The organism is Shewanella dokdonensis (genome assembly GCF_018394335.1).
Lineage (GTDB): Bacteria > Pseudomonadota > Gammaproteobacteria > Enterobacterales > Shewanellaceae > Shewanella > Shewanella dokdonensis.
This window is the reverse complement of sequence record NZ_CP074572.1, coordinates 3,977,901-4,093,243: the sequence shown is the minus strand read 5'-3', so window position 1 is coordinate 4,093,243 and position 115,343 is coordinate 3,977,901. Positions and strand designations below refer to the sequence as shown.

General features: G+C 49.5%; 71 protein-coding genes, 12 tRNA genes and 25 pseudogenes (2 of these 108 cut by a window edge). 64 read left to right on the top strand and 44 right to left on the bottom strand.

All coding sequences use genetic code 11. The annotated features are described in order from the left end of the window. Positions 1 to 305 carry the 3' end of a diacylglycerol kinase family protein gene (locus KHX94_RS19765; protein ID WP_213681880.1) on the top strand. It extends 1,321 nt beyond the left edge of the window, so the window shows 305 of its 1,626 coding nt (coding positions 1,322–1,626); its start codon lies beyond the left edge, outside the window; it ends in the stop codon at positions 303 to 305. Positions 306 to 374: 69 nt separating this feature from the next. Here the strand turns inward: KHX94_RS19765 and KHX94_RS19760 are convergent, their stop codons facing one another. Both KHX94_RS19760 and KHX94_RS19755 read right to left on the bottom strand, forming a co-directional pair. Beyond that, positions 375 to 1,613, bottom strand: coding sequence for an NAD(P)/FAD-dependent oxidoreductase (locus tag KHX94_RS19760; protein ID WP_244859247.1), 1,239 nt, complete (start codon positions 1,611 to 1,613; stop codon positions 375 to 377). A gap of 209 nt (positions 1,614 to 1,822) precedes the next feature. Continuing rightward, entirely contained in the window at positions 1,823 to 3,172 is a 1,350-nt protein-coding gene (locus KHX94_RS19755) for a sigma-54 interaction domain-containing protein (RefSeq protein ID WP_213681879.1), read from the bottom strand. Between the two features lie 167 nt (positions 3,173 to 3,339). On the opposite strand from KHX94_RS19755, the gene KHX94_RS19750 reads away from it, so the two are divergent. Beyond that, entirely contained in the window at positions 3,340 to 3,891 is a 552-nt protein-coding gene (locus KHX94_RS19750; RefSeq protein WP_213681878.1) for a hypothetical protein, read from the top strand. A gap of 242 nt (positions 3,892 to 4,133) precedes the next feature. Continuing rightward, the gene (locus KHX94_RS19745) at positions 4,134 to 4,688 is read left to right on the top strand and encodes a BON domain-containing protein (protein ID WP_213681877.1); all 555 of its coding nucleotides are present in this window, start codon (positions 4,134 to 4,136) and stop codon (positions 4,686 to 4,688) included. A 46-nt stretch (positions 4,689 to 4,734) separates the two neighbouring features. Here the strand turns inward: KHX94_RS19745 and KHX94_RS19740 are convergent, their stop codons facing one another. Next, on the bottom strand, positions 4,735 to 5,310 hold the full coding sequence (locus KHX94_RS19740; protein WP_213681876.1) for a VOC family protein: 576 nt from the start codon (positions 5,308 to 5,310) through the stop codon (positions 4,735 to 4,737). Further along, positions 5,307 to 5,800, bottom strand: a pseudogene (locus KHX94_RS19735) (L,D-transpeptidase family protein). Before KHX94_RS19735 ends, KHX94_RS19740 begins: the two are co-directional and overlap by 4 nt. A gap of 136 nt (positions 5,801 to 5,936) precedes the next feature. On the opposite strand from KHX94_RS19735, the gene KHX94_RS19730 reads away from it, so the two are divergent. After that, positions 5,937 to 6,797: an ion transporter gene (locus KHX94_RS19730; RefSeq protein WP_213681875.1), complete on the top strand. Its 861-nt coding sequence runs from the start codon at positions 5,937 to 5,939 to the stop codon at positions 6,795 to 6,797. 64 nt (positions 6,798 to 6,861) lie between these two features. Then, complete coding sequence (locus tag KHX94_RS19725; protein ID WP_213683529.1) at positions 6,862 to 8,277, top strand: MATE family efflux transporter; 1,416 nt, start codon at positions 6,862 to 6,864, stop codon at positions 8,275 to 8,277. 4 nt (positions 8,278 to 8,281) lie between these two features. Here the strand turns inward: KHX94_RS19725 and KHX94_RS19720 are convergent, their stop codons facing one another. The 4 genes from KHX94_RS19720 to KHX94_RS19705 are packed head-to-tail and all read right to left on the bottom strand — an operon-like array spanning position 8,282 to position 11,540. Beyond that, positions 8,282 to 9,181, bottom strand: a complete 900-nt coding sequence (locus KHX94_RS19720; RefSeq protein ID WP_213681874.1) for an ABC transporter ATP-binding protein — start codon at positions 9,179 to 9,181, stop codon at positions 8,282 to 8,284. Beyond that, entirely contained in the window at positions 9,135 to 10,016 is an 882-nt protein-coding gene (locus KHX94_RS19715) for an ABC transporter permease subunit (protein WP_213681873.1), read from the bottom strand. The genes KHX94_RS19720 and KHX94_RS19715 overlap by 47 nt, the downstream gene beginning before the upstream one ends. 43 nt (positions 10,017 to 10,059) lie before the next feature. Continuing rightward, entirely contained in the window at positions 10,060 to 10,689 is a 630-nt protein-coding gene (locus KHX94_RS19710) for a YceH family protein (protein WP_213681872.1), read from the bottom strand. A gap of 20 nt (positions 10,690 to 10,709) precedes the next feature. Continuing rightward, entirely contained in the window at positions 10,710 to 11,540 is an 831-nt protein-coding gene (locus tag KHX94_RS19705; protein ID WP_213683528.1) for a CvfB family protein, read from the bottom strand. A 670-nt stretch (positions 11,541 to 12,210) separates the two neighbouring features. On the opposite strand from KHX94_RS19705, the gene speE reads away from it, so the two are divergent. The 5 genes and pseudogenes from speE (at position 12,211) to KHX94_RS19680 (ending at position 17,159) form a co-directional block, all read left to right on the top strand. Next, a complete protein-coding gene (gene speE, locus KHX94_RS19700) occupies positions 12,211 to 13,086 on the top strand; it encodes a polyamine aminopropyltransferase (protein ID WP_213681871.1) in 876 nt (291 codons plus the stop codon). Between the two features lie 26 nt (positions 13,087 to 13,112). Further along, entirely contained in the window at positions 13,113 to 15,023 is a 1,911-nt protein-coding gene (speA, locus tag KHX94_RS19695) for a biosynthetic arginine decarboxylase (protein ID WP_213681870.1), read from the top strand. Positions 15,024 to 15,070: 47 nt separating this feature from the next. After that, positions 15,071 to 15,997: pseudogene (locus KHX94_RS19690) on the top strand (adenosylmethionine decarboxylase). An 11-nt stretch (positions 15,998 to 16,008) separates the two neighbouring features. Beyond that, positions 16,009 to 16,646: pseudogene (pdxH, locus tag KHX94_RS19685) on the top strand (pyridoxamine 5'-phosphate oxidase). A 162-nt stretch (positions 16,647 to 16,808) separates the two neighbouring features. Next, positions 16,809 to 17,159: a DUF3802 family protein gene (locus tag KHX94_RS19680; RefSeq protein ID WP_213681869.1), complete on the top strand. Its 351-nt coding sequence runs from the start codon at positions 16,809 to 16,811 to the stop codon at positions 17,157 to 17,159. A gap of 4 nt (positions 17,160 to 17,163) precedes the next feature. Here the strand turns inward: KHX94_RS19680 and KHX94_RS19675 are convergent, their stop codons facing one another. From KHX94_RS19675 to acs, 3 genes are all read right to left on the bottom strand, one after another. Further along, positions 17,164 to 17,589: an ATP-binding protein gene (locus KHX94_RS19675; RefSeq protein ID WP_213681868.1), complete on the bottom strand. Its 426-nt coding sequence runs from the start codon at positions 17,587 to 17,589 to the stop codon at positions 17,164 to 17,166. Then, positions 17,559 to 19,778 (bottom strand): PAS domain-containing protein, encoded by a 2,220-nt coding sequence (locus tag KHX94_RS19670; RefSeq protein WP_213681867.1) that lies wholly within the window; start codon positions 19,776 to 19,778, stop codon positions 17,559 to 17,561. The genes KHX94_RS19675 and KHX94_RS19670 overlap by 31 nt, the downstream gene beginning before the upstream one ends. A 146-nt stretch (positions 19,779 to 19,924) precedes the next feature. After that, positions 19,925 to 21,880: an acetate--CoA ligase gene (gene acs / locus KHX94_RS19665; RefSeq protein ID WP_213681866.1), complete on the bottom strand. Its 1,956-nt coding sequence runs from the start codon at positions 21,878 to 21,880 to the stop codon at positions 19,925 to 19,927. 300 nt (positions 21,881 to 22,180) lie between these two features. Between acs and KHX94_RS21985 the strand changes: the two are divergent. Next, positions 22,181 to 23,518, top strand: a pseudogene (locus KHX94_RS21985) (SLC5/6 family protein); the annotation flags it as partial. A gap of 77 nt (positions 23,519 to 23,595) precedes the next feature. Then, a pseudogene (locus KHX94_RS21980) lies at positions 23,596 to 25,607 on the top strand (hybrid sensor histidine kinase/response regulator); the annotation flags it as partial. Here the strand turns inward: KHX94_RS21980 and KHX94_RS19655 are convergent. Together KHX94_RS19655 and KHX94_RS19650 are read right to left on the bottom strand one after the other, a co-directional pair. Further along, positions 25,594 to 26,133, bottom strand: coding sequence for a phosphatase PAP2 family protein (locus KHX94_RS19655; protein WP_213681865.1), 540 nt, complete (start codon positions 26,131 to 26,133; stop codon positions 25,594 to 25,596). The pseudogene KHX94_RS21980 and the gene KHX94_RS19655 sit on opposite strands and share 14 nt — an antisense overlap. A 29-nt stretch (positions 26,134 to 26,162) precedes the next feature. After that, entirely contained in the window at positions 26,163 to 26,345 is a 183-nt protein-coding gene (locus KHX94_RS19650; protein WP_213681864.1) for a hypothetical protein, read from the bottom strand. Between the two features lie 270 nt (positions 26,346 to 26,615). Here KHX94_RS19650 and KHX94_RS19645 point away from each other — a divergent pair, with 270 nt between their 5' ends. The 4 genes from KHX94_RS19645 (at position 26,616) to KHX94_RS19630 (ending at position 30,801) form a co-directional block, all read left to right on the top strand. Further along, entirely contained in the window at positions 26,616 to 27,512 is an 897-nt protein-coding gene (locus tag KHX94_RS19645) for a DUF3369 domain-containing protein (RefSeq protein WP_213681863.1), read from the top strand. Then, positions 27,401 to 28,885, top strand: a complete 1,485-nt coding sequence (locus tag KHX94_RS19640; protein ID WP_244859474.1) for an EAL domain-containing protein — start codon at positions 27,401 to 27,403, stop codon at positions 28,883 to 28,885. Before KHX94_RS19645 ends, KHX94_RS19640 begins: the two co-directional genes overlap by 112 nt. Next, positions 28,882 to 29,373 (top strand): hypothetical protein, encoded by a 492-nt coding sequence (locus KHX94_RS19635; protein ID WP_213681861.1) that lies wholly within the window; start codon positions 28,882 to 28,884, stop codon positions 29,371 to 29,373. The genes KHX94_RS19640 and KHX94_RS19635 overlap by 4 nt, the downstream gene beginning before the upstream one ends. A gap of 78 nt (positions 29,374 to 29,451) precedes the next feature. Then, entirely contained in the window at positions 29,452 to 30,801 is a 1,350-nt protein-coding gene (locus KHX94_RS19630; protein WP_213681860.1) for a sensor histidine kinase, read from the top strand. Between the two features lie 79 nt (positions 30,802 to 30,880). On the opposite strand, the gene KHX94_RS19625 is transcribed toward KHX94_RS19630, so the two are convergent. Further along, positions 30,881 to 31,786: a LysR substrate-binding domain-containing protein gene (locus tag KHX94_RS19625; protein ID WP_213681859.1), complete on the bottom strand. Its 906-nt coding sequence runs from the start codon at positions 31,784 to 31,786 to the stop codon at positions 30,881 to 30,883. Positions 31,787 to 32,140: 354 nt separating this feature from the next. Here KHX94_RS19625 and fghA point away from each other — a divergent pair. Continuing rightward, positions 32,141 to 32,979 (top strand): annotated as a pseudogene (gene fghA, locus KHX94_RS19620) (S-formylglutathione hydrolase). A gap of 60 nt (positions 32,980 to 33,039) precedes the next feature. Here the strand turns inward: fghA and KHX94_RS19615 are convergent. The 5 genes and pseudogenes from KHX94_RS19615 to KHX94_RS21975 form a co-directional block, all read right to left on the bottom strand. Further along, positions 33,040 to 33,705 (bottom strand): response regulator transcription factor, encoded by a 666-nt coding sequence (locus tag KHX94_RS19615; RefSeq protein WP_213681858.1) that lies wholly within the window; start codon positions 33,703 to 33,705, stop codon positions 33,040 to 33,042. Between the two features lie 163 nt (positions 33,706 to 33,868). After that, positions 33,869 to 34,273: an acyl-CoA thioesterase gene (locus KHX94_RS19610; RefSeq protein ID WP_425314082.1), complete on the bottom strand. Its 405-nt coding sequence runs from the start codon at positions 34,271 to 34,273 to the stop codon at positions 33,869 to 33,871. Positions 34,274 to 34,534: 261 nt separating this feature from the next. Beyond that, a pseudogene (locus tag KHX94_RS19605) lies at positions 34,535 to 35,600 on the bottom strand (3-deoxy-7-phosphoheptulonate synthase). Positions 35,601 to 35,790: 190 nt separating this feature from the next. Continuing rightward, positions 35,791 to 36,419, bottom strand: a pseudogene (locus tag KHX94_RS19600) (kinase/pyrophosphorylase). Further along, positions 36,310 to 36,576 carry a kinase/pyrophosphorylase gene (locus KHX94_RS21975; RefSeq protein ID WP_280529598.1) on the bottom strand — a complete coding sequence of 89 codons (267 nt, stop codon included), beginning with the start codon at positions 36,574 to 36,576 and terminating at the stop codon, positions 36,310 to 36,312. Before KHX94_RS21975 ends, KHX94_RS19600 begins: the two are co-directional and overlap by 110 nt. Before the next feature lie 123 nt (positions 36,577 to 36,699). On the opposite strand from KHX94_RS21975, the gene ppsA reads away from it, so the two are divergent. From ppsA to KHX94_RS19585, 3 genes and pseudogenes are all read left to right on the top strand, one after another. Next, positions 36,700 to 39,069 (top strand): phosphoenolpyruvate synthase, encoded by a 2,370-nt coding sequence (gene ppsA, locus KHX94_RS19595; protein WP_213681856.1) that lies wholly within the window; start codon positions 36,700 to 36,702, stop codon positions 39,067 to 39,069. Positions 39,070 to 39,167: 98 nt separating this feature from the next. After that, positions 39,168 to 42,210 (top strand): annotated as a pseudogene (ydiJ, locus tag KHX94_RS19590) (D-2-hydroxyglutarate dehydrogenase YdiJ). A gap of 205 nt (positions 42,211 to 42,415) precedes the next feature. Beyond that, positions 42,416 to 42,832 (top strand): MarR family winged helix-turn-helix transcriptional regulator, encoded by a 417-nt coding sequence (locus tag KHX94_RS19585; protein ID WP_213681855.1) that lies wholly within the window; start codon positions 42,416 to 42,418, stop codon positions 42,830 to 42,832. Between the two features lie 42 nt (positions 42,833 to 42,874). Here KHX94_RS19585 and KHX94_RS19580 read toward each other — a convergent pair whose 3' ends face one another. Next, on the bottom strand, positions 42,875 to 43,207 hold the full coding sequence (locus KHX94_RS19580; protein ID WP_213681854.1) for a hypothetical protein: 333 nt from the start codon (positions 43,205 to 43,207) through the stop codon (positions 42,875 to 42,877). 192 nt (positions 43,208 to 43,399) lie between these two features. Continuing rightward, the gene (locus tag KHX94_RS19575; protein ID WP_213681853.1) at positions 43,400 to 44,431 is read right to left on the bottom strand and encodes a Leu/Phe/Val dehydrogenase; all 1,032 of its coding nucleotides are present in this window, start codon (positions 44,429 to 44,431) and stop codon (positions 43,400 to 43,402) included. 236 nt (positions 44,432 to 44,667) lie between these two features. On the opposite strand from KHX94_RS19575, the gene KHX94_RS19570 reads away from it, so the two are divergent. Then, entirely contained in the window at positions 44,668 to 45,102 is a 435-nt protein-coding gene (locus tag KHX94_RS19570) for a DUF4826 family protein (protein ID WP_213681852.1), read from the top strand. Positions 45,103 to 45,165: 63 nt separating this feature from the next. On the opposite strand, the gene rnt is transcribed toward KHX94_RS19570, so the two are convergent. Then, on the bottom strand, positions 45,166 to 45,843 hold the full coding sequence (rnt, locus tag KHX94_RS19565) for a ribonuclease T (protein WP_213681851.1): 678 nt from the start codon (positions 45,841 to 45,843) through the stop codon (positions 45,166 to 45,168). Positions 45,844 to 45,986: 143 nt separating this feature from the next. Between rnt and KHX94_RS19560 the strand changes: the two genes are divergently transcribed. The 15 genes and pseudogenes from KHX94_RS19560 (at position 45,987) to KHX94_RS19490 (ending at position 55,674) form a co-directional block, all read left to right on the top strand. After that, on the top strand, positions 45,987 to 46,862 hold the full coding sequence (locus KHX94_RS19560) for an OmpA family protein (protein WP_213681850.1): 876 nt from the start codon (positions 45,987 to 45,989) through the stop codon (positions 46,860 to 46,862). A gap of 602 nt (positions 46,863 to 47,464) precedes the next feature. After that, positions 47,465 to 49,645: a prolyl oligopeptidase family serine peptidase gene (locus KHX94_RS19555; protein ID WP_213681849.1), complete on the top strand. Its 2,181-nt coding sequence runs from the start codon at positions 47,465 to 47,467 to the stop codon at positions 49,643 to 49,645. A 127-nt stretch (positions 49,646 to 49,772) separates the two neighbouring features. Then, entirely contained in the window at positions 49,773 to 50,174 is a 402-nt protein-coding gene (gene ybgC, locus KHX94_RS19550; RefSeq protein WP_213681848.1) for a tol-pal system-associated acyl-CoA thioesterase, read from the top strand. Beyond that, positions 50,164 to 50,853 (top strand): protein TolQ, encoded by a 690-nt coding sequence (tolQ, locus tag KHX94_RS19545; RefSeq protein ID WP_213681847.1) that lies wholly within the window; start codon positions 50,164 to 50,166, stop codon positions 50,851 to 50,853. The genes ybgC and tolQ overlap by 11 nt, the downstream gene beginning before the upstream one ends. Beyond that, a complete protein-coding gene (gene tolR / locus KHX94_RS19540; RefSeq protein ID WP_213681846.1) occupies positions 50,850 to 51,293 on the top strand; it encodes a protein TolR in 444 nt (147 codons plus the stop codon). Before tolQ ends, tolR begins: the two co-directional genes overlap by 4 nt. Beyond that, positions 51,294 to 52,255: pseudogene (gene tolA / locus KHX94_RS19535) on the top strand (cell envelope integrity protein TolA). Between the two features lie 9 nt (positions 52,256 to 52,264). Continuing rightward, positions 52,265 to 53,589, top strand: a pseudogene (gene tolB / locus KHX94_RS19530) (Tol-Pal system beta propeller repeat protein TolB). Positions 53,590 to 53,611: 22 nt separating this feature from the next. Then, positions 53,612 to 54,154, top strand: a complete 543-nt coding sequence (gene pal, locus KHX94_RS19525; RefSeq protein ID WP_213681845.1) for a peptidoglycan-associated lipoprotein Pal — start codon at positions 53,612 to 53,614, stop codon at positions 54,152 to 54,154. Continuing rightward, positions 54,075 to 54,917 (top strand): tol-pal system protein YbgF, encoded by an 843-nt coding sequence (gene ybgF / locus KHX94_RS19520; RefSeq protein WP_244859246.1) that lies wholly within the window; start codon positions 54,075 to 54,077, stop codon positions 54,915 to 54,917. The genes pal and ybgF overlap by 80 nt, the downstream gene beginning before the upstream one ends. Before the next feature lie 155 nt (positions 54,918 to 55,072). Continuing rightward, positions 55,073 to 55,148: transfer RNA gene (locus tag KHX94_RS19515), tRNA-Lys, on the top strand. Positions 55,149 to 55,175: 27 nt separating this feature from the next. After that, positions 55,176 to 55,251 (top strand) — tRNA-Lys (locus tag KHX94_RS19510). 31 nt (positions 55,252 to 55,282) lie between these two features. Further along, a tRNA-Lys gene (locus tag KHX94_RS19505) sits at positions 55,283 to 55,358 on the top strand. A 35-nt stretch (positions 55,359 to 55,393) separates the two neighbouring features. Then, positions 55,394 to 55,469: transfer RNA gene (locus KHX94_RS19500), tRNA-Lys, on the top strand. Positions 55,470 to 55,496: 27 nt separating this feature from the next. Continuing rightward, positions 55,497 to 55,572, top strand: a tRNA-Lys gene (locus KHX94_RS19495). A gap of 26 nt (positions 55,573 to 55,598) precedes the next feature. Beyond that, positions 55,599 to 55,674 (top strand) — tRNA-Lys (locus KHX94_RS19490). Positions 55,675 to 55,777: 103 nt separating this feature from the next. Here KHX94_RS19490 and KHX94_RS19485 read toward each other — a convergent pair. Next, a pseudogene (locus tag KHX94_RS19485) lies at positions 55,778 to 56,034 on the bottom strand (GrxA family glutaredoxin). Positions 56,035 to 56,111: 77 nt separating this feature from the next. Further along, positions 56,112 to 57,869: a DNA repair helicase RadD gene (gene radD / locus KHX94_RS19480; RefSeq protein WP_213681844.1), complete on the bottom strand. Its 1,758-nt coding sequence runs from the start codon at positions 57,867 to 57,869 to the stop codon at positions 56,112 to 56,114. Between the two features lie 252 nt (positions 57,870 to 58,121). Between radD and pheS the strand changes: the two genes are divergently transcribed. From pheS to ihfA, 3 genes and pseudogenes are all read left to right on the top strand, one after another. Next, complete coding sequence (pheS, locus tag KHX94_RS19475) at positions 58,122 to 59,102, top strand: phenylalanine--tRNA ligase subunit alpha (RefSeq protein WP_213681843.1); 981 nt, start codon at positions 58,122 to 58,124, stop codon at positions 59,100 to 59,102. A gap of 15 nt (positions 59,103 to 59,117) precedes the next feature. Then, positions 59,118 to 61,503, top strand: a pseudogene (gene pheT, locus KHX94_RS19470) (phenylalanine--tRNA ligase subunit beta). A 3-nt stretch (positions 61,504 to 61,506) separates the two neighbouring features. After that, a complete protein-coding gene (gene ihfA, locus KHX94_RS19465) occupies positions 61,507 to 61,797 on the top strand; it encodes an integration host factor subunit alpha (RefSeq protein WP_213681842.1) in 291 nt (96 codons plus the stop codon). Positions 61,798 to 62,132: 335 nt separating this feature from the next. Here the strand turns inward: ihfA and KHX94_RS19460 are convergent. From KHX94_RS19460 to KHX94_RS19450, 3 genes are all read right to left on the bottom strand, one after another. Beyond that, a tRNA-Met gene (locus KHX94_RS19460) sits at positions 62,133 to 62,209 on the bottom strand. A 28-nt stretch (positions 62,210 to 62,237) separates the two neighbouring features. Continuing rightward, a tRNA-Met gene (locus KHX94_RS19455) sits at positions 62,238 to 62,314 on the bottom strand. Positions 62,315 to 62,344: 30 nt separating this feature from the next. After that, positions 62,345 to 62,421: transfer RNA gene (locus KHX94_RS19450), tRNA-Met, on the bottom strand. A gap of 238 nt (positions 62,422 to 62,659) precedes the next feature. Between KHX94_RS19450 and rlmKL the strand changes: the two are divergent. The 4 genes and pseudogenes from rlmKL to rmf all read left to right on the top strand — a co-directional run bounded on the left by rlmKL (position 62,660) and on the right by rmf (position 69,012). Further along, positions 62,660 to 64,837 (top strand): annotated as a pseudogene (gene rlmKL, locus KHX94_RS19445) (bifunctional 23S rRNA (guanine(2069)-N(7))-methyltransferase RlmK/23S rRNA (guanine(2445)-N(2))-methyltransferase RlmL). A gap of 14 nt (positions 64,838 to 64,851) precedes the next feature. Further along, positions 64,852 to 66,770 (top strand): annotated as a pseudogene (locus KHX94_RS19440) (ABC transporter ATP-binding protein). A gap of 29 nt (positions 66,771 to 66,799) precedes the next feature. Then, positions 66,800 to 68,652 (top strand): annotated as a pseudogene (locus tag KHX94_RS19435) (DUF3466 family protein). A 183-nt stretch (positions 68,653 to 68,835) separates the two neighbouring features. Beyond that, entirely contained in the window at positions 68,836 to 69,012 is a 177-nt protein-coding gene (rmf, locus tag KHX94_RS19430; RefSeq protein WP_133038781.1) for a ribosome modulation factor, read from the top strand. A 54-nt stretch (positions 69,013 to 69,066) separates the two neighbouring features. Here rmf and fabA read toward each other — a convergent pair. Further along, positions 69,067 to 69,581, bottom strand: a pseudogene (fabA, locus tag KHX94_RS19425) (bifunctional 3-hydroxydecanoyl-ACP dehydratase/trans-2-decenoyl-ACP isomerase). A 73-nt stretch (positions 69,582 to 69,654) separates the two neighbouring features. After that, positions 69,655 to 71,243 (bottom strand): annotated as a pseudogene (locus KHX94_RS19420) (Lon-insertion domain-containing protein). Between the two features lie 214 nt (positions 71,244 to 71,457). Here KHX94_RS19420 and KHX94_RS19415 point away from each other — a divergent pair. The 10 genes and pseudogenes from KHX94_RS19415 to rplY all read left to right on the top strand — a co-directional run bounded on the left by KHX94_RS19415 (position 71,458) and on the right by rplY (position 77,893). Beyond that, positions 71,458 to 71,547, top strand: a tRNA-Ser gene (locus KHX94_RS19415). A gap of 262 nt (positions 71,548 to 71,809) precedes the next feature. After that, positions 71,810 to 72,453, top strand: a pseudogene (gene uvrY, locus KHX94_RS19410) (UvrY/SirA/GacA family response regulator transcription factor). A gap of 102 nt (positions 72,454 to 72,555) precedes the next feature. After that, a pseudogene (uvrC, locus tag KHX94_RS19405) lies at positions 72,556 to 74,383 on the top strand (excinuclease ABC subunit UvrC). A gap of 45 nt (positions 74,384 to 74,428) precedes the next feature. After that, on the top strand, positions 74,429 to 74,977 hold the full coding sequence (pgsA, locus tag KHX94_RS19400; RefSeq protein WP_213681841.1) for a CDP-diacylglycerol--glycerol-3-phosphate 3-phosphatidyltransferase: 549 nt from the start codon (positions 74,429 to 74,431) through the stop codon (positions 74,975 to 74,977). Positions 74,978 to 75,118: 141 nt separating this feature from the next. Next, positions 75,119 to 75,194 (top strand) — tRNA-Gly (locus KHX94_RS19395). Positions 75,195 to 75,199: 5 nt separating this feature from the next. Next, positions 75,200 to 75,273: transfer RNA gene (locus KHX94_RS19390), tRNA-Cys, on the top strand. A gap of 137 nt (positions 75,274 to 75,410) precedes the next feature. Then, the gene (locus tag KHX94_RS19385; RefSeq protein ID WP_213681840.1) at positions 75,411 to 75,845 is read left to right on the top strand and encodes a hypothetical protein; all 435 of its coding nucleotides are present in this window, start codon (positions 75,411 to 75,413) and stop codon (positions 75,843 to 75,845) included. Beyond that, positions 75,791 to 76,780 (top strand): L,D-transpeptidase family protein, encoded by a 990-nt coding sequence (locus KHX94_RS19380; RefSeq protein WP_342345787.1) that lies wholly within the window; start codon positions 75,791 to 75,793, stop codon positions 76,778 to 76,780. The genes KHX94_RS19385 and KHX94_RS19380 overlap by 55 nt, the downstream gene beginning before the upstream one ends. 149 nt (positions 76,781 to 76,929) lie before the next feature. After that, positions 76,930 to 77,478 carry a peptidoglycan L,D-endopeptidase MepK gene (gene mepK / locus KHX94_RS19375; protein ID WP_213681838.1) on the top strand — a complete coding sequence of 183 codons (549 nt, stop codon included), beginning with the start codon at positions 76,930 to 76,932 and terminating at the stop codon, positions 77,476 to 77,478. Between the two features lie 127 nt (positions 77,479 to 77,605). Next, positions 77,606 to 77,893 carry a 50S ribosomal protein L25 gene (gene rplY / locus KHX94_RS19370; RefSeq protein ID WP_213681837.1) on the top strand — a complete coding sequence of 96 codons (288 nt, stop codon included), beginning with the start codon at positions 77,606 to 77,608 and terminating at the stop codon, positions 77,891 to 77,893. Between the two features lie 58 nt (positions 77,894 to 77,951). Here rplY and KHX94_RS22045 read toward each other — a convergent pair. The 3 genes and pseudogenes from KHX94_RS22045 to KHX94_RS19355 form a co-directional block, all read right to left on the bottom strand. Further along, positions 77,952 to 79,025 (bottom strand): annotated as a pseudogene (locus KHX94_RS22045) (translocation/assembly module TamB domain-containing protein); the annotation flags it as partial. Positions 79,026 to 80,760: 1,735 nt separating this feature from the next. After that, the gene (locus KHX94_RS19360; RefSeq protein WP_213681835.1) at positions 80,761 to 81,747 is read right to left on the bottom strand and encodes a translocation/assembly module TamB domain-containing protein; all 987 of its coding nucleotides are present in this window, start codon (positions 81,745 to 81,747) and stop codon (positions 80,761 to 80,763) included. Further along, complete coding sequence (locus KHX94_RS19355) at positions 81,744 to 83,537, bottom strand: autotransporter assembly complex protein TamA (RefSeq protein ID WP_213683526.1); 1,794 nt, start codon at positions 83,535 to 83,537, stop codon at positions 81,744 to 81,746. The genes KHX94_RS19360 and KHX94_RS19355 overlap by 4 nt, the downstream gene beginning before the upstream one ends. Before the next feature lie 192 nt (positions 83,538 to 83,729). Here KHX94_RS19355 and KHX94_RS19350 point away from each other — a divergent pair, with 192 nt between their 5' ends. From KHX94_RS19350 to hrpA, 3 genes are all read left to right on the top strand, one after another. After that, positions 83,730 to 84,761 carry an isoaspartyl peptidase/L-asparaginase family protein gene (locus KHX94_RS19350; RefSeq protein ID WP_213681834.1) on the top strand — a complete coding sequence of 344 codons (1,032 nt, stop codon included), beginning with the start codon at positions 83,730 to 83,732 and terminating at the stop codon, positions 84,759 to 84,761. A gap of 93 nt (positions 84,762 to 84,854) precedes the next feature. Continuing rightward, positions 84,855 to 85,268 carry a CBS domain-containing protein gene (locus KHX94_RS19345; RefSeq protein ID WP_213681833.1) on the top strand — a complete coding sequence of 138 codons (414 nt, stop codon included), beginning with the start codon at positions 84,855 to 84,857 and terminating at the stop codon, positions 85,266 to 85,268. 97 nt (positions 85,269 to 85,365) lie between these two features. Then, entirely contained in the window at positions 85,366 to 89,247 is a 3,882-nt protein-coding gene (gene hrpA / locus KHX94_RS19340; RefSeq protein ID WP_213683525.1) for an ATP-dependent RNA helicase HrpA, read from the top strand. 22 nt (positions 89,248 to 89,269) lie between these two features. Here the strand turns inward: hrpA and KHX94_RS19335 are convergent, their stop codons facing one another. From KHX94_RS19335 to KHX94_RS21305, 3 genes are all read right to left on the bottom strand, one after another. After that, complete coding sequence (locus KHX94_RS19335) at positions 89,270 to 89,653, bottom strand: VOC family protein (protein WP_213681832.1); 384 nt, start codon at positions 89,651 to 89,653, stop codon at positions 89,270 to 89,272. Between the two features lie 121 nt (positions 89,654 to 89,774). Further along, complete coding sequence (locus KHX94_RS21310) at positions 89,775 to 90,539, bottom strand: DUF885 family protein (protein ID WP_213681831.1); 765 nt, start codon at positions 90,537 to 90,539, stop codon at positions 89,775 to 89,777. Then, complete coding sequence (locus KHX94_RS21305) at positions 90,422 to 91,495, bottom strand: DUF885 family protein (protein ID WP_213681830.1); 1,074 nt, start codon at positions 91,493 to 91,495, stop codon at positions 90,422 to 90,424. The genes KHX94_RS21310 and KHX94_RS21305 overlap by 118 nt, the downstream gene beginning before the upstream one ends. A 171-nt stretch (positions 91,496 to 91,666) precedes the next feature. Between KHX94_RS21305 and KHX94_RS19320 the strand changes: the two genes are divergently transcribed. Both KHX94_RS19320 and KHX94_RS19315 read left to right on the top strand, forming a co-directional pair. Continuing rightward, the gene (locus tag KHX94_RS19320; RefSeq protein ID WP_213681829.1) at positions 91,667 to 92,308 is read left to right on the top strand and encodes a glutathione S-transferase family protein; all 642 of its coding nucleotides are present in this window, start codon (positions 91,667 to 91,669) and stop codon (positions 92,306 to 92,308) included. Between the two features lie 516 nt (positions 92,309 to 92,824). Next, a pseudogene (locus KHX94_RS19315) lies at positions 92,825 to 94,461 on the top strand (lactate permease LctP family transporter). A 70-nt stretch (positions 94,462 to 94,531) separates the two neighbouring features. Here the strand turns inward: KHX94_RS19315 and KHX94_RS19310 are convergent. Beyond that, entirely contained in the window at positions 94,532 to 95,059 is a 528-nt protein-coding gene (locus tag KHX94_RS19310) for a DUF1697 domain-containing protein (RefSeq protein ID WP_213681828.1), read from the bottom strand. A gap of 423 nt (positions 95,060 to 95,482) precedes the next feature. Between KHX94_RS19310 and KHX94_RS19305 the strand changes: the two are divergent. The 6 genes and pseudogenes from KHX94_RS19305 to KHX94_RS19280 form a co-directional block, all read left to right on the top strand. Beyond that, a pseudogene (locus tag KHX94_RS19305) lies at positions 95,483 to 95,733 on the top strand (acyl-CoA dehydrogenase family protein); the annotation flags it as partial. Next, entirely contained in the window at positions 95,716 to 96,393 is a 678-nt protein-coding gene (locus tag KHX94_RS19300) for an acyl-CoA dehydrogenase family protein (RefSeq protein WP_425314081.1), read from the top strand. The pseudogene KHX94_RS19305 and the gene KHX94_RS19300, both read left to right, overlap by 18 nt. Further along, positions 96,375 to 96,593 carry an acyl-CoA dehydrogenase family protein gene (locus KHX94_RS19295; RefSeq protein ID WP_213681825.1) on the top strand — a complete coding sequence of 73 codons (219 nt, stop codon included), beginning with the start codon at positions 96,375 to 96,377 and terminating at the stop codon, positions 96,591 to 96,593. Before KHX94_RS19300 ends, KHX94_RS19295 begins: the two co-directional genes overlap by 19 nt. Positions 96,594 to 96,646: 53 nt before the next feature. Then, the gene (locus tag KHX94_RS19290) at positions 96,647 to 97,474 is read left to right on the top strand and encodes a phosphate/phosphite/phosphonate ABC transporter substrate-binding protein (protein ID WP_213681824.1); all 828 of its coding nucleotides are present in this window, start codon (positions 96,647 to 96,649) and stop codon (positions 97,472 to 97,474) included. Positions 97,475 to 97,484: 10 nt separating this feature from the next. Continuing rightward, complete coding sequence (locus KHX94_RS19285; RefSeq protein ID WP_213681823.1) at positions 97,485 to 98,666, top strand: cobalamin-independent methionine synthase II family protein; 1,182 nt, start codon at positions 97,485 to 97,487, stop codon at positions 98,664 to 98,666. After that, entirely contained in the window at positions 98,659 to 99,129 is a 471-nt protein-coding gene (locus KHX94_RS19280; protein WP_213681822.1) for an OsmC family protein, read from the top strand. The genes KHX94_RS19285 and KHX94_RS19280 overlap by 8 nt, the downstream gene beginning before the upstream one ends. Before the next feature lie 221 nt (positions 99,130 to 99,350). Here the strand turns inward: KHX94_RS19280 and KHX94_RS19275 are convergent, their stop codons facing one another. From KHX94_RS19275 to KHX94_RS19240, 8 genes and pseudogenes are all read right to left on the bottom strand, one after another. Next, positions 99,351 to 100,367, bottom strand: coding sequence for a D-alanine--D-alanine ligase (locus KHX94_RS19275; RefSeq protein WP_213681821.1), 1,017 nt, complete (start codon positions 100,365 to 100,367; stop codon positions 99,351 to 99,353). Between the two features lie 176 nt (positions 100,368 to 100,543). Further along, positions 100,544 to 102,557: pseudogene (gene recD, locus KHX94_RS21970) on the bottom strand (exodeoxyribonuclease V subunit alpha). Next, positions 102,557 to 106,266: pseudogene (recB, locus tag KHX94_RS19265) on the bottom strand (exodeoxyribonuclease V subunit beta). The pseudogenes recD and recB overlap by 1 nt, the downstream one beginning before the upstream one ends. After that, the gene (recC, locus tag KHX94_RS19260) at positions 106,259 to 109,738 is read right to left on the bottom strand and encodes an exodeoxyribonuclease V subunit gamma (RefSeq protein ID WP_213681820.1); all 3,480 of its coding nucleotides are present in this window, start codon (positions 109,736 to 109,738) and stop codon (positions 106,259 to 106,261) included. The pseudogene recB and the gene recC overlap by 8 nt, the downstream one beginning before the upstream one ends. Before the next feature lie 206 nt (positions 109,739 to 109,944). Then, positions 109,945 to 111,909 (bottom strand): transglutaminase TgpA family protein, encoded by a 1,965-nt coding sequence (locus KHX94_RS19255; protein ID WP_213681819.1) that lies wholly within the window; start codon positions 111,907 to 111,909, stop codon positions 109,945 to 109,947. Next, positions 111,902 to 112,882: a DUF58 domain-containing protein gene (locus KHX94_RS19250; RefSeq protein WP_244859245.1), complete on the bottom strand. Its 981-nt coding sequence runs from the start codon at positions 112,880 to 112,882 to the stop codon at positions 111,902 to 111,904. The genes KHX94_RS19255 and KHX94_RS19250 overlap by 8 nt, the downstream gene beginning before the upstream one ends. Positions 112,883 to 112,885: 3 nt before the next feature. Then, a complete protein-coding gene (locus KHX94_RS19245; protein WP_213681818.1) occupies positions 112,886 to 113,791 on the bottom strand; it encodes an AAA family ATPase in 906 nt (301 codons plus the stop codon). Positions 113,792 to 113,911: 120 nt separating this feature from the next. Then, positions 113,912 to 115,343: the 3' portion of a transglycosylase SLT domain-containing protein gene (locus tag KHX94_RS19240; protein WP_244859244.1), read on the bottom strand. The gene runs 95 nt beyond the window's last position; only the last 1,432 of its 1,527 coding nucleotides appear in the window; the start codon falls outside the window, past its right edge; the stop codon is at positions 113,912 to 113,914.

Genomic DNA, 115,343 nt, shown 5'->3' with positions numbered 1-115,343 from the left:
TCACCACCATTTTGGCGCAAGGGGCAGGTTATACAGATCTCACCGATGGCTTGCTTGACGTCACCTGGTTAACGCCTACCGAAGGGCTGAGCGATTCGTTGCTAACCATTGCAGAACTGACGGTGAATGGCTTAACCAAGCAGTCGCTGGATATTAATGCCCATCATCAAAAGGCCGCTAGGATCAGAATTTCATCGACAAAACGGCTGGATTACGTGATAGATGGCGAGTATTTCAGTGGCCGCACCTTAAATATTCAGGTACGGCCAGCATCACTTAACGTATTGTTGCCGACGGATGATTAACACCAACGCGTCGAACTCAGTTGCAACCTTAATCATCACCTTTTTCAGTACGATGGATCCCCACTGCACCTAACACATATTTTTCATATATGGGCTCGCTGGTGCCGCGACGTACTTTGTACATAAAGTATTTTTCAAAGGCGATTTTTGCCAAGTGAACCCATTTCCCCATGGATGTCCAGTTAGCATTGCGTGGCGGGTTTTGTGGTAATGCCACAAATGCCGCGCCCTTATCCCCCATATCGGCCAGACAGATAGCATTGAGTGTTGGCACTGTCTTCGGGGCCTCCCCTTGATGGCAGACAACATATTGTCAACGATTGCGGTTGTCATGGACTCGATCATGAAACCGGTTTTGGGTACGCCAACCGGTACGGGGGTGGCTTCCATCGGTGGCAGGGCGACACAAACGCCAGCGGCATAGATGTCGGGATAAGCCACTGAACGCTGATAGTTGTCGGTCAAGACAAAGCCTTTGTCGTTACAGAGTTTCGCAACCGCAGCAATCGCTGGACTGCCCTTGAATGGCGGTAGCATCATCGACATGTTGAACGGTAACGCATGAGTTAATTCGACTTCACCTTTGCGATTAAGCTCCTCAACATGCATCACACCGTCTTCAACCTTGACGGTTTTGGCATTGCAGATCCATTTGATGTCGCGTTTGCGGCATTCATGTTCCATCAAGCCTTTTGAGTCACCGACGCCGCCGAGTCCCATGTGGCCGACGTAGGGTTCACTAGTGACAAACAGCAAAGGCACTTTCTGGCGGATTTTAGCTGCACGCAGAGCACTGTCTAATGAGAACAGATATTCGTAAGCCGGACCAAAGCAACTTGCTCCCTGAAATGCGCCAACAATGACAGGGCCGGGCGCTTGCAGCAGTTGCTGATAGGCGGCAAAGGCTTTTTCTGCATGTTCCGCGGTACAAATCGATTGGGTGAACTGATGTGGGCCACTTCCGGGAATAGCATCGAAATTCAGTTTAGGACCAGTACAAATCACCAGATAATCATAATCTTGCTGTGTCCCATCACCCAGCGTTAGCCGTTTATTGTCGGGATCAATGGCGCTGACGCCGGCAGCGGAAAATGCGATTTTCCGTTTGCCTAGATAGGTTTCCAGTGGCAGGCAGATATCTTGAGTTTTCCTTTCCCCTAAGGCAACCCAAGGATTAGAGGGTACAAACTGAAAATCGGGTCTTTCATTAATCACCATCACTTCGCTGTCAGCTGGTAATCGCTGTTTCAGTTCAAACGCTGCGGACACGCCCCCGAGTCCGGCACCTATTACCACGACTTTGGTCATTCTTATCCTCTCTTTTTTATAGGCCCTGAGATGCGAGTGACAGGGCTGGATGACTTATCCATAAGAAAAATCTAATGGATTGTGTACAGGTTAGCGAATGGCTGACGCTATGCAAGTTTTTTTATAATGTAATTAAACTAAAGTTGTAGATGATGAATTGCAGCAGAACTCTGCAATATTGCTGGAAGGGAACATTTTTACTATTGAATTTACTGGTATTTTCCCAACTTGTTGTACAACGTTTTTATGCTGATCCCCAGTTGTTCCGCTGTGGCTTTGCGGTTACCGTTATTCTCTGCCAATGTGGCTTCTATGGCGGCGCGAGTCAGTTCTTCTAGTGGGATCCCCGTCGGTATGTTTTCTATGTTGGTCGCTAAATGCTGTGTGGCCGATGTGTCAGCTTCCGGCAGTTGAATATGCTGCGGTAGTACTAGATCGTCGGCGAGAATATAAGCACGTTCGATGGTGTGTTTTAATTCTCTGACATTTCCCGGCCAAGCGTAGGCTGCAATTTTGGCAAGGGCGCTATCTGCAATGGCTACCTTGGTGTTTTCAGCAGCATTGCGATATGCCAGAAAATGTTTAGCCAAACCGCAGATATCCTGTTCCCGTGCGCGCAATGGCGGCACCTGCAAAGGAAACTGCGCTAAACGGAAATAGAGATCCTCGCGAAATAATTCTGCGGTGATCGCTTGCTGTGGATCGCGGTTGGTTGCCGCAATAATTCGCACATCGGCTTGTTTCAGCTGTTGACTGCCAACGGGGCGATATTCCCGATTTTCCAATACCCGCAACAGCTTTACTTGGTGCGCCAGCGGCATTTCCGTAACTTCATCTAGGAATAGCGTGCCACCTTCAGCTTGTTCAAAGACGCCTTTATGATCTTTGACCGCACCAGTAAAGGCCCCTTTGCTATGACCGAACAGTTCACTGTCGACTAACTCTGGACTAAGTGCTCCACAGTTGATGGCCACAAAAGGCCCTTGATTACGGTGACTGGCAAGATGCAGTGTATTAGCCACCAACTCTTTGCCAGTCCCACTTTCGCCCATGATGAATACTTGAGCCTCGCTGGTAGCCACTTTACGTAATGTACGGTACAGCATACGCATGACTCGAGATGAGCCTACGAGCAGTCCAAATTGATCCAGTTCGCTGTTGGTGACACATGGGACATTCAATGCTGTTTGCTGCTGTTGTGCATAGTCGGCGAGGAAATCTTCCAGCACTTCTGTCAGTAACTTGTTATCCAGTGGCGGGCGAAAATGGTAGCCCGCGCCATTATGGATCAGGCGATCAAGTTTGGGGTCGGGCATGCCATCGCTGAAAAATAGCCACTGCCGTTGCAATAAAAGCGGGTTGCTAGTGAGCTGTTGCAACTCAGTAGTGGTGACGGCTGTTGCCTGCAATAACACCAGATCGGCCGCTGCTTGTTGCAGTGCCTCCAGCCAGTTTTCTGTGGCGAAGATCCGCTCGCACTGATGTAACTGTGGCAAGTCAGATAACTGCTGTAGTAGGGGTTTGTCTTGGATATAAATAAAAATTTTTGGGCGAGACATAGAAGCTTCCGGCAACAGTGTCATCTCACTTTAAGGCAGATGCTGAGTGTGAACAACGGTAATCTGTGCTTATGCAAGGCGAGGTTCAGCCTTGCCGTACCGCCGCTTGGTACGGTGTTTGTATAGCAATTTGCAAAATCTTGCTGCCTTACTCGAAATAACAGGAGATGATGATGCGAAAGGTGACTCATCTGCACTCTGGGTTGCGCCTGTTCACTCATGCCGGCAATTGCCAGCATTTCAGCAACACCGATGTTGCATTGTTATACCTCAATTTGCGATTGGAACTAGATCCATTGCCCTTGCGTCAACGCTGGTTGCAGTTAACCGACAGTTATCATTTGCGCCGGACATTGACGCGCTTACAACGGCTACATTCTGGCATTGCCGGGAGTTTGCTACGTTTTACCGGATTGGCAGAGCAGTCGGGGCATCGTTGGCCATCGTTACCCTCTGTATTGATGTGGAGCCCGCCGCTATTGGCGCATCGTTATCGCATATTAAAACAGCAACCACTATCGATGCCGCCGCCAAACAGTCATGCCTTTCGTCTGGCACTATGGCGGCTGGAGCAAGATGTGGCGAGTTGGCATCGCCGTAGTGTTGCCTATTGCGAGTCCGCATCGGTATCCGCGTTGCTGGCGGATATGGCCGCCGCCAGGCAATTAAGTCTTGATAGTGTATTCCCGGTTAGTGACCAGGATTTTGGCAACGATTGAAGCAGTAAAAGTTACCCGTAGGGGTGAAAATTTTACCTGGATGCGCGTGAATGTTGCATGTTGCAGCAATAGAGCTTCTATATAACAAGTTGAAATTAAATAATTTATTAAGGTTGGCATCATTCTGGTAATGGTAATAGTGCATATGACAAACGCGTTATCTAGCTGTTGGTCCTCTGTGTTAAGCAGCGCTTGGAGATTAAACCAATAACGCGGTTTTCAATCACGAGAAGGAGGTTGTTATGAATAACAAGCTGATATCTGCCACCCTTGCCTTGGGTTTACTCATTCCGGCATACAGCTATGCGCAGAATTGGAAAAATGAGGCTCATGATGCCTGGCTCGATGGTAAAGCAGAAAGCGTGTTGTTGCTAAACACCAATCTCAATAACTTTGATATCAACACCGAGGTGCATCAGGGCAAGGTTATCCTAACAGGCGAAGTTGACAGTGATGTTGATAAAGCCTTGGCCGGCGAGCTGGTGGAAGGCTTGCAAGGGGTGACGTCAGTCGATAACAAACTGACGGTTATGCCAGCTTCACCAACCAAGCGTGATGATAATACGGATGATGCCGCACAGATGCTCACCGATACCAAAATCACCACAGTGGTAAAAACACGTTTATTGTTTGAACCCGAAGTCAGCGGTACTGCCATTAACGTGACCACGGAAGACGGCGTTGTGTCGCTGGATGGTGAGTTGCACTCGTCCGCTGAAAAAGATCTGGCACTGAATATTGCCCGTAATACGGATGATGTAAAAAACGTCGTAGACAATCTTAGAGTGCTAGATTAATCATTTGCATGATATGCAGCAAAGCCCGGGAAGTTCCGGGCTTCTTTTATGATGACGTATTTTCACTCGCAATAATGGCGGCAATGCTGTGGGGGTGCACTTTGACGCACAAACCTTGCCATTGAAAAGCAATCGTCGGATTAGGCAAACGTTCCGCGGCACCCGCGGGGCTACTGTATTTGATGCGGATAGCATCGTCACCGGCAAACACCGGGGCCAATGTGGGCACTTGGGTTAGCAGTGCTTGCTGTAGTTGTGTGCAGTCAGTGGCGCCGCATGGCAACACCAATTCAATATGTTCCCACCCCTCTTCTGGATAGACTTTGTCTTTGGGGTAGGGCAACTCAATACAGGGAATGTGGTATTGGCCTAAGCTCAGTGCTTGTGACAGTTTAATGATCAATATTGGCCGACCGTTGATCTGCTTGTCGGACAGCAGCTCGCCGTCACGTAAAAAATGCTGGCGCAAGTCATCGGCTAATTGCTGACTGTTAACACGAATCGCCACGTGATCGCACTGCGTCAGCACCTGCAAGCCAAGCCGATGAATGAATGTTTGCATCTTAACGGCAAAGTCAGCATAAGCTGCCTGCAGCGTTGGGTAATCGACCACCTGACTCATGGCCAAATCTCAATTGGGGTTCCGGGTTCAACCAACTTCCAGATTTCGTCCATTTCTTTATTGGTGACGGCGATACAACCGTTGGTCCAGTTGTATTGTTGCGCTTCTTCTGGAGATAAATCGGTGTGGGGATTTTGGCCGTGGATCATGATCTGCCCCCAGGGTTAAGGCCAAGCGCCCGTGCGCGGAACATGTCTTCATCATTGGGGTAAGAGATGTGGATCGCCCGATAATAAGTACTGTTGGGCTTTTTGTAGTCGAGAATATAACGCCCTTCAGGTGTCCTTTGGTCGCCTTCTTTCAGTTTGTGGCCGCGGGGCATATCCCCCATGGCAACATGGTATTTGTGCAATATTTTACCATTGCTCATCAGTCGTAACTGTGACAGCGATTTTTTCACGACAACGAGGTCAACTTGGGGCTGTGCCAACAGTGGTTGACTGAGTAAACCGAGTGCGGCAATGAACAGCAGATGTGTACACTTGAACATGAATTTTGTTGTTATTGTGGGTGAATGCCAGTAATGACGGCATCATAACCGAAAAGTGAACCGCTATTGAAGCACTCGCTGAAGAATGTATGATCCGCATGCTCAGCTCAGGACGGTAACTCAGGAAATAAAGCGCATGACACAGCAACAGCAAAACCATGGTTCACCATTACAGGTGTGGTTGCGCACGATTATTTTTGGCACCGATACTCCCGCAGGAAAAGCGTTTGATATTGCGCTTATCATTTGTATTATCTGCAGCGTGGCGTTGGTGTTCTTAAATACTGTGCAAGCGGTGAATCAGCGTTTCGGTGGTTTAATCATTGGCCTCGAATGGTTTTTCACCATAGTTTTTACGGTGGAATACGGGCTACGGCTCTACAGTTCGGCGAATAGTTGGCGCTATGCCCGCAGTTTTTACGGTTTGGTGGACTTGCTTAGTGTACTGCCGAGCTACTTGGCGCTGTTGGTGCCGGGCGCCAATCTAACGTTAGTTATTCGTGTCTTGCGACTGTTCCGGATCTTCCGCGTGTTGAAGCTGCTGCGTTACCTGAGCGAAGGTAACATGTTGCTGCGGGCCATGTTACAGTCTAGCCGCAAGGTGTTTATTTTCTTCTTTTCAGTCAGCCTTATCATTATGGTGTTGGGTGCCATTATGTATGTTGTTGAAGGGCCAGAGAATGGTTTCAGTTCGATCCCTAAGTCGGTGTACTGGACCATAGTGACTATTACCACCGTCGGTTATGGCGACATCACCCCCAAAACTGAATTAGGGCAGGCGATTGCCGCTTTTACTATGTTGTTGGGGTATTCCATTATCGCTATTCCCACCGGCATCCTGACGGCAGAGATTGGTCAGGAAATGGGACGTGTGCGCGACTTGCGCCGCTGTGCCAACTGTCTTAAAACCGGCCACGAACATCAGGCCAAATATTGCAGCCATTGTGGTAGCGAACTGGAAGCCCCGTTATCACAAGAAAAGGAGTCTCGTGAGTAATCTCTCTGCTACAGCTAGTCACGCTAAGTTTGTCGAAGGCAGTATCCTTAAACATATTCTGGTGATGAGTTCTACCGCGGCAATTGGTGTCTCAGCGCTGTTTCTGGTGGATCTGCTGGATATGTTTTTCTTGAGCCTGCTGGGTGAGCAGGAACTCGCGGCGGCGGTAGGTTATGCGGGCACTATTTCCTTTTTTACCACGTCTATTGGTATCGGCTTATCCATTGCCTTGGGGGCTTTGGTCGCCCGCGCGATTGGTGCCCGAGAAATTGAGAAAGCAAAACGGCAACTGATAAATGCGGCGATCATCACCTTTGTGGTCGCCTTGCTGACTTCTGTGTTAGTGACGTTGTTTATTCCCGAATTATTGGCACTCGTGGGCGCTAACGGTCATACCGCTGAGTTGGCCGCCAGTTATCTGTACATCTTAGTGCCTTCATTGCCGGTTATCTGTTTGGCGATGGCCTTTGGCGGCGCATTACGTGCGGTAGGCGATGCCAAACTCTCCATGTGGTCAACCCTTGCGGGCGGGGCGGTCAATGCCGCACTGGATCCGTTGTTTATTTTTGTATTTGGCTTAGGCATTGAAGGTGCGGCCGCCGCCTCAGTTTTGGCGCGTTTAACAGCGCTGGTAATTGCCGCGCGAGGGGTATTTGGCAAACACCAATTGTGGGGCGGCTTTCAGTGGCAGGCGTTACGGCAAGATCTGCCGGTTATTTTTGCTATTGCGGGGCCAGCGATGCTCACCAATGTGGCAACGCCAATTGGTAACGCTTTTGTGACCCGCGCTGTGGCAGATTTTGGCGATAGTTATGTGGCGGGCTGGGCGGTCATCGGTCGCTTGATCCCGGTAACATTTGGGATGATCTTTGCGCTCAGTGGCGCTATTGGGCCCATTGTGGGGCAAAATTTTGGCGCCTGCGCTTATGAGCGTCTGCGCGAAAGTCTGACGCGGGCATTACAGTTTTGTACCTGTTATGTGGTGGTCATGTCATTGCTGCTACTGCTGCTTAAAGACTGGATTGTCACCTTGTTCGCCATGGCCGGGCAGGCGGCTGAACTGATCCATTTCTTCTGTGAGTTTATGGCGGTGTTTTTTCTGTTTAATGGCGCACTGTTTATTGCCAATGCCACATTCAATAATTTGGGAAAGGCCAAATACTCGACTGTGTTTAATATAGGGAAAGCCACTATCGGCACAATTCCTTTCGTCTGGCTGGGCGGGCAGTTAGGTGGCGTTTACGGGGTGCTGATTGGGCAAGCGTTGGGCTCGGTATTGTTTGGCATTCTGGGGGCAATGACTGCATATCGGCTGGTGGCTCGAGTCAGCGCAGCTGGCCGTGTGCCGCCGGGTTCTTTGCTAGATGAAGCTGGTTTGGTACCAGTGGCCTGCGCGCCTTTGTCATCTTCCCGCGTATCCATGGCGCTATTAGCCGAAGAGGCGGAAGTCGCCGACGAGCGGCGACCCGACAGCCAATAACACATCAGGAAAATAGTTGATCTTCTAAGGTGCGACCTTTAAGTAACATGCGATACGCTAGCTGTTGCTGCTGTAACAACTGCAACAGTTGAATGTCTAACTGACCGGCATGTTCTGGCTGATATCTAAGCACTAGCGTATGTTTGCCACTGGGCTGAATCGCCTCAACTCCTGGCAACTTTTGCAACTGGGTCTGCAAGGCTGTCATATCACAAGGTTGCATCTGCAAGGTCAAGTAGGCTTGGCTGTCTGGTTTGGTTAAATCAACAGCTTGGCTGAGTTTGCCATGATCCAGATACAGCACCTTGCCACAGAGTTTTTCCAGCTCTTCAAGGTTATGGGAGCTGATGATAAAGGTGATGTCTCCCGCCAGCTCTGTTACCAAGTCCCGAACATGACGGGCATTGACGGGGTCGAGTCCGGCGGTGGGTTCATCCAGTAACACTAATTTGGGGTTGCCAATAAGTGCCTGCGCTATTGCGGCGCGTTTACTCATACCGTGGCTTAAGGCTTTAGGTAAGGCATTGGCAGCATCCGCCAAGCCAACTAACGCCAACACTCGTTGTACTTCACGCGCGGCGGCTTTGTTGCTAAAACCGTGCAACCGGGCATATAAGGCTAACTGAGTTGCCAGGCTGAAATCTGGGTCTAATGCCGCATCTTGCGGCAACGCGGCCACTTTACCGAGTAAAGCGGTGCTTCCAGGCTGTTTGCCAAAAACCTTGATATCCCCAGATGAGGGCTTGATAAAGCCAAGCAGCAGACTCATCAAGGTGGTTTTCCCTGCACCGTTGGGGCCCACCAACGCGATGGGACTGCCCGTTTCCAGCGTCAGATCCACCTTATCCAACGCCAGTTTATTGCCGTAACGTTTGCTCAGGGCACTGCATCGTAACAGATTCATAGATCCCCCGTTTGATGACTTGCAACCCCAATGCTAGATAGGCGATGCACTGGATAATCGGCAGTGGCGCGCTGCTGAGTGCGGCTTTGGGACTGACGGCCAGCAGACCATCGGTTTGCATGCCAGGCACCAGATAATCCAGAAACCCTAACAGCGGCAGGGCATAATCTAGCAGCGGCAATAAAATGGCTGATACCGTGAAGAACAATACCGCATAAATGGTAGCCTGGCGGTTGGAGGTCGCCAGCAGTGATAACACTGACATCAAGGCGGTGTACGGCAACAAAATAACGAATAAATTAATGGTGACCCAGATGGCATCGGTCATGGCAACACCGCTAAGGGATGGCTCTCTTATCATTGCCAGCACAATAGTGGCGACTACCGTCAAGATCAGCAACAGTAACTGGATCAGCATCATCCCGAGAAATCGGCCAAAAAACAGCGCACTGCGACTACAATGCAGCGTCAGAAAACGCAAGGTTCCCCGTTGTTTATCGGCCGCAAACTGACCTGCTGCTAGCATGATGCAGAACATCGGAAACAGATAGAGTGATAAGGCCCAATACACCGCCAGTTCCGGCACTGGCCAGCGAAACAACTGGCTCAGCATCTTGTTATCTATGGCACTGGCTAGATCCCTAATATTGGGATCTGTCATCAGTTCCGCAGCACTCTTGATGGGATAGGCCAGTACCAGCAGCCATAACAAAACAAAGGTCAGCAATGCCAGTAAACCACGGCGTTGCAGTAATAAGCGTTGCAATTCAAACAACGCCAGTTGCCGGATATTATGCCAGCTACCCGGGTGTGTTTTTTTCGAAGTTAACCCCATGGGATCCCCTACAAATGGGTGGTAGTGATGGTGTCAGCCCGTGTTAACGCATGGCTTGTTGTAGCGCGGCAACCAGTTGCTCAAGAGCGGCGACCTGCTGCTCCAGTTGCTGCACCCGTAACGCCAATGGCGCGTCACTGTCGCTACTGCTCGGCGTTTGCTGCGGTAGCGTATCAGCAGTGTGGCTGAACAGTTCGGTAAAACGTACTTCACGTTTGCCCGCTTCTCGTGGCAACTGCTGTAACATGGATTTGTCTAACAATGCCTGCAGATGCTGTTCTACTTCGGCGATATCTCGAAATTCATAAAGTCGTTGTGCTCTGGCTCTTAATTCGCCGGCGGTCTGTGGCCCGCGCAGCAGTAACAGACAGATAATCGCCAGTTGTGGTGCCGGAAACTGCAGATCAGAAAACTCGGTATTGCAAAAACGATGGCGGTACTTGCTGACCCGGCTGCCAAAACCCGTTTCTTCGGTGACTAATCTTTGCTGCTGCAAACGCATCAGTCCATCCAGCACTTCACTGTCAGTCAGATCCATCACCGGCTCGCGAGAGGTTTTCTGGTTACATGCCAATGTCAGGGCATTGAGTGACAGGGGATATTGTTCCGGCGTGGTGACCTCTTTTTCCAGCAGGCAACCAATAATACGTGTTTCAATACTGTCCAGTGTCATGGAGTGTCCTTGTTATCAGTTCAGAGCAGGCGGATGCCGTTATCCTCAATGGCCAGTTTCCCAGCTTTAAACAGTCCGCCTATCGCTTTCTTAAATGCTTTTTTACTCATGCCCAGTTCGGCGTAGATCACTTCCGGTGCTGTTTTATCGCCCAATGGCAGATAGCCTCCGGCCGCTTGCAGTTTTTGCAGGATCTGCTGTGATTGTTGATCTAACTCTTGTCGGTCGCCTTTTTGCAGCGTCAAATCCAGTTTGTTATCGGCGCGCACCCGTTTGATGTAACCTGGCAATTTTTGGCCGAAACGCAACTTGCGGAAAACTTCATTCTGGTAAATAACGCCCCAGTGGCGATGGTTGACGATAGCGTTATAACCTAAATCAGACGTCCCGGCGATGATCAGCTCCACTTGTTGACCTTCTTGGTAACGTGCCGGAGTTTGATCGATAAACTTGTCGATTTTGGCAGAAGCCACGATACGTTCATCGGCGTGGTTCAGATGGATATACACCAAGTAACTGTGGCCTTCTTCTGCCGGTTTGCGTTGCTCGCCAAATGGCAGTAACAGGTCTTTGTCTAATCCCCAGTCCAGGAATGCGCCATAGCGGCCAGTGGCAACGGTTTTGAGGTAAGCAAATTCGCCCACCTGTGCCAACGGTTTTTGGGTGGTGGCAATCGGCGTATCATCCGAGTCCAGATACAGGAAAACTTCCACCTGATCGCCGGCTTGGCATTCTTTGGGAACATATTTTCTGGGGAGCAACACTTGCCCCAGTTCTCCAGCATTTAAATACACACCAAAGTCCACTTGTTTGATCACTTCCAGCGTGCAGCGTTTTCCGAGTTGGGCCATCTTGTCTCTGTCATCTTGTTGGCTATAAACGGGCGGATTATACCGTAAGCTGGCAGCAGATGCGCAGAAGGATTGCTTGCCGAGTGACACAGCACCTACGGGGTAACGGGTAAGCGTCTGATGGGTTGCGAAAAACACTGCATAAACATTGCAGAAACTCATAGGTAACACTATGAATTCAAATTGAAATTTAACATTATTAAAATTGAGTTCTGGGCGACAAATTGTTAGTGTGTCAAAAACTAAGCAATAAACTGAGATTCCTACTTGCATTATCAGTCATAGCAGGGTTTAATTGCGCCGTTTTGCAGGTATGAACCATTCATGCTAATGCACAGCGTGGGTAGTTGGGTTTTATGGTTTATGAGTCATTAACCGTTGCTTAGTGTTGACGGCACGGGGTTAAGAGGGTTTTTAGCTAATGCACAACCATTTACTTGCCGCATCATTTCGTAAGGTGCCAGAGAACCTGTTTCCGATCAGTTTCAATTATGATGATCTGGGACTAAAACACCTCACGCTTATCCGCATCAATTCTGGCCGAGAAGAGGCCAACAATTCCAATTGAACCGTCGCGCAAGTAGCGACCTGAGTCACCCGGCATTCCTTTGAAGAAGTCGCTGGGCATGGTTATTTGTCCCGTTTTACCCGTTGTTCTGGATTAGGTTAGATGCAAGGGAAACAACAGTATTTAGAAACACTTCATAGCGCTTACGGTCAATATTTTACCGTTGAGGCCATGCTGTATGAACAAAAAACGCCACAATGGCATCTGAGTATTTTTGAGAACCAGCAGATGGGCCGAGTGATGGCGCTAAATGGGGTTATTCAGACCACCGAACGGGATGAATTTATCTACCATGAGATGTTAACTCATGTGCCGTTATTGGCTCACGGTCACGCCCGCAAGGTATTGATTATTGGCGGTGGTGATGGCGGCATGCTGAGAGAAGTGGTGAAACATCGGCAACTGACAGCGATTACCATGGTGGAAATTGATGGTTCGGTTGTGGACATTTGTCGAGAATATCTGCCGCAGCATTCTGCTGGCGCCTTTGATGATCCCCGCGTGCGTTTGGTCATCGGCGATGGTTTGGCATTTGTGCGTGAGTGCCAGGAACAATTTGATGTGATTATTTCTGACTGTACCGATCCATTAGGTCCTGGTGAGGTGTTGTTCAGTTCAGAGTTTTATCAAAACTGTAAGCGTTGTCTTGCTGATAACGGTATTTTTGTAGCACAAAATGGGGTGCCATTTATGCAACTTGATGAAGTGCAAAATACCGTGCGGCGGATCAGTACTTACGTGCAAGACTGTTGGTTTTATCAGGCGGCAGTACCCACTTATGTGGGCGGTTGTATGGCGTTTGCTTGGGCCACAGATAATCAGGAAGCCCGCCAGTTACCTTTGGCGGTGTTGCAGGAGCGTTTTCAACGGGCGGCCATTAGCACTCGTTATTACACTCCCGCAGTGCATCAGGCAAGTTTCGCCTTGCCTGCGTATATTGAACAAGCGGTGGCGTCAGCGATGACGGTTGCCCAATAACCCATTTTTTACAGGCTGATAATAGCATGAGTGATTGGTCCATTGATGATGCTCGCAACGGTTACAACGTTGCATATTGGAGCCAGGGTTTTTACGGTGTAAACGATCAGGGAGAAGTAACGGTTTCTCCTGATCCTGCCAGTGGCAACCGTATCAGTCTGAATGAACTGGCAAAGGATATGGTAAAGGCCGGGGTGAACCTGCCGGTGCTGGTGCGCTTCCCGCAGATCCTGTGCCACCGGGTTGATAGCCTGTGTCAGGCATTTAACCAGGCTATCGAAAGATATGAGTACGCGGCTGACTATCTGTTAGTTTATCCCATCAAGGTAAACCAGCAGCAGGCGGTAGTGGAGGAGATCCTCGCCAGCCAGGTCAGCAAAACCGTACCTCAGCTAGGTCTTGAGGCCGGCAGTAAGCCGGAACTGATGGCGGTGCTGGCCATGGCCCAAAAAGCCAGTTCTGTGATTATCTGTAATGGTTATAAAGACAAAGAATACATTCGTCTGGCACTGATCGGCGAAAAGCTCGGTCATAAAGTGTATATCGTGCTGGAAAAAATGTCTGAGCTGAAGATAGTGCTGCGTGAATCCCGCGAATTAGGCGTTAAACCTCGCCTTGGTTTGCGAGCGCGCTTGGCATTTCAGGGCAAAGGTAAATGGCAAGCCAGTGGCGGTGAAAAATCCAAGTTTGGTTTGTCAGCCGCACAGGTGTTGAAAGTAGTGGAAGAGTTGCAGCAAAACGACATGCTCGACTCCTTACAGCTACTGCATTTCCATCTTGGCTCGCAGATTGCCAATATCCGCGATATTCGCCACGGCGTGGGTGAAGCCGCGCGTTTCTATTGCGAGTTGCGGCAACTGGGTTGTGCCATTGACTGCTTTGACGTCGGTGGTGGTTTAGCGGTGGACTATGATGGTACTCGTAGCCAGAGTAATAACTCCATGAACTATGGTCTGACTGAATATGCCAACAATATTGTCAGTGCCTTAAACGATGTGTGCCAGGAATATGACCAGCCAGTGCCACGGATTATCTCCGAGTCTGGTCGCTATCTGACCGCCCACCACGCGGTATTGATTGCGGATGTTATCGGTACCGAAGCCTATTTACCGGAAGTTATCACCGCTCCTGATGAAGATGCGCCACAGCTATTGCACAACATGTGGCAGTCCTGGTGTGAAATTAGTGAGCGTGGTGATTCCCGTGCGTTGATCGAAATTTTCCACGATACCCAATCTGACCTTGCGGAAGCGCATTCTTTGTTTGCCTTGGGGCAATTGACACTGCAACAGCGCGCTTGGGCAGAACAGACCAATCTGCGGGTGTGTCATGAACTGCAAGGGATGATGAGCGCCAAAAACCGCTATCATCGCCCCATCATTGATGAACTCAATGAAAAACTGGCAGACAAATTCTTTGTGAATTTCTCGTTGTTCCAGTCATTGCCCGATGCTTGGGGGATTGATCAAGTCTTCCCGGTACTGCCGTTAAGTGGTTTGGACAAACAACCGGAACGCCGGGCCGTCATGCTGGATATCACTTGCGATTCTGATGGTACTGTCGATCAGTACGTGGATGGTCAAGGCATTGAAACCACCTTACCGGTACCGGCTTGGAGTGCTGAAAGCCCATATCTGATAGGTTTCTTCCTCGTGGGGGCTTATCAGGAAATCCTTGGTGATCTACATAATCTCTTTGGTGATACCAATTCAGCGGTGGTGCGGGTGGATGAAAATGGTTTACCCAATATCGAAACCGTGCTGGCCGGTGACACAGTGGCAGATGTTTTACGCTATGTGAACTTGGATGCAGTATCATTTATGCGGACTTATGAAGAGCTGGTAAATACCCATATTGTCGAAGAGGAACGCGCTTCGATTTTGGAAGAACTGCAATTGGGTATTAAAGGATATACCTACCTAGAAGATTTCTCATAAGCAGGATGGATGACAGCAGGCCTATGAGCCTGCATCAGGTTAACAAGATGTTTTTTGAAGGTTCCGAAAAAAATAGAAGTCATAGTGACGCCAGCTACACCTTCGCTGCGCGCACTGGGCAGACCCTTCTGGGAAGGAATGGTCGCCAAGGCTCATGCGGAAATTCTCTCATCGGTAAGCAACGATTTTTGCGATGCTTACCTATTGAGTGAGTCCAGTCTGTTTGTCTGGGATAACCGCTTTTTAATGCTGACTTGCGGCACCACCACGTTGGTGCATGCCGCAACACATTTTATTGAGCAGTTGGGGGAAGCCGCCATTGCTTTTCTCAGCTATCAACGTAAAAACGAATATCTGTCACATCTGCAGGCCAGCAGTTTTAGCGATGATCTGCAGCTGTTACGTAAAAAAATCAGTGGAAAGGCGTTTCGTATCGGCCATCTTGATTCACACCACCACTATATTTTTTATACCGATAAACCGTATCAGACCGATGCTTCCGACATCACCAACGAGTTGTTGATGTACCATATCAGTGGTGATGCGGCTGAGTATCTGCGCAGCGACAAACAGAGTATTGCTGGTGTGCGTGACACCTTAGTCTTAGAAGAGATGTTGCCGGGGTTCAGTTTCGATGATTTCCTGTTTGAGCCCTTTGGTTATTCGGTGAACGGTATTCGTGGGCGGGAATACATTACTATCCACGTGACCCCCAGGAAAATAGCTCCTATGTGAGTTTTGAAACCAACCTGGACTTGAGTCAACAACCGCTGGATATTTTTGCCCGGTTGCTCGGTGTGCTGGATCCCGGCAGTTGGGATGTCATCCGTTTTAATGCACCGCACAGCAGTTGCGGTTTCCCGGCGCATATTTGTCTGGGAAGCGCTAATCTCGCATTGGAACATGGCTACCAACTGCATTTCAGCCATTATCAACAGCTTTACCACGAAAAATTATTGCCGGAAGCAATCTGAGGAGCCAATCGATGTCTGACTTGAGTGATATCCGCCGCGAGTACACTTTAGGTGGCTTACGCCGGGCTGATTTGGCGGCGCATCCGATGGCTCAGTTTGAATTGTGGATGCAACAGGCCAAAGAGGCACCGCTGACAGATCCCACCGCCATGGTGGTGGCAACCGTTGATGCCTCTGGTCAGCCGTTTCAACGGATTGTGCTGCTGAAACGCTTTGATGAGCATGGCTTTGTTTTTTCACCAATCTTGAAAGCCGTAAAGCCACACAACTAGCGGGAAATGCCCATATCAGTCTGTTGTTTCCGTGGCATCCGTTAGAGCGGCAAGTGGCCGTCACCGGGAAGGCTGAAGCCTTATCCACAGCGGAAGTGCTGAAGTATTTCCTGACCCGTCCGAAAGACAGCCAAATAGCCGCGTGGGTGTCACAACAGTCCAGTAAAATCTCTGCCAGACAGGCGCTTGAATCAAAATTTGCCGAAATGAAAGCAAAATTTTCCCGAGGCGAAGTACCGTTACCCAAATTCTGGGGCGGCTACCGAGTGGTTCCCGACAGCATTGAATTTTGGCAGGGTGGAGAACATCGGCTGCACGACAGGTTTTTATATACCCGTTGTGATGACGGCTGGCAGATTGATCGTTTGGCACCATAAGCAAAACAGTCGGTAAAACTGTTGCATAATGGTTATAATGTTTCGGGAATAATAGCGGATGCAAAAATCGGTTAACTGGCAGTTTCATAATAACTTCGTAGCGGTTAACCTAGACGCATCGACCAACAACCTTGTTTTTGTGTAGCAGCAGCGGGTAGTGCAATGGTAACCGACAAAGAAGGCTATGCCCATCTCATCCAGTATCTGACCGAGCATCTCGGATTATTCGAAAATGCTGGCACTGGCATGGATGGCAGCACTGTGATGGAGATGTTTGAAGATCTACTGGCTGCGCAGATCATTGTGGTGTGTGGTCAAAACCCAGAACTGTCATTCGCTCAGCGCAATACCATTATTCGTGAAGTGGATGCCATCATGTACGATTTGGAAGAGATCCTAGCCGGATGTGGTCGTCAGCCCGTGAACCGCGAGCAAAGCCATTTCATTACAGAGTTTACCGGGCTAGTCAAAAACCTGTTTGATCAAGAGATTGAAAAATCCTTGCGGCAGTAATGAGTTATGTCGTAGTGAGCTTTTGCTCTGGCAGCATTAGCTCCGGAAGCAACAGCCTAACCCGGCAGCCTTTTCCTGGCGCTGAGTCGATTTCCATTTCCCCATGCAGTTGTGTTTTCAGATAATAGCGGATTGCCGCCAAGCTGCTGTCTCTGCTTTGCCGTTGCCATTGTTGCTTGAGTGACGCTAACTGTGTGGCATTCATTCCACGACCATTATCTTGCAGAACGACCTTAATATTGGGGGTTATGTTGCTGATGGTGATCTTAAGGTGTTTCTCTGGCTGAGCATTCAAGTAAGCATCGCTGAGGATATTGTTGAGCAGGCGATAGAATAGCAACAGATGTTGCCAGCTTTTGCCCGCCGCAATTAAACGTTGCCCATTGTGAAACTCAACTTTTATCTGGTGAGCGTCCAATTCCGGTGCCATAAACAGCAGCAGATGGTGAAAAACTCCGATAATTCCAATGGTTGGATTTCACTACGCTGATAGTTCAGCAAGGCTTGCAGGTGTCGCAGACTTTCGGCTTGTTGCAGGAACTGACGATCAGTTGTCTCGGCAGGTTGTTGGTAAATTGCCGCTGATAGCTGATCGAGTTGTTGGCTTAACCGGCTCACCAGCATGCTTAACAGTCTTGGCAGTGGCAACTCTTGCTGCTGTAGATGGTGGATCTGCTCCAACAGTTGCTGCTGTTGCCGCTTTTCCTGTTGTTTTTGCTGTGAGGCTACCAGTTGTTGCTGTTTCTGCTGTTGCAGCAACTGTTGTAGTTGTTGTAACTGCTGTTGTAGCTGTGCAATTTCGTTCTGTAATACCACCTCATTGCGTTTCACGCCGCTGAGATCAAAGCCAATCGCGCCCACACCATTCAACTCAGCTAATTCGTCGCGAACCGCAAAGCGAGTAACAAAAAATGCCCGAGTGCCACCATGATGAATATGCAGGGGCTCTTCGGCACTGAATGGGGCGCGTGTCTGCAATACTCGCTGTTCATGCTGGATTGTCAGGGGTTGCTCAATGTTGGGAAACAGTTGCTGATCGCGATGTCCCAGCAGTTGCTCACGTTCTCGGCCAAGCAACTCACAATACTTATCATTGACTAAGGTATAGCAGCCATTGAGGTCTTTCATGTGAATGATGTGCTGGGAGTATTTGAGCAATGCCGTAAGCTGCTCAGTGCGGTTGCGTAACTCCTGCTGGGACAACTCTTGCACTTGTAGTTGTTGCTCCTGCGCCAGATTGGTGGCGTAGAGACTGGCCATTTCAGTTTCCAGTTGCTGCACTCTGGTAAGAAAGCTGCCCGCAAGACCGCCAAATTCATCCTGTCGTTCCCGCTGTAGCATTTCCAGCGCCGCTAGATTCTGATTTTGCAGGGTGGCGGCGATTCGCGAGATGGGGCTGATAAAAATACGGCGTTGGAGCAGATACAGCAGTAACATTGCCAGCAACTGGATAATCACCAGAAAGAAACCGACTTTACCCGCTAGCATGTAGGCATTGTGGTGCAGTTGTGACAATGGGGTAACCACCAGGATCTTCCAGAAAGTTCCTGGCATCAGAAAGATAGAGACCATGGCATCTTCTGCCAATAACGGATCTTGTTGTAACTCTATGGTATCGATTAACTCCGCTGTTTGCGGCCAACCTTGCGGCGCATTTTCTACGATGGCTTTTAGCAAGTCATGCTGATTATTCACCAGCGAGGGCAAAGTCTGCAGTTGGACATCGGTAAATTGTGGTTGCAACTGCGCCTGGCGGATAATGGCATCATCGACATTTTTCAGCGCTGGCTGGAGTGCTGTGAAAACAGGCATTGTTTCACTGAGCCATTGCATATCTGGAACCTGTGCGGGAGTCAGCGGAAGTTGTTGCTGCAACCCCTGGGGTAATGACAATAGGCGGTTACGATAATCCAGCGCAATGATATAGCCGCTGAGATCTCGAGAAAGATCATGAAATAATCCGTTAATGCCATTGAGGCCAATATCTATGGTGGCCGCACCAACAAACTTATGTTCTACCCGCACCGGGACCGATGCTGTGACCATGGTGATACCGCTGGTCGGGTCACGATATGCCGGGGACCAGAACGCGACATCCGCGGGATATAAACGGGTAGGGCGATACCATTCTTCCGTATGATAGGGGATTACCGCATTACGGTTGTAATCGGAGATTTGTACTAGCGCATTACTGGCATCACGATACCAGAACAGACTTGGGGCTGCGGTTGGATGCTGGGTATCTGGCTCCGGCCAAATGCCGCCACCGCTGATAAGATCGTCACGTTGCTTTCGATCCAGTAGTGCCGGGATCAACTGCTGCAACTGCTGTGGTTGTTGTTGATATAAACCGGCGACACTCGCCATGGCAATCGCCAACGATTCATACTGCCCGGTGATCTCTTTAAGGCGTGAGATCACCACTTGACCATAGGTGTAGTTAATTTCCTGTTGCTGCCGTAACAGCTGATCGCGCTGAATGATCCACAGCACCCAGATAGTGCTGGCAATAATGATGAAGGCGACAAATAACTGCACCCAAATAAATTTTGCTGACAGGCCGCTACGCCAGGATGACCTAGAATGATGATGAACCTTGGGTAAGCGCAGCTGAGTCATGGAGAAAGTCCGTTTTGGCGGCAGCAACAACTAACTCTTACATCATAGCGCCTTAACGAAGGATTTGTCATTATCTTAGCAAATTCATTTGCTTGCAAAAAAAGCCCCTCAATAATCAATAATGAGGGGCAATGACAGGAGCTGGATTACTCTGGACGATTAAGCCGCGTATCAATCAAGGTATCAATGACGGCAGGATCTGCCAGTGTGGAAGAATCCCCAAGGTTAGTGATTTCATTGGCGGCAATTTTACGCAGGAAGCGCCGCATGATTTTGCCGGAACGGGTCTTGGGTAAACCAGTGGCCCACTGAATTAGATCTGGGGTCGCAAGGGCACCAATCTCTTTGCGCACCCACTGGCGTAACTCTTGCCGCAATGCTTCTGACGGCTCGGTATCCTTGGTCAATGTCACATACGCGTAAATACCCTGACCTTTGATATCGTGTGGGTAGCCAACGACTGCCGCTTCAGCGACTAAGTCATGCGCCACCAGCGCACTTTCAATCTCAGCCGTTCCCAAACGATGTCCTGAAACGTTGATCACATCATCTACACGGCCAGTGATCCAGTAGTAACCATCTTCATCGCGGCGGGCACCATCACCGGTGAAATACATGCCGCGGAAGGTTTTAAAGTAGGTGAGTACAAAGCGTTCGTGGTCACCATAAACGGTACGCATCTGTCCGGGCCATGAATCCAATATCACCAGGTTACCTTCGGTTGCACCTTCCAAAATGGTGCCATTGTTGTCAACCAAGGCGGGTTGCACCCCAAAAAATGGCCGAGTGGCGGAGCCGGGCTTGGTGTCAGTGGCACCCGGTAACGGTGTGATCAGAATGCCGCCGGTCTCAGTTTGCCACCAGGTGTCAACAATCGGGCAATGATCGTGACCAATGACTTCATGATACCAGCGCCAAGCTTCGGGATTGATGGGTTCACCTACAGAGCCCATGATCCGCAAAGAGTCACCCTTGAAATGCTCAAACTGTTCTTTACCTTCTGCCATTAAGGCACGGATCAGCGTGGGGGCAGTGTAGAGAATATTGACCTGATGGCGGTCGATAATCTCACCCAACCTAGCGGGAGAGGGCCAGTTAGGCACACCTTCGTGGATCAACACTGTGGCGCAATTAGCTAAAGGTCCGTAGACCATATAGCTATGACCCGTGATCCAACCCACATCGGCCGTACACCAGTAAATTTCTCCTGGTTTGTAGTCAAATACGTACTCGTGGGTCATCGACGCATATACCAGATACCCACCTGTGGTATGCAGCACGCCTTTGGGATTACCAGTAGAACCCGAGGTGTAAAGCAGAAATAGCGGATCTTCTGCCGCCATCTCTTCTGCTTCGCAGAATTCGGAAGCGGTTGCGGTGAGTGAGTGCCACCAGATATCACGGCCTTCCTGCCAATCGATTTTGCCACCAGTACGTTTCAGGACTATCACTTTCTCGACGGTGGTGACCTCTGGCTTAGATAGCGCTTCATCTATATTGCGTTTCAGCGGAATAGTACGTCCGGCACGCATGCCTTCGTCTGCGGTCAGTATCACTTTAGAACGACCATCTTTGATGCGCGAGGCGATAGAATCTGGGGAGAAACCACCGAATACCACCGAGTGGATAGCCCCAATACGGGCACAGGCTAACATGGCGATGGCCGCTTCTGGCACCATCGGCATGTACATGGTGACAACATCGCCGCGGCGTACACCTTGGCTACGCAGTGCGTTGGCGAATTTACATACTTCTACATGCAATTGACCATAGGTCAGCGTGCGTTGCTCTTTGGCATCATCACCTTCCCAGATGATGGCGGTACGATCAGCATTTTGTGCTAAGTGGCGATCGACGCAGTTCACACAGGCATTGAGCGTGCCGTCATAAAACCAGTTAATTGACAGGTTATGATCATCAAAGGAGGTTTGTTTGATTTTGCTGTAGGGCTTGATCCAATCGATACGTTTACCGTGTTCACGCCAGAATCCTTCTGGATTAACGACAGATTCTTGGTACATCTTGCGATATTTTTCGTCGTTCACCAGTGCATTGGAAGCAATAGCTGCGGGCACTTTGTAGATTGCTTGTTGATTGCTCATGGATACTTCCCATTGTTTTGTGACTTGACGCAAAGTATGGGATGCAACCTTGTTTGGCCTCTATTAGACATTGGTCTAGATAAAATTAATTATTATTAATCATATGGTTATATTGATAATTAAAACACTGTCAACGCCAATTTGGGTGGTTTTAAAACGCTCGCTTAGCTATGCGGTGTATTGAGCTAAATATAAAAATAAACAAGCAGTTGTCACAACCTTGGTGTTTTGGGATGACTGGGGTAGGCTAATGCAGGCTGCAGACATTAAGGTCTGTTATCCGACGGCATGAGAGTCACGATGAATCTAACAATGTTAGTGGCGGTAATCGCCATCTGTTATGTGTGTTTGCTGTGTGTGCTGGCCTGGGGGCTGAGCGCTGGTTCGGTAATCTCACCAAGAAGTTGCAGAACTGGATTTATGCCTTAAGCCTTGCAGTTTATTGTTCTTCTTGGAGTTTTCTTGGCACCGTCGGGCAGTCTGCTAAAGATTTCTGGTCATTTTTGCCTATTTTCCTTGCCCCAATATTGGTGTTTGTACTGGGGTTCGGCCTGCTACGGAAAATGGTGATGGTGTCGAAAGAACAGAATATCACCTCAGTTGCTGACTTTATTGCCGCCCGTTATGGAAAATCACAACCACTCGCGGTACTGGTCACCTTAATCGCCTTGTTTGGCATCATGCCTTATATCGCCTTGCAGCTTAAGGCCATGGTGTATGGGCTTAACCTCTTTCAACCTAAGCATGCCGCATTTGATGGCACTTGGCTGGCGTTATTAATCAGTGCCTGGCTGGCATTGTTTGCCATTTTGTTTGGCACCCGTAAGTTAGATGCTACCGAACACAATCCCGGCATGATGTTAGCGATTGCCTTTGAATCACTGATCAAGCTCTCGGCGTTTCTCATCATTGGGGTGGTTGTGGTTTTTGGTGTTTTCGGTGGTTTTGGGCCGTTGTGGCAGCAGGCCAACCTCGCTGGGGTGATCCACGAACCCAACATGCGCCTTGAGTACATTGTGCCAGAGCTGTTAGTCAGTATGGCGGCATTTTTGTGTATGCCGCGACAGTTTCATGTGATGGTGGTTGAAGCGCACGGCGATAAGAGTTTGCGACGGGCTCGCTGGTTATTTCCGCTTTATTTGTTGTTGTTTGGCCTGTTTGTCGGCCCGATGGCGTTGGCGGGGTCGGTACTGCTGGGCAATTCGGTGGCAGCTGACACTTATGTGATTAATCTGCCGCTTTCTATGGGGCATGACTGGCTAGCGGTTATTGCCATGTTGGGAACCATGTCGGCCGCTACTGGCATGGTAATTGTGGCCGTTGTGACCATCAGCGTAATGATTTCCAATGAGTGGCTGGTGCCCGTGTTATTGCGTACCGGACAGATTAAACGCAGTAATTTCAGTCAGTTTTCTACACAACTCTTGTATGTGCGCCGTATCGCTATCGTATTGATAGTGGCTTTTGGTTATACCGCATACCTGAGTTTTTCAGATAACGAATCCTTGTCGCACATGGGGATGCTGGCGTTCGGTGCTTTTGCGCAGTTATCTCCTGCGCTGGTGGGCGGACTTTACTGGAAGCGCGGTAATCGTGCGGGTGTCATGCTGGGATTGGCAATTGGCTTTGCAGTGTGGGGCGTATTGCTGTTTCGGGACGCCGCCATTACCGGCGATCTGTTTACTACAGGGTTGCACGCCTTTACCAATGTCTCGCCAGATGTGGTGGATATTCTGATCGCTCTGGCGGCAAATTTGGCTGGGTATATTCTCGGCTCTATGTGGTTTCGTGCCGGGGTTGTTGAGCGTATTCAGGCCAGCACCTTTGTGACCCCAGGGTTGATGCGCAGCAGTGGCAATCGCCGCGCCGTACAGATCAGCCAGCAGGATTTGTTGATCCTCGCCAGCCGTTTTGTCAGCCCGACCCGCGCCTATGAAAGTTTCTCCCGTTTTTCCCCTGAGGCGGTGCGTTCCGACAGTTGGAACAAATCAGCCTCCACGGCGCTGATTAACCATACGGAACATCTGCTGGCCGGGGTTCTCGGTGCTTCTAGTGCCGCGGTGGTGATGGACTCGGTACTGGAAGGGCGAGATCTCGCGTTGGATGAGGTATTCAGCCTGGTAGATGATGCGTCATCACAAGTGTTACTCAGCCAAGATATGCTGCGCGCCGCCATCGAACATGCCAACGAAGGTATGAGCGTGGTGGATAAAGATCTGAATCTGGTGGCTTGGAATCATCGTTATGAAGAACTGTACCGCTATCCTCAGGACTTCTTACAACCGGGAATGTCCATCGCCAAAGTGATCCGTTTTAATGCGGCACGCGGGTTTTGTGGTACGGGCAATATTGATGAGCATGTTGATAAACGTATGCAGCATATGCGCAACGGTACGGCGCACACGTCAGAACGCCAACGTAAAGATGGCAAGGTGATCAAAATCCAGGGTAATCCGATGCCAGATGGTGGGTTCGTGATGACCTTTTCCGACATTACCCAATACCGACAACAACAGCGAGCATTGCAAGAAGCAAACGAAAATCTGGAAGCCAGAGTGCGGGAACGTACTTACGAGTTAGCGTTATTGAACAGTCAGTTATTGGAAGCTAAAGCGCACGAAGAGATGGCCAATGCGTCTAAGAGTCGCTTCCTTGCCGCCGTGGGTCACGATTTGATGCAGCCCTTAAATGCGGCGCGCTTATTTACGGCGTCATTGAGTCAGCATCCGCAGTTGCAGCAGGATGTCAGCGTGACCCTCGAACACATTAACAGCTCACTGAAGACTGCCGGCGAGTTATTGACTGATCTGCTGGATATTTCACGCCTAGATTCTGGCAAGGTAGATGTTAATCGCAGAGATTTTGCTATTTCAGAGATCCTGGCGGGACTGGCGGTTGAATTTGAGGCGATGTCTAAGGACAGCCAGATCCGCTTTGCGGCGGTGGCTTGCAACACTACGGTTAATTCAGATCCGGCATTACTGCGGCGTATCATCCAGAATTTTTGACCAACGCTTTTCGCTATGCCAAAGGCGGTAAAGTGCTGCTGGGGTGCCGCCATCGCCCTCACAATCTAGAAATTCAGGTGCTGGATACGGGGTGTGGTATAGAGGGCAGTCAGTTGCGTGAGATCTTCCATGAATTCAAACGGCTGAATAACCCACAAAGCAAGAGTGTTAACGGCTTAGGACTAGGATTAGCCATTGCTGACCGTATGGGCAAGGTCTTGCAACATGAGATTAAAGTTTCCTCAATTCAGGGCAAAGGTTCGGTATTTTCTATTCTTGTCCCCGTTGGTAATAGCCGTTCTGTGCCAAAACCACGCAATATCTCTAATACGTTCAAAACACTCACCGGGGTAAAGGTGTTATGTATCGACAACGAAGAGAGCATCCTGGCGGGGTTAGAAAGTCTGTTGAGTCGCTGGCAATGTGAGGTGGTATGTGCCAGCGATATTAATGATGCCCGTATTAAACTGGGCTTGAAAGGCGTGGCTCCCGACATTGTGCTGGCAGATTATCACTTGGATAATGACCGGAATGGGGTGGATGCTATGGATGAAATCCGCGCGCTTTACGGCGATAAACTGCCGGGGATCCTGATAACGGCTAACACCAATAAAGCGCTGATTGAAGATGTAGAACGCCGCGGTTATCACTATATGTCAAAGATGATTAAACCAGCGGCATTACGGGCATTGATCTCTGGGCTGGTTAAACGCGCATAGCCACGGTGTTTGGTAACTCAATAGTACTGGGTTGGCGTTGGCGCCACGGACGATAAACCACGCCATAGCCTAAAGTGGCAATCACCCAACTGAGCAGCAGACTGGTCAAATCGTGTGTCAGAAAATGTGCCCCGCGCAGTTCCTGACATACCGCAAATACAATCCCGAGTATTACCGCAAAACTCAGGAATCTAAAGCGTTTGCTGGGCATCTGATGCAGCGCAAAATAATACAATGCCACCCAGGCAAAGGCACCACTGCTGTGACCACCGGGAAAGCATTGTCCAAGATCCATTGGTGAAAACAGACTGTTGGGAAACGGGATCCAAGGCTTACTGCCACCAAATTGTAGGATATCCCAAGGGCAACTCACGTTGGTATATTCCTTAGCAAAACGTACCAGCAAAATAGAAATGGCCACATTTGCCAGCAACAGTAGCAGATCTTTACGCCAAGGCTTTAATGACGCTTTGATAAAACTGAGCGCTAATGTGAACAGCAAGGTGAGTGATAACAAGGTCACCACATGTCGACCGCCGTTGTGCAGAATATGTTCTAGGAAAAATTATGACGCAGCGACCAACCCGGCGTATTGCCTTCTTGTTGGAAAATCCACTGGGCAAGCACCAGATCCAGTTGTGTTAGATGCAGCACTGTCAGCAATAGCAGACCACAGATTAATGGCAGTAACAGATGCCGATATAACCAAGAGTTAAAAGGTAAAATGGATATGGGCATATTTTGTTCGATATAACAGTTTACGTGACAATGGCGATTATTGTTGCTGGAACTTAACAATCGCTTAAGGGTAGGTTATAAAAACAACACTATTGGGCTTTGTTACTGATGTAACCGAGCATGGATGGCACTTTTTCGCTCATTTTCTGCCGAAATACGTTATTGATACATATTCTGGCTGGCTGATGGTTATATTTTGACTATGTTTAATGCAAACCCACTGTGATGTAGGTTTGCATAGCCGCTGGGCAAAAGGTGTAAACCCGCTGGATGATCTGGAAACTTATCATGGAAGAAGAGCTGTTCCTGTTTGCACCCGATGAAACTCCCACCGCCATAACGGCTGAGTTACAACCGTGGAAAGTCCTGAGCGTCGAAGATGATGCTAATTATCAGGCCAGTCTGTCCCACGCCTTGCAAGGCTACATGGTTAAAAGCCGCCCGATTGAAATGTATACGGCGCCCAGTGCTACGGCCGCCGCAGAGTTATTGGCAAATCATGATGATCTGAGCGTGGTGTTGTTGGATGTGGTCATGGAAGACGACGACGCGGGTCTGCGTTTAGTCGATACGATTCGCCAAGTCCTTGGCAATAGCGCGTTGCGTATTGTACTGCTTACCGGCCAGCCTGGAATGGCACCGTTTAAGGATGTCATGAAACGCTACGATATTGACGAGTATTGGAACAAAGCCGATCTGTCATCGGAAAAATTACGCACGGTTGTGGCTTCCAATATTCGCACTTGGAATGCCTATAACGAGTTGGACAAGGCACGGCGTGGACTAAGCGTGCTGGTGGATGCTTCCAGGCAATTGTCGCGGATAACCAATATCGATGAATTTTGCCATACCATGTTGAGTGAAATAGGGCAGCTCATCGGTGTCTCCAGAGGCGGCATTATCTGTGTGCGCAGCGGTGATGATGTTAACTCGGAGCAATATCGCATTATCAGCAGTGCCGGGATCTTTGCGGTAGCGCAAACAGACGGTACACAGCTGCTGAAACAGCTGCCAGAGCAACTGCAAACTGTATTACTCCCCTTATTTCCCAAGCCATTGCCGATAAAACGCACCACTTTTCTGGCCATTTCAGCGCACTGTATTTTGATACCGAACGCCAAGGTGAGCACAAATATGTCATGGTGGTTGAGTCAGAAAAACCACTGACACAATATCATATCAATCTGTTGCAAGTGTTCAGCGAGAACGTTAACAACGGTTTCAACAATATTGTGCTGTGTAATCGGTTGTCTGAACTCGCATATTTTGATCCGCAACTGAATATTCCCAACCGTGCCTGGTTGGTGCGATTTTTAGACAATCTGCCTACCAGTGAACGCTGTCAGAGTGTCATAGTCGCTTTGAATATCAAGGACTTTGCTGAATTAGTGTTGAGTGTTGATAGTGACTTTTTGAGTAGTTTTCTGCAGCAATTTCATCGCAAATTGCAACAGCGATTTAAGGCCCAGCGAGTGATTGCCAGAGTCACTGACAGCTGTTTTATTATCCTGCTCAATAGCGAAGATTTACCTACGCCACAGGCGATGGCAAAACTGAACCATTTCAAGGTGATGACCAACAATGTACAGCTGCATGCTGAAGCCAGCGTCGCCTTGATGAACCTGTGTGAGTTAACAACGGTTAGTGGTCGCGAGTTGCTGCACATGATGGATTCCACCTTGTTGCAGTCACAGCGGGAGCATTTGGCGCTAATCCAATATAACCCGCAATTCCGCAGTAGCATTCTGGAGCGCCATCAGCTGATGCAGGGGTTAAACAATGCTATCGATCAGGGGCGGCTGTTGCTGATGTTTCAACCTAAAGTCAGGCTGGATGATGGTCGGGTTATGGGGCTTGAGGCCTTGGCGCGCTGGCGTGAAGCGGATGGTCATTACATTCCACCTGGCAAGTTTGTCCCAGTTGCTGAAATGTCCGGCTTGATCAACAAACTGGATCTGCATGTGATGCATCTGACGGTGACGGCGATTAAACGGTTGCTGGATGCCGGCATGCCGTTGCCGGTTTCCTTCAATGTAACCAGTAGTGATTTGGATGATCTGTTCTTTATGGACTCACTGGATCAGCTATGTCGCGAATCTCCACAGATTACCCAGTGGCTAGAGATTGAAATTACAGAATCTCAGACCATGCAGGATTATCAGCATGTACGGCCATTACTGCAGAATCTTATCGATAAAGGCATCAGTGTTAGCATCGACGATTTTGGGACGGGATACTCATCGCTGCAACATATTACCGAGTTGTCGGCAACTGAACTGAAAATTGATAAGACATTTGTGGATGCCATGGAGCGGGATAAATCTGGCGAAGCCATTGTTGATATGGTGATTAAACTTGGAAAGCGGTTTAACTACTCAGTCATTGCTGAGGGCATTGAAACGCCAGCACAGGTGCAACAATTATCCGCTTTAGGCTGCGAGTTCGGGCAGGGCTTCTGGTTTGCTAAACCAATGGAATTTGACGATTTACTCAACTATCTCAAAGACAAGACAAAAGGAACTGACGGAAGCGCAATATGAACAGTGCTCGTATCCTGATGAAGTTGCGTTTGAAGAGTGTATTTTTCTTCGTGGTAGTGCTGCTGTTAGCATTCCTTTCTGGGGTTGTCGCCTATAACTTGCAGGCGTTAGGTAAAAATCGCGCACTGATATCTGAACACAGCGAAGTGCTTAATCATGCCAGTCTGCTGTTGTATCAAGAGTTGGCTGAGCTTGAAGATATCATGCGACTGATCACCTCTAATGCGCTGTTCATTGACAGTCTGCGTCAGGAAAAACCACTTAATACCGCCACTGTTGCCGATGTATTTGTGCGTTACGGCAAGGTGATCAACAACATGCTGCAACTGCGCTGGCTGGATGAAAATGGCACTGAACGCGTCCGGGTGAACGTGCAGTCTGGCAGGCCTTTTATCGTGGCAGAGGAAGGATTACAGCCTAAAGGCGATCGCTATTACTTTATCGATGGGATCCAAGTCGCGGCACCCAAGCTGTATATCTCCCCTTAGATTTGAATATTGAACATCAGCGCATAGTCGTGCCATATGAGCCTACCATACGTATCTCTATTCGTACTGGCGATCAGGATGGACTGCGCAAAGGCCTGGCTGATCATCAACTACAATCTTGGGCCTGTGCTTCAACAGATACAGCAGCTCAGTAAGGATAACGCCCAGCTACAACTGACCGATAGCGACGGATTTTGGATGGTGCATCCCGATGCGACCATGTGTTGGGGCCGTGACTTGCACAAACCTCAAATGAATCAGGCAAAACAGGCGCCGCAGTTATGGTCTTTGATCAATCAGCATCGCAGCCTGATTGGGCAGAAGTACCAAGGGAAATTGGTCAGTTTTCAACATATTCAAATAAGCAAATCGGGTTATGTGGTGCCTGAGCGTGAATTTATTTTGCTGACATCCACGCCGAGCAATGTAGTGTCAACACTGCGTCGCGATGCAATGCTCCCGGCCGCTTTGGTGGCGATAGTGATTGTTTTTCTGGGAACCGGGTTTGTCTTACGGGACTATCAGTCCCGTTCGACCGTGCATGCTATTGCCGCGCGATTACAGCAGGAGATGGTCGAGCTTAGGCGGGTGAATCGATTACTGGATAGCACACTTAAACAGCAGCAGATGCTAAAAGATGATCTGGCAGAGTCCAAACGGCTGTCATCCTTAGGGATGATGGTGGCCGGGGTCTCCCATGAACTGAATACGCCCATCGGTGGCGCATTGCTGGCGGTCACTGGTGTAGAAGAGCAATTACAACTGTTGCAGACGGCTATTGAAAAAGGATTGACGAAATCAGCGTTAGAGCAATTTTTGCAACGAACCAATGCTGGGTTACAACTGGCTGATAAAAATTTGCTACAGGCAAACGTTATTATTAAAAGTTTTCGGCGTTTGACCTTGGCGCGCACTGGCGATGATGTCCGAGAGTGTTTTCTGGCCGAGCTGGTTACTGATCTGATCAATGGTTTGACGCCCATGATCAAGAAAAGTGGTATTCGTCTCGTTAACCGGGTGGAGCCTCAGTTGTGTTTTTGGAGCCAGCCGGGGATTCTATCGCAAGTCTTGCAAAATCTGGTGTTGAATGCCATAGAACACGGGTTTGATGAGAAAACCGAGAATGGGTGGGTGACGATTTCCGGGCATCGAGTGGATGCCGAATGGGTAGAACTGACAGTGTCGGATAATGGCAAAGGTGTTGCTGCCGAGTTACAAGATTCAATATTTGACCCCTTTGTGACCAGCAATCGGGCAAAACAGCATACCGGGCTCGGTTTGCATCTGGTACACCAATGGGTGACTCAGTGTCTGATGGGGCAGATCCATCTGGCCGCGGGGCAAGGCGGCGCGAGTTTCGTGATGCGCTTGCCTAATGGCGAACCACCGGTAGATGAGTCCACCATAGCCACAGAGAAACCCGCCTAACATACGGCTTGATTTATAACGTGGCTAAACCGGAACGATGACGTGCAAAACGGGGATAACGTTGGCGGGATAACGTTGGTTATCGGTTCACAGCAACAGTTTCAGTGGCGTTTGCAGGCACGAGTCGTTGTTGTAACCAATCCAGTAATAGGCTGACCTTGGGTGACAGGTGGCGATTTTGCGGATAGATCCCCCAAACTCCTTCAGGTGCTGCGCGGTAATGTTCCAATACCGCCACTAGCTGGCCATTTTGCAAATCGGCATCAACATAATAATCGGGCAATTGCGCCAAGCCTAACCCTTTGCGGGCTGCATCACGCAAGCCGATGCCAGAGTTGCATTGTAATCTACCAGACACTCGCCAGGTGCGCTCTTGCCCCTGTTCGATAAAACGCCAATAAGGGTGATTTCCCACTAGACACTGATGTTGTTGTAGCTCAGATAAACTGTGCGGTATGCCGTAATGCTGCAGATATTCCGGGCTGGCACAGACATAGTTGTGACGGCTGGCGAGCCTGCGTGCCATCAGGCTTGAGTCGGTCAGCTTACCAAGGCGGATTGCCAGATCAAAACCGCCGTCAATCAGATCTAGGGTTTTATTGGTTAGCTCTAGTTCAAGATGCAACTTACTATAAGTTAAAAGAAAATCATTTAACAATGGTAGAATAAACTGTTCACCATAGGTGACCGGAGCGGTGAGCCTCAGTGTTCCTTGGGGTTCTCTTTGTAACCGCCCCAGGGTGCGTTCAGCTTCCTCTATTCCATCCTGCAAGGCGCGGCAATGACGGTAATAAAGTAAGCCTTCTTCACTCAAGGTGACTTTACGTGTGGTGCGGTAAAACAGTTTAGTGGCAAGCCGTTTTTCTAGTGCGGTAATTTGGCGGCTGACTTGCGCGGTAGAGATGTTCAGACGTTCGGCAGCTTGGGTAAAACTTTGGCTTTCGGCAACGGCAACGAACTCGCAAATACCTTCCCAGTGATTCATTATTACCTATATGTAAAAGTGATTTGTTATTGGCGTAGATTATCTCTTTATCTGAAATAAATAAAATTGAAACCGTACTGCGAATTGACATACATAGATGGGCAGCGCCTCAGCCATAGATTTATCACGTTCACAACGATTGGTTAGCCGCCATATCTGGCAAGGTGCGGGGTCGGGCGAGTTATAAGATAGTGTGGCACAGCCGCTATGGTGGAAGTCTAGACGAGCGGAAAGTGCGTACTTGATGGTTTGGGTCTTCACCTTATGCCGTTCATACAGATGCGTAACGCATTGGATGTTAATGCGTCAAGGGTCAGCGTATTCGCAGTGTCATTCATTACTAAGCGGGGCTTTATGTTAGAAAATATCAGTAGTAACAAGGTGTTTAATGGTTGGCATAAGCAGTATCGGCATCATTCAGCCGTGCTCAACTGTGATATGCGCTTCGCTATCTATTTACCACCTCAGGCTAATTCACAACCTGTTCCAGTCTTGTACTGGTTGTCAGGGCTTACCTGCACCGATGAAAATTTTATGCAAAAAGCGGGTGCCCAGCGCATCGCCGCAGAGTTGGGGATCGCGATTGTCTGCCCTGATACCAGTCCCCGCGGCGAAGATGTTGCCGATGCCGAAGATGGCGCATATGACCTCGGGTTAGGGGCTGGCTTTTACCTTAACGCTACTCAGGCGCCTTGGGCCAGCCATTATCGGATGTATGATTATGTGGTCACTGAACTACCCGCATTGATTGAACAACACTTCCCGGTGACCCAGCAACGGGCGATTGCTGGGCACTCAATGGGGGACATGGTGCGTTGACCATCGCCCTGAAAAATCCGGGACGCTATGTCAGCGCCAGTGCTTTTTCTCCTATCTGCCATCCAATTGCTTGTCCTTGGGGACAGAAAGCGTTTACTGCTTATTTAGGGGAAGATCGACAGCTCTGGAAACAGTACGATGCCGTTGAGTTACTGCAACAAGGTGCCGCATCACTGCCATTGAAAGTTGATCAAGGTGAAAGCGATAATTTCTTGGCCGAGCAGTTATTGCCAGAAACACTGGTAGCCGCCGCCCAAAAAGCGGGCGTTACCTTGGATTACCAGCTTCATGCCGGTTATGACCACAGCTACTATTTTATTGCGACCTTTATTGAGTCACATCTGCGTTTTCACGCGGCGTATTTAGGGCAATAAATCAGGGTTGGATGGATAATGAAAAGGCTCCCAGTGGAGCCTTTTCTGAGGATGAACCGGTCAGTTAAGCTCGACTTTTTCCATATCCAGTTGCTGCAAGGCAATAACGGCTTGGGTGCGATTACGTACCCCAAGCTTACGGAAAATTGCCGTGGCATGGGCTTTGATGGTTGCTTCTGATACGCCCAGATCGTAGGCAATCTGTTTATTCAACAGACCTTCAGCAAACATCTGTAGCACGCGGTATTGCTGCGGCGTCAATTCTGATAATTTCCCGGCCATCTTTTCGGTATCGTTATCATCATTGATTTCCATCAGCTCGATACCCGCGGGCAACCAGATATCACCCAGCATCACATCGGTAATGGCCTGAGTGAAGGTTTCCATTGATGCCGATTTGGGAATGAATCCGGCACTACCATAATGCAACGCGCGGCTAATGGTGGCGTTATCTTCATGGGCGGAGATAATGATCACCGGCAATTCTGGATAGTGGGAACGCAAATGGATCAGCGTGGAATAGCCGTGAGAGCCGGGCATTTGCAAATCCAGTAATACCAAATCGTAATTTTGCTGTTCGGCATCCAATAACTGTTGCAACGCGTCGGCACTGTCGGCTTCAAACCACTGAGTATCACTGAACCCTGGCGTTAGCGCTTGGCGTAGCGCATTACGAAACAGTGGGTGATCGTCAGCAATAATGATGTTGAGATTTTCTGGCTTCATGGCAGTTGTTCTTCAGTGTACGCACATGTAAGTGCGCACACTGTAACAGAAATCCGAAATTAAATCCTATTGCTTTATCAAGCAGTAAGCATCCATGTCAATAACAACTTAGACTTTAGTTGAGTTTGTCTGCCAATGAAAGCTCTTTATTGCAACCGTCTCTTCAAAACTGACAGGTGGGGCAGAGATCGAACAGATCTTCGGTGAGTACTGCCGTCGGTTTGCGCTCGCTATCGATGGCAACCATGGTAAAAACCCCGCGAATTGCGTGTTCACGCTGATCTTTATCCATTGCTTCTATGTAGATATTGACCTCAACTTTTAATGAGGTATTGCCCACATGGATAACGGAAGCGATCAATTCGGCCATTGTGCCTGCCGGGATGGGTTTCTTGAAGTCGATACGATCTGAGCTTACGGTGACTATCGGTTTCCGACAGAAACGGGTGGCTGCAATGAAGGCTGTTTCGTCCATCCAAGCTAAAGCTTCGCCACCAAACAGGGTATTGTGGTGGTTGGTAACGCTGGGAAACACCGCTTTAATGACTCTGGATTCCGCCATCGCCATACGGGTTTTAATTATCTGTTGTCTTTGTGCTGGGGTGATATCGTCGGAGAGTGCAAGATTCTGTTGATTGGCTAATTCAATGTCTGACATGAAGTTGATCCTGTAAATGCAGTCGCGACATTATACTAAAGTCTAATAAAAATGAGTTAGCTATATTTCAAGCGAGCACAGTGGCACTGTGAAACTAAATTACAGGGATTTGATCGTTAAAAGTGTTGGATACAGTAAATGCCCGGCATTTCACCGGGCAGAGTAATTTGCTTATTTAGACAAGTGTAAACGACGTGCGCGTGCGGCGGCGGCCAAAGCCATCAGCAGTTGTTCGGAATCGTCCCAATTAAGGCCAGGCATCGGTGATACTTTTACCATAAACCAAGGCTTGTCCAGGGATGACTTGCTGGCTTCCTTCCTCAATAAAACTCTCGGCCATGACTCCGGCAATAGCGTTAGAGCCAGAGCGTAACTGCTTGATAATGTCGTCGGCGACTTCGAGCTGTTTGCGGTGCTGTTTCTGGCTGTTGCCATGGCTAAAATCAATCACGATACCGCTGCGAATGCCTACCGCTTCCAGTTGTGATTTGGCTTCTGCAACATGTTCTGCACTGTAGTTGGGGGTCTTGCCGCCACGCAGGATCAGATGACCATAGGGGTTACCATGCGTCCGGTAAACCGACATAAAACCGTCTTTATCCGGTGAGTAAAAGATATGTTGCACACGCGCTGCGCGCACAGCATCTACGGCGATTTTCACATTGCCATCCGTACCGTTCTTGAAACCGACCGGGCAGGATAACGCGGAGGCCATTTCCCGATGGATCTGACTTTCGGTGGTGCGCGCCCCTATGGCGCCCCAGGTGATCAAATCTGCGATGTACTGACCATTGACCATATCCAGAAATTCGGTGGCGATGGGGAGTCTTAATTCGGTGATTTGTTGTAACAGTTGGCGCGCCATGCGCAGCCCTTTGTTGGGGCTGAAACTGCCATCAAGATCTGGGTCAGAAATCAATCCTTTCCAGCCAACAATGGTGCGTGGTTTTTCAAAATAAACCCGCATCAGGATGCACAGATCGTCTTTCAACTCATGGTGCAGTTTGGCCAGACGCTTGGCGTAGTCCATGGCGGCTTGTGGGTCATGGATAGAGCAGGGACCAATAATCACCAACAAACGTGGATCTTCACCTTCAATAATGGCAGCCACTTGATCACGCTGCTGCACTAAATAATCGGCGGCTTCCTGGGTCAGGGGATACTCAGATGCGAGTTGAGCAGGTGAGATCACTTTACATAATAATGAGGAACGTAATTCGTCTGTTTTAATGGTCATTCATACTACCGGAGGACTAAAATACATAGCTAATCAGCTGGCGTGCACCGAATTATAACCAATCAGGCGAGCCAGCAAAGCGATAATGACAGATAAAACCATAGTTGTAACTAAATAACAGCTAAGGCAAGGCGATTTAGTGGTTTTAACTAAAGCGCCTTGTGACATCAAAACATGTGTCGCTCCAGTCCTATGGTATCGAGGATTTTGGTAGCAATCTCCTCCACTGACTGGTGCGTGGTGTCGATGTAGGGGATCTCTCTTTCTTGAACAGCATCTCGACTTCTTTTACTTCCAGACGGCATTGGCGTAATGAAGCATAACGGCTGTTTTCCAGGCGACTCTCACGGATTTCATGTAGCCGCGCCGCATCGATCGTCAGGCCGAACAGTTTATGTTTATTGCGCTTCAATACTTCCGGCAGTTTCAGATTATCCATATCTTCTTGGATAAACGGATAGTTAGCGGCCTTTATGCCGAACTGCATAGAAAGGTACAAGCTTGAGGGGTTTTGCCGCAGCGGGAAACACCCACCAAGATGATATCGGCTTCATCCATGTGTTTCAGTGTTTGCCCGTCATCATTTTCCATGGCGAAGTTGATCGCTTCGATACGGGCATCGTAACTGGCGTTCATCATACTATGGGTACGGTGCATGCTGGCATGGCTTGCACCCCCAACTGTTGTTCGAGTGGTGCAACAAATGTGTTCAAAAATCGTAATCCAATCCTTCGCTGGAATAAATAATGTCGCGGATCTCGGATTTGACGATGGAATGAAACACCAAAGGACGCTGTCCTGTTGTAATAAAACTATCATTGATAAGTTTCTTTACAGACTCGGCTTTTACAATAGTTTCTACGAATGGAATTGTAACTGAATCAAATTTAAGGGGAAATTGAGAAAGTACCGCATGCCCAAACACCTCAGCAGTGATTGCTGTTCCATCAGAAATATAAAACACTTTTGGTGCCATACCAACCTCATGTAGTAATTAAATTACAAACAAAATTATACATTTACGCTCTTTTCTGTGAAGTGTAAAATGCTTGCGCCCCAGTTTGAAGGGCCACTTAAATAAACTTGCGGAGATAGAACTGTGCAGCAATATGTACTCTGGTATCAGGAATTAGGCATGGAGGATGTCAGCAAGGTTGGCGGTAAAAACGCTTCCCTTGGTGAGATGATCAGTAACCTGGCCAACGCCGGCGTTCAGGTACCCGGCGGCTTTGCGACCACTTCCTATGCTTTTAACCAATTTCTCGAGCAAAGCGGAGTCAACCAAAAGATATATGACATTCTGGACACCTTGGACGTTGATGATGTCAATGCATTAGCAAAAGTTGGTGCGCAGATAAGACAATGGGTCGTGGAAACGCCGTTCCAGCCAGAACTGGAACAAGCGATTCGTGCCGCCTATGAAAAATTGTCTGCAGAAACCACAGATGCGTCTTTTGCCGTACGTTCCTCTGCAACCGCAGAAGACATGCCCGATGCGTCTTTTGCCGGACAGCAGGAAACCTTCCTGAACGTCAAAGGCTTTGATGCCGTTTTGGTGGCAATTAAACACGTATTTGCTTCGTTGTTTAACGACCGTGCGATCTCTTATCGTGTACACCAAGGTTATGACCACCGCGGTGTAGCGCTGTCTGCTGGTGTGCAGCGGATGGTGCGCTCTGACAAGGCCGCGTCAGGCGTAATGTTCACCATAGATACCGAATCTGGTAACGATGATGTGGTGTTTGTAACCTCTGCATATGGTCTGGGTGAAATGGTGGTTCAGGGCGCTGTGAACCCTGATGAATTCTATGTCCATAAACCCACGCTGACTGCGGGTCATCAGGCTGTAGTGCGCCGCAACATTGGCAGCAAGCTGATCCAGATGGTTTACTCTGACGACAAGTCACACGGTAAACAGGTAAAAATTGAAGATGTTGTTCAGGAAAAACGTCGTCAGTTTTCCATTACCGATGACGAGGTCATGTCGCTAGCAAAACAGGCGCTGATCATTGAAAAACATTATGGCCGTCCGATGGATATCGAATGGGCCAAAGATGGTAATGATGGCAAGCTGTACATTGTGCAGGCTCGCCCTGAAACCGTGCGTTCACGTGAAGATGTGCAGACTATCGAACGCTATCATCTAAAATCCCGTGGTGCGGTGATCTGCGAAGGCCGTGCCATCGGTCATAAAGTGGGTGCCGGTGTTGCTAAAGTGCTGCATTCTCTGGACGAAATGGACAAGATCCAGCCTGGCGATGTGCTGGTAACTGACATGACTGACCCAGATTGGGAACCTATCATGAAACGCGCCAGTGCCATTGTCACCAACCGTGGCGGTCGTACCTGTCATGCGGCAATTATTGCCCGTGAACTGGGGGTTCCTGCCGTGGTAGGTTGTGGTGATGTCACTGACCGCATCAAGAACGGTGAAGAAGTAACCGTTTCTTGTGCTGAAGGCGATACTGGTTACATCTATCAAGGCAAACTGGAATTCGACATGATCTCCAGCCGTGTGGATGCCATGCCAGAACTGCCGATGAAGATCATGATGAACGTGGGTAATCCTGATCGAGCCTTTGACTTTGCCCGCCTGCCAAATGCGGGGGTTGGTCTGGCGCGTCTGGAATTCATCATCAACCGCATGATTGGCATTCACCCAAAAGCGCTGTTGGAATTCGACCAACAGGACGATGCGCTGAAAGCCGAAATCGAAGAGATGATTGCCGGTTATGCTTCTCCAGTTGAATATTATGTGGCACGTCTGACCGAGGGTATCGCTTCTATTGCTGCCGCGTTCCATCCGAAGAAAGTGATTGTGCGTATGTCTGACTTTAAGTCTAACGAATACGCCAATCTGATCGGTGGCGATCGGTATGAACCCGATGAAGAAAACCCAATGCTGGGTTTCCGTGGTGCTAGCCGCTATGTGTCTGAGTCCTTCCGTGATTGTTTCGCGTTGGAATGTGATGCAATCAAGCGCGTGCGCAACGACATGGGGCTGAAAAACGTTGAAGTGATGATCCCCTTTGTGCGTACCTTGGAAGAAGGCCGTAAAGTGGTGGAACTGCTGAAAGAACAGGGTCTAGAACGTGGTAAAGATGGCTTGCGCGTCATTATGATGTGTGAAGTACCATCCAATGCGTTGTTGGCTGATCAGTTCCTGGAAGTCTTTGATGGTTTCTCCATTGGTTCTAACGACCTGACACAGCTGACGCTGGGGCTAGATCGCGACTCTGGTATCATCAGCCACTTGTTTGACGAGCGTAACGAAGCCGTCAAAGCGCTGTTGGCAATGGCTATCAAAGCAGCCAAAAAGAAAGGGGCTTATGTTGGCATCTGTGGTCAGGGCCCTTCAGACCATGCCGATTTTGCTGCATGGTTAGTAGAACAGGGAATCGATTCCGTGTCCTTGAATCCTGATACTGTCATTGATACCTGGTTGTATCTGGCAGAAGCACAAGGTTAAGCGCTTCACAATTCTCTAACACCTCGGAAGAAGCCGCTTTTTAGCGGCTTCTTTTTGTTTATAATGACCCAAAAACACACAATGAAGTGAGTCAAGCAATGTTGCCTCTGCTATCCCACCAGCAAGCACTGGAACCGGTTTATCTGGATTATCTGGCCGCACTGGAACAAGCCGGTTTCACCGGTGATATCGATAAACGTTACAGTGCTCGTCTGGCGCAGGCGACCGATAATTCCGTCTACCAGTTTTTACCGCAGGCGGTGATTTATCCTCGGCATAGCGTAGATGTGCAGTTGGCGCTGAAAGTCGCCGCGCAGCCAGAGTTTCAAGCGGTAGTGTTTAGCGCGCGCGGTGGCGGCACAGGCACCAACGGCCAGGCATTGACGCACGGCATCGTGATGGACTTGTCACGCTACATGAACCGTATTCTGGAAATTAACGCTGCCGAAGGCTGGGTACGGGTTGAGGCCGGCGTTATTAAAGATGCGCTGAATGATGCACTGCGGCCCCACGGCTTATTTTTCAGCCCAGATCTTTCCACCTCAAACCGCGCAACCTTGGGGGGATGATCAGCACTGATGCTTCCGGCGCCGGTTCCTTGGTATATGGTAAAACCTCCGATCATGTGCTGGCGCTAAAAAGTGTGCTGATAGACGGCAGCCTGCTGGAAACCGATACGATTGCCGCTGCCGAGCTGCCTAGTTACGACGACAGTTTGCCGCTGGGACAAAAGATTATTGCTGAAGTCGCGCGTCGTTGCCGCGACAAACGCGCATTGATTGAAGTGCAGTTTCCTAAGTTGAATCGTTTCCTGACTGGCTATGATCTGAAACACGTGTGGAATGATGAGCTAACAGCGTTCAATCTTTCGCGTATTCTCACCGGTGCTGAAGGAACATTGGCGGTGGTCACCGAGGCCAAGCTGGATGTTACGCCATTGCCTGCGAGTCGCCTGTTGGTCAATGTGAAGTATGACAGTTTTCAATCGGCATTGCGGCATGCCCCTGATTTGGTAAAGGCTAACGCGACCGTTGTCGAAACTGTCGATTCCAAAGTGTTGAATCTGGCGCGCGAAGATATCATCTGGCACTCGGTTTCTGCACTGATCCAAGATGTGCCAGACAAGGTGATCGATGGCCTCAATATGGTGGAGTTTGCGGGCGATGCAGCGGAAGTGCAACAACGGGCCAGCGCCTTGGTAAATGTGCTCGAACAGCAGATAGCCGCATCGGAGAAAGGTGTGGTGGGTTTTCAGCTGACCACAGATTTGCCGTCAATCAATAAAATTTATGCCATGCGCAAAAAAGCAGTGGGATTGTTGGGGGCCACTAAAGGCCGCCGTAAGCCCATTGCCTTTGCGGAAGACACCGCTGTGCCGCCAGAAAAACTGGCGGATTACATCATGGATTTTCGTGCCTTGCTCGATAGTCACCAACTGCAATATGGCATGTTTGGTCACGTGGATGCCGGGGTACTGCACGTACGGCCAGCGCTGGATATGTGCGATCCCCAGGATGAACAGTTGTTACGGCAGGTATCTGACGAAGTCGCCGCACTGACTCGCAAATATGGTGGGTTGATGTGGGGCGAGCATGGCAAAGGCGTGCGCGGTGAATATGGCCCGGCGGTATTTGGTGAAGAGTTGTACGCCGAGTTGCAACAGATAAAAGGGCTGTTTGACCCTCATAATCGCCTAAATCCCGGCAAATTAGTGGCCCCCAAAGACAGCGGCCCAATGCTGTATAACGTTGACAGTACCAAACGCGGCAGTTTCGATCGGCAGATCCCCGTTAATGTCCGTGATGCCTTCCCCGATGTGATGGACTGTAACGGTAACGGCCTGTGTTTCAATTACAGTCGCTTCTCGCCCATGTGTCCGTCATTTAAAGTGACCGGAGATCGAATTCATTCACCTAAAGGCCGCTCCAGTCTGATGCGTGAGTGGCTGAGATTACTGGAAGCCGAAGGTGTCGATATTCCGGCCTTGGTAAAAGCCAAACCGCAGAGCCTATTACAGCGACTGCAAAACACACTCACCCAAGACCGAGAATATGATTATTCCCATGAAGTGATGGCATCAATGAAGGGCTGTTTGGCATGTAAGGCTTGCTCTGGTCAATGTCCAGTGAAAGTCGATGTGCCTAAGTTCCGTGCACAGTTTTTCAGCATCTATTACCAGCGCTATATGCGTCCGGCTAAAGACTATCTGGTTGGCAGCATTGAAGACTCGGTGCAGCTAATGGCCAAGGCGCCGAAACTGGCGAATTTTGCGGCGCAAAATCCATTGAGCAAGTGGGTTATCAAGAAGGCGCTGGGCTATGTCGATGCACCTGCGTTGTCGGTTCCCACACTTAAAGCACTGCTGGATGCCCATTCATGTCGTGGTTATGACCTCAATGCACTGTCTGCCATTGCGCACGATGAACGGCAGCAGTATGTGTTGGTGGTGCAGGATCCTTTTACCACCTTCTACGATGCCGAGCTGGTTTACCATTTTATTCGTTTGGTTGAGCAACTGGGGTTCAAACCGGTACTGCTGCCATTTAAGCCCAACGGTAAACCCGCGCATATTAAGGGCTTTTTGGATAAGTTTGCCAAAACGGCGCAGACGGCGGCCGACTTCTTAAATCAGTTGGCTTCGCTTGGTATCCCTATGGTCGGCGTCGATCCAGCGTTGGTGTTGGTTTATCGTGACGAATATAAAGTGGCGTTGGGTCAGCAACGGGGGATTTTCAGGTGTTGTTATCCAATGAGTGGTTGTTGCAACAGCTACCGCAACTGCCAGCGCTGCCCGATAGCGGTAAAAGTTACACCTGGTTCAGTCATTGTACTGAGTCCAGTGCTAAACCCGGTACGCCCAAAGATTGGCAGACGATTTTCGCCAGATTTGGCGCTAAGCTGGACAGCATTAATTTAGGATGTTGTGGCATGGCGGGCACTTATGGGCACGAAATCGAAAATCTTGAGCGTTCTAAAGCGCTGTATGAAATGTCATGGGAAGACGCTATCAAGCGTATTCCTCATGAACAGATCTTGATCTCCGGTTATTCCTGCCGCAGCCAAGTGAAGCGTTTGTCCGGCTTCCGTGCTAAACATCCTGTTGAAGCATTGCTGGAGTTGTTGATCCAGTCAAAAATCTAAACTACTCAGTTAGTTAAAGCCGAGGAAGGGCGCGGATAGCGTTTTTCTTCGGTTTTTTTATACTCATGAGGAAAAATATTTCTTTGCGTTAAAAATCAAACGGCTTGCGCTTTCATGGACAGGAATTAACCTGCGCCCCTAGTGAAATACGATGCGGATGGTAGTATTAATAAACAAACCAACCCCGAAGTGCAGGAGGTGTTGTTTGAACCGCAATGAAAGCTTGGCTTATCTGGTATCTCACCTGAATCTGGATTTGCAGAACGAACTGGATAGCCGCCTGAAACATTACCAGCTTGATATAAAGCTCTGGCCGGTGTTGTTTGCACTATGGCAAGAGGAAGGTATTAGCCAGACAGAATTGTCGCGCCGCTGTGATGTTGCCAATTACACTATGACCCGTCTGCTCGATCAGTTGCAGAGTTTAGAACTGATCGTACGGCATCAGGAAGAAGACAATCGCCGAACTTTTCTGATCTATTTGACCGATCAGGCCAAAGCGATGGAACAGGACTTAATCCGCGAAGCGGAACGAGTAAATGAGGGGTTCTTAGGCAAGCTTGATGAACAAGAGCGTGAAGTCTTGATGGCCTTACTCAATAAAATCAATCACCGGGAATGAACTCGCTTCATTTCTCCGGTGCATATCGTCTTCCAGTCAACATTAAATATAGGCTAGCAATAAGCAGGACAACCCGGCTAGCAGCAGCAACTGATAACCAGAGTAGAACTTATTGGCTTCAATATGCTTTAGGCTAGCGAGCAATTTATCCTGGCGATAGATGCGACATAAGGTTTGGTTGCCTGTCACATCCGAAATCAGCTGGCAGCGGCAGTCTTCACCATTACTCAGGCGGAAACGGTGTTCGCTTTGTGGCGAAAAACTGAATTTGCGGGAAACCACCTGCCCATCAAGGTACAACCGTTCCAATCCAGTCCAGTCACTCGCGTGCAGTTCCACCAAATGTTGATTCACATCGTAGCTGAAACGTACCATCTTCTGCGCTCCGTCAGGGGACGATAAGTTTAAGTGAAGCAGAAGCTGGCAACGATCGCCATCAGCGGCAGATGAACTTTCTGTTGCATCTGACTATCTGTTTGGCATGGATAGAAAATTTTCTGGTCTAACCAGAAATCAGCTAATTGCTTTGACTGATTACACACAAGTCATGCAATTACTAAGTTAGTATTATTGGGCGTTAATTATTTTTCGCGCCATTTCGTCAGCAATTTCTGCCGTTGGGCGATTCTGTGCCTCTGCCTCGCGAAAAATAGTCATCAGCGTCTGATAGATCTGCTCAACCTTGGCGGTCGCCTTGTTAACATCATAAGCCGCTTCAAATGATACGTTAATAATGCCGCCGGCATTGATCACATAGTCTGGCGCGTACAGTATGCCCAGTTGTTGCAGTTGCTCACCATGCCGGGGCTCGGCTAACTGATTATTGGCACAGCCAGCAATAATGGAGGCTTGCAATAACGGCAATGTGGTGTCGTTGAGTGTGGCACCTAAGGCACACGGGGCAAACACGTCAACATCCTGGCTGTAGATCTCCTGCGGCGCTACCGTGATCGCATTAAACTCTTTGGCAACCTGTGCCAACGCTTGTGGATGAATATCGCTGATAACTAATTCGGCACCATCGGCATATAAATGGCGGCACAAATGATAGCCAACATGTCCTATCCCTTGTACTGCGATTTTTAGCCCCTTGAGCGAGTCGCGTCCCAGCTTGTGTTTAACTGCGGCCTTGATACCCAGATAAGTGCCTAACGCAGTAAATGGCGATGGATCGCCGCTTTTGCCTTCCAATCCGGCGACAAATGGCGTTGTTTCACTGGCAATTTTGAGATCCGCAGGGGATGTGCCAACATCCTCCGCAGAGTAATAACTGCCGCCCAGTTGATTGACAAATCGGCCAAATGCACGGAAGAGGGCAGCACGATCTGCTACTTGTGTCGGGTCGGCGATGATCACCGCTTTGCCGCCGCCCATGGCTAGCCCGGCAAGGGCATTCTTATAGGTCATTCCCCTTGCCAGCCGTAGTACATCCGTCAATGCCTCATCATCAGAAGCGTAATTCCACATTCGGCAGCCACCAAATGCGGCACCAAGGCGGGTATTGTGAACGGCAATAATGGCTTTTAGACCACTCGCTTCATCGCGACAAAAAACTACCTGTTCATGTTCGTCATAAGCGGGATGATTGAATACGGCCACAGTGGGTCTCCGAAGTGTTATTAATGGGTAAGCTTGCCAGTTGTCCAGGCTTTTCCTTGAGATATTGTGATCAGAACGATAGCATCAGCAACTGAGGTCCACAAAGCGGACAAGTGGCTAGATAACGCAGTGACTGGAAATATAGATTTCCAGACTGACAAAAATAATTGCCGATGTATCTATGGGTCTGTCACCTGCGAACATTGGCTAAAACAATATTGACGTAAGGATAGAATATGAGTGAGCAGTCCGGCACAACTGATGCCGCAACTCAGGACGCGATGCGTACCCAATGGGTGCGCGAGCAGTTTCAGAAGGCAAATCGTTTTTTAGCCGAAAAGGGGATAGTTCCTGCCAAGGTATTTGCAGAAGAATGTCGTTATTTGGCGCCTTTGGTCGCCTTGTGGAAGCTAGAATCCAGTATGCCGAGCAAAAAAAGCTACTGGGTGATTGGCGGCGATCTTCCTGCGGACTTTGTGGATGCTAGTGCGGCTAAAAATGCGAGAGAGGCGATGCGGCATTTTTCGCTGACTTGGCAGATGAAAGCTGAGAGCCTTTTGCAGAGCCGCTCGTTAGATGCTACTCAGGAAAAATTTGCCCGATTGCTGATATCCAGAGCCGAAAGTCTGTATCAATTACATAACGATGATAAGTTCTGGCAGCAGAGTTGAGTGTCGATAATATACTAACACCCGCGTAAAAGCGGGTGTTGCGTACAGATAAACCGTTAAGTTTTAAGCCGCGTGTTCATCCCCATCATCACTGTCAGTATCGCCATCGGCAGTGACCGGCCAGCCACCTAACATTTTCCAGCGATTGACGATATAACAGAAGAGTTCGGCGGTGCGCTCTGTGTCGTACATTGCTGAATGTGCTTCTTTGTTATCAAATGCAATTCCGGCTAATGCACAAGCTTTAGCTAGCACTGTATGCCCCAGTGCCAGACCTGCCAATGTGGCGGTGTCAAAAGTGGCAAAGGGGTGGAACGGCGACCGTTTGATGCCGGTGCGTTCAATCGCTTTACTGACAAAACCGTGGTCAAATGCTGCGTTGTGCCCCACTAGGATTGCTCGGTGACAGCCACTTTCTTTGAGTCCTTTACGGATGGCTTTAAAGATCTCTTTAAAAGCGTCGTCTTCTGCAACGGCACCCCGTAGCGGGTTGTACGGATCAATACCGTTAAATGCCAGTGCTTCGGGTTCAAGATTGGCTCCTGCAAAAGGTTCTATATGAAAATGCAGGGTTTTATCAATCACCAATTGCCCGTCTTCATCCATTTTTAATAACGTGGCGGCAATTTCCAGCAAAGCATCTGTGGTACAGTTAAAGCCCGCCGTTTCTACATCGACTACCACAGGGTAGTAGCCGCGGAAGCGGTATTTGAGCTGATTGCTCAGGGCGGGTTGGTTCATAAGGTACCTCTGGACAAATGCAAGGGGGCTATTATGCTAAATCAAGATACCAGTGTCATGCGCGATTGCTGCTTTTATCGCCTAAAGATCTGTGATTTTTCACCGATAACACCTGTATGACCAGAAACTGACGAGTTTATCCAATGTGGCGTAGATTGCTTTTACTCTCATGGCTGGCAGTGTTGCCACTCAATGCTTCCGCAGAACTGCGGCATTACGTGGCATCATTGGACCAATCTCAATGGCGGTTGTTACAGAATTCTCCGGTAGCATGTACTCTGGAGCACGATATTCCGTCATACGGTAGGGCAGTGTTTACCAGCCGAGCCGGTAAGGATATTAATCTGCAGTTTACCCTGGATATGTGGCAAAAGCCGGATTCGGTGACTAATGCCAAGTTGCTGAGTAAAGCGCCAATGTGGCGCCCTGGCGTCATGTCCAGAACGATCATGGAACTGCATTACCAGAAATATTTTAATGGTGAGGTCCCCAAAAAAGCGGCGTGGACCATGCTCAATGAGCTGGAACGCGGCATGGAACCTACCTTTTACTATACCGACTGGAATGATAGAGATAGCACAGTAGCGGTGGGTCTCTCAGCGGTCAATTTCCGTGGTGAATATGCGGATTTCAAGCAGTGCCTTGCCAAGTTACTGCCTTATAGTTTTGATGACATTGCCTTCACTGTACTGACTTATGAAACTGGTGGCACTGAGCTGACACGCAGCTCCAAGGCACAGTTGGCCCGAGTAGAGCAGTATCTGACTTATGATCCTGATGTAGAACTGGTATTAATCGATGGCTATACCGATAGTTACGGTGGTCGGAGTATTAACCAGAAAGTGTCTGAGAAGCGTGCCGATAGTTTAAGAGAGCTATTTGTCGCCAAAGGTATTGCGGCCGACAGGATCCATGCCGTTGGCCACGGTGAGCGCCGACATGTGGCACTTAACTCGTCGGCCAGTGAGCGCGAGCGCAATCGTCGGGTGGTAATCCGCATGAGTAAACCCGAAGAATAGATACTGTAAGCTGAGTAAAAAATCCGGTCTGTACCGGATTTTTTATTGCTCACTCAAAATCATCTATGTCTGTTAGTAGTGAGCATTTATTGCAGACAGAAAAAAGCCCATTCTAAAGAATGGGCCGCAAAAAAATATAATTGCAATCAACAAATTGAAGGAAGGAAGTCAAGCATAAAACCAAACTGATATAGTTGAGACAACGCACACCAGTTTGCAGTTTCCTGTTGTCAGGCGATTTAATCTCAAATCCCCCTGAACATGCTGGCTATTCTAGGAATAAGACTTACGCCCAGCAAGCGAGAAAAATTGCTGTTTGAGATAAAAAAACTAATCATTAAAAGGTGATAGCAATCACCTTATCACCTGTATTTCAATAAAAATGAAGCTTTAGTCAAACGAACTGCATATATTTTCATATAAATATTGCTTGGCAGTTTCTGGGCAATATTTATAAATGAGATATTTCCTTCATACCTCGTTGCAATTCCCCGGTTTATAGGGCTTTTTATTTTCTGTATAGTAAGTTACAAATTCGCAACTTAGTATATTCCGGCAAATATATTCACATTGTATATTCGCATCAGTAACAGGGTGGTTAAATGGCGATTCGTAAAAAAATAGTAAAACCTATGACAGTATCCGTCGTATTAGGGCTGTTATTAAGTGCTTGTCAGAGCCCGGCGACAGATAAAATAAATTCAGTCACCGGCAAAGTCGCAACCCCGGCAACATCATATCCTGCGGTGAGAGCTGATACCCTGGTGGAAACGCTGCATGGTGTGCCAGTGGCTGATCCCTATCGCCACTTGGAGCAAAACACTCCGGAAACTGAAGCTTGGGTAGCGGCAGAGCGCCAGTATGGTAAGCAATTTCTGGACGCTATTCCCAATAAGCAGGCCGTGGTTGGGCGCATTACTGAACTGTGGAACTATGAAAAAATTTCAGCGCCATTTATCCGTGGAAACTTCACCTTCTTTTACCGTAATGATGGACTACAGGCCCAGTCTGTTTTGTATGTGAAAAATCATCAAGGACAGCAACGGGTACTGCTTGATCCTAACCAGTTTTCGACTAATGGCACCGCTGCTTTATCGGGTGTTTCTGTTAGCAACGACGGTAACACCTTGGCTTATGGTGTGTCTCAGGCTGGTTCAGACTGGCAACAGTGGCACTTTATGGACGTAAAAACGGGCCATGAACTCACCGACAAGTTGCAATGGATTAAATTTTCTGCCGCCGTATGGGATCACGATAATCAAGGGGTGTTTTACGCGCGTTATGACGCACCGGAAGGTGGTAACGCGATGGCTGATGTCAATTTCAATCAGAAAGTTTACTTCCATAAGCTGGGAACACCACAGGCCGATGATGTCCTGATCTACCAGCGTCCACAAAATAAAGATTGGGGATTTGGCATCGAAGTTTCTGATGATGGTAACTACTTGTTGCTGAGTGTATCTCAAGGCACCGACAGCCGTAATCGCTTCTTCTATAAACCGTTGAATGTCGCCAGTGAGATGATTGAGTTATTGCCAGATCTGGAAGCGGAATATAGTTTTATTGGCAATGATAAGACGGTTTTTTATTTTAAAACCGATTTAGATGCACCTAACGGTAAGGTTATTGCCATTGACACCCGTCACCCTCAAAAAGCTAACTGGCAGACGATTATTCCGGAATCAACTGATCCGATTAAAAATGTGGCGATTATTAATGATCACTTGGTGGTAAGTAGTCTGCACGATGTTCTCGGTAACATGGCAATCTATTCCATGAGTGGTGATAAACGCCAGGATGTTACCATGCCGGGGCAAGGAACGGTTGTCGGGCCATTTGCTAAGGCCAAGGATGATTATTTCTATTATTCCTACAACAGCTACATTCAACCGGAAACCATCTATAAATTTGATTTTAAAACGGGTGAATCCAGTTTATACGACCAACCCAAAGTCGCGTTTGATCCACATAACTACATCTCAGAACAGGTGTTTTATCAAAGTAAGGATGGTACTCGGGTGCCTATGTTGATCTCCTATAAAAAAGGACTCAGCAAAAATGGCAACAATCCGACCTTACTGTATGCCTACGGTGGTTTTGCCATCTCTATGACACCACGTTTCAGTGCTGCCAATATTGCCTGGATGGATCTCGGCGGTATCTATGCCGTGCCCAATTTACGTGGCGGTGCCGAATATGGCGAGAGCTGGCATCAGGCGGGTATGTTCGATAAGAAACAGAACGTCTTTGACGACTATTTTGCGGCGGCCGAATACCTTATCAGCCAAGGTTATACCAATAAGACTAAACTGGGCGCCTATGGCCGCAGTAATGGTGGTTTATTGATGGGTGCTGCGGTGACACAACGGCCAGATCTATTTGCGGCGGTGTTACCCGCAGTGGGTGTGCTGGATATGCTGCGTTTTCAAAAATTTACTATCGGTTGGGCATGGACTAGCGAATATGGCAGTGCCGATAATGCCGAGCAGTTCCCGGCGTTGCTGGCCTATTCGCCTTACCACAATGTCAAAGCTCAGGCGTATCCGGCGACCATGGTAATGACCGCAGATCATGATGATCGCGTTGTCCCGGCACATAGTTTTAAATTTGCTGCCATGTTACAGGCCAAACAGCAGGGGAGCGCGCCAATCATCATGCGCATTGAGCATAACGCCGGGCATGGTGCTGGCAAACCTACCGCAATGAAGATTGATGAAGCGGCTGACATCTTTGACTTTTTATGGCAAGCATTTGGCTTGACATTACCCGCCAAAATCGACTGATTAAGCTGCGGTTAAGTTCGACAAAATTAAATTGGGGGCTGCGGCCCCTTTGTTTTGGCGGCCATTCACAAGCGCTGGCCGGATAGGTATAGTAGTGGGCATTTATGGCAGGAAATCAGTAGGATCTATGTTTCGCTGGCCAATTACAGTTTATTACGAAGATACCGATGCGGGTGGGGTGGTTTATCACTCTAACTACTTGAAGTTTTTTGAACGGGCTCGCAGCGAATGGCTCAGGGCAATGGGTGTATGCCAAGGTACGTTGCTAAAACAAGATCTGGCGTTTTTGGTGCGCCGGGCAGAGTTAGATTTTTGTCATGCTGCCAGATTTGAGCAGCAGTTGTGGGTGGAAAGCCGTATTACGGAATTAAAACGGGCATCGTTGATCTTTGATCAGCAACTTGTTGATGAAAGTGGTGTCTGTTATTGCCGGGCCTCCATTAAAATAGCGGCGGTATCCTTGAGTCGGATGAAACCGCAGGCTATTCCTGAACCGATTTTGCAGGAGTTTAAACAAGGTGAATGCTGATATTTCAATTGTAGGGTTATTTCTTCAGGCCAGCGTGTTGGTAAAGCTGGTGATGTTAACCCTGCTGTCGCTTTCGATAGTGTCATGGGCAGTGATCCTGCAAAGACGCAAAGTGCTAGGTGATGCCAAACGTAACGCCGAGCAATTTGAAGAAAAGTTTTGGTCAGGTGTCGATCTAAACCGTTTTTACCATGATCTGGCCGCTAGGCAGGACAGTAATACCGGGCTGGAGATCATGTTTGTCTCCGGCTTCAAAGAATACGCTCGTCTCAGTAAAATCAGTAGCCGTGCACCAGAAGCGGTGATGGATGGCAGTTATCGGGCGATGCGCATTGCTTTGTCAAAAGAGCTGGATGAACTGGAAACCCACTTGCCTTTATTGGCAACCATTGGTTCTACCAGTCCCTATATCGGTTTGTTTGGTACTGTGTGGGGGATCATGAATGCTTTTATCGCTTTGGGTGCGGTGCAAAATGCCACCTTGGCAATGGTTGCGCCCGGTATTGCCGAAGCGCTGATTGCCACCGCCATGGGGTTGTTTGCCGCTATTCCGGCGGTCATTGCTTACAACCGTTTTTCCACCAAAGTTGAAAAGCTGGAATCTCATTACGCCAACTTTATGGAAGAGTTTTCTAACATTCTTCATCGTCAGGCTTACACCGAGAAGGAACCCGCATGAATCAGGGATATCAGCGTAAACGCCGGCGCCCGGTAGCTGAAATCAACGTGGTTCCCTACATCGACGTGATGTTGGTGTTGCTAATCATTTTCATGGTGACCGCGCCAATTGTGTCACAAGGGGTGAAAGTAGATTTGCCGCAAGGCCAGGCAGAGCCTTTGCCCGCTGATAGCAAACCACCGGTGGTGGCGTCTATCGATGCCGAGGGCGATTATTTCCTCGATGTTGGCGGTGCCCCGAGTAACGAGCCATTGGATTTGGATGATGTTGCTACACGGGTTGCGGCTATTATTCAGCTTGAACCAGACCGTCCGGTGGTCGTCAAAGGCGATAGAGCCATTCCGTATGAAAAAGTGATCCAATTGATGATAACCCTACAAAATGCTGGGGTTCCGTCAGTGGGGCTGATGACAGATTCACCGGACGAGGAGAAGAAGTAAGTGGCCGGGCAATCTGATTTAAAACTGTCGGTAATTATTTCCGCGATATTACATATCGGCGTAATTGCTGTGCTGACGTTGAACGTAGACTTCACCAAGAAGCCAACGAGTACCATGATGCCAGCAGCCAAGGCACCACCCGTGCAAGCCGTGGTGGTGGATCAACAGAAAGTTGATGATTATGTGCAGAAACTGAAAGCCGATAAAGCGGCCGCAGCGCGTAAAGAACGTGAACGCCAGGCTGATCTGGAACGCCAAGCCGATGCGGCCAAAAAAGCCCGGGAGCAGGAGCAGGCTCGCATTCAGAAACTGGCAGAAGAACGCAAGCAACAGGAGCTAAATGCCAAACAGGCGGCGGATGCAGTGAAAGCGGCGCAATTAAAAGCGCAACAGGAGCAAAAGCGGGCACAGCAGGCTGAAGCCGACCGCAAACTGAAAGAGCAGCAACGCCAGCAGGCCGAAGATGCTGCTCGTAAGGCCGAAGAAAAACGTAAGGCGGAGGAAGCTGCGGCTAAGAAAGCGGAAGCCGAACGCAAAGCTCGGGAAGATGCCGAACGTAAGGCAAAGGCCGAAGCCGATCGTAAAGCCAAAGCTGCCGCAGAACGTCGCCGTCAGGAGCAGGAGTTAGCCGATGCTATGGCCGCTGAACAGTCTGCCGTGTCTGCGGCTCGTAACACACAGTTGCAAAGTGAGCTGAACAAATACAAGGCAATGATTACCTCAACAATTCAGCGCAATTTGGTGCTGGATGAAGCGATGCGAGGCAAAACTTGCCGGGTAGACATCAAACTGGCCCCCGATGGTTTTGTTACCAGCGTGCAGTCTACGGGGGCGATCCTGTGGTCTGCCGCGCCGCTAAAGCCGCTATCAACAAAGCGGGGCGTTTACCGGTATCACCGGAAGCTGATGTGTACCAGTTATTGAAAGACATTAACCTGGAAGTTAGACCAGAGTTTAATTAGAGGAGTCCCATGAAATATTTTGCCCGATGTCTGATGGTGTTACTGGCATTGTTGGTGTTACCAGCAAAGGCCGCACTGGATATTGTAATCACCGAAGGGGTAGATGCTGCTAGGCCCATAGCTGTGGTGCCGTTCATATGGCAAGGGTAACACCGCCACCCAGTTCCATCTCGGATGTGGTGGCCTCAGATTTAACCCGCAGCGGGACATTTAAACCTCTTGATGAAACGGGGCTGGGTCAACGTAGTATTGGTCAGATTGGTGATTTCAATCTGGATGACTGGCGTAATGTATCAGCGGAAGCGGTTGTGATGGGCACCGTCAAACCTTATGGGCAGGATCAATATCTGGTGAGTTTCGATCTGGTGGATTTGGTGAAGGCTCAGATGCAGGCCAAAGGACCTCAGCCCAAGAGCGAATACCTGCTAGATAGTCGCCAGACTGTCATCAGCGCCGCGCAATTTCGCCAGTATGCACATCGCATCAGTGATATTGTCTATGAAAAATTAACTGGCATTCGTGGAGCGTTTTTGACACGTATCGCCTATGTGGTGGTGGATCGCTCACAGCCAAGTCCTTACCAGCTAATGATCGCCGATTACGACGGGTATAACGAGCAGATGTTACTGCGCTCGCCTGAACCACTGATGTCACCCGCCTGGTCTCCGGATGGTCGGAAACTGGCGTATGTGAGTTTTGAGAACAAAAAAGCCGAGATTTTTATCCAGGACATCTATAACCGCACCCGTCAGAAGGTGACCAGCTATCCCGGCATTAATGGTTCCCCGAGCTTTTCACCTGATGGCCGTAAGCTGGCAATTACCCTCTCCAAAGACGGACAACCAGAAATCTATATTGTCGATATCGCCAGCGGGGCGCTGACCCGCGTAACGAACCATTACGCCATTGATACTGAACCAGCTTGGTTCCCAGATGGTAAAGCATTGGTGTTTACCTCCGAACGTGGTGGCCGACCACAGTTATACAAAGTGGAATTGGCAACCAATAAAGTCACCCGACTGACTTTCGATGGTGAATGGAACTTGGGCGGCGAAGTGACGCCAGATGGCCGTAGCCTGATATTTGTTAACCGCACTAACGGTAAATTCAATATAGCCAGAATGGATCTGCAAACCCGTTTTATGCAGGTACTGACTTCAACCCGCTTGGATGAATCACCCAGTGTTGCACCCAACGGGACGATGGTGATTTACGGCACGACTTATGGCAACAAGCAAGTGTTGGCTGCCGTGTCGGTCGATGGACGATTTAAAGCAAGATTGCCGGTGGGACAGGGTGAAGTCAGATCTCCAGCCTGGTCCCCATTTTTATAATTGATCACAGAAGGATTTAATAATGGAACTCCAAAAGTTGCTTAAAGCTATGGCCATTTCTCTGCCGCTATTGGCATTGGGCGCTTGTAGCTCTACTTCTGATTCTGAAACTGCTGCTGGAACAGGGACAACTTCTTCAGGCAGTGGCCAATATGGTGCTAATGGTGGCGTCGAAATGGGCGGGGCTTCTCAGGTGCTGAGCCCTGAAGAGCAGCAACGCCTAAAATTCCAAGAGTTGCGTAAAGATAGCGTTCTCTACTTTGATTTTGACCGCAGCGAAATCCGCGCAGATTACGCGGATCTACTGCAAGCTCACGCGGATTATCTGGTTAACCATCCGAATGTCAAAGTGCTGATTGAAGGACACACTGATGAACGTGGTACCCCAGAATACAACATTGCCTTGGGTGAACGCCGTGCTAAAGCCGTGGCGAAATATCTGCAAGGTTTAGGAGTACTGCCAAGTCAGATGAGCATTGTCAGTTATGGTGAAGAAAAACCTGCCGATCTTAGCCACACTGATGAAGGTGAAGCGAAGAACCGTCGCGCAGTTTTGGTTTACTAAGGAAAAAGCACATGAAGATCAGGCTAATTGCAGCAGCAACGCTGTTGCTTCCCTATGTGCCGCCACTGCAGCAACGCCTGCGCCGGTACAGGATTTGGGAACTGGCGTTGTTGGCAGCGACAGCGACCGCATTGCGCGGCTGGAACGTATCATCAAGGCAAGACAGCAGGCCGAGATAGATATGCAGCAGCGGTTAGATGCGCTGCAGCAGGAAGTTCTGGATCTGCGTGGCTCTACTGAGCAACAGAATTATCAGATTAATCAGATGCTACAACGTCAACGTCAGTTGTATGACGAAATCGGCAAGCTCAGCAGTCAACAAACGAGTTCTCCAGCGGTAAATAATACTGCGCCACAAGCAGCGGTAAGTGGCAGTTCCTCTTTATCTGAGACGGACAGTTACCAGCATGCCGTGGATCTGGTGCTGAAAGAACGGCAATACGATGCCGCTATCCCGGCATTCAAGGAATTTATCAGCCAGTATCCCAATTCCGGTTTTGCAGATAACGCAAACTACTGGCTTGGGCAACTCCTTTATAATAAAGGAGATTATGTTCAGGCTAAGACAGCCTTTGAAAATGTGGTCAATAATTTCAAAGCCTCGGGTAAACGGCCTGACAGTCTGGTCAAATTGGGGCTGATCGCCGAGAAATCCAATGACAAAGCCGCTGCCAAATCCCGCTATCAACAAGTGGTCAAAGAGTACGCAAACAGCGCTGCCGCAAGCATTGCCAAGCAGCAGTTGGCGGCAATTAAACCATGATTTAACTAAAAAACATTCACCCAGACTGTTTTTCAGGCAAACGGGAAAAAAAGCCGAATTTGCACTTGCATGAGAAACGGAAAGCGGTATTATAGGCGCCCACAGCGCGGGACAGCAGGTTTTGCTTGCTGCGCTGTGTTTTAACTAAAGTGAAAGGGTCGTTAGCTCAGTCGGTAGAGCAGTTGGCTTTTAACCAATTGGTCATAGGTTCGAATCCTATACGACCCACCATTTCAGTTAGTCGGTAAACAAAGCAGTGGGTCGTTAGCTCAGTCGGTAGAGCAGTTGACTCTTAATCAATTGGTCATAGGTTCGAACCCTATACGACCCACCACTGATTTGATATTTACTGTAGTTTCAGTAGCGGGTCGTTAGCTCAGTCGGTAGAGCAGTTGGCTTTTAACCAATTGGTCATAGGTTCGAATCCTATACGACCCACCATCAAATTAAAGCAATATCGTTGGAATTCCAACAACGGGTCGTTAGCTCAGTCGGTAGAGCAGTTGGCTTTTAACCAATTGGTCATAGGTTCGAATCCTATACGACCCACCATTTCAGTTAGTCAGTAAACAAAACAGTGGGTCGTTAGCTCAGTCGGTAGAGCAGTTGACTCTTAATCAATTGGTCATAGGTTCGAACCCTATACGACCCACCACTGCTTTGATATTTACTGAAGTCTCAGGGTCGTTAGCTCAGTCGGTAGAGCAGTTGGCTTTTAACCAATTGGTCATAGGTTCGAATCCTATACGACCCACCATTTATCTCCCTCGTTGTGACTAGCATGCCAGTGTTGATGGTAACTATATGCAAAAAAGCACCCGTAGGTGCCTTTTGACATAACTGAATGCTGAGCTTACAGCTTAAAGCAATTCGTTTTCCCGAACATAGGCTTCAAAATCGGTACAACCGCCAATATGTTCTTTATCAATGAAAATTTGTGGCACAGTCTCCACCGGTTTGCCAACCGTTTTTCTAGATCGGCCTTGGTGATGCCTTCTTCATAGATATCGACATACTTGTAGCTGAAGTCGTCCCGTTTTTCTGTCAATTGTTCAGACAACTGTTTGGCGCGAACACAATATGGGCAGCCGGGACGGCCGAAAATAACAACGTGCATAATGACTCCCTTTTTCAACGATGCAGTCGTTATAGCACAGTGACTGCCGTAGCAGAAGTAGTCAGCTCATACTTCTGTTAACCATTATGCGGTTCAGTTTGATAACGTCCTTGATAATCAAAGTATTTCTCCACTAATGCCCAGTGTTTCCCGGTTTTTTGCAGCAATAGCAGTGACGGTGGCCGGAATCTGTCTGCCAAGGCAATCACTGCCGCTGCATTTGCCATGGGCGGAAGGGGCATTCCCGGGCGACGATCGTGAGGATAAATAAAGCGGGCAAATAAGGCTTTTCGCTGTGCCGCGGTGGCTAAACGGAATTGCTCTGAAAAATGGTTACCATCGATATCAGAGTATTCCACAACAAGTTGCGTTTCCCGGTTAAGCAACTGCATCTGCTGCACCCGAAACAGATAATGATGTTTTTGTGCCAGAACTTCCCGCAAACGTTTGTCGGGATCGACCAGCTGTGAATGACATTCACAGCATTGCTTGGCGGCAATGTCATTTGCGGCACCACAATCTGGACAAAGCCGTGCCCGAAACCGATATTGACACTGTTGCGGATGTGGCTTGGCGGCAATCAGCCCCTGACAACGTCTGCCGAAATGCTCTAGGATTTCGCCATCTTCGTTAGTTTTTCCCCAGAAAATATTGGCAAAACCACATTCTGGACAGATCACTTGTACTGGCTCGGTATCAGGCGCTGGTCGCGGGAGGGCTATTTGGGGACTGAAAAGGTCAAAACCGTTGGCGGCATAGTCGATAATAAGACAATCTTGCTTGCCTTCACTCAAACGCAAACCACGGCCAACCATTTGTTGAAACAAAGCCACGGAAGCCGTTGGCCGCATAATGGCTAGCAGATCCACGTGTGGTGCATCAAAGCCGGTAGTTAATACAGACACATTTACCAGAAATTTCAGCTGTTGTTGCTTGAATCGACGAATAAGCTCGTCTCGTTCCGCCGCGGCGGTCTCGGCGGTAATCAATGCCGCATCAGCCTGAGGTAACAGCGATATTATTTCATGCGCGTGCCGCACTGTGGCGGCAAAAATGATGACGCCACGACGGTTAACTGCCAGTTGAATCAGTTGCTTAACTATGGCCGATGTGGCGCGGCCACAATGGTGCAGTATGGAATCAACCTCAGTTTCACGATAATTGCCATTGGTATCAGGGTGTAGCTGACTGAAGTCATATTGCGCCGATAAACCATCCAGCAACCGGGGCGGTGTCAAATAGCCTTGCTTCACCAGCAACCTCAGCGGTAGCTCAAAAATGCAGTCATCAAACAACGCAGTGTCGATATTCCCCGCACTACCGTGGTAATGGCGTTTGTAGATCCAGCCGCTACCCAACCGATAAGGGGTGGCCGTCAACCCTAGCAGATGCAGTTGGGGATTACGTTGGCGTAACTGTTGCAGCAATTGCTGATACTGACTCTGCGCCTCGTCGCTGACACGGTGACATTCATCAATGATCACCAAGGAAAACGGTTTATCAAATGCTTGTGGGTTCCGGGCCGCCGACTGGATCCCCGCGACCACGGTTTTACCAGAACTCAATTTTTGTTTCAGCCCGGCAGAATAGATACTGATATCATCGGTCAGTAATGCGGCTTTGTCGGCATTTTGGGCTACCAGTTCTTTCACATGGGTTAGGATCAGTACCCGACCACGAGCGATACGTGCGAGTTCGGCGATCACAATACTTTTGCCAGCGCCGGTAGGCAGCACGATAACGGCGCTCCCTTGAGCATGGCGAAAATAGTGGATGGTGGCGTCGACGGCTTGTTGCTGATAGTCCCGTAGTTGCAGGACATGGTGCTGTGACATCTTGACGAAAGGACAGTAATAACGTTGCTACAGCATATCATAGGGCAACCGTTGCTAAAGTCTGAGGTTGGCGGAAGCTTAAAAATTAACAAACTTTTATGCCACAGTAGCTTTCAGCTATTTTTTACTTTGCTAAAATGGCCGCTTCACTGGTCAAATTCCTGTGATTAAAGTAAAATTTGCCTCTTTTTTATGTCGCAAACGAAGATACCTTAGGCAGTCCTTTGGGGCTGGCATGCACTGGAAGGGAAGATGCAGCAGTTAACAGAGATCGTACAACAGGCCTTAGCCGCCATCGATGGGGCCGATGATCTGAAAATTCTCGATGAAATCCGTGTCGATTATCTTGGCAAAAAAGGCAAGATTACCGACATGATGAAACTGATGGGCACCCTGAGTCCGGAAGAAAAACCGGCTTTTGGTCAACAGGTGAATCAGGCTAAACAACAGGTACAACAGTATCTGTCACAGCGCCTCGAAAATCTCAAAGCCGCCGAGCTTGAAGCTAAACTCAGCGCGGAGAAAATAGACGTTACTTTGCCCGGGCGAACACTGGGTAATGGTGGTCTGCATCCGGTGACCCGCACCATTGAACGTATTGAAACCTTTTTTGGTGAGTTAGGCTTCAGTGTGGTGCAAGGGCCAGAAGTCGAGGACGGCTATCATAATTTTGATGCCTTAAATATTCCGGCTCATCACCCGGCGCGGGCTGATCACGATACTTTCTATTTTAACCCCGAAGTGGTGCTGCGTACGCAAACCTCTGGTGTGCAGATCCGCACGATGGAAGTAGAACAACCTCCTCTGCGTATCATCTCTCCTGGGCGCGTTTATCGTAACGACTATGATATGACGCATACCCCGATGTTCCATCAGGTCGAAGGCTTGATGGTCGACGAAAACGTCAGCTTTACCCAGTTGAAGGGGATCCTGCACGACTTCCTGCGTAATTTCTTTGAAGAAGACTTGGAGATCCGTTTCCGGCCTTCATATTTCCCCTTCACTGAGCCTTCTGCGGAAGTGGATGTAAAGGGTAAAAACGGCTGGTTAGAAGTGCTGGGTTGCGGCATGGTGCATCCTAATGTGCTGCGTGGTGTCGGTATCGATCCTGAAAAATACTCTGGTTTTGCTTTTGGTATGGGCGTTGAGCGCTTAACTATGTTGCGTTACGGCGTAACAGATTTGCGTGCCTTCTTCGAAAACGACCTGCGTTTTCTCAAGCAATTCAAATAACGGAGTTCAAGTATTATGAAATTCAGTGAATCCTGGCTTCGTGAGTGGGTAAATCCTGCCGTAAGCCGTGATCAGTTAGCCCATCAGCTCACCATGGCTGGGCTGGAAGTCGATGAAATTACTACTGTCGCTGGTAACTTTACCGGTGTGGTAGTCGGTGAAGTTGTGGCATGTGCCCAGCACCCTGATGCCGACAAACTGCGGGTAACGAAAGTCAATATCGGTGCCGAAGAGCTGCTGGACATTGTCTGCGGCGCACCTAACTGTCGCCTTGGCTTGAAAGTGTGTGTGGCCACTGTTGGTGCCGTCTTGCCCGGTGACTTTAAGATCAAAAAAGCCAAACTGCGCGGTCAGCCTTCTAATGGCATGCTCTGCTCCTATAGTGAATTGGCCATTGATATTGAAAGCAACGGTATCATTGAGTTAGCGCAAGATGCGCCGTTGGGGGCAGATGTCCGCCAATATCTGGATCTGGATGATGCTGTTATTGATGTAGATCTAACCGCTAACCGTGCCGATTGTCTGGGAATGGCGGGTATTGCCCGTGAAGTGGGTGTGCTTAACCGCATGACAGTGACCGAACCCAGTTGGGCGCCTGTTGCGGCATCCACTGATGCGGCTATGCAGGTGAATGTCGTCGCTAAGCAAGCGTGTCCACGTTACCTTAGCCGTGTTATCAAAAATATTGATGTCACTGCTGCAACGCCAGCCTGGATAGTGGAAAAACTGCGCCGTAGCGGCATCCGTTCTATCGATCCTATTGTTGATATCACCAATTTTGTATTGGTGGAATATGGCCAGCCAATGCATGCCTTTGATCTGGCACAGATTGACGGTGAACTGAATGTTCGTTTTGCCGACGGCAAAGAACACTTAACACTGCTGGATGGCAATGACATCACAGTACCCGCTGATACTTTGGTGATCGCCGACAACAGTAAAGCCTTGGCGTTAGCCGGGATTTTTGGTGGTGAGCATTCAGGTGTCGCAGCTGATACCCGCGATATTGTGCTGGAGTGTGCCTATTTTGCCCCGCTGGCGATTACTGGCAAAGCCCGCAACCTCGGTTTGCATACTGACGCCAGCCACCGCTTTGAACGTGGGGTTGATCCACAACTGCAACACAAGGTGATGGATCGTGCCAGTCGCTTGATCCTGGATATCTGTGGTGGTGAAGCCGGTAGCGTAGTGGAGGCGTTAGCAGCCGAATATCTGCCGCAAGCTGCCGTCATCACATTGCGCCGCACCAAGCTCGATAAACTGCTGGGGCACCATGTGCCGGATGCCGATGTAACAGAAATTCTGTCTCGGTTAGGCTTTATGGTCACCGAAGTTAACGGTGGCTGGCAGGTAACCACCGCGACTTATCGTTTCGATATGGCCATTGAAGAAGACCTTATCGAAGAAGTTGCCCGTATTTACGGTTATAACAGTATTCCTAATGAAGCGCCGTTGGCACGCTTGAACATGACTCAGCATTGTGAAGCGGATGTCAAACTGGCTAAAGTGCGCAATCTCTTGGCGGCTCGCGGCTTTCAAGAAGCAATTACCTATAGTTTTGTCGATCCTAAGCTGCAACAGTTAGTGCATCCACAACAGCAGGCGCTGGTGTTACCAAACCCAATATCCAGTGAAATGTCGGCTATGCGACTGTCATTATTCACCGGCTTGCTTGGCGCGGTAGGTTACAATCAGGCTCGACAACAAGGCCGAGTACGCTTATTTGAAACAGGTTTGCGTTTTGTTCCTGATCCTAAAGCAGAAATGGGCGTACAACAGCAGCCTATGCTGGCAGCCGTAATCGCGGGGCCTCAAAGTGAGGAACATTGGTCGATTGAATCAAAAACTGTTGATTTTTTCGACCTTAAAGGTGATTTAGAAGCCATTATTGGCTTGACAGCTTCCGACGCTGAATTTAGTTTTAGGAGTGCGTCACATTCTGCACTGCATCCAGGGCAATGTGCTGAAATCCTGAGAAATGATCAGGTGGTTGGGGTGATTGGTGCAGTGCATCCAGCACTGGAAAAGCCTTTGGCCTGAACGGTAAAACCATAGTGTTTGAACTGCAGTTGGATGCGCTGTTACATGGTGCAGTGCCAGCGGCAAAGGCAATCTCCAAATATCCGGCAAACCGTCGTGATATCGCGGTAGTTGTCGATGACGCAGTTGTTGCTGGAGATATTCTAGCGATGATAAAAAAGTTGGCGGAAATCAGTTGGTTGGCTTAAACTTGTTTGACATATACCGAGGCAAGGGTGTTGAGCCTGGCAAGAAGAGTCTGGCAATCGCACTTACGTTACAAGATAACGCTCGTACCCTTGAGGAAAAAGAGATCTCAGCGACCGTAGAGTCGGTGGTTTCAGTCCTTAAGTCCGAGTTCAACGCATCGTTGAGGGATTAAAGTATGGCACTTACCAAGGCCGAAATGGCAGAGCATCTTTTCGAAACACTCGGAATTAATAAGCGTGTTGCCAAAGACATGGTGGAAGCGTTTTTCGAGGAGATCCGGTTAGCGCTTGAAAATGGCGAACAGGTAAAATTATCCGGTTTCGGCAATTTTGATCTGCGGGATAAAAACCAAAGACCTGGTCGTAATCCTAAGACCGGTGAAGATATCCCAATTTCTGCCCGGCGCGTGGTGACATTCCGCCCCGGACAGAAGCTGAAGAGCCGTGTAGAAGCATCTAATAAATAATCACGGTATGCATCGTAACTGATGCATCTGCGCAATCGCTGAAAAGGCTGCCGATTAAGGTGGCCTTTTCTTTTTAGAGCGCATGGCATCAAAATGTAGCAGCGCATCAGCGTATTGGAATTGCTCTGGTGATTAAGCTGCGCAAACCGTTTCACGATATGTATTTATGGTAGTCAAACGGTTACGGCTAGCCGTTTATCTTGTTATTGATGGTGTTTGGGTTGAAGCATGTGAGCGGGCAACATTATCGGTGGGGTATAGCCAGAGCGCTAAAAACACAAACCGTGCGCATTGATATCGGGTTTGGAAATATGTAAAACAAACACTGTGAGATTTGGTTGCGGGAGCTGGATTTGAACCAACGACCTTCGGGTTATGAGCCCGACGAGCTACCAGACTGCTCCATCCCGCGACTGAAATATTTAAGGTGTGAGTATCATTGGTTGCGGGAGCTGGATTTGAACCAACGACCTTCGGGTTATGAGCCCGACGAGCTACCAGACTGCTCCATCCCGCGACGACTTTGATATAACACATAGACAGAAACTGGTTGCGGGAGCTGGATTTGAACCAACGACCTTCGGGTTATGAGCCCGACGAGCTACCAGACTGCTCCATCCCGCGTCCGTCTAAGTGGGGCGCACTATATCCGTCTGCGATCGGCATTGCAAGACGCGCATTTGAAAAAAGTCACAAGCGTCTATTTTTAGTACAGATAAAGGTCGCATTTCATCCGACTGTTGTTAATTTATGCAGAAATATCGGCATGCTGTTTTGATCGGTTTGCCGTGGGTAACGGCTTATCTTTTATGGCGCTGACAGGGTATAATAACGGTTTTATCGAAATCGCTTGGTTGATTGCATGTTGAATTGTTTTGCTGCTGTGCCTAAAGGGTTTGAATACACTTTGGCTCAAGAGCTATTGGCGCTGGGGGCGACGGATGTTAAAGAGTCTCAAGCCGGTGTCTACTTTACTGCCTCTTTGGAACAAGTATATCGCATTGTGTTGTGGAGCCGCTTGGCTAGCCGGGTACTTGTACTGTTACATCAGGCAAGTTGTGAAACGGCAGAACAGCTATATGCTGCGGCTTATGCTATTGATTGGCCAGCACATTTCAGTAATCGAAGCACCTTTAGTATCGATTTTCACGGCATGGGTGGGTTCATTAATAATACCCAGTTCGGGGCGTTAAAAGTAAAAGATGCAGTCGCCGATCGTTTTCGCAATGCTGGCTTAAATCGTCCAGATGTTGAACGGAATCAAGCGGATATCCGTATAGATGCGCATTATCGTAATCATCAGGTTACCATTGCCCTTAATGTTTCTGGGCCGGCGCTGCATCAGCGCGGTTATCGCCATGGTACTGGTGAAGCACCGCTTAAGGAAAACTTGGCGGCTAACATGTTGCTGCGGGCGCAGTGGGATAAGCAAACTCCGGTGGTCGATCCGTTTTGTGGTAGTGGCACCATCCTGATTGAAGCAGCAATGATGGCGGCGGATATCGCCCCCGGTCTGTTGCGGCAGCGTTTTGGGTTTGAAGCCTGGCTACAGCATGATCAAGCCTTGTGGCAATCGGTCGCAGATGAAGCTAAAGCGCGGGCGGCGGTGGGCACCCGGCGTTGTGAAAGCCGTTTTTATGGCTCAGATATAGATTCGCGGATGGTGGCATTAGCTAAACGCAATGCCGCCAACGCTGGTGTGGCGGAACTCATTGAGTTTAAAGTGGCTAATGCGCTAGAGGTTATGCCGCCCGCAGACGCTGGGATATTAGTCTCCAATCCGCCGTATGGTGAACGTCTGGGGAATGTGACCTCATTACTGCAACTGTATTTTCAGTTAGGTGAACACCTGAAGCAGGATTTCGCTGGCTGGCAGGTAGCGCTGTTGTGTAGCGAAGCCGAACTGCTATCGGCATTGAAACTGAAAGCCGATAAACAGCTGAAAATGTACAATGGGGCACTGGAATGTGCCTTCAACTTATACACGCTGCATGTGAAAACACCACAACGGGCCGCGGTGTTGGCGCAGCATTCTGGTGAAGCGCTGAGTGAAATTGCTGCGTCTTTTGCCAACCGGGTTAAGAAAAACCTGAAGCAACTGGATAAGTGGGCACAGAAAGAACACATTGATTGTTACCGCATTTATGATGCGGATATTCCTGAATACAACGTGGCCATTGATAAATATCAGGATTACCTGGTGATCCAGGAATATGCCGCGCCGGCTTCCATTCCTGAAGCGGTCAGCAAACGTCGCCTTACCGATATTTTATTGTCCTTGCCGGGGGCAGCCAGCGTCCTGCGGAGCATATCATTCTTAAAACCCGTGAACGCCAGAAGGGCACCAATCAGTATCAGAAGCTGGATGGTGAACGTTTGGCTTTAGTGGTCAACGAGTATGGTGCGCGCTTTAAACTGAATCTTACCGATTATCTTGATACCGGACTGTTTTTAGACCACCGGCTCATTCGTAAATTAGTAGGTAGCAAGGCGAATGGGCGCGATGTGCTGAATCTGTTTGCTTATACTGGCACAGCCTCTGTACATGCGGGGTTGGGGGGCTAAATCTGTCACAACGGTTGATATGTCCAATACCTACCTGAACTGGGCCAAAGATAACTTTATGCTCAATGGCTTGAGCGGGCGGCAGTATCACTTTGAACAAGGGGATTGTTTACAGTGGATCCGCGATTGCCGGCAGAAATTCGATCTGATCTTCATTGACCCGCCGACATTCTCTAATTCTAAACGGATGGAAGATGCTTTTGATGTGCAACGGGATCATGTGCAACTGTTGCTGTCACTTGCCAAGTTACTGAATCCGGGCGGTGAAATCGTATTTTCCAACAATAAACGTAAATTCAAAATGGAGCTTGAGGCACTGCAGGCAGCCGGATTGTCGGTAACCAATATGGATGCGCAGATGTTGCCGCAGGATTTCCGTCGCAATCCGCATATTCATAATACCTGGCTGCTAACCAGCAATGGTGAGTCATCAGTAGCCGCAGGTTTTGCTTGGCCCGAACAGGCCAAACGCTAACACAGGAGCAAGTTTTGAGTCTGGTTCGTATTAATAATGGCTCGTTAGCCTATGGATATATTCCGCTGCTAGAACATGCAGATTTCACCATAGAAGCTGGCGAGCGGGTGTGTATTGTTGGTCGGAATGGCGCTGGTAAATCCAGCCTGTTAAAAATTATCAACGGCGAAGTATTGCTGGATGATGGTGAGTTCAACATTGCAACAGACGTTAAAGTCAGTCGCTTGCAGCAAGACCCACCGAAGGCAGAAACTGCCACGGTTTATCGTTATATTGCCGCTGGATTGGCCGAAATAGGTGAGTTGTTGGATCAGTATCATGAGCTATCGGTCGCGATTGCAACCATGAGCGGGGCTGCGCAGGAACAAGGGCTGACTAAAATGGCGCGCCTACAAGAGCAGTTGGATCTCAACGATGGCTGGACACTGGATAGCCGCATTCAACAGACCTGTAAAATGCTGGGGTTGGAAGAGAGTACACCGCTGTCAGAATTATCCGGCGGTTGGCAACGTAAAGTGGCGTTGGCTCGGGCATTGGTAAATGAACCGGATCTATTACTGCTGGATGAGCCCACCAACCATCTGGACATTGATACTATCGAATGGCTGGAACAGTTTTTATTGAATTTCAAAGGGGCCATTGCTTTCATCAGTCATGACCGCGGTTTTATCCAACGCATAGCTACTCGTATTGTCGATCTGGATCGTGGTGTAGTGACTTCCTGGCCGGGGAATTATCAGCAATATCTTGAGGGCAAGCAGGAATGGCTGCGGGTTGAAGAAGATAAGAATGCACAGTTTGATAGAAAGTTAGCCGAAGAAGAAGCCTGGATCCGACAGGGCGTCAAAGCGCGGCGTACCCGTAATGAAGGTCGCGTGCGGGCATTGAAGGCGCTACGGATGGAGCGGATGGCCCGTATTGAACGCCAAGGTAACGCTACCATGGGCGTCAGTGACGCTGAACGTAGCGGTAAGCTGGTGTTTGAGGTCAACGAGCTGAATTACCGTTGGGCCGAGAAGGATTTAGTGCGGGATTTCAGTACCCGAGTGATCCGGGGGGACCGGATTGCGTTGATTGGCCCCAATGGCTGTGGCAAATCAACACTGATCAAGTTACTGATTGGGCAATTGCAGCCCCAAAGCGGCACCATTCGTACAGGCACCAAACTCGAAATCGCTTATTTTGACCAGTACCGTGAGGCACTGGATGAGGAAAAACAGTCGAAGAAAATGTTGGTGATGGCAAGAGCACAATTACGATAAACGGTAAAGATCGCCACATACTCAGTTACTTGCAGGATTTTCTATTTTCGCCAGCGCGGGCACGTACGCCGGTCAAGGCATTGAGCGGCGGTGAGAAAAACCGCTTGCTGTTGGCGCGGCTGTTATTAAAACCTGCCAATCTGATAATCCTTGATGAACCAACAAATGATCTTGATATAGAGACACTTGAATTGTTAGAGTCTCTGCTCACAGAGTACCAAGGGACGTTGCTGTTGGTGAGTCACGACCGGGCCTTTATCGACAACACAGTGACCAGTTCCTGGTGGTATGCTGGCAACGGTCGCTGGAGCGAATATGTGGGTGGATATCAGGACGCCGTGGCTCAGGGGGCAAGATTCTATCGTGAAGCTGCGGAACCTGAGAGCACAAAGTCTGTCCAACTGAGCACGCAGTCGCCCAAACCGGTTTCAGAAAAAACACCGGCACTGAAAAAACTGTCTTATAAATTGCTGCGAGAACTTGAAGCCTTGCCAGAATTGATGGAACAGTTGGAGCAGGAGATTGACGTGTTGCAGTCGCAAGTGAATCAGCCAGATTTTTATGCTCAGGAGCAGGCGGCAGTGACAGCGCAGTTGCAGCTGTTGGCCGACAAAGAACAGCAGTTGGATACTTACTTCAGTCGCTGGGAAGAACTTGAGTCAATGAAGTAAGCCAGAATAACAAAACGGGAATAAATTGAATGAAGTTGAATAGTACGCTGTCATTGGTTGCGTTAAGCGTTGTCAGTGTTTTGCAGGTTGCTCATGCCGCCTCCGTCTATGAAATTGTCAATATCGAAAATGCTGACGTTAAAGGAACCCTGACTGACACCGCCAATGGTTATGGCCAAAGTATTAATGCCAACAATGAATTAGTTGGTGTTTCCCGCGGGCGGACAAATCTTAGCAGCAGTGATGTGAACGATGACAGTAACATCATCAACTTGGACGATGCTATTGGCGCAGATCAGAGCATTAGCTATTCGACAGTTTCACAAATCATTGGTAATAGCTTCGCGTTTCATGCATTGGAAAATGACGCAACAACGCCATGGTTACCCACTTTTGAAAGCATTAATAGCAGCATTGCACCGTCATCAATCACCAGTGACAACCGTAATACCGTAGACAGCTATTTCTTTGATATCAATGATGCGGGAATACGTGTTGGTGCCATGAGTGCGCCAGAAAAACCATGGATTATGCTGGCAGTGTGTCTGGCGTAGACAACTGGTACTACCGAGACTATGAATTACGGGGTTTCGTTAAAAGCAGTGCTAGCGCAACTGAAATGGAATTGCCGCCACCGTACACTGAATATACCAACAGCGATAATGTAACTGTTAACGTTGGCGGGAGTTCACTTGCCGCAGCAATTAATAGTAACAACCTGATTGCCGGTTATGGCAGTGTCGCCCTAAGTTCTTACGGTGAGTCAGTCACGGATAGCTGTATCAGCAGTGACAGTGAATCATCACCGGTCGATATCTGTATCCAAGCAAACCAGTTTCCGAATAGCAGCACGGGTGTCATCAATATCCAATATAAAACCCGCGCAATGGTGTGGCAGTATCATACGGATGGCAGTTTCATCCGGACGGAGTTACCTCTTGGGTTAGATCCCGGTTCTTCTTCTTCAACTTTTGTCGCGCAAGGATTGGGGATCAACGATAACGGGGTGGTCGTTGGCCGTTCACATGTTTACCGTAATGGCAATACAGACGACCTGTATTATGACGCCGCTTATTGGAGTAAGAACGGCAGTGGTAGCTATGAGTATCACTGGATCCCGGTGATTGATAATGATGTCCTGAGTTCTATTGCTTACAGTGTTAATGCTGCTGGCATAGTGGTGGGAAGTTATAAAAAATATATTGATGGTTATCAGCGTGACAAGTTCTTTATCTATGATAGCAATACCCCAGATACTAAGCCGATAACACCGAATGATTTCTACTCTTATACTTCTGATCTCTCCAGTCGTGCCAAAGATATCAATAATCAGGGGCAGGTTGTGGGGTATATTGAAACTTCAGAAGATAAGCAGATATCTCGGCCAAAAGATGCTTTCCTTTATGATGTAAACAGTGAAGAGTTTAGCGATCTCAATAACCTGCTCACATGTGAATCCAAGGGTTATCAAAAAAATAGTGAAGGTAAATGGGTCAAACACCAGTTTACGGTCACAGATGCTACGGGTAACTCCCTGACTTATGATGCAGATATCCGCGTTGTTGAAGCGAATAAGATCAATGATGAAGGGGTGATTGCCGCGACAGCATTTGTTAGAAAACCGGTATACCAGACCGATCTCAGCGGTAATTTGATCCTGGATGGTAGCGGTAATCCAACATTCAAACTCGATGGTGAGGGTCATCCGGTGACCAGTTATCTGCCGCGCATGGTGGTGTTGAAGCCCGCAGCCACTTCAGCAACCGCTTGTGATCTCAGTAGCGATGGTGGTATAGACACCGGCTCTTATTCGCGTAAAGGGGCTGCCGTTTGGGGATGGTTGCTGTTATTACCGTTAGCTTGGTTGCGACGTCGCCAATAGCATTAGTTCCTTAATGCAGAAAAATCGACACTTTGGTGTCGATTTTTTTTCGCCTGTTCTCAAATGCTTAATAATTGCATGCCTATAATTGAAGATTTTTTGATTGATCTGTCCTTGGAAAAGTTCTATTCATGTACAGGAAGCCGTCGGCTTTTTTTATGGAATAGAACAGAGGATACTTGCATGAAGAGACAAAAACGGGATCGCTTAGATCGTGCCTTTTCCAAAGGATTCCAAGCTGGTATTGGGGGTCGCTCCAAGGAACTTTGTCCGTATTCAAATCTTGATTCCCGGTCGCAGTGGCTTGGAGGCTGGCGCGAGGGAGTTGATGGCCGCTTAAATGGTCTACTCAATAAATAAACCCATTGCCCTCAGTTGAGGGCATTTTTATGGGCATGCCAGCGTTTCTTGAGGTTAGAAGCTAGAAGTATCCGTAAAGACACCTACTTTCAGTTCCGTCGCCGCATAAATCTCACGACCATCTACCGAAAGCGTGGCATCGGCAATCCCCATCACCAGTTTACGGTTGATGGTGCGTTTCAGATGCAGATGGTACGTGGCTTTTTGGCTTTTGGCAGGATCTGCCCGGTGAATTTTACTTCACCAACACCCAGGGCGCGGCCTTTACCTTTAGCGCCTTGCCATGCCAAGAAAAAGCCAACCAGTTGCCACATGGCATCTAGTCCAAGACATCCTGGCATCACCGGGTCATCTACGAAATGGCAGCCAAAAAACCACAGATCTGGATTGATATCCAGCTCTGCAATAATCTCACCTTTGCCATAACGACCGCCATCATCGTTGATCGTGACAACCCTGTCGACCATCAGCATATTATTGATAGGCAGGCGAGGGGCATCTTGACCAAAGAGTTCGCCATAACCACAGGATACAAGTTGTTCTTTGCTGTAACTGTTCGATTTTGTCATTAGTGTAACCACATCTCATACAAGTGCAGCAAGATTAGCGAACAGGTGTAAGCTAAACAACTCCGATCAGCACTTAATTCCGCATAAATGCGAGTCTGCCCAGTAAACGCATGATAATGCCGGGTTGCTCATCAGTATTTCCTGCCAGTCGATCAAGCCGCTGTTGCACCATCCCGTATAGTGTGTCGAATGGGAAATCTCCGTCTTTGTCTGGATTTCCCGCCACTTTGCCCATCAATAAGGTCACCGCTTCGTCAACATGGCTGATTTCATAGAGATGAAAAGTTCCGGCAACTACCGCATCAATAATCTCCTGCGGGAGATTAAGTTGCTGTAAATTAGAACGCGGCATGATGACACCTTGTTTACCGGTAAGTCCCCGGCGGGCACAGAGGTTGAAAAAACCTTCAATTTTGTCATTTACACCACCAATTGCCTGCACATTACCAAATTGATCCAAGGCACCAGTGACGGCCAGCCCTTGAGCAATCGGTTGTTCTGCAATGGCCGATATCAAACTGCAGTATTCTGCCAGTGATGCACTGTCGCCATCGATTTCTTGATATGACTGTTCAAACACAATATTGGCGTTCAGATGTAGCGGTTCATCACGGCCAAATACCCGGTATAAACAGCCGGAGAGGATCATCATTCCCTTCGCGTGAATATTGCCACCGAGTTCTGATTTACGTTCAATATCCGCAACTTCACCATCACCGTAATGTACTGAGGCGGTGATGCGCGCGGGCTCGCCATAGCAATAATCGCCGGAATCAATAACTGTCAATCCGTTGATCTGACCCACCATTTCACCATCGGTTGGCAGGTAGATAAACTTGTCATCGACGTTTTGAACCGACACCATTTCCTGGCTATTGTGGCGTAACTTGCGATGTTGCAGTGCCTGATGGACGCTGTCGCCATCTATCTCGTCACTGCCCGCAAAATGAGCGGCTTCTGTCAGTAACTGATAGATATCATTAGAGGCAAGGGTCAAGCGCTGTTGGTGCTCAGTCTGTTTGCTGCCGTAGTTCAGTAACGGCAGCAAACTACTCTCGGTTAACGATAACTCTGCCAACGTTGCCACTTGCAGTAACCACTTCAAATAGTCTTGCTGCAATACTTGTTGCCGGTCGACTTCAAATGCCACTTCACCATATAACGCCACATTGTCAGCAAAATAGCGTTCAGTGGTGAGCAATTCTCCGTAATAAGCGGCAGAACCGACCAGCACAATCTTTGCCTTTAGCGGTTGCCATTTCCCTTGATGCAAGAAACCGCGCTGTTCCAGGCAATTGAGTAACAGCTCCCACAAACTATCACGTTTAAGCAGTGACTCGACACAGATATACAGTATCTGGTGTTTGCTTAGTTCGCCGTCATGCTTGCTATGGCCGAACAGTTGGCTTCGCAGTACCCGACCATGGAGATAATGGCTTGGTAATGCCGCTTGCGCGGTTAACGCCTGTAATAGCCCCTGGCGGTGGATCCCCGGAAATCAGCCAGATACATAGCCTGATGGTGTTTGCCAAGAAGCAGGGCAAACGCATCAAGCACACGCTGTTGCTGTAACAGCAGATCTTGAAGATGACTGTTTGGTGGGAGGATGGGCGTTTCAAATACGGGAGCTAAATTGCTGGCGCTGATCAAACTTGGATTCATTGTTGTCGGACTTCGGTTGCCGCACGGAAAATTAATGGCAAGGATTTTATCACATTGTGCATTGTGGCAGCAGCGTTTATACATCCCGAGAGGCTGAATTCCCGTGATAAAAGATGGAGGTAATGGTAACTGTGCAGCTTTTGAGCGGGAAAACATAATATTTAAAAATAAAGGTTTACAAGGTGAAATGGAGCTTATAATATTTGCGCCGTTCGGAGGGGTGGCAGAGTGGTTTAATGCACCGGTCTTGAAAACCGGCGTGGGTTCATCCCCACCCAGGGTTCAAATCCCTGCTCCTCCGCCATATTCTGAAAACCCGTTGCGAAAGCAGCGGGTTTTTCTTTTTCATTTCGTGCTCAATTCCCCGGTTTACAGGTCGATGTTGTTTTAGTATTAACGAACACTTAGTTTAAAAGCCTCTGAATTTTGAGCTAAAAACTATTAACTTTCATTATTAATCATAAGGTTGAGTTAAACTTTCTTTAATCTCGAATATCAGCTAAATTAATCTAGACAGTGCCCAGTTGGGCCTTCCCCGCAGCCAAAAATAATAAGGTGGGTTAACGTTGATTTCAGTGTATTTGGTCGATGATCACGAGTTGGTCAGAACCGGGATCCGCAGAATTTTGGAGGATGAGAAAGGAATTCGAGTAATCGGCGAAGCCAACGACGGCGAAAGTGCCGTGCAATGGTGTCGGCAGAATGAAGCAGATGTCATTCTGATGGACATGAATATGCCAGGTATCGGTGGGCTGGAAGCCACCAAAAAATTCTAAGGTATCAACCACAGGCACGGATTATCGTGTTGACGATTCATACGGAAGATCCTTTTCCAACCAAGGTGATGCAGGCGGGAGCCTGTGGTTATCTTACCAAGAGTGCCCGGCCTCCTGAGATGTTACAAGCTATTCGCCAGGTGGCAATCGGACAGCGTTATTTATCACCAGAAATCGCGCAGCAGATGGCCTTGAGTCAGTTTAATCAGACCGATGAAAACCCATTTAAATCATTGTCTGAGCGAGAATTGCAAATCATGCTGATGATCACTAACGGCGAAAAGGTGAATGATATTTCCGAACAGTTGAATCTTAGCCCTAAGACGGTTAACTCTTACCGTTATCGCCTGTTTGCCAAACTGGGGATCAGTGGCGATGTTGAGCTGACAAAACTGGCCATCCGTTACAAAATGCTGGACGCCGGGCAGTTTTAACGCTGTTATCCGGTCACTTGCCGTTATCATGGCTCGTCTGGGCAACGCCCGGGAGCCATAGGCTTGCCATTTTCCAATGCGTTACTGTTATTGAGTCGATTTATGACGCCGTCATTTAATGCCAAAACCTTCTTAAAGAACCTGACTTCATCACCTGGGGTGTATCGCATGTATGATGCAAGCGGCACGGTGATTTATGTCGGCAAGGCCAAAGATCTCAAAAAACGGGTATCGTCATACTTCCGCAAGAATCTGCCCAATGTTAAGACGCAGGCTCTGGTCTCGCATATTGCCAATGTCGATGTCACGCTGACCCACAGTGAAACTGAAGCATTGATCCTAGAAAATGACTATATCAAGCGTTATCTGCCGCGTTACAACGTGTTGCTGCGAGATGATAAATCCTATCCTTACATTTTTTAAGTCAGCACCAGCATCCGCGACTGTCGTATCATCGTGGCCCGCAGCGGGAGAAAGGCCAGTATTTCGGCCCTTATCCTAACGGCGGTGCCGTGCGAGAAAGTCTGCATTTGATGCAGAAGTTGTTTCCCATCCGTCAGTGTGATGATCTTTACTATAAAGCCCGTTCTCGGCCCTGTTTGCAGTATCAACTCAAACGTTGCAGTGCCCTTGTGTTGGTCGGGTTTCCGATACGGAATATCAGGAACAGGTAAAATTGGCGACCTTATTTCTCAAGGGCAAAGATCAACAGGTGATTGCCAGTTTGGTGGCCAAAATGGAACATGCCGCAGAGCAGCAGCAATACGAGGCGGCAGCTCAGTTTCGCGATCAGATCATGGCGCTACGACGGGTAGCAGAACAGCAACAGGTATCTTCCACTTCGGGCAACATGGATGTCATTGGCGTGCATTACGGCTCAGGTATTGCCTGTTTTCATCTGCTGTTTATTCGGGAAGGCAAAATATTTGGGAGCCGCAGTTATTACCCAGAAGTGCCCGCAGAAACTGAACTGGCAGAAGTGCTGCGTGCCTTTATGCTGCAATTTTATCTGAATACCGATGTGCACCGGGCATTACCGCAAGAGATTTTGATCAGCGAACATTATGAAGAGCTGGAAGAACTGACCAGCGTTCTCTATGAAGCGCTGGGTAAAAAAGTCGTGGTGAAAACCAATGTGCGTGGCGACCGTGCCGGTTATCTGCGCTTGGCACAAACCAATGCTACTAATGCGGTGAATACCAAGTTGTCCCATCGTAATACCGTGGAGCAACGTTTTCTGTTGTTGGAAGAAACGTTGGAATTGTCAAAGTCTATCGCCCGTATGGAGTGTTTTGATATCAGCCACACTATGGGGGAAAGCACGGTGGCTTCCTGCGTGGTGTTTAATCGCGAAGGGCCGCAAAAATCTGAATATCGCCATTACAACATCAAGGGGATCACCCCTGGCGATGATTATGCAGCGATGAAACAGGCACTCGAACGTCGTTTTGATAAGGTAACCACTGAAGCCAAGATCCCAGATATAGTATTTATCGATGGTGGTCTCGGGCAATTGCGCATGGCGCAGGAGGTGGTCAATCGTAAGTTCAGTGGTTTGGATAATGCGCCAACATTAATCGGTGTTGCCAAAGGCGAGAGCCGCAAGCCGGGATTGGAAACGCTAATTTTTGGCGATTCTGAAGAAAGCTTTAGCCTACCTGATGACTCTGAAGCGCTACACCTGATCCAGCATATTCGTGATGAATCGCACCGCTTTGCGATTACCGGGCATCGTAATCGTCGGCAGAAAACCCGTAACACTTCCACCCTTGAATCTATACCCGGCGTGGGGCCTAAACGTCGCAAAGCGTTGCTGCAATATCTTGGCGGACTACAAGAAGTGAAGGGCGCTAGTGTCAGTGAGCTGGCGAAGGTACCCGGGATCAGCCCAGAAATGGCGCAAACAATTCACGACGCATTGCGGGGTTAAAAAATAAGGCAAGATTGTCGGTGCAGACAATAACGTGGTTTTATCATGCCTTTCAATCTCCCTATCGCCTTGACCTGGTTCAGGTTGTTCCTGTTACCAGTGTTTGTGTTGGTGTTTTATCTGCCGTATCACTGGATGCATTTTTTGGCGGCATTTATCTTCTGGTTAGCCGCCATTACCGATGCCCTTGATGGCTATGCCGCCAGAAAGTTACAGCAGTCCACGCGCTTTGGCGCATTCCTCGATCCGGTTGCCGATAAGCTGATGGTCACTACGGCGTTGGTGTTGTTGGTCGAAGAGTACAATACGGCATGGCTGACATTGCCCGCGTTATTCATGATAGGTCGAGAGATAGTGATCTCGGCGCTACGTGAATGGATGGCGGAAATCGGCAAACGCGGCATAGTGGCAGTTTCTTGGATTGGTAAATACAAAACAGCCGCACAGATGGTGGCCATTATTGGCCTGATCTGGCAAACCGGGCCGATTATGATCACTACCGCGTATGTGTTGTTATACATCGCAGCGTTGCTGACATTTTGGTCAATGATGAATTACATTAAGGCCGCTTGGAAAGATTTGACTGCCGCCTGATGTGAGCTATTACACGAAAATGAATCATCACGACTAATTAGTGCGCATACAACCGCTTATCAACGATTCCAACGTTGACAGCCAAGGGTAACTCGGTAGAATGCCAACCCGTGAAAAGCACTGGCTTTTTACCTCTCAAATGCGACATTAGCTCAGTTGGTAGAGCGATACCTTGCCAAGGTATAGGTCACCGGTTCGAACCCGGTATGTCGCTCCAAAAAAGGCGCGATGGCAGAGTGGTCATGCAGCGGATTGCAAATCCGTGGACCTCGGTTCGACTCCGGGTCGCGCCTCCATTTCAAATCAAGCTCCACCGTCTATCGATATCGTCTGGTTACCCGCTGTTTTAACTGAAATAGTTTTGGCTTATTTGCCGGACGCCACAAAAATTTCCACGGTTTTGCCATACTTTAGCAATGTCGGAGGGAATGTTATGGCGGATTTGCGGTTATGGCTGTCGTTAATTTGCTGTTTGCTGGTACCGGTTGCTTATGCCACTGAGCGTGACCCGGCTGCATGGCAAACCTTGACTGGGCAGTTACAGATGCTAGCGCTGCTGCCAGAGCAGGGGCAATTGCGTACCACTCTGCAAGCTTTAGTCTCTGGGTCCGCTCAGGCGTCTATAGACGACCAACAAATCTTGGAACAAGAGATTGCTCACTTCTGGCAACAGCAAGGTGTGGCATTGGCTTTTAGTGGTCTGCCATCCGATGCTACGCCATTACAGCGTGCCGTTGCATTAGAACCTCCACGGCCTGAATACCAGCAAACGGTTAACCGTATTCAATATCTCCTCTGGCTACAACAGCAACCGTGGCCGGAAATCCATCCCGGGGTTGGTTGCGCCCCGGCGATAACCACTCGCTGATTCCGCAAATCACTCAACGTTTATTATGGCTTGGTGACTTGCCGCACTATCCCGATAATGGCTATGACTATTCCGACACGCTAGCTACTGCCGTACGTCACTTCCAACTGCGCCACGGACTGAAAGAAGATGCGGTTATTGGCCCTAACACGCTGTACTGGTTGAATATGTCGCCTAGAACGCGCGCCACACTGCTGGCGCAGATGTTTGTGGCCGAAACGCGTTATCGGGCGCAATTACCTGACAGCTACATTTTGGTCAATGTGCCAGCGTATCACCTGCAACTGGTGGATGAGGGCTCCACAGTGTTGCAATCAAAAGTCATGGTCGGCTTGCCTTACCGACAGACACCTCTGCTTGAAAGTCGTATTTCCAGTGTGGTGCTAAATCCTGGTTGGCATGTCCCACGCAGTATTTTGCGCAAGGATCTGTTGCCGCACATTCGTAAGGACGGTAACTATCTTAACCAGCGAAATTTTCGGGTTTTTGACTATCAGGGCAATCTGGTTGAGCAAACACCGGAACAATGGCAACAACTGGCCTATGGTCGATTCCCTTACCGCGTAGTGCAACAGCCCGGCGCTCATAGCGCGCTAGGCCGATTTAAATTTCATTTTGAGAATAGCTTTGATGTGTATTTGCATGATACGCCGGAAAAACAGCTGTTTAACCGTGCTGACCGGGCATTATCATCCGGTTGTGTCAGAGTCGAAAAGGCCAATGAGTTAGCGCAGTGGTTGGCACAGCATCGGCTGCGGGACCCGCGTAAGTGGCATGATATGCAGCAGGACTTCCATACCACTCAGTGGTTTGCTTTGACTCAGCCGTTACCCGTTTATATTGTTTACTGGACCGCTTGGGTTGATCAGCAGGGCACAGCACAGTTTCGTGATGACATTTACCACAAATTTTCTTCAGTGGCAGAATTAAGGTAAACAGTTGCTATCCGGAAGAAAATAGTCTAGCGATGGTTATTTTTTGTACTAAACATGCGCAGGCTCACGGAATTCAAGGTTGACCTGTCATATGAAAGCGGTTAATTTTTGGACGTTTATAGCGCATTATCATTAGCAAGGTGGTTAATTTGTCAGTTGTATGTCCTGCCCGCAGGCAGTTGTTGAAAGGCCTCGGGGGCGTGGCGTTGATGTCCCTTCTTCCCGCAAAAGTTATGGCGAGCCGTTCCACTCAAGGTAGTCGGTCACTCAGTTTTTATAACATCCATACGGGTGAACATCAGGATGGCGTCTACTGGTTAGACGGGCAGTATCTTGGCGATACGCTATCTTCTTTCAATCACTTGCTAAGAGATCATAGACAAGATCTTGAAGCGCCGATGGATAAACGGCTGTTTGATTATCTGTATCAACTGCAACAACGACTTGGCAGCGCTGAAGAGGTACACGTGATCTCGGGTTATCGTTCTCCCAAGACCAATGCACTGTTGCGCTCTCATAGCAGTGGTGTGGCTAAAAAGAGTTTCCATATGTCCGGCATGGCCATGGATATTGCTATCCCAGGGATGAAATTGAGCCATGTACGTGAAGCCGCCTTAAGTCTGAAACTCGGTGGCGTGGGGTATTATCCTAAATCGGGATTTGTCCACATAGATTGTGGCCCCGTCCGGCACTGGTAAGCATATAATACAGCCGCTTTAGCGCTTGTCGCCTAGGGGTTGCTGTGGTAATATCCGCCCGCTTTATACGAGGCCGCCATTGGTCGAAAATGGCGGCCAGTTATTTTTTAATGAGAGAGTAATTGTTATGTCTTACACTATTCAAGCTACTACCCGCACAGAGATTGGGAAAGGTTCGAGCCGCCGCCTGCGCCGTGAGGGTAAAGTCCCTGGCGTTATCTATGGTACTGGTAAAACACCGGTATCTATTGTTTTTGATCACAAAGATATCATCAACGTGCAAGCTAATGACGATTTCTATACCAGCGAGTTGACTATTGTTCTCGATGGCAAAGAAGTGAAAGTTCGCGCTCAAGCGATGCAGCGTCATGTGTTCAAACCTATCATCGAACACGTAGACTTTGTTTACGCTTAATTCGTGACACTTCGAAAAAGCGCCTTAGGGCGCTTTTTTTGTACCTTGAAACGTGCCATTACAGATCAAAACTGTAATAGATATCCAAAGATTGTCCTACAGTGCTGGTGACTGACTCCAGATAGAGCTTGGACAACAGATAGTAACGTACCGTCATCTCATAGCCGGGGTTGAATACGCCAACGCCGTACTTGAGCATTAAATCCTTACCCAAATAACCACTGATGGCGACCTTACCATCATCATTGGTGTCGAGTTGTACGTTAGAGAAACCAAACTTTTCCACCAGCCCGGCAGCGGTGTTACCTATATTGTTCAATGTCTGCCCTCCGCCAGTTACCTGACCGCTTAGTGCCATGGCGGCGCTCAGCATCAGTGAGTTGTTCTGGCTGGCGTCATAGCCTTTGCCTTGTACGATATAGGATAAGATTTCAGCTTGTTCTTTGGCCGGATTGGAAAATAGGGTGACTACAGGTTTTTGCGGTGTGCCAGTGATTCGTACTCCGGCCACAACATCTTCATCTTTTATTTCGCGAATAGCTTCAACATTGAGATTGGGCACTTGTGGCGGGCCAGCAAATTGTAGCTCACCAGTTGTAATGGATAATGTTTGTCTCATAAAGCGGTAACTACCATTCAATACCCGGATATTACCAAACAGTTGTGCGGGTTTATTGGCTTGCTGTTGCAGCCTCAAGGTGCCGCTGAGCATGCCTTTTAAACCATAGCCATCTATGGCGACTTTATTGCCAACATTAAGTCCGATATCGGCGCTGATTGCCATCGGGGTCGCACGTGCTTGGGCTTCTGTTACCGTATCATCAAATACCACATCTTGTGACACACTGACGCCGCCATCTGGCAATTGCATGATGCTGATGTTACCTGACGGAATATCAACAGAACCTTTAACATCCAGACGTTGCGGTGCGAAATGTAATTGCAGTTTCGGCGATACATTCAGGATAGCCAACGGCGGTTGGATCAACGTCAATGCTTGGCCGTTAAGGGTGAGATCTCCGGTAAATTGCCCGTCAGGCCACCGGATATCGCCTTGCATTTCGCCGGTGCCTTCACCCATTTTCCAGTGACCTTGCAAGGTCGCATGTTGACCGGCAAAGGCCAGTTGCAGCTGTAGTTGCTCGATTTTGGTGGGATTATTGGTGCTGATCAGTTCGCCGTCTTGCAGTTGCAACTGACCACTAAACTGCGGTTCATGTAAGCTGCCAGCCACGGCAATATCGGCATTCACCAGCCCCTGCAAGGTTTGTAATTGTGGCACCAACCGCTGCAATGGTTTGAGGTTGATCTGCTGCATTTTTATCGAGCCGGTTAACGGGTGGGTTGGCGCAACGCCGATATTCAGCTGGCTGTGTAGTTGCAGTATTTCACCCGCGGTAAACGCAATTTGGCTGTTCAGTGATTGTTGATCTAGGGTCGCCTTGATAAAGCCGCCATCAAAGTCAATGGGCGCCGGTGAATCTCGTCCCTCAGGAAAGCTAACGCGCCCAGGGGCAATGTTAAATTGCAGTTGTGCAGACGGTTTCATTGTCGGTGACCAGCTAATACTGGCATCCATATCCGCCTTGCCTTGCCAGGTGACGCCTTCAGGGAGCTGTGCGCTCAAAAGCTGTCCCGGTTCACCGTTATAATGAACCCTTGCTATGCCTTTGGCGGCAATTGTCACTGGCTGTTGCAGGCATAATTGATTATGGGGAGCTTGCAGGCATAGCGGTGATAGTTGTCCTTGTTGTTGCTTGAAGTCCCAACTGACATGGGCGGCTTGCTGTAGCTGCCAGCGACCGAGCAACGTATCTAATTGTAATTGTTGCAGTTGGGTTTCAATTTGCTGTCGCTGTGGGTCATAGTGATTATTGAGTTTGAGACTGACACTCTGTGTTCCATGGCTATTAAGTGTCAGTTGTTGCTGGTGAATATCGCCATTAGCCAGCAGTGTCAGACTCTCGATTTGCTGACGACTCAGGGTGAGCGCTTGCCCAGTTATCTGCAAAGTAAAGGCATGTTGAGCCAGTGGCGCATAATGACCACTGATGTTGGCACTTTGCAGGGTATATTCTTTAAAGCTGAGTTGGTTGGCGTTACCGTCAAGCACCAGTTGTGGCTGTGATTCATCGCCACGCACTGTGATATTGGCGTTGATACTTCCGTGGGCTTGCGGATAAAACATCGCTAACTCTGGCACCGTCAGCTTGCCGTTGAGATCCCAGCGTTCGCCAGCATTACCATTTAGCGTCAACGACGAGTTAAAGGCGCTCAGTTGCACCCCTTGGCTGTGTAGATGCCAGCGCTGATCCACATCGGCACTGCCCGTCAATACAAAAGGCGTTTTCGCGGCTGAGCCTTTCAAATCGGCATCAGCAATCGCAACTTGCCACTGTTTATCTGTCACCTGTCCGTGGGTGTTGAAGCGGCCACTTATGCTGCTTTCCGGCAGGGTCATGGTGTCATCGTTCAGGGCAATCTGGGCGGTATTGAGTTCTTCCACCCCCACGGTTGCCTGCCATTTGAAGCCTTGGGCATAATTCAGCATGCCCTGGAGCGTCAGTTGTCCTGCGGCAGACCAAGCTGTAAAAGCGGAAACGTCTAATCGTTGTGGTTTATGCGAAAATTCTGTTTTTAAATCAATTTGTTGTAGCCAAGGCGTGTCAAAGTTACCGCTGATTGTCGCCGTTTGTTGCTGCAATGAACCTTGGCTGTGCAGGGTCAAGTCTGCCACTGCATATTGCGCTTTGGTCAGCGGCCAGTGCAGTTTGCCGTGGGTTATTGTGACCTCATAGGGCAGGGAAGCCGTGGCCAGATTGATCTGGCCGTTAATCTCTGCCTGTTGCTCGCCACTTAGTTGCAACTCAGTTTTTAGTTGGCTTAAATCGCCACTGAATGCGGCGGTCAGTTGTTGCGCCTGCGGGGAGTTGCGGAAGCTGACGGAGATGCAACTGTGTGTGTAGCGTGAGTGGATAATGGCCTGCCAGCGTTATTTCACCACTCAATTGTCCATCACCATAGTCATGACTGAGCTGTAGATGTTGCAGTGCCAAGTGCTCGTGGTAAAAACTGCCCTGTAAATCCAACCGTGAGAATTTATCCTGACGAGCACCTATGGTAAGGGTTGAATCGGCTAATACCGCAGACTGAATATTAAGCGGAAATGGCATCGTCACTTCCGGCAACTGTGCCAGCGGCCACGCAGAACCACTGTTAGCCACGCTATCGTTGGCGGCGGTGGGGATATTCACTTGCAGCCCCTGAGTTTGTAGCGATTCCACCCGTAGCCCGCTTTTTTGCCAGGTGGCGGCTAATAACAGTTCGTTGCTATTAAACTGCATGTCATTAACGTGTACCTGTACTTGTTGTAATTTGGCGGATTTCAACTGGATATCGAAGGGGAGTTGCAGATCGCTGTTGGTCGAGGCGGCGTTATCGGCCGGTGTAGCAGGTAATGCGGCGGTGGTCACAGATACTTGCGTGTCAGCTAACTGCAAAGATTCGACACACAGTTGAGCCTGTAGCAGGCACGCAGGGCGCCATTGCAGCAACAGATGGCCTGTACGCACTTGAATTCCGGGCATCTGCCAGCTTGCTTGGCGTAATTCGAGTTTATCGTTGAGCGTCCCACTCTGATAACTGAGCTGTAGATCCGCGACTAGTGCGTTTGCCAGTGTGATGGCTAAATGGCTGCCAGGGCCTGTTCCCACCATTAACGCCAACAGCAGTAATAGCAGCGTGGGCAGATATACCAGCAATCGCACAAGCCAGTGAAAGGTGCGGCGCAAGGCAGATTTGGATGAGCGTTCCGGTGTCGGGGGAACATTTGGCATTTCATGTTCAGCCGTCATAGCTCTGTGCCCATGGTTAAATGAATGCGCCAAGGCTGGTAATCAATATCGGGATCATGTACCCCAAAGCCAACATCAAGCTTGATAGGTCCCAACGGTGAAATCCAATGCACCCCACCACCTATGGCAACAATCGGTGCCATCTGACCGTTATCGTAAGCATTACCCGCATCAACAAAGGTCGCCAGCCGCCATTGAGGCGTTAGATAGTATTGATATTCCAAGCTGCCAACGGCGAGGTAACGCCCGCCAATCACTTCCCGAGATAACACCCCATCGTTATTGATATATTCACGATAGGGGCCTAATTCCTGGTAGCTATAGCCACGGATACTTTGGTCACCGCCCGCAAAATAGCGCAGTGATGGCGGTACAATCACCAAATCGTTATCGGTAACAACGTTGACTCCTAAGTCCAATCTTGCCACAAACCTATGTTTCTCAAAGAAGGTGTCAATCCACTTGAAGCGGGCCTCAAACTTGCTGAGCCTGGCATCAGAGCCCAGCGCTGGGTCTGCATACTCAACACTGTATAACTGTCGGAAACCGGATTTAGGATCGAGACTCGCATCGCCACGAACGGTTTTGCTGATACTGGCACTAAACAGCAAAAACTGCGGATCATAAGTAACATCCGACTGGGTATATTCTTCGCGTAGCAGATCCAGTGAATAGTTGAACAGCCAGCCATGACCTAACCGTTTATTGCGGCCAATCCCAATTAACCGCTTGCGGGACTCCAATTGTCCGGTATTACTGAATTCCTGTGCGGCATTGTCGTACTGCTGGATCACGCCATATTTATCCCAGAGCAGTCCAAAGCGCAGTTTGAGTTGGTCGTCCAGCGGGTGACTAAGCGGAATAGTGTAAGTAAACATCACTTTAGGCCGATCCGGTGACCACTCGATACTGGTTTCCTGAAAATGACCATAACGATTGAGTTGTGGGGTGCGCCAGACCAGCTTAACTCTGGGTTCAATCTCGTTATCAGCGCCGTTACCTATGTCAGCACCTAGCCCCACCTGAAAGGAATGATCGGGTTTTGGGGTTAGCTCTACTTTCACCGGGACTTGGTCGTCACTGAGTTTATCTAACTGTGGCAGCACCTTGATACTGTCAAAATAACCGGTATCCACCAGCTCTTGATTCAGTGCTGATAATCTGCGGCTGCTGTATGTGGCTCCTGCGGCAAACGGAACGAGCTTATCGAGAAATCCTGGTGCTAATGTATGCCCGGTAAAACTGATGTTGCCGATATGGTAACGTTTGCCGGAGTCGAAGCGCAGATTGATTTTGGCAAGATCCAGATCGCGGTTGATACGGATCTCCGCTTGCGTGTAGTGCCCATCAAAATAGCCACGCGAGAGAGCCAAGGCAGCTAGCTGTGCCTTGACCGATTCATAATCGCCATGATTTAACGGATCGCCGGGTTTGATCTTTAGCTGATCCAGCCATTGATTGATGATGGCGTCGTTACGGATTTCGCCGTCCAGCGCAATGTCCACCCATTGGATACGGGTGACTTCACCAGGGGCAATGGTCAATGTCAGCTGCCAGGGGCTGTTGTCTTTCTGTTCAAGTTGCTGTTGGAGCTTACCGTGATAATACCCCAACGACTGTAGGGCATCTTGCACGCCATTGCCGACATCAAACAGCCAAGCTCTTCTTTGACTATCGTTCTCGGGCAAGGGCCCCAGATGCGCCAGAATATTACGCTTTAATGCACCTTCCACACCGTTAATCTGCACCTTCAATAGTGCTTTATCCGCTGCCAATAAAGGCCGCGGCATCAACAGCAGGGCGCTGGTGATTAACCCTGTACAAATGGCTACAAAATATTTAGCGAACAAAGATTCAACCCGGTATCGCACTCTTCCTAGAGGATATTGTTACCTTGGAAGGATCAGCAAGCAAGCTGCGGATTGTTTTTGCTAACTAAAACCGCTACAAAGGAACCTGCTTGTTAACATGGAAACAAAATAATGAAAACCAAAATAAAAAAATTATGGACGGCATTGGCGCTGCTGGCTTCTCCCGCATTACCAACGCTGGCCGCCGAACCACCTTACGCCATTGTGATCCATGGTGGTGCGGGGACTATCTCGAAGGCAAACCTCACTGACGACCAACTGAAGCAATATCGCGCCAAACTCACCGAAGCCGTGAATGCGGGCTATAAAGTGCTTGATGATGGTGGCAAGAGCATCGATGCGGTACAGGCCGCCATCAATGTGCTGGAAGACAGTCCGTTATTCAATGCCGGGCGCGGAGCGGTTTATACCTGGGATGGCAAGCATGAGATGGATGCGTCCATTATGGACGGCAGCACCATGAATGCCGGCGCAGTTGCGGGCGTGAGCCATATTGAACATCCCATCGATTTGGCGCGTGCGGTAATGGAAAAATCTGAGCACGTGATGCTTGCGGGAGCGGGTGCCGAGGAGTTTGCGTTGACGCAAGGGTTCAAACTGGTGCCTGCAAGTACCTTTGATACAGAGCCGCGTTACCAGCAGTTGCAAGATGCGAAAGCCAAGATTGCCGCCGCCGCAAAGAAAGACTATCAGGCTAAAGTCAATCCACAGGATCTGGATTACAAGTTTGGCACGGTAGGCGCGGTGGCACTCGATAAACAGGGCAATCTGGCCGCAGCAACATCCACTGGCGGAATGACCGCCAAGCGTTTTGGACGCATCGGCGATTCGCCCATTATTGGCGCGGGGACTTATGCTGAAAACGGCGTGTGTGCAGTCTCTGCGACCGGTTGGGGAGAATATTTCATTCGCTATCATGTCACCGGGGATATCTGTGCCCGGGTTAAATATCTGCATAAATCGATTATTGAAGCCGCAGATGAAGTGATCAACCAGCGCTTGATCAGTGCTGGTGGCACTGGCGGCGTTATCGCGATTGACCAGCGCGGCAATATTGCCACACCGTTCAACACCGAAGGCATGTACCGCGCCAGTCGCAAAAATGGTGAAGATCCGTTGGTGATGATCTGGCGTGACCAGTAAAAACTAATTAAGGCAATCGACTTATCGCATTTCCCCCAGGCTCAGAATCGCAACTACACTTAACAAGTAGACTTTCAAGCTTGGGGATAAGTAATGGATATTAAAGTCAGCGACCATATGGATCGTAAACCGGTATTGTTATCACCGGAGATGACCATAGCTGAAGCCGTGGAACAACTGCTGAATCAACATAAGGCGGGGGCGCCAGTAGTTGCCGCAAACGGTCAACTGGTGGGCTTTTTGTCACAACAGGATTGTATGGCGGCCATGTTGAAGAGCAGTTATTACTGTGATTTGGCCGATCTGGTGAAAGACCGTATGCGTAGCGATGTGCTGTGGGTCAGACCCGATCATAGCGTGTTGCTGTTGGCGGAACAGATGCTGGGGCAGAAACCTAAAATCTATCCAGTGGTTGATAATGGTCAGGTGATTGGCGTGATTGATCGCTTCAATGTGCTGTCGGCTATCCGTAGTTACACCGAACACTGCTACAAAACTCCGGCCTGATTGCTGATAAAGTCAGCAGTTACATAACGAGACTCAGCAACCGTATCCAAAACGGCGTATCCTTGCTAGGATCGCCGTTTTCCGTTTATTGGATGTTATTGTTTTGAATCGCAAGTTGTCCCCACTTTCCCGAGAATATCTGGCGCAGTGTTTTCAAGCTGATGCCGCGGGTATTCGCCGTGCCTTGGCTAAATTGCAGCATCAGCAAGATGCAACGGCCAAAGCCGCTAAATTGGCAGAATTAGCAGAACAAGCACAGGCTGCATATGAGCGGGTACAACTGCGGTTGCGCAATCGGCCGAAAATCCACTATCCAGAGGAACTGCCGGTATCGCAAAAACGCGATGAGATTGCCTCAGCTATCAGCAACCATCAGGTCGTGATTGTTGCCGGGGAAACCGGTTCTGGTAAAACCACGCAATTGCCCAAAATCTGTCTGGAACTAGGGCTCGGTAGCCGTGGCATCATAGGTCATACCCAACCCCGGCGACTGGCGGCTCGCAGCGTGGCATCAAGAGTTGCAGAAGAACTGCAAACCGAGTTGGGGCAAGCCGTTGGCTTTAAAGTACGTTTTGCCGATGCCGTGTCTAGCGATTCTTATATCAAGCTGATGACCGATGGTATTTTGCTGGCGGAATTGGCCTCCGATAAATGGTTGTTGCAGTATGACTGTTTAATCATCGATGAGGCGCACGAGCGCAGCCTCAATATCGATTTCATTCTCGGTTACATGAAAGAGATCTTGCCGAAACGGCCAGATCTCAAGCTGATCATCACCTCCGCCACCATTGATGTGGAACGCTTCTCGCGTCACTTTAACAATGCGCCCGTGGTAGAAGTCAGTGGCCGTACGTATCCGGTGGAAACCCGCTATCGGCCGCTGCTGCGTGACGAAGATGAAGATCTCGACCTGATGGAAGGGATTTTTCACGCGGTCGATGAGCTTTGCGCCGAAGGCCCTGGCGATATTCTGGTATTCCTGAATGGCGAGCGCGAAATCCGCGATGTGGCGGATCAGCTAAACAAGCGCAACTTGCGAGATACTGAGGTTTTGCCTTTGTATGCGCGCCTGTCTTATGGCGAGCAGTCTAAAGTATTCAAGTCACACATAGGTCGCCGCATTGTGCTCGCCACCAACGTGGCGGAAACCTCGCTGACAGTGCCGGGAATCCGTTATGTTATCGACCCAGGAACCGCTAGGATCAGTCGCTACAGTTATCGCACCAAGGTGCAGCGGTTGCCGATAGAACCGATTTCGCAGGCAAGTGCCAATCAGCGACAAGGGCGTTGTGGCCGTGTTGGCCCAGGGATCTGTATCCGCCTGTACGCGCAGGATGACTTTAATAACCGCCCGCAGTTTACCGATCCGGAAATTCTGCGCACCAATCTGGCGTCAGTAATCTTGCAGATGTTAGCTATCGGCCTGGGGGATATTGCCGGTTTTCCGTTTATTCAACCGCCGGATGAACGCAATATTCGGGATGGTTTTCTGCTGCTGGAAGAGTTGCAGGCGGTCGCGCGTCACAAAGGACATTTACAGTTAACCCGGCAAGGACATGAACTGGCAAAAATTCCAGTAGATCCACGCTTAGCGCGCATGGTGCTGGAAGCCAATAAACTCGGTTGTTTGCAGGAAGCCATGGTGATTGTTGCCGCCTTGTCCATCCAAGATCCGCGTGAACGGCCTATGGACAAAAAACAGGCAGCAGATGAAGCGCATAGTCGCTTTGCGGATAAGAAATCCGACTTTGTCGCGCTGCTCAATTTGTGGAATTACCTTAAACAGCAGCAACAACAGTTGTCTGGTAATCAGTTCCGCAAACAGATGAAGGATGAGTATCTGTCATACTTGCGGATCCGTGAGTGGCAGGATCTGTATGCGCAGCTGCGGCAGAGCGTACATGACTTAAAATGGCGGCTAAACAGTGAGCCTGCCAGTTACGATCCATTGCATCAGGCGTTGCTCTCAGGGCTGTTGAGTCATATCGGTTTTAAAGATCAGAATAATGAATATCAGGGCACCCGTAACCGCAAGTTCTATATTTTCCCGGGCTCGCCATTAGCTAAAAAAGGCCCGAAATGGGTGATGGCGGCTGAACTCACCGAAACTTCGCGTTTGTTCGCCCGTAGCTGCGCCGCGATAGAACCGGAATGGCTGGAATCATTAGCCGCCCATCTGATTAAAAAACATTATGTAGAGCCACATTTCGAGGCTAAACAGGGGTCGGTCATTGCACTGGAAAACCAGGTGTTATACGGCCTGACGGTAGTCAATCGTCGTAAGGTGCAGTTTGGGCCCGTACAACCGATAGAAGCGCGGCAGATTTTTATCCGCAGCGGCCTGGCAGAAGGGCAGTTACATCTCTCCGACGCCTTCTATAAACAGAATCTGGCACTGCTTGAAGAAGTCGAATCGCTGGAGCATAAATCACGGCGGCGCGATATTCTGGTCGATGAAGATACCTTATTCGCTTTCTATGATGCGCGTATCCCTGAGGGGATCTTCAATCTGCCACTGTTCAATAAGTGGTGGCGCCAACAGCAGCGGCAAACGCCAGAGTTACTGAATTTCAGCCGTGAATTGCTGATGCAGCGTGACGATACCCATGTGTCGGCATTGGACTTCCCCGATAACTGGCAGCAGGACAAACTCACCTTGCCACTGAGCTATCGTTTTGAGCCGGGTGAAGAAGATGACGGTGTGTCGTTGCATATTCCGGTGGCGCTGCTGAATCAGATTGAAGATAAAGATTTTGAATGGCAGGTGCCTGGGCTGCGAGAAGAAAAATGTGTCGCCCTGATCAAATCTTTACCGAAACCGCTCCGGCGCAATTTTGTGCCCGCACCTGATTATGCCCGCGCCTGTGTGCAAGCCATGAAACCGCTAGCGCAGCCACTGTTGGAGAGCTTGTGTCGGCAGTTACTGCGCATGAGCGGCACTAAGGTGGCACCGGAAGATTTTGATGTAACCACACTGCCGCCACATCTGCATATCAATTTCAAAATCGAGAATGAGCAGGGCAAGTTGCTTGCCCAAAGCCGCAGTCTCGATGAGTTAAAGGCAACCCTGCAAGGACAGGTAAAACAGGCCATTCGGCAGGTCGCCGATAAAGGTATTGAACAGCAAGCGTTGACCGAGTGGAGTTTTGGGGAACTACCGAAAGAGTATCAAAGGCGCCGTGGCAGTTATGAAGTAAAGGCCTTCCCGGCGCTGGTGGATGAAGGTGAAAGTGTTGCTATCAAATTATTTGATGATGAACAGCAAGCCCAAGCACTGCATCGGCAAGGGGTGCGTAAGCTGCTGCTGATCAATATCCCTTCACCGGTGAAACATCTACAGCAGGCATTGCCAAATAAAGCCAAACTGGCAATGTATTTTAATCCGTTTGGGCAAGTGCAATTGCTGATAGACGACATTATCCATGCGGCGGTGCAACAGATCCTCGATGAACAGACATTGGATGTCCGCTCACCTGAAGCATTTGCTCAGGCTCGGGATATCGTGCGGCAGGAACTGAACAGCACCGCGGAAAGTATCGCGCTGAAAGTGGAAGAGATCCTCACCACTCATCAACGTATCCGTAAACGCCTCAAGGGTAAAATCAGCCTCAATATTGCATTTGCTATGAGTGATATTCAAAGCCAGTTAGAGCAGTTAGTGTTTAAGGGCTTTGTGGAAGCTTCTGGCTGGCAACGGCTAAGTGATGTGATCCGCTACTTGAAAGCGATTGAAATCCGGCTGGATAAACTGCCGGTAGATCCTAATCGCGATAAACTGCACTTGCTCAGCATTCATCATGCTGCCGCAGAATATCAGGCAACGCTGGCGAAATTGCCTAAATCACAGGCGGTACCGCAAGCGCTTGCCGAGGTGCGCTGGATGCTGGAAGAGTACCGGGTGAGCTGTTTTGCGCAGACGCTTGGTACGGCTTATCCGATTTCAGAAAAACGCATCCTCAATCAATTGCAGAGCATTTAGCTGAATGTGGTTCCGGTAGCCGTTATTCTCGGCTGCCGGGCAATATTTTAAGTTCGACTTTATTATCTTCGGGATCGTACATATACAGCGAACGGCTATAGCCGCGGGCCCCGTATTTTTCGCTGAAGGGTTCAAACATAACGCCTTGCCGTTGCAGGTGGTGTAACACTAAGGTCTCATCGGTTTCCGCAATATTCAGGCAGAAGTGTTCCACATTGACCCCAACGTCATGTTGCTCCCTTGGCTGTAAATCGATTAATACATTGCCCAAACGTAATTGCCACAAGGGCGGTTGCTGAAGCTGCCGCTCGAGTGTGGCGCCGAGCACGCGTTCGTAGAAATCCAGCATCACCTCAATATCACTGCATAGCAGTACCAGATGGTCTAACTCCATGACTCGCAACATAAAGCCTCCTCAATGGCGGGAGCGATACTTCAAGTGTAGTTAAATGGATAGAGATTGTGCTATGGCGGGGAAAAACGATGAAAACGGGGGCGGCTGCAATCGCCGCACCCATTGACCTTTGCTATTGGCTAACGCTGGGGATGAAGGTTGTTTCAACGGCCTGTTTCAACAGTTTTGGCGGTAACAGCCCTTGTTTCAGAATGAAATCGTGAAATGCCTTCTGATTGAATTTGTCCCGGAGTTTTATCTCGGTGGCGACTCGCAGTTCTCTTAGATTCATATAACCATAGAAGTAAGACGTTGCCTGGCCTGGCATCTGGAAGGTATAGCGATTGATCTCTTGCTGGGCGAAAGCATCCGATAACACTACATCGTCAGTGAGCACTTTTTTGGCATCTTCGGGGCTGATCAGTCCCAGATTCAACATGGGATCGAGAAATGCGCGGGCAGCGCGCTGTTGCCGGGCTTGCAGTGAGAACAGTTGGCCTTCTTTGGGCAGATATTGCTTCATGATAGCTTCGGCGTACAGGGCCCAGCCTTCAACATTGGCGCTATTCATGGCAAAGATCGCCCTTGCCATAGAAACCCCTTGCTCAATCATGTTGGAAAACTGCAATTCATGACCTGGGCGCGCTTCGTGAACTGTGAGTGTCCAAGAAAAGCCTTTGCTGGTAAAGTCGGTCACCCGTTTGCCACCCGCATTCGGGTCGATCATGGGCAGCACAAACTCGCCATATTCGCCAGTGTTGCCTATAAGCCGCGGGGGATTCATGTGAGCGGCTGGCACCGCAGCCGATTCTGCCGCTGACGCCAGCCGGATATTGGCTGGGCGTTGTGGCAGTGTGACAATGTCATGTTCCCGGACGATTTTTTCAATATCTTGCAACCGCTGCTTGAAAAAGGTAACACCTCATCACCGGTGACTTGCTGTTTTTTCAACTCGCGGATCACGAAGCGATAATCAGTATTTTTGTAACCCTTGGCTTTGGCAATATCGGTGGCGACAGTCTGCATCTCGTCACGGATCTCGGCATATTCAAACAATGCACGTTGGATCAACTCCTCCGGGGCAATATCGACGCCCACATTTTTCAGCGCATTACTGTAGAGAATTTCTGGCAGGACATTGGATTGCCGGGCTACAGGCAATATCGTGGTTTTCAGCCATTGCTGGTAGTCGTTAAGTTGCTTGGACAGTTCGGCAAACGCCGGTTGCCAGCCCTGTAGTTTATGGGCGGTAAATAACTGCTCGATCCCTTGAATAAACTGCGGGGTGTTGGCAATCGCCTGTTCTACTTCTTTGTAATAAGGTGTTGTCAGCTGTTTATTGGCTAAGGCTTGGGTAGTTCTTTGTTTAGCTTGTGCAACCATCTTGGTATCGACATAAGCATTGAGCCGCTCAACGGCTTTTTGCATGCGTTTGGGAGTATTACGGTCGTCCAGTAATACCTGGATCCCACCAAATACTTTTTCTGCAACGTTGAAAAACGGCAGTTCATATTGTTCAGATAAAGCCGCAGACTCCAGTTGCCGTTGCAGCGTAGCTATCATGATCTGCAGATCTTGTTTTACTCGGGGATCACTTTGCTTGGTTTCGGCGGTTTGCAAGTGGGTGACTTCGGCTCGAATCTCATTGAGTGTTTGCGTCTCGGCCGCCAGCGTTAGATTCGCCACTTTGCCATCGTAGGTTTCAATGCCGAGTTCTGAACCATTTTCTGGGCTGTTTTCAGCAATTTTTTGCAGCACTTCCATGGCGTATTGGTTACTGGTCGTCACCCAAGCGGGTTCAGCCGCCACGACTGAAAAACTGGCACAGGCTGCTAGCGCTAAAATTCGTTTCATGTTTATTCACCTTAAATTTGTCGATCCGACAACAAGTACCTAGTGGTTATACGATAACTATCACTTAACGCCATATAAAATCCGTAACATTTTATAACGGAACCGTATCAATCTTGACTGATGCCATTGTTAGCGCAAAATGAACACTGGTCACTTAAGTAGGCATTTTCTATGAAACTTATCGGTATGCTGGACTCACCCTTTGTGCGGCGTGTTGCGGTATCTTTGCAGCTATTGGGGTTGAAATTCGAACACCAGCCATTGTCAGTCTTCAGCACTTTTGAAGCCTTTGCCCAGATCAATCCTGTGGTAAAAGCTCCCACCTTGATCTGTGATGATGGAACGGCGTTGATGGATTCTACGCTGATCCTGCAATATGCGGCGGCTTTGGCTCCCAGCCGCAAGCTATTGGCTGACGATCCTAAAATATTGCGGCAACAGCTACAGTTGCTGGGACTGGCATTGGCGGCTTGTGAAAAGAGTGTGCAACTGGTTTATGAACGGCAATTACGACCGCAGGATAAACAGTTTGATGCCTGGGCGCAGCGTGTGACCAGCCAATTGTTGGCGGCTTTTGAAGAGTTGGAACAGCAGTTAGCGGCAGCGCATATCTCACTTACCAGTGACAACATAGATCAAGCCAATATCACCATCGCCATTGCCTGGTATTTTAGTCAGCAGATGTTGCCGGAAGTCGTCATTGCCAGTGATTTTCCCCAATTAGTGGCATTATCTGCACAGGCTGAGTGTTTACCCGAGTTTCAATGTGCGCCATTTGGCAGTAGTGCCTGCCAGTTTACGGTGGAACGCTAGGCTTGGTGATTGCAAGATCACTGAAGTTAAGACGAAAAATGTGATGGGCTGCGGCTGTTGCCAACCGCGATTTGTGACACTCGCCAGCCCTTTATTGCAGCATAATAAAACCCTTAGCAACCAGAAAAGCAGTGACTCCTGCCATTTAACAGCGGTAGATAACCGCTAATAAACCCATATAAATATCACCTGCGGCTGCATGTTATCTAAATTATCAGCCAGTTATTTTGTCTTTTGTTATTTTCCCCACGATAAACACAGATTTTACTGAATCGCCATAGCGTTCATATCCAGTAAAAGTCACCATTTTTTAAGCGATTACCAATATAAACCTCTGTCACATTTGGCAAAATAATTAATGAGATATGTGTCACTTAATCGCCATATGAATATTACCTTAAAACATCTTCTCTCTAATATAAATGCCGGTGTTTCAAACAGTCAGCGCCAGCTATGGGGACAAACGACTGTGCCACCTATAACAAAATATACTAAAGCACTTGGAGAACTATTCGTATGACCTGGACACAAACCTATGCGCCATTAGGCAGCTTATGGCTGTCAGCGTTGGTGGCGTTATTGCCCATCGTCTTTTTCTTTTTGGCACTGACAGTGCTTAAATTAAAAGGTCACGTTGCGGGCGGAATTACCCTGTTATTAGCATTAGTGGTTGCCGTGTTGGTATATCAGATGCCTGTCACCATGGCGATTGCCTCAGCCGTTTATGGTTTTGCTTACGGCCTGTGGCCCATCGCGTGGATTATTATCACCGCAGTATTTCTTTATAAAATCACCGTTAAGACCGGACAGTTTGAGATTATCCGCGCTTCGGTCACCTCAATTACTGAAGATCAACGGTTACAAATGCTGCTGGTGGGCTTTTCGTTCGGCGCATTTCTGGAAGGGGCGGCAGGCTTTGGGGCTCCGGTCGCCATCACCGCCGCATTATTGGTTGGTTTGGGCTTTAACCCGTTATATGCCGCTGGTTTGTGTTTGATTGCCAACACTGCGCCCGTCGCGTTTGGTGCGATGGGTATCCCGATTATTGTGGCCGGGCAAGTGTCTTCGCTCGATCCTTATCATATCGGGCAGATCGCTGGCCGCCAGCTACCTTTGCTATCCGTTATTGTGCCTTTCTGGTTGATTGCCATGATGGACGGTATGCGCGGCATCCGCCAAACCTGGCCCGCAACGTTAGTGGCGGGTGGTTCTTTTGCCATTACGCAATTCCTGACCTCTAACTTTGTTGGCCCTGAGTTGCCCGATATCACATCGGCGTTAGTGAGTTTGCTGTGTCTGACGCTGTTCCTCAAAGTGTGGCAGCCAAAAGAGATCTTTACCTTTGCCGGAATGAAACCTCGTAGTGTGGCGGCTAAATCCAACTACTCTGCTGGACAAATCCTCCGTGCCTGGATGCCTTTTATCATTCTGACAGTAATGGTCACGCTGTGGAGCATTAAGGCGATTTCGGGCTATTTGAATGCCATTACCGTATCACTGGAAGTCCCAGGGCTGCATAATCTGGTCATCAAAACCACGCCGATTGTGGCCAAGGATACCGCCTATGCCGCTATCTTTAAGTTCAATTTATTGAGTGCCGTTGGTTCAGCGATTTTAATTGCGGCCGCCATCTCGATTATCTTGCTGAAAATGACCCTTAAAGACGCACTCAAGACCTTCGGTGAAACATTAGTGGAGCTGAAATTCCCGATATTGTCCATTGGGTTTGTGCTGGCGTTTGCTTTTGTCGCCAACTATTCCGGTCTGTCTTCTACGCTGGCGCTGCTGCTGGCGGGCAGTGGCGCTGCATTCCCGTTCTTCTCGCCTTTCTTAGGCTGGTTGGGGGTATTCCTCACTGGTTCCGATACCTCTTCCAATGCTTTGTTTGCCTCCTGCAGGCCAACACTGCGCATCAGATTGGGGTTACGCCAGATTTGCTGGTCGCCGCGAATACTACCGGCGGGGTGACAGGAAAGATGATCTCCCCACAATCCATTGCCGTGGCCTGTGCCGCGACAGGGTTAGTGGGGCGCGAGTCTGAACTGTTCCGTTTCACGCTGAAACACAGTCTGATTTTCTGTGGCTTTATCGGCGTCATCACCGTGCTGCAGGCTTATGTGCTGCCTTGGACGCTGGTGTTTTTCCATAAATAAGCGCTAATCATGTAGAAAACCACCGTTGCATGCGGTGGTTTTTTTATGGCAATAGCGATATCGCGCCGCCTCAAACATGGCCGTTGCCGCGCACCATTTCTCGCAATTTATTAATCGTATTGAGGTTTCTGCCAGTGACGGCAACGCCAAGGCATTTTTCTAACCCGGCCACCAGTTTTGAGCGGCCAATCCCTTCCGGGGCATAGAGATAAAACACCTTATCTTTTATGGTAAAGCGTTCACTGGCGGCGGTCAGTGCCGACAATTTTTGCAGATCGGGGTTGAGCGGTGTGTTAGCAAAATAAATATGTGCAGTTTTACCGTCAGCGGCATGGTAAGGGTTGGCGGTCACGGCTTGCTCAAATTCCTGTTGTGTCAGAACCAACATGGCTGGTGTAAACCCAAATTGGCTGGCAATCGCGGTGGTGATGTTTGCCGCTGGCGGAATATCACCATTTAATACGACATTGCCGCTTTGAATGTAGCTGCTGACATCCGTGTAACCACATTGCTGCAACAGCAAGGTGAGTGGTTTCATCGGCAGAAGATTATTGCCGCCCACATTAATTGCCCGAAACAGCAGTATGTATGTTGCCATGGCGATTGCACCCATAAACTAGAGAGTAATATTAGAAAGTTGACGACTAGCCGTTGTGTTAGCGGAATGAAGCATAGGCTACGAGATGCTAGCCAACAGGTTAACACAACGACAACATCCGTAAATTTAAGATTGCCTTGTCCGGCAAGGTTTCCGATAGCGGCACTGCTCGGCTAACAACGGGTGTTGCCCCAATTCGTTGAGCAAATGTTGTTCGTAGAAAAGCTCCAGAACCCGTTATATGTCCATGATAGGTAAAATCAAATGAGTCATTTTGTCTACCTATGTCATTTTTGTATTAATTACTATCACATTTATCAGAATATTCATGATAATGCGTTATCTATTTTCTGGATGCTGAACTAGGGGCAGCGGTAGTATCTGAGCTTTACTATTAGTTTTCTCTGAATAACGGAAATCATCATGTCCTACTACGAACAAGCGAGTCAATTTGCAGCGCTGCATATACAACCAACGAGTGCCGAATGTGATGCAGAAGCCAAATTTCCTGAAGTGGCATTTAAACAGATGGCGAAAGACGGCTGGTTCAGCATGATGATCCCCACAGCAATGGGGGGCAGGGTCAAGGATTAGATGCGCACGCAGAAGTATGTATGGCTTTTGCTGAGGCTAACCCCAGTGCTGGCCTGTGCTACATGATGCACAATGTAGCCTTGATGTGTGTGTTGACTTATGGCAGTGATGAACTGAAACAACAGATTTGCAGTGACGTACTGAATGATGGAAAGTTCCTGGCGCTGGCCTATAGCGAATTAGGTTCAGGAACACATTTTTATAATCCACAAATTCACGCCGAATTTGCGTCTGAGCATGTGATCTTGGATGGCGTAAAAAGTATGGTGACCTCCGCGGGTCAAGCGTCCTGGTACTTGGTGTTGGCTCCCTCCGCTGAAAATGGCAAAGTCGATAACTGGGCGGTGCCATTGAGTGCCGCTGGTTTAAGTTTTGACAACAATACCTGGCAGGGTATGGGCATGCGCCCGAATATTTCCTGCCCGATGAAACTTGATAATGTGCAAGTTAGTATGTTAAATCGACTCGGTGTGGCGGGAAGTGGTGCCGAACAAGTGTTTAGTGTTGTAGCACCTTTCTTTGTTACCGGATTAGCCGCTGTTTATAGTGGTGTCTGCCTGAGCCTGAGTCATGCGGCAAATGAACATGCTAAATCGCGTAAATACCCAGATGCGCAGCCGTTAAGCCATATTGAAACAGTACAGACCCATCTTGCTAATATTTATACCCGTGCGATCGCTGCCAAAAGCCTCACCTGGCTGCCGCCAACGCCACCTCAGATGTGCTGCAAAAGATCTTAGCTGCGCGAATTTTTGCTTCAGAATCCGCCATTGAATGCGGGCGTTTAGCCATGCGCGTGGGCGGCGGTAAAGCTTATAACAAGGCGTTAACGATTGAGCGTTTCTTACGTGATGCCTATGCCGGGCAAGTCATGGCACCAGGGGTTGATGTCTTGAATATTTGGTTAGGTAAGACGCTGACTGATCAGCCGATCCCTTAACTGCCAACCTTACGCTATTACTTAATGCCTTCGCTAACCCATTGAGAGAATTTATGAATATGAACAGTATTAATATCGGTGCCGTTGTTTATGACCCAAAAGTCACGGTTATCTGGGGGATTATCGCGGATTTTTTCAAACAGCAGGGGCTGCCGGTTAATTGTGTTTTTTACCCTGATTACAAGGCGCAAGTGGATGGATTGTTTGACGGTGAAATCGACATCGCTTGGAACTCTCCTTTAGCTTGGGTGGACAGCTATATCCGCAGTCAGGGCCGTTGTTTGAATGGTTCAATGCGTGATACTGATAGTGATCGTAAAACCTGCCTTATTGTTAGAAAAAATAGCGGAATTCAGCATATCAGCGCCTTGAAGAATAAAGTGATTGGATTTGGTGCGCTGGACTCCCCGCAAGCACGGTTAATTCCGATTAATTTTTTGCATAATCATGGGCTGGCATTTGGCCAAGATTATCTTGAAAAACGTTATGACATAGGTGTTGGTTTGCATGGCGACCATATTGGCGGGGAACTCGATGCGGTGAAGGCGTTAATGACCGGAGAGGTTGATGCGGCATTTACGCTGGATCTGAACTGGCAGGCTTGGCTGAAAGACGGCACGGTAGATGGAACCCAATTAATCTGTTTAGCCACCACGCCGTTATTTGACCACTGTATTTTTGTTGGGCGTCCAGATTTCCCAGTAGAACAGTTTACCTATTGGAATGAAGTGCTACACCGCATGGATTACAGCAACCCAGATCATAAAGCCATGATGGATATGGAAGGGCTAAAATGCTGGGTCGAAGGTCGCACCAGCGGTTTTGCCCAGTTGCAGCAAGCTTGCCAGTATCTGAATTTCTTTGATGCTCCGGTGAAATAGGTTGGCTGTTATGACAGAACTCCCCTTGTTTGCAACATCATTGATGGGCAGTCTACCCCGTTCAAAAACGCTGCTTTCCGCCTTGCGCCAGCATCGTAAAGGTCTGTTATCTGACATGGATTTTGCTCAGCAGGTGGAACAGGCTACGGCGGCCGTGATTGCCCTGCAGGAGCAATGGGGAGTAGATATCATCACCAGTGGGGAGTTGGGGCGCGACAATTACGTATCCTTTGTGGCTGACAGGTTGACCGGCGTTACCATGATGGATATGGGCCAAATGCTGGATTATATCGAAGATAAAAAAGCCTTTGAGCAGATACTAACAACCCTAGATGTTCCTGCGGTCAGTATAAAAAATGCGATTTGTAACGGTAAGTTAGGTTATAGACCTGAAGGCATTTCCGTGCCGGAGCTGCAAATGATGCAGCGTCATACCAACCGACCACTCAAAATTACGCTTCCTGGCCCTTATTTGATGACCCGTTCAATGTGGCTATCAGGACTCTCCAGCCAGGCTTATGACAGCAAAGAAGCGCTTGGGCAAGATGTGGTAACGCTCTTGATGCAGGAGATTGATGCACTGCAACGGCTCGGAGTCGAGATTATCCAGTTTGATGAACCGGTATTGACTGAGGTTATTTTTACTGAGGGAAAACCGCGATCGTTTATGTGCGCAGCCTTGTCCGAACGCAAAGATCCGACCGAAGAGCTATTGTTTGCTGCATCCTTGCTCAAACCCGTCTTAGCGCATGTGGCAAAGGGCTCCGCGCGAGCGGCGTTACATGTCTGTCGTGGTAATTGGAGTCGTGATGAAAGTATTTTGCTAGAAGGCCCTTATTCACCATTACTTGAGTTATTTAACACGGTGGCCGCACCGCTGCTAGAGTTGGAGTTCTCAACTCCCCGGGCTGGAGATCTTACGGCGCTCTTGCAAGATAAGCGATGGCCACGACAGACCACTCTCGGTCTGGGAGTGATAAATCCCCGCAGTGATGAAGTGGAGTCGGTGCAGGCGATTGTCTCTCGGGTTGAAGAAGCGCTGCGTTGGCTCGCACCAGAACAGATATTATTGGTGCCAGATTGTGGTTTTGCCACATTTGCCAACCGGCCAGTCAATCATTATCAGGTCATCGAGCAGAAAGTGACCGCAATGGTAGCAGCCGCTCAGGTGCTCAGACAACGCTATGGCTAATGACATTTATGAGGCGCATTTCTACGATGTGCGTTATCGCGCAGTGATGGATCCCCAGCAACAGGTGAAAGTATTTACTGATAGAAATTCTTTCAATATCAGTAAAATAGTAAACTTTGATAATGAATGCTCCAACATCAGTAGTAGCGACTATTTTGGCGGTGCCATTATCAGCAGTTTACTGAGCGCATTGGCGGAACAGTGCCAGCGACATCGGACTACGCTGGAAGAAGCTGAAGGTACAGCTCAGTTACAACTGGCAAATCCCTTGACTCTCGTGGGGGTTAAGGGGCTTGATGATAAGCCATATTTCAGCCGGATAACATTGACTCTTTACGCTTTGCTAGCGCCAGAACCTGAAGACTTTCAGGCTTTCTGTCAGCAAGCATTGTTACTTTGTCCCATCTATCAAACCTTGAGCAGGGCGACACCCATTGATGTCAGCTTTAAACAGTTGCTTTAATCCACGGCGCATTTATTGCCAATGAATCTAGGCGCTCTCGTTTGAAGGATGCTGTTTGTTTGGGGCATGTTGTTAACCACGGCTATTGCTGCGTTATGTCACCTGTCAGTGGTTTGGTTAGCGCAAGTATTTGCCGATGATGTTGGGTAACCCTGCGTTGTCATTGCCAGCTAATAACAAGCCAGACATTTGTCTGGCTTGTCACTACGGGAACCGTCTAATTAGCCGATCTTCTTCGCCAACTGCCGCTGAATATTATCCAACAGGTAAGCGGTAAAATCTTCGCCGTGGTTTGCCAGCATTTTTGGGAACATGGAGATCTTCGTCAGACCCGGGAAGGTGTTGATCTCATTTAACAGAATTTCCCCTGCATCACTGAGGAAAAAGTCGATGCGCGACAGGTGGCGCAGTTTGAGTCCCTTAAACGCCCGCACCGCATAATCGCGGATGGTGGCAATCTGCGCTTCGGTGAGATTCTCAGCTTCTACCTTAGTGGTGGCATGGCTGTTGTCGGCGTATTTTTCTTCGTAGGTGTAGAAGGTATTCGCTGCGCAGACAATTTCACCAGGACGTGTGGCAATCACTTCGCCCTGATATTCATAGACGGCAACTTCCAACTCCCGTGCACGAATGGTTTTTTCGACAACAACATAAGGCGAATAGCGAAAGGCGTCGTTTAATGTTGCTGCAATCTTGGCCGCATCATCCACCTTGTAGCACCCCACAGATGAACCTTGTGAGGCGGCTTTAATAAACAGTGAGCCCCAGTTCTGCAATGCCTGCTGGCAGCGGGCGATAGCGGCATCGTCTGGTTGATTGACAAAAATATAAGGCGTGTTGGGGATCCCGAGCGCGGTAAACCACATTTTGGCGGTGATCTTGTTAAAACAGTTACTGCTACCTTCAGATTCACAGCCAAAATAGGGCAGGTTGATCAGATTAAAATAGGATTGAATGTCACCGGTTTCGCCAGGATAACCATGGATGCAGGGGATAACATAATCTACTGGCCAGCTTGGACTGTCATCATCAAAGCGTATTTCGCGGCGGTTGGTCAGTTCACATTTGCGACCATCTTTGGTGTGGTACTGGCCCTTGCCATTCAGTTCCAGCCACAGCAAATTTATACCGGGAACTTGGCTAAGACAGCTTTCAAAATATCCGGCAGATAGCAGTGAAATGGCATGTTCCGCACCGCCACCACCACATAACAGTAAAAGATTGATCCCGTTCGTCATGGTTGTTCCTGTGACCATCCTGATAGACTCAGACAATAAGTTTAGTCGGGCAGCTATGCTTGCCACCGATGCGCCATTATGGCGCAGTTTGCAACACAGCGTTAGAGCGATCTGCGCGGCAAGTGTGATACCGCTGAAAAAGCCAGCAATCTGTTACATCGCGGTAAATTTTTTATCTAAGATTGCTGCTCAGCCTCGCGGTTATCCCATAGCCGTTGTGCCAAGCCAGAAGCGCGGCGGGTCAGACGACTGCTGGCACTGGCAAAACCGCGGCTGTTGCCAAGACAGATAAACTGCTGTTTAGCTCGGGTAATGGCGGTATACAGCAACTCCCGACTCAGCAATTGCAGTTGTGGCCCATGGGGATTGGTCGGTAATACCAAGGCAACACTGTTGAATTCACTGCCTTGGCTTTTGTGCACTGTCATCGCAAAGCAGGTATCGTGGCCGGGCAAGCGCGCCGGTAATACTTTGAGCATGCTGCCATCAGCGCGTTCAAACCAAGCCATCAAGCGATTATGCTGAGTCACATCGGGCAAGATCAATCCGATGTCGCCATTGAATAGCCCAAGATTGTAATCGTTGCTACGGATAATCACCGGGCGGCCCGCATAAAATTCGCCGTGGGGCTTTAAACTGCCTTTGGTTGCCAAGGCTCGGACGATCGCTAGATTTATTGCATCAACGCCAGAATCTCCACTACGCATGGCACATAGCACTCGAAACTGATTAAAGGCGGCGAGGATCTGTTGCGGTTCGGCACGTTGTTGCATCAGCGCCAAATATACGCCGTAACCTTGCTGACACTGCACTAATAAGCCTTTGAGTCCATTGCCATCATCACTGTGTTCTAACCATTGCAGTTCCTGATAGCCGTGCCGCCAGATCTGCGTAATGGCGGCTGTGTCGCCTTGATTCACCGCATTGGCCAACAGGCCGATACCGGCATCATCTTGAAAGCGATGGCTATGGCGTAACATACATAAACTGTCGCCCAGCGCCGAATCGCCAGCGGTTGCTGGCAGCGGTTGCTGGCACAGTTGACTCAAGCGTGCGGCTTGTTTCTGGCTATAACGCATCTGCCAGCTAGCGGCGGCTTTAAGCCATGACAGATATCCGCCAGCACCGCGCCAGCTTCTACCGAGGCTAACTGATCCTGATCGCCCAAGAGGATCAAGCGTGCGTTATCTGGCAGCGCATCTAAAAGCTTTGCCATAAGTGGTAAATCGACCATTGAGGCTTCGTCCACAATCAGCAGATCCAGCAGTAATGGATTATCGTGATGGTAACGAAAGCGGCTATCGCCCGGAATTACGCCTAATAAGCGATGAATTGTCGCCGCTTGTTCAGGGATCCGCTGCAACGCTTGCTGCAAGGGCGCAAGCGGGCCATCAAGCTGTTGTTGCAGTCTAACTTTGCTGCTTTTGATAGACTCGCTGAGCCTGGCGGCCGCTTTACCGGTGGGCGCTACCAAGCGGATAGTCAAAGTTGGCAAGAGTTGTAGCAATAGCAGCAACACTTTGGTGACGGTTGTGGTTTTCCCGGTGCCAGGGCCGCCGGTAATCACTGCCAGTTGGCGCGTGAGGGCGGTGGCTGCGGCGACTTTTTGCCAGTCAATGGTGGAACGACTGCTTAGCGGAAATAGTCCGTCTAGTAGCGCTGCGCTGCTGTGCATCAAAGCAGCATCACTGTCTAACTGCCGGGCAATCTCACTATCACGTGCCAGTTGCCGCAGTTTATTGGCCACCTGCTGTTCATAACGCCAGTATCGCCGCAGATACAAACGGCCATCTTGCAAAACTAGCGGCCGATGATGGGGATCGTCAGTCTGCTCTGCATTAGCGAACCAAACTAATGATGATTGATTCAGCAGTTGCTCCAGTTGGGTGACTAACTGCGGTTGCGGACAGTCAAACCCACAGGTGAGCTGTTCAGCTGCTGCTAGCTGCCTTAGTGCCAACGGATTTTCGGCATCAATATGGGCGAGTGGCAAACAGCTGTGCTGCGCTGACAACTGTTTTGACAGCAGGGCTAACAGCAGCAACAGCGCAGGTTGTGGCTCGGCGTCCATGGCCGACAGTTGCACGGCAAAGTGGCGATCAAGGCGCTGAGCGCGCCTTGTTGCTCGGCCTGTTGCAGTAATTGTGCGATGGGTAATGAGCTCAGCAGAGCTAAAGACAGGGTTTGCATCAGCTTAACTCCAGACTGAATTGGCCGTTAGCACCCGTATTGGGGGCGGTTTGTCCGGCAAAGAGCTGATCCAGTGCCTCGATAAGTGCTTGTGGTGGCTTGTCGTAATAGATGCCAGCTCCGGGATATTGGGGCGACATGCCACGTAAAAACAGGTAGTAACAGCCGCCAAAGTCACGTTGGTATTGGTAATCGGCCAGCCGTTTACTCAGTAACCGATGCAGGGCCAGAGTATAGAGCAGATACTGTAGATCGTAATGGTGCTCTAGCATTGCCTGTTGCAGATTCGCTCCATGGTAGAGGCTGAAGTCATCCCCCAGATGGTTGGATTTATAGTCAGCAATGTACCAGCGCCCTTGATAACTAAAGGTCAGGTCAATAAAGCCTTTGAGCATGCCGCGTAATGTCTCAAAACTAAAATCTGCTTGATAACCATATTGCGCCAACAATGGGTTAAGCGCCTGACAACTCAGCTTGCTGACCGGCAGATAAAACTCCATTTCGGCAATCACCGCTCGGGCGGATAACTGTTCCAGCGATAAACCAGGATCTCGCGTTGGGTTACCGAACGGTGCCGCTAGGATCTGTTGATACCAGTCCAACAATAGTGGTTGCTGGCTGGGGTCAATGCCATATTGCAGCATGGCATTGGGCAGTACGGCTTGCAGTGCCGCGGGTTTATCACTGGCATCAAAATCCAGATCTTCCAGCACCTGATGCATAAAAGAACCGGCATTTGCGCCTTTTTCAAACAGAAAACGCGGTGCTGGCGTTTGTTCGGTGGCGGTTAGCTGATTGAGCAAGGGATTAAACTGCTCATCATCCATGCCTGGCGTTTGCGGTGGAAGTTCTGCCTCGGCAACTGGTATGGCCGGAAAATCATAGTTGCCGGTTTCTTTCACCAGCCCACTGTAGCTGCCCACTCGCCATGGCAGTTGCTGCGGCATGGTCAAGGTCAGCGGTGTGGGCAATTCGGCGGGTGTTTGCTGCAATGTGAGCACGCCACTCTTGGGGGACGGCTCGATCACTGTGACAGAAATAGCTTCCGATAGCAGCGGCTGTATCTGTTGCTGCAACATGGCAAAATCGAGATTGCTGTCGTTGAGTCCTAGCAGATAACCGATGGCCGTTTGTGGCAAAAGGCTCTTAATGCCGTTTTTTAGCATGCTGCTGTGGTTGGCAATAGACAGATAACAGCGGTAAATGGGGCGCGTTAGAGCCACGTACAGCAGTCGTAAATCTTCGGCCAGTTGTTCCTGTTTTTGTTGTTCCTTGCCAGCCTCCGATCTGTCGAGATCCCACCATAACTGCTGATCTTGATGATAAAGCAGCGGATCTGGTGTCCGGTTGCTGCCCGCCAAGCTGATAAAGGGCAACAAACAGACGGGATATTCCAGACCTTTACTCTTGTGAATGGTAACGATTTGTACCAGATTTTGTTCACTCTCCAGTCGCAACTGTTGCTCTTCACCATTCGCGGCTTCTAGCAGTTGTTGTTCAAACCAGTAGCGCAATGCCGCTGGGCCATCCAGTTCGGCGGCTTTTTGCTGCAATAACTCACACAAATGCCGCAGATCGGTGAGCCGCCGTTCGCCATTTGCGCCAGCTAACAACCGATGGATCACCCCTGTATCGGCCACGAGCTGCATGATGGCGGGCATAATGCCGCGGGTAAGCCACAATTGATGCCAGCGTTCGCAGCGCTCCAGCCATAACGCCCGGCTATCTTCGGACTGGTTAAATTCATGGATGGCACCAATGCTTAATCCTAGCAGTTGGGTCGCCATGGCACTGCGCAGTGCCATTTCATCGCGCGGATTGGCAAGTGCTTGCAGTATCAGCGCTAATTCGCGGGCTTCTAGCGTGGCAAAGACACTGTCGCGGCTGAGAAATACCGCACCAATCTGCCGCTTCGCTAGCGCATCTTTCATGGTGGCGGCTTCGACATGGTCGCGCACCAACACGGCAATATCGCGGGCACGCAATGCCTTTTGCTGCTCGCCATTGACGATGGTCGCATGTGTGTTTAGCAGCAATAGGATCTGTTCGGCCGCATCTTCCGCCAGCAGCTTGCGGCCATTGTCTTTATTCAGTCCCTTGGTGGGATCTTCACTCAGTAAACGGATTTGCAGCGCATGGTTATCGTGTTGGCTCTGCAGCTGTTTGTGTTTAGCTGCCGCCGGCACAGTTACCGCATCAAACGGGATATTTTCTCCGGCAAATGGGGCGCCATGTCGCAGGAATAAACTGTTGACGGCACTGACCATTGCTGCGGCAGAACGATAGTTGGTGCCAAGGGTATATTGCCCGTGAGTTTCTGCGCGGGCCGCCAGATAGGTGTGAATATCGCCACCCCGGAAGGCGTAAATAGCTTGCTTGGGATCGCCGATCATCAGTAAGCCACCCGTGCGGGCTGTTGTATTCAGTTCTGCGGCGGTCAGCGTCAGGCTGGCCGCATAGATACGTGAAAAGATGGCAAACTGTAGCGGGTCGGTGTCTTGAAATTCATCAATCAGAGCCAGCGGAAAACGGCGGGCAATCTCCTGCGCTAAGGTCTGGGCACTGCCAGAATTCGCCACACTTGCGGATGTTGTATGCCCCAGCGCTGTGGCCAGCGTTGACAGTAGATCATCTGGCGTCAGCATATTGCGCCGGGCTTTTTCAGCGGCAAATCGCAGCCGGATATTCTCACGTGCCAGACACAAAAATGCCGGTAACAACTGTGTCTGCATGGTCAGAATGCTATCGATTAACGCTAACACTGGCGCTTCGTCAGGTGTGGGGGCGGTGCGCTGGATTTATTGAGACTGAGGCGCTGTAGCGACAGTTTATCCAGTGCTGCGGCAGGGGGCTGTTCATAGGGGGAATTAACCCAGCTATCCAGCTGTGCCAAGGCTTCGGTCAGTAGCGGATAATCATCGTCTTTTTTGCCATAACGGCGACCGTTCAGTGACAAACTGAACAGTTGCTGCTGTAAGGTTTGCCGGGCCGCTGGCCATTGGCGGCGCAGTTTTGCCAACGCTGGTTTCAGGGCGTTGGCAATCTCGCCAAAAGCTTGTGGCAGCGGGGTGGCTATGGCCTCACGGTTGCCCAGCAGTGGCCGCAGTTTCTGTTGGAGCGCATCTGGCCCGGGTAGTTTTTCAAAGATGATCTGCGCCAACATGCCATCCAAGGGATAACAGGCTTCGCGCCAGAAATCACGCACGGCGTGATGCAGATATTCACTGTCATCAAGGGTAAACTCGGCATCAAACAGCAGTGATGATTCGAATGCCAGATCGCTGAGAACTCGCTGACAAAAGCCATGAATGGTAAAAATTGCGGCTTCATCCAACGACTTTAACGCCAGATCCAAACGGCTCAGTGCCAGCGGTTGTTGTTCGTGGGAGAGTTGCCCCAGCAGTTCATTGATAAAGGGATCACTTTCTGGCAAGCCAAGACAAGCGCGGTAAGCTTGGCGAATGCGGCTGCGAATACGCTCGCGGAGTTCTTCGGTGGCGGCATTGGTAAAGGTTACCACCAATATCTGTTCACAGGTCAGCGCTGCAGCAGTGCCTATACCTAAGAGTAAACGCAGATACAAACCGGAAATAGTGTAGGTTTTTCCGGTTCCGGCACTGGCCTCAATCAATTGGGCGCCTTGCAGTGGCAAGGTCATGGCGTTGAGCAGTTTTGCCTCGATTGCTGGCTGCATTGCGGGCTCAGTCATGGCTTTGCTCCTTACCGCCATTGGCAATAAATTCGGCTAAATCACGCAGATCTCCCTGGTGATAGTCATTCAGTAACGGCGTTAACAGCGTTAGAGTCTGTTGGCCGAAACTGTCTTCACTAAAATCATCAGGAAAACGGAAGCAACGTTGATAATGCGGATCGCTGCCTTCGCCGGGCAGTGTATTGCCATCTTTTCCTTGGCGATCATCCCAGGCACTTTTGGCCTCTTCCAGCCGATCTTCATGGGTGATGCCCGTGCTCGCAGCATAGGCCAGCGATGTTTGTGGCATGAACTGCAAAGGCTGCGATTGGCCGTGATAAAACGCCTGTAGCCACAGTTGTAACCGCTGTTTGGCTGCGCTGGCGGGTAACGGCGCTAGCGCATGGAAGTCGCCCATATCCAGCAAGAAGCTATAGCGCTGCCAGCCACTGGCATTGAGCGCCAGATGCCTGAGATACAGCCGCACGATATCTCGGCCTTTAGCTGCGCCGGGACGGCAACTGATCAAGCCTTTAGCACTGATATCATCTAAACGTCCATGCAGACGGCAATTAAGTTCAGGGAAGGGCAAATCCACTGTCAGCGTTTGCTGCTGCTCACCGCGCAAGTACAAGGTGCGATCCAGTAACGGCGCCACATCCTGTTGATAGCGTCCAAGGAGCAGCTCATCAAAGGGTTTATTGGGTAATTGCCCACTGGCTTTGAGTCGTTCAGTGAGCGCTACGGAGCTGATGCCGTCATGCTTGAGGGCATCTTGCAGCATCAGCAGTTGCAGTTGGTAACGTTGCAACGCATTGAGTGTAAACGGTTCATCATTATCGTCAGCGCTAAGATCCAGACCGAGATCCAGCTTGAGACTGCGGTTGAAAAAATACTGCGCCGGATTACGGAAAAAACGCACTAAGGCTTGCAGTTCGATGATCTGTTCGGCGGTGGTATCTGCATCCGCCGCTGACAAAGGCAAAGGTGTCCCGTTAAGGAAATCCGTGGTCGCTGCCATTTGTGGCTGCGGACACCATTGTGTGGCAAAGGAGGGGGTAAGGGCTGCGCTGGCAGGATGCTTTAGCAACGCGGCTTGGTACAGCGCCGCATCAAAAGGTTGCAGTGGTTGCTGTTTGAGCAGCATACCCGATAGCGTGCTTTCCAGTTGCTGCAAGGCTGTGGCATCCAAGGGCTCACTGAGTTTTGTGCTGGCGAGCGTTTCTGGCAGACAAGTCAGCTGGCAATATTCTAGGAGTTCCGCCACCAGCATGGATGGGTTGCGGGGGCTGTTGTCGCGCTGCGAGCGGCCAACATAGCTGATGTAAAACTGTCGCCTGGCTGAAAGCAAAGCTTCCAGAAACAGATAACGGTCATCCAGCCGCCGCGAACGATCGCCACGCCGCGGTGCTTGCTGAGCCATCAAGTCAAAGCCCACCGGGTGTTGTACCCGTGGATAAACGCCATCGTTCATCCCCAGTAGGCACACCACTTGGAATGGAATAGAGCGCATCGGCATCAGAGTGCAGAAATTGACAGCGCCTGCCAAATAACGCTGGCCGACACGGGATTCTTCCAGTTGTGAACGGAACCACTGTAACAGCAGTTGTTGCTCCAGTATGTCGTTGAATCCTGCGTTCGATAATTCTGATGCAAGTTTGGCAATTGCTTGGTGAATTGCCATTAATGCTTGCGTATCACTGTCGTTTTCTGGGGTGTAAAATTCTAAACAAAATGCTGATAGTTGCTGGATTCTAACGCTGGCTGGCTGTTCGCTGGACAGCGCTTTAGCTGTGTTATCCAGTGCCTCAATAAAATTCAACAGTTTTCCAAGTGCTTGTGCTGATTGGCCCTCAACGCCGGCAACTGGCAGGTGGCCGCCAAACAATTCGCTGTCATCTTCCAAGGCATAGCCTAGGAGCAGACGCTTTAACCCTTCGGCCCAAGAATTTTGTTCAAAGGCGGGCACTTGTTGCTGCTGCCTTGCGGCACCGCTGCGTCCCCAGCGTACCCCCGCCAGTTCTAACCATTGACGGATCTGGGCCAGGTCGGCTTCATCCAACGCGAAGCGCTTCAACGTGGCGGGTAGCTCCAGGAGTGTCAGTACTTCCGTGAGTGCAAAGCGGCTGTTGTTGATATCCAGTAGTTGCAGAAAGCTGCTGATTAACGGCGATTCCTGACTGGCACCACGATCGGCAATCGCGTAAGGGATGTAATACTGGCCGTCACGGTGAGAAAATACCGCATCAATATAAGGCGCATAAGCGGCCACATCCGGCATCATGACCACGACATCTTTGGGAGATAACTGTGGCTCACGCGCTAACAGCCATTGCAGATGATCATGTAATGTTTCGACTTCGCGCAGCGGTGAATGACAGCTGCGCAAGCTGAGGGAATCGTCATCGGTGCGAAGTAGCCGACGCCCCGTCAGTGATAAGTAGAGTGTGCTATCGGGGCCAAGCAACTGGCCGCGAGTTTCCATCTGCAAAATATCCTGTTGTAACCCTTGTAGCAGGTTGGCGTCGCCAGCGGGATAAAACAGATCGTCCCCAAGTTCAATATCTTCCGCAGGCAACTCTAGCAGTAGATCCAATAGATCGCGCCCCAGCTTGCCGTTATTTGCTAAGAGCGGATTGCCGACGATCAGGCTGTCTTGCCAGTTTTCCGGGAGCTGGCGTTTGGCCGCATAAGCCAGATTCATTCGGGCGCGGGTCTTAGGGTTGACGATATCGCCCCAGTAGTGCTGACAAGGACTGAGGCTGAATACTGTCACTTGCAAACGATGTCCGAGCGCTTGTAATACCGACAACATTTGTGGCGGCATCGAAGAAATACCGAAGACAAACAGCCGGGTAGGTAATTGCGGCAAGTGTTGTTGGTCATCACGCAAGATGGCGACTAATGCTTGATGCAGGTTCGCTCTGTGGTAGCCACTGAGTCCCAACTGTTGATTGCGCTGGCGCAGTTGTCGCCACAACTGTGGTTGCCATTGTTGCTCTTCACTCAAAGCAAACGGCAGTTGCTCTGACTCCCAGGCAGCAATCCAGTCAGGGCGATATACCAGATACTGGTCAAAAATATCGGCAATGCGCGCGGCTAATTGAAACTGCTTTAAGGGTAACTGTTTGCTGTCATCACCCAAGTAACGCCGTAGCGGTGCGTATACCGGCTCATTGATAAGCGTGGGCAGGAGTCCCAGCAGCTTCCAGGTCATGGCTTCTTTAGTGAAGGCGTTTTCTTGCGGTACCTCTGGCAGCAATTGGTGGCACAGATCCCAAACGAAACTGGAAGGCAGCGGAAAATTCAGCGCCGCCGCAATGCCGTTGTGTTTGGCAATCTCTAGCCGCAACCACGTTGACATGCCCGGGCTCTGAACCAGGATCTGCTCTTCAGTTAAAGGTGACTGACCAGCGGCTGGTGTAGCTAACTGATCGGCAAGTGCGGCCGACAGTAACTCCATTTTATTGGATTGGATCAGTTTAAACATGCGATTCCTGATCGATATGCCTTCAGTGGCGGATGTTAGCTATTCTAAATAGCTGATTTGGAATGTGCCACTGTTGATCGTTAGGCTTGCGAAGCCGACGGGTAATGACTGGCACTCGTTGAATGCTCAATCGCGTGAACTGACTTGGGAAAGGTGTTCCTGTGGCTCGGGTGCCGTGCGCAGTAATTGCAACCAGAGCTGTGATGTCAACCGGTGGAAGCGCTTCCGCTCCATCCGGTGCTGGAGCGGTTGCAGCTCGGCGTACTTGAGTTGCAGGTATAACTCGCCCCAGTCGCTGAGCAGTTGTTGCTGACCTGGCCAGCGTTGCCTGAGTTGTGCGACATAATCTTTAGGGCCACAGCCGTAGGCGCGCATAACCCCTTACGTGCCGCCAGACGGCTTATCCGCCGGAAGTCTCGGTCCAATTGCGGCTGGCGGGTAGGGAACGCAATCAAACCGGCGCTGTATCCTATGATGATAAAGACCAGTGCCATCACGCCCAATACCAGTAATGCAATGCGGGTGGCGGTAATTTCGCCCAATAAACCATTTAAGACCTGCTGTTGGCGTTCACTGTTAAAACCTAATACCCAGACGGTCCAGTAATAATCGATACTGGCAAACCTGAGCCGCAGTTGGTTAAACCAGGCACTGCTGCGAATGCCGGAAAATGCCTGGCCTGCGAGGTAACTGTCTTGGGCGGCAAACATGCTGTCAAAACCCTGCTCAATCCGCTGTGGGGCAATCATCGCGGTGGGGTCAAAACGTACCCAGCCGCGTCCGCTAAGCCACACTTCGCTCCAGGCATGCGCCATATATTGGTAGACACTCAGATAACCCGCATCAGGATTGAATTCGCCCCCTTGATAGCCAGTAACCAGTCGCGCGGGCAGGCCGCTAGCGCGTGCCATAAAGGTGAATGCTGAGGCGTAATGCACACAAAACCCCGCACGGGTTTCAAACAGAAAGTCATCCAACTGTTGTGGCCCTGTGCTTGGCGGCGTCAAGGTATAGAAAAATGGTTGTTGATTGAAATACCGCATCATGGCGTTGAGGCGTGCGGCAGGTTGTGGATATTCGGCTACAAATTGCTCAGCTAAGGCTCTGCTGCGGGGATTTATGTGCGCGGGTAGCGCCAGATTGCGTTCACGTTCGGTGCTGGTTAGCGGTTCCGCTAATGGCGCATTGAGGTATTGCCGCACTCGATACTGTAGTTTCTGCTCCAATGGGCGGCTGGCATATAAGCGATAGTCAGGCATGTTGAATACGCCTTGGCTGTCACTATAGGCATTCCCCATGGCAAATAACCATTGCTGCCCCGAGCTTTCTGCAATAATGCTGTAATTGCGGCTATCTCCGCGTGGCGGTGTTCTGGCAGGTTTTAGCAGATTAACTCTGTGCTGTAACGCTTTGGTGGTTTGCGATTGGCGCCAGTGTTTGCCGTCGTAATCCTCCAATACCAGTGCGCGCCAATACCGTTGTGACGGTGGTGGCAGCGCGCCGTCAAAGGTAGCGCGAAATGCCAGTTCTGCCGAGCGCGTGAGTTGGGAGATATCGCCAAAACCTACTTCGTCGGCTAGCCCGGTGCTGGCTGATTTCATCTGCGGCACCATCCATAGCGGAGCGAACCGTGGCATGACGATGAATAACAACAAGGTGAGTGGCAGGCTTTGCAGCAGTAATTTGGCGGTAAGCCAGCTTTGAGTGGTTGCCGAGCAATCATCACGATAGAGACTCACCAGCGTGAGAGTATTGATGGCTGTTACTGGCGCGAGCAGTAATACATTGCCAATCGCTTGGTGATCGATAAAAGAAAGCGCAATGAGGAAATAGCCTGCCAGGATGATGGCCAATACATCGCGCCGCCTCCGGGCTTCAATATATTTTAAGGCATAGCCTAAGATCAGCAGATTGATCAGGGCATTTAACAAGCCCATTTCGCGGCTCACCAATGCCAGCGTTACCGCGGCTGAGAGCGCCAGCAGAGTCACAAGTAGCCGCGGCGGACGGGAAACTTTGCCAAGATAAATGCCTAACCGCCAGATAAAACAGATGGCACAGATCCCAAGCGTTGCCACCGTGATCTTGTCATATAACGGCAGTAGCACCGCCACATTGGTCAGCAGTAGCCAAAACAGCGTGCGGCGGCTGAGATGATCGCTGCTACTCATCGCATAACTCCGGCGGCGGCTGATACAGCGCCAAGGCGGTTAACGCACTACGTCTATGCTGGTCACCAGCAGCCGGCGCAATAACCTTTTGTGGCAGTTTTAAGCCCCACAGCCGCTGTTGCCGCGTCAGCGTATCCACCTGCCAGCATAACTGCCGGAGCGCTTCTTCCAGTTGCATCGCATCAAGATGGGCGGGCAGTTGCAACCACACTGGCTGACCTTGTGGGTCGGCAAACTCCTTGGATAACATGCCTCGGCCTTGGGCGTATTGTTTCCAGGCAACTTGCTTTAATGATTCGCCAAGGTGCCAGGATTTAAGACCGCTGAATTCATCAATCCCCGGTTGGCGCATATTGGCATTGATGCCATCATCGCTAGCCCCTTGTAACTGTGGCTGTGCAGGTTGTTGGGCGGGATATACCAGTAACGGGTTATCCAGATCCACCCAAGACCAGACCCGGCACAACCCCAAAGGAAATCTTGATTCTATCAATAGCCGTCCAGGTTGTAGCCAACCGCGTTGAACGGTAGGCAGGGGCAACGCTATGGTTTGTGGCTGTGCCGATATTGTTGATGCCGTCACCCTCTGCCCGACGGGATAGCCAAATTGCACCTGATAGAGTTGGTTCATGGCAGACAGTTTTAACGGCACGGCAACGGTTTCACCGGCATACACCTCAGTTGCAGGGAGCGCCTGTAGGCTGAGCCCGGCCAGGTTCCGGTAACTATAGAGAATGACACTGACAAACATACTGCCGAGCAATAAACTCAGCCCGATCACCAGATTATTCTGATAATTAGTGCCAAACAGAAACAGCAGTAACGCCAGCAATAACCACAGTAAGCCAAAACCGCTAGGCAGAATAAAGATACTGCGGTGACTGAGATGTTGCTGCGCTCCCGCAGGAATTCGCCGGGAAAGCCAACGTTGGAGCCAGCGTGGCGGTTGCGAAGGTGTGGTCGTCACCATCATCAGTTACCGAATGGGGTTAATGGTGCTGAGTAAACGCAGCGACAGTTGTTCACCTTGCTGCTGACTGGACTGCCGCAATCTATGTTCCGCTACCGCCGCAAAGATGGCCTGCACATCTTCGGGCACCAGATATTGCCGACCATGAATAAACGCCCAAGCTTTAGCGGCGGCGAGCAGGGCTTTTGATGCCCGCGGCGACAGACCGTAGCCCTCATGTAACTCGCGTGAACCTTCAACTAGCGCCAGAATATAGCCTAGCAGTGCATCAGAGGCCGCGACCTGATCGCATTGCTGTTGCAGTTGTGTCAGTGCCATGGCGGTTAAACACTGTGGCAGCAATGGCGATTTGTCACTGCCACTTTTTAGCATCTTTAGCTCGGCATCTTGACTGGGATAGCCGATTGATAAGCGCATCATGAACCGGTCCAACTGCGACTCTGGCAGCGGAAAAGTCCCAGATTGTTCACTGGGATTCTGGGTCGCCACCACAAAAAATGGCCTTGGCAGCAGATGCGTCATGCCATCTACGGTAATTTGCTGCTCGGCCATAGCTTCTAAAAGTGCACTTTGGGTCTTAGGACTGGCGCGGTTTATCTCATCTGCCAGGATCATCTGGCGAAAGATGGGACCAGGATGAAACACAAACTCGGCCTGTTGCTTGTCAAAGATAGAAACGCCAAGAATATCAGCCGGCAGCATGTCACTGGTGAACTGGATCCTTTGATAACTCAATCCGAGCGTTTGCGCCAGCGCTTGCGATAAGGTGGTTTTGCCCATGCCTGGCAGATCTTCTATCAATAGATGCCCGCGGGCCAGAATACAGGCCAGCGCCATGCGGATCACCTTTGGCTTACCTATTAGCACCTGTTGCAGTTGTTGTAGCGCTTGCTCAATCACCGCCTGTGACATAACACCCTCGCAAATGACAGATAACTGTTATCAAGGTAATGGCTGTACGCGTATGTGCCAAGTCAGCAGGACAGATTTTTGCGGCAATCGGCTTGCCGCTATCTCAAGATAAGCTATGACTCAATAGTGATACTGCATCTCCGTACTACTGAAAAACGCGGGCGTTTGCTGCTGTTTGCGCTCATAGATGACACGATAGGTAAAGACCGCTTGCACATATTCCCGGGTTTCGGTGAAGGGAATGACTTCAACAAAAGTCATCAGATCGAGTTTCCCTTGGCTGTCTTTCAGCCATTGGCTGACGCGAGATGGCCCGGCGTTATAAGCCGCTGTTGCCAGGATGCGGTTGCCGTTAAACTGCTGCAATAACTGGCTGTAATAGGCGCTTCCCAGCGGAATATTGATCTCTGGCTGATACAGACTTTTAACTCCCGCGTATGGCAACTTGTATTTTTTGGCGGTACGAGCAGCCGTTCCTGGCATCAACTGCATAAAACCGCGCGCGCCCGCACCTGAGGTGGCGTATGGATTGTAGGCACTTTCGCGGCGAGAAATTGCCCGTAATTCGGTTACTGGAGTGCTAAATGTCTTCCCGGCCTTGTCAAAACTCGATTTTTCAGGGAGCGGGAAACGCATTGCCAAGTCATCCCACAACCGGGCCGAAATGCTGGCATCAACGGCCAGCGCCTCCCAACCTTGTTGCAGGGCATATAGACCATACTGTGCCTGCATCTGTCGATTATGGCGTTGCAGTAACATGCTCCATTCGGGTTTGGCATCAAGCCATTTGTCGAGCGCCATCAACTCCTTGACCCGCGCAAGCCCTGGATCGTCAGCCAATCGCGCCTGTAGATTATCTTGATGAACCGTAGGATCATTCGCCAGATTCAGAGGTTTTCCCAACTCACTGGCCACCGCAAAACCGTAAAAATTACGCTGTTCGGCAATCTTGGCATAGGTAGCATCATCCACCAGACCGAATCTGTGTTGCCAGTATTGCCAGCGCGCATCATTGCGGGTGTCGTCACTGAGCAGTGGCAGCAGTTTTTTCACGGTCGTATTGTCTTGCTCTGCCAGTGCCCAGCGTAAACGCCTTTCGGTGAGATCATCGGAACGCAGTAATGGCAGCATGGTGTCGACTATGTCCCGTAGGCCATCTTCCCGTTTCAGCAGGGCATACCACACCAGATAACGATTGAGTTTGCGGCCATCGTCATCGTTAAAGCGTCCCGCTTGCTGGTATTTGGCATATAACGAGAAGGCTTGCTTAAGATCTTTGCTGGCCAGACGCTTCAAGCCGGCGGCCACAATATCGCCATAGATCGGCGCTTGCCCACTGAATGAACGGGTATGGCGCAGGGTGCGTGGATCCCGGTACACATCTAACAGTAGTTGTGCTTGAGCTTTATGTTGGGTGACCTTTTGTGCTAGAAAGCTGAGCAGGCCGGTTTCACCTTCGTCAAAGCTGAGCAACATCCGCGACCAGATAAGTTCCTGACTGCGTAACCCTGCATGAGTCCATGCCTTGAGCAAGGGATCACAGGGCTTAGGT

What these genes read in the sequence shown, in the direction of transcription:
- speA (WP_213681870.1), top strand. Translation starts at nt 13,113, where the DNA reads ATGAGTGATTGGTCCATTGATGATGCTCGCAACGGTTACAACGTTGCA.
- KHX94_RS19710 (WP_213681872.1), bottom strand. Translation starts at nt 10,689, where the DNA reads ATGACACTGGACAGTATTGAAACACGTATTATTGGTTGCCTGCTGGAA.
- KHX94_RS19335 (WP_213681832.1), bottom strand. Translation starts at nt 89,653, where the DNA reads ATGTTGCGAGTCATGGAGTTAGACCATCTGGTACTGCTATGCAGTGAT.
- rmf (WP_133038781.1), top strand. Translation starts at nt 68,836, where the DNA reads ATGAAGAGACAAAAACGGGATCGCTTAGATCGTGCCTTTTCCAAAGGA.
- KHX94_RS19630 (WP_213681860.1), top strand. Translation starts at nt 29,452, where the DNA reads ATGGACTGCGCAAAGGCCTGGCTGATCATCAACTACAATCTTGGGCCT.
- KHX94_RS19745 (WP_213681877.1), top strand. Translation starts at nt 4,134, where the DNA reads ATGAATAACAAGCTGATATCTGCCACCCTTGCCTTGGGTTTACTCATT.
- KHX94_RS19345 (WP_213681833.1), top strand. Translation starts at nt 84,855, where the DNA reads ATGGATATTAAAGTCAGCGACCATATGGATCGTAAACCGGTATTGTTA.
- KHX94_RS19670 (WP_213681867.1), bottom strand. Translation starts at nt 19,778, where the DNA reads ATGACTCAGCTGCGCTTACCCAAGGTTCATCATCATTCTAGGTCATCC.
- tolR (WP_213681846.1), top strand. Translation starts at nt 50,850, where the DNA reads ATGAATCAGGGATATCAGCGTAAACGCCGGCGCCCGGTAGCTGAAATC.
- KHX94_RS19570 (WP_213681852.1), top strand. Translation starts at nt 44,668, where the DNA reads ATGAGTGAGCAGTCCGGCACAACTGATGCCGCAACTCAGGACGCGATG.
- KHX94_RS19555 (WP_213681849.1), top strand. Translation starts at nt 47,465, where the DNA reads ATGGCGATTCGTAAAAAAATAGTAAAACCTATGACAGTATCCGTCGTA.
- KHX94_RS19750 (WP_213681878.1), top strand. Translation starts at nt 3,340, where the DNA reads ATGATGATGCGAAAGGTGACTCATCTGCACTCTGGGTTGCGCCTGTTC.
- KHX94_RS19320 (WP_213681829.1), top strand. Translation starts at nt 91,667, where the DNA reads ATGAAACTTATCGGTATGCTGGACTCACCCTTTGTGCGGCGTGTTGCG.
- KHX94_RS19615 (WP_213681858.1), bottom strand. Translation starts at nt 33,705, where the DNA reads ATGAAGCCAGAAAATCTCAACATCATTATTGCTGACGATCACCCACTG.
- KHX94_RS19285 (WP_213681823.1), top strand. Translation starts at nt 97,485, where the DNA reads ATGACAGAACTCCCCTTGTTTGCAACATCATTGATGGGCAGTCTACCC.
- KHX94_RS19645 (WP_213681863.1), top strand. Translation starts at nt 26,616, where the DNA reads ATGATCTGGAAACTTATCATGGAAGAAGAGCTGTTCCTGTTTGCACCC.
- KHX94_RS19250 (WP_244859245.1), bottom strand. Translation starts at nt 112,882, where the DNA reads ATGATGGTGACGACCACACCTTCGCAACCGCCACGCTGGCTCCAACGT.
- KHX94_RS19720 (WP_213681874.1), bottom strand. Translation starts at nt 9,181, where the DNA reads ATGAATCTGTTACGATGCAGTGCCCTGAGCAAACGTTACGGCAATAAA.
- radD (WP_213681844.1), bottom strand. Translation starts at nt 57,869, where the DNA reads ATGTCACAGCACCATGTCCTGCAACTACGGGACTATCAGCAACAAGCC.
- speE (WP_213681871.1), top strand. Translation starts at nt 12,211, where the DNA reads ATGCAAGGGAAACAACAGTATTTAGAAACACTTCATAGCGCTTACGGT.
- KHX94_RS19715 (WP_213681873.1), bottom strand. Translation starts at nt 10,016, where the DNA reads ATGGGGTTAACTTCGAAAAAAACACACCCGGGTAGCTGGCATAATATC.
- KHX94_RS19635 (WP_213681861.1), top strand. Translation starts at nt 28,882, where the DNA reads ATGAACAGTGCTCGTATCCTGATGAAGTTGCGTTTGAAGAGTGTATTT.
- pgsA (WP_213681841.1), top strand. Translation starts at nt 74,429, where the DNA reads ATGCCTTTCAATCTCCCTATCGCCTTGACCTGGTTCAGGTTGTTCCTG.
- KHX94_RS19725 (WP_213683529.1), top strand. Translation starts at nt 6,862, where the DNA reads ATGAGTTCTACCGCGGCAATTGGTGTCTCAGCGCTGTTTCTGGTGGAT.
- KHX94_RS19730 (WP_213681875.1), top strand. Translation starts at nt 5,937, where the DNA reads ATGACACAGCAACAGCAAAACCATGGTTCACCATTACAGGTGTGGTTG.
- ybgF (WP_244859246.1), top strand. Translation starts at nt 54,075, where the DNA reads ATGGTGAAGAAAAACCTGCCGATCTTAGCCACACTGATGAAGGTGAAG.
- KHX94_RS19705 (WP_213683528.1), bottom strand. Translation starts at nt 11,540, where the DNA reads ATGGCCCAACTCGGAAAACGCTGCACGCTGGAAGTGATCAAACAAGTG.
- KHX94_RS19760 (WP_244859247.1), bottom strand. Translation starts at nt 1,613, where the DNA reads ATGACCAAAGTCGTGGTAATAGGTGCCGGACTCGGGGGCGTGTCCGCA.
- recC (WP_213681820.1), bottom strand. Translation starts at nt 109,738, where the DNA reads ATGTTTAAACTGATCCAATCCAATAAAATGGAGTTACTGTCGGCCGCA.
- KHX94_RS21975 (WP_280529598.1), bottom strand. Translation starts at nt 36,576, where the DNA reads ATGGCACCAAAAGTGTTTTATATTTCTGATGGAACAGCAATCACTGCT.
- KHX94_RS19350 (WP_213681834.1), top strand. Translation starts at nt 83,730, where the DNA reads ATGAAAACCAAAATAAAAAAATTATGGACGGCATTGGCGCTGCTGGCT.
- KHX94_RS19245 (WP_213681818.1), bottom strand. Translation starts at nt 113,791, where the DNA reads ATGTCACAGGCGGTGATTGAGCAAGCGCTACAACAACTGCAACAGGTG.
- KHX94_RS19650 (WP_213681864.1), bottom strand. Translation starts at nt 26,345, where the DNA reads ATGCCCATATCCATTTTACCTTTTAACTCTTGGTTATATCGGCATCTG.
- KHX94_RS19280 (WP_213681822.1), top strand. Translation starts at nt 98,659, where the DNA reads ATGGCTAATGACATTTATGAGGCGCATTTCTACGATGTGCGTTATCGC.
- KHX94_RS21305 (WP_213681830.1), bottom strand. Translation starts at nt 91,495, where the DNA reads ATGAAACGAATTTTAGCGCTAGCAGCCTGTGCCAGTTTTTCAGTCGTG.
- ihfA (WP_213681842.1), top strand. Translation starts at nt 61,507, where the DNA reads ATGGCACTTACCAAGGCCGAAATGGCAGAGCATCTTTTCGAAACACTC.
- KHX94_RS19385 (WP_213681840.1), top strand. Translation starts at nt 75,411, where the DNA reads ATGGCGGATTTGCGGTTATGGCTGTCGTTAATTTGCTGTTTGCTGGTA.
- KHX94_RS19310 (WP_213681828.1), bottom strand. Translation starts at nt 95,059, where the DNA reads ATGGCAACATACATACTGCTGTTTCGGGCAATTAATGTGGGCGGCAAT.
- rplY (WP_213681837.1), top strand. Translation starts at nt 77,606, where the DNA reads ATGTCTTACACTATTCAAGCTACTACCCGCACAGAGATTGGGAAAGGT.
- KHX94_RS19680 (WP_213681869.1), top strand. Translation starts at nt 16,809, where the DNA reads ATGGTAACCGACAAAGAAGGCTATGCCCATCTCATCCAGTATCTGACC.
- KHX94_RS19560 (WP_213681850.1), top strand. Translation starts at nt 45,987, where the DNA reads ATGTGGCGTAGATTGCTTTTACTCTCATGGCTGGCAGTGTTGCCACTC.
- KHX94_RS19580 (WP_213681854.1), bottom strand. Translation starts at nt 43,207, where the DNA reads ATGGTACGTTTCAGCTACGATGTGAATCAACATTTGGTGGAACTGCAC.
- KHX94_RS19275 (WP_213681821.1), bottom strand. Translation starts at nt 100,367, where the DNA reads ATGACGAACGGGATCAATCTTTTACTGTTATGTGGTGGTGGCGGTGCG.
- KHX94_RS19675 (WP_213681868.1), bottom strand. Translation starts at nt 17,589, where the DNA reads ATGGCACCGGAATTGGACGCTCACCAGATAAAAGTTGAGTTTCACAAT.
- rnt (WP_213681851.1), bottom strand. Translation starts at nt 45,843, where the DNA reads ATGAACCAACCCGCCCTGAGCAATCAGCTCAAATACCGCTTCCGCGGC.
- pal (WP_213681845.1), top strand. Translation starts at nt 53,612, where the DNA reads ATGGAACTCCAAAAGTTGCTTAAAGCTATGGCCATTTCTCTGCCGCTA.
- KHX94_RS19740 (WP_213681876.1), bottom strand. Translation starts at nt 5,310, where the DNA reads ATGAGTCAGGTGGTCGATTACCCAACGCTGCAGGCAGCTTATGCTGAC.
- acs (WP_213681866.1), bottom strand. Translation starts at nt 21,880, where the DNA reads ATGAGCAATCAACAAGCAATCTACAAAGTGCCCGCAGCTATTGCTTCC.
- KHX94_RS19610 (WP_425314082.1), bottom strand. Translation starts at nt 34,273, where the DNA reads ATGGCGATGGCGGAATCCAGAGTCATTAAAGCGGTGTTTCCCAGCGTT.
- KHX94_RS19255 (WP_213681819.1), bottom strand. Translation starts at nt 111,909, where the DNA reads ATGAGTAGCAGCGATCATCTCAGCCGCCGCACGCTGTTTTGGCTACTG.
- KHX94_RS19290 (WP_213681824.1), top strand. Translation starts at nt 96,647, where the DNA reads ATGAATATGAACAGTATTAATATCGGTGCCGTTGTTTATGACCCAAAA.
- KHX94_RS19355 (WP_213683526.1), bottom strand. Translation starts at nt 83,537, where the DNA reads ATGCCGCGGCCTTTATTGGCAGCGGATAAAGCACTATTGAAGGTGCAG.
- pheS (WP_213681843.1), top strand. Translation starts at nt 58,122, where the DNA reads ATGCAGCAGTTAACAGAGATCGTACAACAGGCCTTAGCCGCCATCGAT.
- KHX94_RS19625 (WP_213681859.1), bottom strand. Translation starts at nt 31,786, where the DNA reads ATGAATCACTGGGAAGGTATTTGCGAGTTCGTTGCCGTTGCCGAAAGC.
- KHX94_RS19300 (WP_425314081.1), top strand. Translation starts at nt 95,716, where the DNA reads ATGATGCACAATGTAGCCTTGATGTGTGTGTTGACTTATGGCAGTGAT.
- KHX94_RS19360 (WP_213681835.1), bottom strand. Translation starts at nt 81,747, where the DNA reads ATGACGGCTGAACATGAAATGCCAAATGTTCCCCCGACACCGGAACGC.
- ybgC (WP_213681848.1), top strand. Translation starts at nt 49,773, where the DNA reads ATGTTTCGCTGGCCAATTACAGTTTATTACGAAGATACCGATGCGGGT.
- KHX94_RS19755 (WP_213681879.1), bottom strand. Translation starts at nt 3,172, where the DNA reads ATGTCTCGCCCAAAAATTTTTATTTATATCCAAGACAAACCCCTACTA.